The sequence below is a fragment of the Enterococcus sp. 3C7_DIV0644 genome, assembly GCF_002141235.1.
GTDB classification, from domain to species: Bacteria; Bacillota; Bacilli; order Lactobacillales; family Enterococcaceae; genus Enterococcus_D; species Enterococcus_D entomosocium.
In genome coordinates this window covers 247,935-359,771 of the sequence record NZ_NGLK01000001.1, presented here as the reverse complement: position 1 = coordinate 359,771, position 111,837 = coordinate 247,935, and the positions used below count along the sequence as shown (strand labels likewise).

106 protein-coding genes (1 of these 106 cut by a window edge) are annotated in these 111,837 nt (G+C 41.7%); 92 read left to right on the top strand and 14 right to left on the bottom strand.

Features of this window, described 5'->3' with window-relative positions:
• The first annotated feature begins 516 nt into the window (after nt 1-516).
• From A5877_RS01725 to A5877_RS01665, 13 genes are all read left to right on the top strand, one after another.
• Complete coding sequence (locus A5877_RS01725; RefSeq protein ID WP_086316221.1) at nt 517-1,569, top strand: LPXTG cell wall anchor domain-containing protein; 1,053 nt, start codon at nt 517-519, stop codon at nt 1,567-1,569.
• Nucleotides 1,570-1,866: 297 nt separating this feature from the next.
• On the top strand, nt 1,867-3,390 hold the full coding sequence (locus tag A5877_RS01720) for a helix-turn-helix domain-containing protein (RefSeq protein WP_086316220.1): 1,524 nt from the start codon (nt 1,867-1,869) through the stop codon (nt 3,388-3,390).
• Nucleotides 3,391-3,642: 252 nt separating this feature from the next.
• On the top strand, nt 3,643-4,551 hold the full coding sequence (locus A5877_RS01715; RefSeq protein ID WP_005235429.1) for an ABC transporter ATP-binding protein: 909 nt from the start codon (nt 3,643-3,645) through the stop codon (nt 4,549-4,551).
• Between the two features lie 2 nt (nt 4,552-4,553).
• The gene (locus A5877_RS01710) at nt 4,554-5,357 is read left to right on the top strand and encodes an ABC transporter permease (protein ID WP_008378441.1); all 804 of its coding nucleotides are present in this window, start codon (nt 4,554-4,556) and stop codon (nt 5,355-5,357) included.
• 107 nt (nt 5,358-5,464) lie between these two features.
• Nucleotides 5,465-5,683: a YneF family protein gene (locus A5877_RS01705; RefSeq protein ID WP_005235432.1), complete on the top strand. Its 219-nt coding sequence runs from the start codon at nt 5,465-5,467 to the stop codon at nt 5,681-5,683.
• A 200-nt stretch (nt 5,684-5,883) separates the two neighbouring features.
• Nucleotides 5,884-7,632 carry an ABC transporter ATP-binding protein gene (locus A5877_RS01700; RefSeq protein ID WP_086316219.1) on the top strand — a complete coding sequence of 583 codons (1,749 nt, stop codon included), beginning with the start codon at nt 5,884-5,886 and terminating at the stop codon, nt 7,630-7,632.
• On the top strand, nt 7,632-9,407 hold the full coding sequence (locus A5877_RS01695) for an ABC transporter ATP-binding protein (protein ID WP_008378435.1): 1,776 nt from the start codon (nt 7,632-7,634) through the stop codon (nt 9,405-9,407). The genes A5877_RS01700 and A5877_RS01695 overlap by 1 nt, the downstream gene beginning before the upstream one ends.
• Nucleotides 9,408-10,075: 668 nt before the next feature.
• Complete coding sequence (locus A5877_RS01690) at nt 10,076-11,428, top strand: SLC13 family permease (RefSeq protein WP_176273393.1); 1,353 nt, start codon at nt 10,076-10,078, stop codon at nt 11,426-11,428.
• A gap of 62 nt (nt 11,429-11,490) precedes the next feature.
• A complete protein-coding gene (locus tag A5877_RS01685; protein WP_016612222.1) occupies nt 11,491-13,620 on the top strand; it encodes a hydantoinase/oxoprolinase family protein in 2,130 nt (709 codons plus the stop codon).
• Nucleotides 13,617-14,351 (top strand): hypothetical protein, encoded by a 735-nt coding sequence (locus A5877_RS01680; protein WP_086316217.1) that lies wholly within the window; start codon nt 13,617-13,619, stop codon nt 14,349-14,351. The genes A5877_RS01685 and A5877_RS01680 overlap by 4 nt, the downstream gene beginning before the upstream one ends.
• Before the next feature lie 148 nt (nt 14,352-14,499).
• Entirely contained in the window at nt 14,500-15,609 is a 1,110-nt protein-coding gene (locus tag A5877_RS01675; protein ID WP_086316216.1) for a LacI family DNA-binding transcriptional regulator, read from the top strand.
• 414 nt (nt 15,610-16,023) lie between these two features.
• Nucleotides 16,024-16,866, top strand: a complete 843-nt coding sequence (licT, locus tag A5877_RS01670; RefSeq protein WP_086316215.1) for a BglG family transcription antiterminator LicT — start codon at nt 16,024-16,026, stop codon at nt 16,864-16,866.
• A 197-nt stretch (nt 16,867-17,063) separates the two neighbouring features.
• The gene (locus A5877_RS01665; protein ID WP_086316214.1) at nt 17,064-18,983 is read left to right on the top strand and encodes a beta-glucoside-specific PTS transporter subunit IIABC; all 1,920 of its coding nucleotides are present in this window, start codon (nt 17,064-17,066) and stop codon (nt 18,981-18,983) included.
• 76 nt (nt 18,984-19,059) lie between these two features.
• On the opposite strand, the gene A5877_RS01660 is transcribed toward A5877_RS01665, so the two are convergent.
• The gene (locus A5877_RS01660) at nt 19,060-19,980 is read right to left on the bottom strand and encodes a MurR/RpiR family transcriptional regulator (protein WP_005235454.1); all 921 of its coding nucleotides are present in this window, start codon (nt 19,978-19,980) and stop codon (nt 19,060-19,062) included.
• A 260-nt stretch (nt 19,981-20,240) separates the two neighbouring features.
• Here A5877_RS01660 and A5877_RS01650 point away from each other — a divergent pair, with 260 nt between their 5' ends.
• Nucleotides 20,241-21,632, top strand: a complete 1,392-nt coding sequence (locus A5877_RS01650; RefSeq protein WP_005235456.1) for a 6-phospho-beta-glucosidase — start codon at nt 20,241-20,243, stop codon at nt 21,630-21,632.
• A gap of 20 nt (nt 21,633-21,652) precedes the next feature.
• Complete coding sequence (locus A5877_RS01645; protein WP_008378424.1) at nt 21,653-23,086, top strand: 6-phospho-beta-glucosidase; 1,434 nt, start codon at nt 21,653-21,655, stop codon at nt 23,084-23,086.
• A 231-nt stretch (nt 23,087-23,317) separates the two neighbouring features.
• On the opposite strand, the gene A5877_RS01640 is transcribed toward A5877_RS01645, so the two are convergent.
• Nucleotides 23,318-23,788 (bottom strand): glutathione peroxidase, encoded by a 471-nt coding sequence (locus tag A5877_RS01640; protein ID WP_005235460.1) that lies wholly within the window; start codon nt 23,786-23,788, stop codon nt 23,318-23,320.
• Between the two features lie 153 nt (nt 23,789-23,941).
• Nucleotides 23,942-25,327 carry an MATE family efflux transporter gene (locus A5877_RS01635; RefSeq protein ID WP_086316213.1) on the bottom strand — a complete coding sequence of 462 codons (1,386 nt, stop codon included), beginning with the start codon at nt 25,325-25,327 and terminating at the stop codon, nt 23,942-23,944.
• Nucleotides 25,328-25,512: 185 nt separating this feature from the next.
• Here A5877_RS01635 and trxB point away from each other — a divergent pair, with 185 nt between their 5' ends.
• From trxB to thrB, 6 genes are all read left to right on the top strand, one after another.
• The gene (gene trxB, locus A5877_RS01630) at nt 25,513-26,445 is read left to right on the top strand and encodes a thioredoxin-disulfide reductase (RefSeq protein ID WP_008378419.1); all 933 of its coding nucleotides are present in this window, start codon (nt 25,513-25,515) and stop codon (nt 26,443-26,445) included.
• A 147-nt stretch (nt 26,446-26,592) separates the two neighbouring features.
• Nucleotides 26,593-28,320 (top strand): phospho-sugar mutase, encoded by a 1,728-nt coding sequence (locus tag A5877_RS01625; protein WP_016620427.1) that lies wholly within the window; start codon nt 26,593-26,595, stop codon nt 28,318-28,320.
• Between the two features lie 247 nt (nt 28,321-28,567).
• A complete protein-coding gene (locus tag A5877_RS01620; RefSeq protein ID WP_005235473.1) occupies nt 28,568-28,861 on the top strand; it encodes a metalloregulator ArsR/SmtB family transcription factor in 294 nt (97 codons plus the stop codon).
• A gap of 116 nt (nt 28,862-28,977) precedes the next feature.
• On the top strand, nt 28,978-30,228 hold the full coding sequence (locus tag A5877_RS01615; protein WP_086316212.1) for a homoserine dehydrogenase: 1,251 nt from the start codon (nt 28,978-28,980) through the stop codon (nt 30,226-30,228).
• 2 nt (nt 30,229-30,230) lie between these two features.
• Nucleotides 30,231-31,289: a threonine synthase gene (gene thrC, locus A5877_RS01610; RefSeq protein ID WP_086316211.1), complete on the top strand. Its 1,059-nt coding sequence runs from the start codon at nt 30,231-30,233 to the stop codon at nt 31,287-31,289.
• Complete coding sequence (gene thrB, locus A5877_RS01605; protein WP_086316210.1) at nt 31,286-32,155, top strand: homoserine kinase; 870 nt, start codon at nt 31,286-31,288, stop codon at nt 32,153-32,155. The genes thrC and thrB overlap by 4 nt, the downstream gene beginning before the upstream one ends.
• A gap of 79 nt (nt 32,156-32,234) precedes the next feature.
• Here thrB and A5877_RS01600 read toward each other — a convergent pair whose 3' ends face one another.
• Nucleotides 32,235-33,122, bottom strand: coding sequence for a pyruvate, water dikinase regulatory protein (locus A5877_RS01600; protein ID WP_008378409.1), 888 nt, complete (start codon nt 33,120-33,122; stop codon nt 32,235-32,237).
• Between the two features lie 95 nt (nt 33,123-33,217).
• On the opposite strand from A5877_RS01600, the gene A5877_RS01595 reads away from it, so the two are divergent.
• The 9 genes from A5877_RS01595 (at nt 33,218) to recO (ending at nt 40,488) form a co-directional block, all read left to right on the top strand.
• Entirely contained in the window at nt 33,218-33,649 is a 432-nt protein-coding gene (locus A5877_RS01595; protein ID WP_008378408.1) for a Fur family transcriptional regulator, read from the top strand.
• A gap of 160 nt (nt 33,650-33,809) precedes the next feature.
• A complete protein-coding gene (gene rpsU, locus A5877_RS01590; protein ID WP_002356740.1) occupies nt 33,810-33,986 on the top strand; it encodes a 30S ribosomal protein S21 in 177 nt (58 codons plus the stop codon).
• A gap of 33 nt (nt 33,987-34,019) precedes the next feature.
• On the top strand, nt 34,020-34,469 hold the full coding sequence (locus A5877_RS01585; RefSeq protein WP_005235483.1) for a GatB/YqeY domain-containing protein: 450 nt from the start codon (nt 34,020-34,022) through the stop codon (nt 34,467-34,469).
• A 171-nt stretch (nt 34,470-34,640) separates the two neighbouring features.
• A complete protein-coding gene (locus tag A5877_RS01580; protein WP_005235484.1) occupies nt 34,641-35,615 on the top strand; it encodes a PhoH family protein in 975 nt (324 codons plus the stop codon).
• Nucleotides 35,616-35,636: 21 nt separating this feature from the next.
• Complete coding sequence (locus A5877_RS01575; protein WP_016612212.1) at nt 35,637-37,838, top strand: HD family phosphohydrolase; 2,202 nt, start codon at nt 35,637-35,639, stop codon at nt 37,836-37,838.
• Nucleotides 37,838-38,314 (top strand): rRNA maturation RNase YbeY, encoded by a 477-nt coding sequence (gene ybeY, locus A5877_RS01570; protein WP_086316209.1) that lies wholly within the window; start codon nt 37,838-37,840, stop codon nt 38,312-38,314. The genes A5877_RS01575 and ybeY overlap by 1 nt, the downstream gene beginning before the upstream one ends.
• A complete protein-coding gene (locus A5877_RS01565) occupies nt 38,298-38,687 on the top strand; it encodes a diacylglycerol kinase family protein (protein ID WP_176273390.1) in 390 nt (129 codons plus the stop codon). Before ybeY ends, A5877_RS01565 begins: the two co-directional genes overlap by 17 nt.
• Nucleotides 38,688-38,721: 34 nt before the next feature.
• A complete protein-coding gene (era, locus tag A5877_RS01560) occupies nt 38,722-39,621 on the top strand; it encodes a GTPase Era (protein WP_008378264.1) in 900 nt (299 codons plus the stop codon).
• 93 nt (nt 39,622-39,714) lie between these two features.
• The gene (recO, locus tag A5877_RS01555; RefSeq protein WP_086316207.1) at nt 39,715-40,488 is read left to right on the top strand and encodes a DNA repair protein RecO; all 774 of its coding nucleotides are present in this window, start codon (nt 39,715-39,717) and stop codon (nt 40,486-40,488) included.
• Here the strand turns inward: recO and A5877_RS01550 are convergent.
• Nucleotides 40,482-41,288, bottom strand: a complete 807-nt coding sequence (locus A5877_RS01550; protein WP_086316206.1) for an AraC family transcriptional regulator — start codon at nt 41,286-41,288, stop codon at nt 40,482-40,484. The two genes, recO and A5877_RS01550, sit on opposite strands and share 7 nt — an antisense overlap.
• Nucleotides 41,289-41,409: 121 nt before the next feature.
• On the opposite strand from A5877_RS01550, the gene A5877_RS01545 reads away from it, so the two are divergent.
• The 5 genes from A5877_RS01545 (at nt 41,410) to glyS (ending at nt 48,719) form a co-directional block, all read left to right on the top strand.
• Entirely contained in the window at nt 41,410-43,422 is a 2,013-nt protein-coding gene (locus A5877_RS01545; RefSeq protein WP_086316205.1) for a beta-galactosidase, read from the top strand.
• Entirely contained in the window at nt 43,422-45,179 is a 1,758-nt protein-coding gene (locus tag A5877_RS01540; protein WP_086316204.1) for a beta-galactosidase family protein, read from the top strand. Before A5877_RS01545 ends, A5877_RS01540 begins: the two co-directional genes overlap by 1 nt.
• 299 nt (nt 45,180-45,478) lie before the next feature.
• Nucleotides 45,479-45,718 (top strand): hypothetical protein, encoded by a 240-nt coding sequence (locus tag A5877_RS01535; RefSeq protein ID WP_008378255.1) that lies wholly within the window; start codon nt 45,479-45,481, stop codon nt 45,716-45,718.
• Nucleotides 45,719-45,733: 15 nt separating this feature from the next.
• Nucleotides 45,734-46,645 (top strand): glycine--tRNA ligase subunit alpha, encoded by a 912-nt coding sequence (glyQ, locus tag A5877_RS01530; RefSeq protein WP_086316203.1) that lies wholly within the window; start codon nt 45,734-45,736, stop codon nt 46,643-46,645.
• 1 nt (nt 46,646) lies between these two features.
• Complete coding sequence (gene glyS, locus A5877_RS01525) at nt 46,647-48,719, top strand: glycine--tRNA ligase subunit beta (protein ID WP_086316202.1); 2,073 nt, start codon at nt 46,647-46,649, stop codon at nt 48,717-48,719.
• Between the two features lie 330 nt (nt 48,720-49,049).
• Here glyS and rlmD read toward each other — a convergent pair whose 3' ends face one another.
• Complete coding sequence (gene rlmD / locus A5877_RS01520; RefSeq protein ID WP_086316201.1) at nt 49,050-50,426, bottom strand: 23S rRNA (uracil(1939)-C(5))-methyltransferase RlmD; 1,377 nt, start codon at nt 50,424-50,426, stop codon at nt 49,050-49,052.
• 114 nt (nt 50,427-50,540) lie between these two features.
• Here rlmD and recX point away from each other — a divergent pair, with 114 nt between their 5' ends.
• The 4 genes from recX to A5877_RS01500 all read left to right on the top strand — a co-directional run bounded on the left by recX (nt 50,541) and on the right by A5877_RS01500 (nt 54,230).
• Nucleotides 50,541-51,335, top strand: a complete 795-nt coding sequence (recX, locus tag A5877_RS01515) for a recombination regulator RecX (RefSeq protein ID WP_008378247.1) — start codon at nt 50,541-50,543, stop codon at nt 51,333-51,335.
• Nucleotides 51,328-52,479, top strand: a complete 1,152-nt coding sequence (gene mutY, locus A5877_RS01510; protein ID WP_016610228.1) for an A/G-specific adenine glycosylase — start codon at nt 51,328-51,330, stop codon at nt 52,477-52,479. Before recX ends, mutY begins: the two co-directional genes overlap by 8 nt.
• A 93-nt stretch (nt 52,480-52,572) precedes the next feature.
• Nucleotides 52,573-53,106, top strand: a complete 534-nt coding sequence (locus A5877_RS01505; protein WP_005225863.1) for a DUF402 domain-containing protein — start codon at nt 52,573-52,575, stop codon at nt 53,104-53,106.
• Between the two features lie 161 nt (nt 53,107-53,267).
• Nucleotides 53,268-54,230: an N-acetylmuramoyl-L-alanine amidase gene (locus tag A5877_RS01500; protein WP_016620421.1), complete on the top strand. Its 963-nt coding sequence runs from the start codon at nt 53,268-53,270 to the stop codon at nt 54,228-54,230.
• 58 nt (nt 54,231-54,288) lie between these two features.
• Here the strand turns inward: A5877_RS01500 and A5877_RS01495 are convergent, their stop codons facing one another.
• Entirely contained in the window at nt 54,289-54,732 is a 444-nt protein-coding gene (locus A5877_RS01495) for a GNAT family N-acetyltransferase (protein ID WP_086316200.1), read from the bottom strand.
• A gap of 142 nt (nt 54,733-54,874) precedes the next feature.
• Here A5877_RS01495 and A5877_RS01490 point away from each other — a divergent pair, with 142 nt between their 5' ends.
• The 8 genes from A5877_RS01490 (at nt 54,875) to A5877_RS01455 (ending at nt 64,155) form a co-directional block, all read left to right on the top strand.
• Nucleotides 54,875-55,990 carry an AI-2E family transporter gene (locus A5877_RS01490; RefSeq protein ID WP_008378242.1) on the top strand — a complete coding sequence of 372 codons (1,116 nt, stop codon included), beginning with the start codon at nt 54,875-54,877 and terminating at the stop codon, nt 55,988-55,990.
• Nucleotides 55,991-56,102: 112 nt separating this feature from the next.
• The gene (locus tag A5877_RS01485) at nt 56,103-57,479 is read left to right on the top strand and encodes a hemolysin family protein (protein WP_005235523.1); all 1,377 of its coding nucleotides are present in this window, start codon (nt 56,103-56,105) and stop codon (nt 57,477-57,479) included.
• A gap of 238 nt (nt 57,480-57,717) precedes the next feature.
• A complete protein-coding gene (locus A5877_RS01480; protein WP_005235525.1) occupies nt 57,718-58,734 on the top strand; it encodes a lipoate--protein ligase in 1,017 nt (338 codons plus the stop codon).
• A 10-nt stretch (nt 58,735-58,744) separates the two neighbouring features.
• The gene (locus tag A5877_RS01475) at nt 58,745-59,470 is read left to right on the top strand and encodes a methionine ABC transporter ATP-binding protein (RefSeq protein WP_005235528.1); all 726 of its coding nucleotides are present in this window, start codon (nt 58,745-58,747) and stop codon (nt 59,468-59,470) included.
• Nucleotides 59,457-60,125 (top strand): methionine ABC transporter permease, encoded by a 669-nt coding sequence (locus A5877_RS01470; protein ID WP_005235530.1) that lies wholly within the window; start codon nt 59,457-59,459, stop codon nt 60,123-60,125. The genes A5877_RS01475 and A5877_RS01470 overlap by 14 nt, the downstream gene beginning before the upstream one ends.
• 5 nt (nt 60,126-60,130) lie before the next feature.
• A complete protein-coding gene (locus A5877_RS01465; RefSeq protein ID WP_016620418.1) occupies nt 60,131-60,946 on the top strand; it encodes a MetQ/NlpA family ABC transporter substrate-binding protein in 816 nt (271 codons plus the stop codon).
• A 192-nt stretch (nt 60,947-61,138) separates the two neighbouring features.
• Entirely contained in the window at nt 61,139-62,719 is a 1,581-nt protein-coding gene (locus A5877_RS01460) for a peptide chain release factor 3 (RefSeq protein ID WP_008378231.1), read from the top strand.
• Nucleotides 62,720-63,384: 665 nt separating this feature from the next.
• The gene (locus A5877_RS01455; protein WP_086316199.1) at nt 63,385-64,155 is read left to right on the top strand and encodes a hypothetical protein; all 771 of its coding nucleotides are present in this window, start codon (nt 63,385-63,387) and stop codon (nt 64,153-64,155) included.
• 140 nt (nt 64,156-64,295) lie between these two features.
• On the opposite strand, the gene A5877_RS01450 is transcribed toward A5877_RS01455, so the two are convergent.
• Together A5877_RS01450 and A5877_RS01445 are read right to left on the bottom strand one after the other, a co-directional pair.
• Nucleotides 64,296-65,354, bottom strand: a complete 1,059-nt coding sequence (locus A5877_RS01450; protein ID WP_061054248.1) for a DUF916 domain-containing protein — start codon at nt 65,352-65,354, stop codon at nt 64,296-64,298.
• Nucleotides 65,355-65,373: 19 nt separating this feature from the next.
• Nucleotides 65,374-65,856, bottom strand: coding sequence for a hypothetical protein (locus tag A5877_RS01445; protein WP_005235554.1), 483 nt, complete (start codon nt 65,854-65,856; stop codon nt 65,374-65,376).
• A 1,031-nt stretch (nt 65,857-66,887) separates the two neighbouring features.
• On the opposite strand from A5877_RS01445, the gene A5877_RS01440 reads away from it, so the two are divergent.
• Both A5877_RS01440 and A5877_RS01435 read left to right on the top strand, forming a co-directional pair.
• Nucleotides 66,888-67,355, top strand: a complete 468-nt coding sequence (locus tag A5877_RS01440) for a hypothetical protein (protein WP_005235556.1) — start codon at nt 66,888-66,890, stop codon at nt 67,353-67,355.
• Between the two features lie 471 nt (nt 67,356-67,826).
• Nucleotides 67,827-69,146 carry a helix-turn-helix domain-containing protein gene (locus tag A5877_RS01435; RefSeq protein ID WP_223347168.1) on the top strand — a complete coding sequence of 440 codons (1,320 nt, stop codon included), beginning with the start codon at nt 67,827-67,829 and terminating at the stop codon, nt 69,144-69,146.
• Nucleotides 69,147-69,307: 161 nt separating this feature from the next.
• Here the strand turns inward: A5877_RS01435 and A5877_RS01430 are convergent, their stop codons facing one another.
• Together A5877_RS01430 and A5877_RS01425 are read right to left on the bottom strand one after the other, a co-directional pair.
• The gene (locus A5877_RS01430) at nt 69,308-69,619 is read right to left on the bottom strand and encodes a DUF1827 family protein (RefSeq protein WP_008378223.1); all 312 of its coding nucleotides are present in this window, start codon (nt 69,617-69,619) and stop codon (nt 69,308-69,310) included.
• 151 nt (nt 69,620-69,770) lie between these two features.
• Nucleotides 69,771-72,032: an ATP-dependent Clp protease ATP-binding subunit gene (locus A5877_RS01425; RefSeq protein ID WP_034872578.1), complete on the bottom strand. Its 2,262-nt coding sequence runs from the start codon at nt 72,030-72,032 to the stop codon at nt 69,771-69,773.
• 271 nt (nt 72,033-72,303) lie between these two features.
• Here A5877_RS01425 and A5877_RS01420 point away from each other — a divergent pair, with 271 nt between their 5' ends.
• The 7 genes from A5877_RS01420 to A5877_RS01385 all read left to right on the top strand — a co-directional run bounded on the left by A5877_RS01420 (nt 72,304) and on the right by A5877_RS01385 (nt 78,453).
• Nucleotides 72,304-72,495 carry a hypothetical protein gene (locus A5877_RS01420; RefSeq protein WP_005235564.1) on the top strand — a complete coding sequence of 64 codons (192 nt, stop codon included), beginning with the start codon at nt 72,304-72,306 and terminating at the stop codon, nt 72,493-72,495.
• A 160-nt stretch (nt 72,496-72,655) separates the two neighbouring features.
• A complete protein-coding gene (locus A5877_RS01410) occupies nt 72,656-72,922 on the top strand; it encodes a phosphocarrier protein HPr (RefSeq protein WP_003126335.1) in 267 nt (88 codons plus the stop codon).
• Nucleotides 72,922-74,649: a phosphoenolpyruvate--protein phosphotransferase gene (gene ptsP, locus A5877_RS01405; RefSeq protein WP_008378209.1), complete on the top strand. Its 1,728-nt coding sequence runs from the start codon at nt 72,922-72,924 to the stop codon at nt 74,647-74,649. The genes A5877_RS01410 and ptsP overlap by 1 nt, the downstream gene beginning before the upstream one ends.
• A gap of 265 nt (nt 74,650-74,914) precedes the next feature.
• The gene (locus tag A5877_RS01400; protein ID WP_005235568.1) at nt 74,915-75,925 is read left to right on the top strand and encodes a glycosyltransferase; all 1,011 of its coding nucleotides are present in this window, start codon (nt 74,915-74,917) and stop codon (nt 75,923-75,925) included.
• A 31-nt stretch (nt 75,926-75,956) separates the two neighbouring features.
• A complete protein-coding gene (locus A5877_RS01395; protein WP_005235570.1) occupies nt 75,957-77,189 on the top strand; it encodes a glycosyltransferase family 4 protein in 1,233 nt (410 codons plus the stop codon).
• Nucleotides 77,190-77,263: 74 nt separating this feature from the next.
• Nucleotides 77,264-78,139 carry an NAD(P)-dependent oxidoreductase gene (locus A5877_RS01390; RefSeq protein WP_005235572.1) on the top strand — a complete coding sequence of 292 codons (876 nt, stop codon included), beginning with the start codon at nt 77,264-77,266 and terminating at the stop codon, nt 78,137-78,139.
• A gap of 83 nt (nt 78,140-78,222) precedes the next feature.
• Entirely contained in the window at nt 78,223-78,453 is a 231-nt protein-coding gene (locus tag A5877_RS01385; RefSeq protein WP_005225886.1) for a YkuJ family protein, read from the top strand.
• Between the two features lie 68 nt (nt 78,454-78,521).
• Here A5877_RS01385 and A5877_RS01380 read toward each other — a convergent pair whose 3' ends face one another.
• On the bottom strand, nt 78,522-79,454 hold the full coding sequence (locus A5877_RS01380) for a GIY-YIG nuclease family protein (protein WP_005235574.1): 933 nt from the start codon (nt 79,452-79,454) through the stop codon (nt 78,522-78,524).
• Nucleotides 79,455-79,774: 320 nt separating this feature from the next.
• On the opposite strand from A5877_RS01380, the gene A5877_RS01375 reads away from it, so the two are divergent.
• The 24 genes from A5877_RS01375 to A5877_RS01255 all read left to right on the top strand — a co-directional run bounded on the left by A5877_RS01375 (nt 79,775) and on the right by A5877_RS01255 (nt 98,469).
• Nucleotides 79,775-80,215, top strand: a complete 441-nt coding sequence (locus A5877_RS01375; protein WP_008378199.1) for a MarR family winged helix-turn-helix transcriptional regulator — start codon at nt 79,775-79,777, stop codon at nt 80,213-80,215.
• 9 nt (nt 80,216-80,224) lie between these two features.
• Nucleotides 80,225-81,187, top strand: a complete 963-nt coding sequence (locus A5877_RS01370; RefSeq protein WP_005235580.1) for a beta-ketoacyl-ACP synthase III — start codon at nt 80,225-80,227, stop codon at nt 81,185-81,187.
• Nucleotides 81,188-81,239: 52 nt separating this feature from the next.
• Complete coding sequence (locus tag A5877_RS01365) at nt 81,240-81,464, top strand: acyl carrier protein (RefSeq protein ID WP_005225890.1); 225 nt, start codon at nt 81,240-81,242, stop codon at nt 81,462-81,464.
• Nucleotides 81,465-81,587: 123 nt separating this feature from the next.
• Entirely contained in the window at nt 81,588-82,511 is a 924-nt protein-coding gene (gene fabD, locus A5877_RS01360; protein ID WP_042890931.1) for an ACP S-malonyltransferase, read from the top strand.
• A 9-nt stretch (nt 82,512-82,520) separates the two neighbouring features.
• Nucleotides 82,521-83,258: a 3-oxoacyl-[acyl-carrier-protein] reductase gene (gene fabG / locus A5877_RS01355; protein WP_086316198.1), complete on the top strand. Its 738-nt coding sequence runs from the start codon at nt 82,521-82,523 to the stop codon at nt 83,256-83,258.
• A 12-nt stretch (nt 83,259-83,270) separates the two neighbouring features.
• Nucleotides 83,271-84,509: a beta-ketoacyl-ACP synthase II gene (gene fabF, locus A5877_RS01350; RefSeq protein ID WP_016610185.1), complete on the top strand. Its 1,239-nt coding sequence runs from the start codon at nt 83,271-83,273 to the stop codon at nt 84,507-84,509.
• Entirely contained in the window at nt 84,510-84,992 is a 483-nt protein-coding gene (gene accB, locus A5877_RS01345) for an acetyl-CoA carboxylase biotin carboxyl carrier protein (RefSeq protein ID WP_016612188.1), read from the top strand.
• 4 nt (nt 84,993-84,996) lie between these two features.
• Nucleotides 84,997-85,425: a 3-hydroxyacyl-ACP dehydratase FabZ gene (fabZ, locus tag A5877_RS01340; protein WP_005225895.1), complete on the top strand. Its 429-nt coding sequence runs from the start codon at nt 84,997-84,999 to the stop codon at nt 85,423-85,425.
• A 7-nt stretch (nt 85,426-85,432) separates the two neighbouring features.
• Nucleotides 85,433-86,797, top strand: coding sequence for an acetyl-CoA carboxylase biotin carboxylase subunit (locus A5877_RS01335; RefSeq protein WP_005235585.1), 1,365 nt, complete (start codon nt 85,433-85,435; stop codon nt 86,795-86,797).
• Nucleotides 86,798-86,809: 12 nt separating this feature from the next.
• Nucleotides 86,810-87,679 (top strand): acetyl-CoA carboxylase, carboxyltransferase subunit beta, encoded by an 870-nt coding sequence (accD, locus tag A5877_RS01330; protein WP_086316197.1) that lies wholly within the window; start codon nt 86,810-86,812, stop codon nt 87,677-87,679.
• Nucleotides 87,672-88,457, top strand: coding sequence for an acetyl-CoA carboxylase carboxyl transferase subunit alpha (locus tag A5877_RS01325; RefSeq protein ID WP_005235587.1), 786 nt, complete (start codon nt 87,672-87,674; stop codon nt 88,455-88,457). Before accD ends, A5877_RS01325 begins: the two co-directional genes overlap by 8 nt.
• 190 nt (nt 88,458-88,647) lie before the next feature.
• The gene (locus tag A5877_RS01320) at nt 88,648-89,493 is read left to right on the top strand and encodes a transporter substrate-binding domain-containing protein (RefSeq protein ID WP_005235588.1); all 846 of its coding nucleotides are present in this window, start codon (nt 88,648-88,650) and stop codon (nt 89,491-89,493) included.
• A 22-nt stretch (nt 89,494-89,515) separates the two neighbouring features.
• Complete coding sequence (locus A5877_RS01315) at nt 89,516-90,205, top strand: amino acid ABC transporter permease (RefSeq protein WP_005225900.1); 690 nt, start codon at nt 89,516-89,518, stop codon at nt 90,203-90,205.
• 16 nt (nt 90,206-90,221) lie between these two features.
• On the top strand, nt 90,222-90,947 hold the full coding sequence (locus A5877_RS01310; protein WP_016612186.1) for an amino acid ABC transporter ATP-binding protein: 726 nt from the start codon (nt 90,222-90,224) through the stop codon (nt 90,945-90,947).
• A gap of 360 nt (nt 90,948-91,307) precedes the next feature.
• Nucleotides 91,308-91,832, top strand: a complete 525-nt coding sequence (locus A5877_RS01300) for a YqeG family HAD IIIA-type phosphatase (protein ID WP_008378174.1) — start codon at nt 91,308-91,310, stop codon at nt 91,830-91,832.
• 1 nt (nt 91,833) lies between these two features.
• Entirely contained in the window at nt 91,834-92,952 is a 1,119-nt protein-coding gene (gene yqeH / locus A5877_RS01295; protein WP_061054243.1) for a ribosome biogenesis GTPase YqeH, read from the top strand.
• 15 nt (nt 92,953-92,967) lie between these two features.
• Nucleotides 92,968-93,279 (top strand): ribosome assembly RNA-binding protein YhbY, encoded by a 312-nt coding sequence (gene yhbY / locus A5877_RS01290; RefSeq protein ID WP_005225905.1) that lies wholly within the window; start codon nt 92,968-92,970, stop codon nt 93,277-93,279.
• 12 nt (nt 93,280-93,291) lie between these two features.
• A complete protein-coding gene (locus tag A5877_RS01285) occupies nt 93,292-93,933 on the top strand; it encodes a nicotinate-nucleotide adenylyltransferase (RefSeq protein WP_016620357.1) in 642 nt (213 codons plus the stop codon).
• Nucleotides 93,923-94,522 (top strand): bis(5'-nucleosyl)-tetraphosphatase (symmetrical) YqeK, encoded by a 600-nt coding sequence (gene yqeK / locus A5877_RS01280; protein WP_008378167.1) that lies wholly within the window; start codon nt 93,923-93,925, stop codon nt 94,520-94,522. Before A5877_RS01285 ends, yqeK begins: the two co-directional genes overlap by 11 nt.
• A gap of 11 nt (nt 94,523-94,533) precedes the next feature.
• Nucleotides 94,534-94,875 (top strand): ribosome silencing factor, encoded by a 342-nt coding sequence (gene rsfS, locus A5877_RS01275; protein WP_034878521.1) that lies wholly within the window; start codon nt 94,534-94,536, stop codon nt 94,873-94,875.
• Nucleotides 94,875-95,603, top strand: a complete 729-nt coding sequence (locus tag A5877_RS01270) for a class I SAM-dependent methyltransferase (RefSeq protein ID WP_016612181.1) — start codon at nt 94,875-94,877, stop codon at nt 95,601-95,603. Before rsfS ends, A5877_RS01270 begins: the two co-directional genes overlap by 1 nt.
• A gap of 27 nt (nt 95,604-95,630) precedes the next feature.
• Nucleotides 95,631-96,797, top strand: a complete 1,167-nt coding sequence (locus tag A5877_RS01265) for a nucleotidyltransferase (RefSeq protein ID WP_061054242.1) — start codon at nt 95,631-95,633, stop codon at nt 96,795-96,797.
• 79 nt (nt 96,798-96,876) lie between these two features.
• Nucleotides 96,877-97,599: a YebC/PmpR family DNA-binding transcriptional regulator gene (locus tag A5877_RS01260; RefSeq protein ID WP_005225911.1), complete on the top strand. Its 723-nt coding sequence runs from the start codon at nt 96,877-96,879 to the stop codon at nt 97,597-97,599.
• A gap of 210 nt (nt 97,600-97,809) precedes the next feature.
• Complete coding sequence (locus A5877_RS01255; RefSeq protein WP_008378159.1) at nt 97,810-98,469, top strand: hypothetical protein; 660 nt, start codon at nt 97,810-97,812, stop codon at nt 98,467-98,469.
• Between the two features lie 62 nt (nt 98,470-98,531).
• Here A5877_RS01255 and helD read toward each other — a convergent pair whose 3' ends face one another.
• Nucleotides 98,532-100,814, bottom strand: a complete 2,283-nt coding sequence (gene helD / locus A5877_RS01250; protein ID WP_086299382.1) for an RNA polymerase recycling motor HelD — start codon at nt 100,812-100,814, stop codon at nt 98,532-98,534.
• 140 nt (nt 100,815-100,954) lie between these two features.
• Between helD and A5877_RS01245 the strand changes: the two genes are divergently transcribed.
• The 12 genes from A5877_RS01245 to rbfA all read left to right on the top strand — a co-directional run bounded on the left by A5877_RS01245 (nt 100,955) and on the right by rbfA (nt 111,437).
• Entirely contained in the window at nt 100,955-101,827 is an 873-nt protein-coding gene (locus A5877_RS01245) for an aminoglycoside 6-adenylyltransferase (protein WP_086316196.1), read from the top strand.
• Entirely contained in the window at nt 101,797-102,294 is a 498-nt protein-coding gene (locus tag A5877_RS01240) for an ASCH domain-containing protein (RefSeq protein WP_005235615.1), read from the top strand. The genes A5877_RS01245 and A5877_RS01240 overlap by 31 nt, the downstream gene beginning before the upstream one ends.
• Before the next feature lie 88 nt (nt 102,295-102,382).
• The gene (locus A5877_RS01235) at nt 102,383-102,559 is read left to right on the top strand and encodes a 2-hydroxymuconate tautomerase (RefSeq protein ID WP_005225916.1); all 177 of its coding nucleotides are present in this window, start codon (nt 102,383-102,385) and stop codon (nt 102,557-102,559) included.
• A gap of 310 nt (nt 102,560-102,869) precedes the next feature.
• The gene (gene thrS, locus A5877_RS01230; RefSeq protein ID WP_005235617.1) at nt 102,870-104,810 is read left to right on the top strand and encodes a threonine--tRNA ligase; all 1,941 of its coding nucleotides are present in this window, start codon (nt 102,870-102,872) and stop codon (nt 104,808-104,810) included.
• A 174-nt stretch (nt 104,811-104,984) separates the two neighbouring features.
• Complete coding sequence (locus A5877_RS01225) at nt 104,985-105,419, top strand: DUF4234 domain-containing protein (protein ID WP_008378150.1); 435 nt, start codon at nt 104,985-104,987, stop codon at nt 105,417-105,419.
• The gene (locus tag A5877_RS01220) at nt 105,419-105,757 is read left to right on the top strand and encodes a DUF2752 domain-containing protein (protein ID WP_170927565.1); all 339 of its coding nucleotides are present in this window, start codon (nt 105,419-105,421) and stop codon (nt 105,755-105,757) included. Before A5877_RS01225 ends, A5877_RS01220 begins: the two co-directional genes overlap by 1 nt.
• 207 nt (nt 105,758-105,964) lie before the next feature.
• Complete coding sequence (rimP, locus tag A5877_RS01215; protein ID WP_008378146.1) at nt 105,965-106,438, top strand: ribosome maturation factor RimP; 474 nt, start codon at nt 105,965-105,967, stop codon at nt 106,436-106,438.
• A gap of 21 nt (nt 106,439-106,459) precedes the next feature.
• On the top strand, nt 106,460-107,674 hold the full coding sequence (gene nusA / locus A5877_RS01210; RefSeq protein WP_008378144.1) for a transcription termination factor NusA: 1,215 nt from the start codon (nt 106,460-106,462) through the stop codon (nt 107,672-107,674).
• Between the two features lie 16 nt (nt 107,675-107,690).
• Nucleotides 107,691-107,987 (top strand): RNase P modulator RnpM, encoded by a 297-nt coding sequence (rnpM, locus tag A5877_RS01205; protein WP_005225922.1) that lies wholly within the window; start codon nt 107,691-107,693, stop codon nt 107,985-107,987.
• Nucleotides 107,980-108,282, top strand: coding sequence for a YlxQ-related RNA-binding protein (locus A5877_RS01200; protein ID WP_016612174.1), 303 nt, complete (start codon nt 107,980-107,982; stop codon nt 108,280-108,282). Before rnpM ends, A5877_RS01200 begins: the two co-directional genes overlap by 8 nt.
• Before the next feature lie 12 nt (nt 108,283-108,294).
• A complete protein-coding gene (gene infB / locus A5877_RS01195) occupies nt 108,295-111,054 on the top strand; it encodes a translation initiation factor IF-2 (RefSeq protein WP_061054241.1) in 2,760 nt (919 codons plus the stop codon).
• Between the two features lie 32 nt (nt 111,055-111,086).
• Nucleotides 111,087-111,437 carry a 30S ribosome-binding factor RbfA gene (gene rbfA, locus A5877_RS01190; RefSeq protein WP_005225925.1) on the top strand — a complete coding sequence of 117 codons (351 nt, stop codon included), beginning with the start codon at nt 111,087-111,089 and terminating at the stop codon, nt 111,435-111,437.
• Between the two features lie 51 nt (nt 111,438-111,488).
• On the opposite strand, the gene A5877_RS01185 is transcribed toward rbfA, so the two are convergent.
• On the bottom strand, nt 111,489-111,837 hold the 3' portion of the coding sequence (locus A5877_RS01185) for a phosphatase PAP2 family protein (RefSeq protein ID WP_005235629.1). 230 nt of this gene lie beyond the right edge of the window; only the last 349 of its 579 coding nucleotides appear in the window; its start codon lies beyond the right edge, outside the window; the stop codon is at nt 111,489-111,491.

Genomic DNA, 111,837 nt, shown 5'->3' with positions numbered 1-111,837 from the left:
CACGGAACCAAGTAGTGAAAGCAGCACCAGCAGTAGCACAGAACCAAGTAGTGAAAGCAGCACTAGTAATAGCACGGAACCAAGTAGCGACAGTAGCACCAGTAAATCCACCGAATTAACTAACAGGAGTAGTTCTAGTAATACTGGGGCGGTGTCACCTGAAAATTCATCCTCTGGGATCAATAAGTCATCCAAAACAAATAATTTGCATAATCAATCAGAAAAACAGCACTTTCCTCAAACGAATGAAGTGTCTAATCATTTATGGATTGCAATAGGAATGGTTTTAGCAGGATGCGCATTAAAGTTAGGTTGGAGTAAATTTATCAGGTAGATAGAAACTGAAATTTTGGAGGCAGTTTTATTACTTGGAAGAAAAATTAATAAAGACTTATTTAAAGGAAAGATGCCATTTTATGGCCACTTTCCTTTTTTTTTCGGCGCATGTTTTCTCTGAGAATTTATTATAATTTCCTTATCAAGTTATCTTGAAATATTCATTTAGGAAGTGAGGAAATGAGAAAGCTGGTTGGAATCGTGTTGATTTTGCTGTTAGCGGGATTATTGCTGCTGGTGTTTGGTTTCGATCATACTTCAGCAAAAGAACGAGCCGGAGGGAATTTATCGTTTTCTGTTCAAACGAACCGAGTGATCTATGATGAAGCCTTGAAAGTCATTACGATCCCGGTACGGCCGAACAAAACGCTGACTTCACAAAAGGTTCGTGTCCTACTAACTTATGGTTGGGATGGGAACGGTCACAGCGAAAAAGTGATCGGCGAAACAGTTTTAACGAATGTCGATTGGTTTTCAGGTATTGAAAACTACTTAAGAATTCATGCTGAGATGGTTATTGATGAGATAAAAAGTATGGATAAAGTTGATTTAGTTGTCATATATGATGGTGAAACAACGATAACTGAGAACTTGAAGCCCAGTCAATGGCAAGTAATAACGCCCCCGAGCTCTAGCGAGACCACGAACTCTGAGATAAGCGCAAGCTCTAAGGTGACTGAAGAAACGGGCTCTTCCTTTAGTAGTATCGAACCGAAATTTAGCGACTCTCAATCCACGGATCCAAGGACTTCTACTACGGAAAACACAAGTCGGGATTCTCAAAGTATAGAAAGTAGTCACAATTCAAGTGAGTCAGAAAGTTTGAACACTCAACCAGTCAGTGAGAGCGAATCAAGTCAGATAACTAGGAGTCGAGAAACCACCGCAACAACAGGAACAACGACCGTTAGTGAAGCTGCATCTGAGGAGCTTTCAGATTCAGAAACGAAACCAAACAAATTAGCGCCGAACCAAAGTCAGTCAAGCAAGCTAAGTGTTTCCTCCAATGATCCCGCAGGCAAACAACTCGCTAAAGCATCGTCTTCAGTGAAAAAGGAACAGGAACAACCTACGAAGACAAGCAGTGCTAAGGAGGTCAATGGAGCCGTACTACCGAAAACCGGCAGCAAAAATACGAGTATTCACTATATCCTCTTTGGTCTAGGCGTGGTTATCCTTGCTGTCTTCCTTTACTGGCTGAATCGAAAGTTATTTTCTGATGAGAGGCAGTAAAGAAAAAAGCCAAGGAAAATGAGAGACTTGATAACCCACGATTGGAATTTTCTTCCCCAGAAAGCACAATCACGTTTTGTTTTACCGTTTTTAACAAAATGTCTGACGATCGTTTTGAGGCGTCAGACTTTTTTTATGAAAATACACAGATAACGAAAGGAAAATTTGTTAAAAGTGATTTGACAGAAAAGAGCGCACGGTGGTACGATCACCAAACATTGACAGCTTACAATTTTGTAAGATGACAAATTTAAGGTAAAAACAGCGTTTGCTGATTATACAAGCGAGGGAAATTTCATGTTACAGGCACTTTTGGATACGACAGAAAAACAAATTTATGCGTTTCTAAGTTATTGTTACGAAACGAACAAGAAAGACTATACAATGAAAGAGCTCTCAAGTGTTTTCGATAGGAAAACCAACAAAATGCAGTCGATCGTTCAGCAAGTAGAGGTGTTTCGTGCACGCTATCCTCAGTTTACTTTGACCTATGATCGGCTGGAGAAAGAAGTGTCCATTGCTTTTTCTCCACGATTCCTATTGAGTCAAGCCTATAGTGTATTGTTGCGGGGAACCGTTGGATTTATCTTGCTGGATGCACTCTTTCAGGGGGACTATCATTCCCTTGAACAACTCAGTCAAAAAACCTTTAGCAGTCCCCGCACGATTCAACGAAAATTGCAGGAGTTAAATCATGTTTTGGCGAACTATCATTTGTCCTATAGTCTGAAAAAAGGAGATCCCTTGACAGGTGAGGAATACGCGATCCGCTATTTTTATCATTTAACCTATTGGCAGATTTTCGATGAGAAGCACTCACAGGTCGTGGCATCGATCAAGGATAAAGAAAGCATTATGGCTTTGTTTGAAACTCATGCTTCTTATATGAGAAAAATCGATATCGATAAGTTTCTTAATCTATTCGCTATCTCCCTGCAAAGAATTCATCAAAAGCATCCAATCACTTTTTTACCAGAGGAAGTAAGTACCTTTGAACATCCACTGATTGAAAGGAATCAGTTTTTTGAGGTCTTTTTAAAGCCATTATTCAACGGCAATCACCTTTCTCTATCTGAAATCTCGGAGCCTGAATGCAGCTTCTTGTATTTTATGTTTGGCGTAATGAACACCTATCTTGAAGAGGATCTTTGCGAGGCGGAACTCTCGTGGTTGACCCAACCCAAGTATCAGCCAGAAGTATTACTTGTTGAACAACTAGCCCAGTGTTTTCGTCTGAGGTTTACCGATGCTGAAAAAAACTATTTACTAGTTAATTTCGTAATGATCCATTCTGCTTCCAACCTTTTTGGTACCCGACAAAAAAGTGATAGTTTTGGTAAACCGACCGACAAGCAAGAGCTACAAGCGGCTTTCCCAGTGCTTTATCCGACCGTGAAACGATTTTTTGAGGAAGCGACTGTTTCTTTACCTGATTTGCGTGCATTGCTGCAAAAGAATGACCGATTGATTTTCCAATACTGTATGTTATTGAGAGTTATTTTTATCAAATATGAACAGCCAGTCACTTTCTCGATCCATTCGAAATACGGAAAAACGCAAGAACTTTGGATGAAGAACCGACTATTGAATGCAACGCATCGAGCGATGGCGCATCTTTCACTTACTCAAAAACCAGATTTGGTCATCAGTGATTATCCGATTCATCAAGAATTTTCTGAGGAAGAACAGCCCTATATCTTTTATTGGAACGGTCAACCAAGCGCAAAGGAGTGGAAACAACTTAAACAAACGATCAAACAGATCAGAAGTGCCAAGAACAAGGCAGCTTTTGAAAAGCTCGTATTTGCCCAATCGATTTGATCGTACCATGTAAATAATCAGCCGCGTGGGTTGGCTGAGCAGACAGAACTTATAATTTCGTAAGTTTCGGCAGTAAGGCGAAAGTGAAAAGCGACTTTGATAAACACAGGTGTCAAGAAGCAAAAACAGGAACATCGTCGTTCCTTTTTCGCTTCTTGACTTTTTTTTACAGAGATGGCATGGTATACATATTATCATAACGTTTTTTATTTAAAATCGTTGCAGAAAAGGTGTTAGGAAGAAGGGGTAACTTTGACAGAAGTATTAGCACTGCAAAATGTTTCCAAATTGATTGGAACCAAACGAATCATTGAGGATGTTTCCTTTGTGGTGGACCAAGGACAAGTCGTTGGTTTATTAGGGCCTAATGGGGCTGGGAAGACGACGATCATTCGGATGATTGTTGGGTTGATGAAGCACAACACAGGATCGATTGCCATTATGGGGAATTTACTGGATTCTTCTTTTAAAACCGCGATTGCCTCAGTCGGTGCGATCGTTGAAAATCCTGAGTTTTATAATTATATGACAGGCTATGAAAATTTGATGCAGTATCAGCGCATGGCGAAGAAAAAAAGTACGACAGCAGAATTAGAAGCTCTTATTCGTCAGGTACATTTAGAAGGACACATCCATCAAAAAGTCAAAACCTATTCATTAGGGATGCGTCAGCGTTTAGGTGTTGCCCAGGCATTGGTCCATCAACCAGACTTATTAGTTTTAGATGAACCGATGAATGGCCTGGATCCTAAAGGCATGCGGGAGTTTCGAGAAATGATTCTTTCTTTGAGAGAAAAAGGCGTTTCTGTCTTAGTTTCCAGTCATCAATTAAGCGATATCGAACAAATTGCCGATCATTTGATCGTGGTGCAAAAAGGAAAAGTCACTCATCAAGTAGCAATGGCAGAGTTGAAAGCAGAGAAAAATGTACTGATTATTAAAACTGATGATAATGCGGAAACAGAAGCACTGTTAAAAGCTTCCTTTGAGGTCGAGGTCTTGCAGGTTGCAGATGAATTGCAAGTCACTCTAGCAACAGATCAGCGTTCGGCAATCGCTGCAGCGATCGTGACGGCTGGGATCGGCTTGAAAGAACTACGGACAAAGCAATCTTCTCTAGAAGATACATTCTTGGCTTGGACCGAAGAAGGAGGTTTGTAAGCATGCTGACATTGATTAAAAATGAATGGATCAAATTAACCAAAAAACGTTCTACTTGGATCATGCTGCTTTTATTGGTTCTAATGACTTTTGGGTTGACCTATGTGGTTCGCTTAGGTAGTCCCGAGATTGGTGCCAATGATTTATTCGCTTCTTTGAGCGACATGACTTCCTTTTTAAACTTATTTGTGGTGATTGTGGCAGCTTCTTCAGTGGCGGAAGAGTTCAGTCGTGGAACAATCAAGTTCTTATTGATTCGGCCTTTTTCCAGAAGCCAAATCTTAGCAGCAAAAGCCATCAACACGTTTTTATTTGCGCTTTTAGGGACTGCTGTTTTACTAATCAGTAGTTTAGCAGCCGCCAATTTATTTTTAGCAGCTGAATCACCTTTTGCTGCTACTGGCTACAACGGGCTAGCGGCGATTCTCGTTGCCTTTGTTTTTGCGGGAACCAACTTGCTATTGATTGTCTTTTATATTGCATTGACCATCTTTATCTCAGCCGTCATTCGCTCTCAAAGCCTGGCGGTTGGCTTAGGCTTGGGTATGTTGTTTGGAAGCAGCATCATCAACTCGATCATGCTTTTTGCGCAAGAAAAATACCCATGGCTGAAGTGGAACCCGTTTAATTTTATGAATATCAAAGAGCAGATACCGAGTTTATTAAATAGTCCTGACATGCAGATGACTGCCTTTGATCCGGGATTGGGCTATTGGGAAATGGCGATCGGGATCCTTGTTTATAGTGTTTTAATCTACCTTTTAACAAATTGGTTATTCAATAAAAGAGATGTCGCATTAAGTTGAGGAAACGAGTGAAAGTTTTTGGATAAATCCAACTTTCACTCTTTCTTTTTGTGTTTTTTTCTAGTAAAATGATTCATTGAGAGTACAAGAGAAAGGAGAGTTTTCAAATGGTTAGTGTAGGAATCGTAATCGTGATCGCTGTTGTTGCAGCATTACTAGGCGCTGTCGGCGGCTTCTTTTTGGCGCGTAAATATATGCAAGATTATCTAAAGAAAAATCCTCCCGTTAATGAGGATATGCTTCGCTCGATGATGATGTCAATGGGTCAAAAACCTTCTGAGAAAAAGATTCGTCAGATGATGCAGCAAATGAAAAACCAAAAGTAGGTTTTTTTCTAAGAAGCGGGCTGATTTTATCAGCTCGCTTTTTATTGCGGCAAAACGCAGCAACGAATAAAAAATATCCCCAGGCTACTTTATTTAGTTCTGTTCTGTGAATAGCGGGGGAGTAAATGTAACTGAATCCAATGAATATTCGGAAAAATCGCAAAATTTAGGCAACAGGTCACAAAGAAATGGAGAGTGTTATGTCAATATTTAGGAAGTTAGGTTGGTTTTTTAAACAAGAAAAGAAACATTATTTGTTAGGCGTAGGCTCTTTAGTCCTAGTCGCCTTGGTACAGTTGGCACCCCCAAAAGTTATTGGGATCATCATCGATGAGATTGCGGAAAAAGAGATCTCGATGCAGATGATCTTTTTTTGGGTCATGATCTTGATTGCTTCAGCTATCGCTCAATACGTGTTCCGTTTCGTCTGGCGGACGCATATCTGGGGCAGTGCTGCTCGGCTAGAAAAAACGTTACGCAGACAGCTATTTGCACATTTTACAAGGATGGATCAGTTGTTTTATCAAAAGCATCGGACAGGTGATTTGATGGCCCATGCCACCAATGACTTGAATGCCATCCAAAATGTGGCAGGGGCGGGGATCTTAACCTTTGCCGATTCCTTCATCTCGGGAGGGGCAACCATCATTGCGATGGTTCTCTTTATCGACTGGCGGTTAACGATCATTGCTCTATTGCCGCTGCCTTTCTTAGCAGTCATGGCACGGGTTCTTGGTAGCAAATTGCATGATGCGTTTCGTGACTCGCAAGAAGCATTTTCTTCCATCAACGACAAAGCCCAAGAAAGTATTACTGGGATGAAAGTCATCAAAACCTTTGGACAGGAAAAAGAGGACATCGCTGATTTTCAAACCAAAATTGACCATGCCATCATCAAAAACCGTAAAGTCAATTTTCTGGATGCCTTGTTTGATCCGTTTATTACGATCATCATCGGAATCTCCTATGTGCTGACGATCATCGTCGGCGGCAATTATGTTATGGACGGTACCATCTCGATCGGTCAATTGGTATCCTTCATCAGTTATATCGGTATGTTAGTTTGGCCGATGTTTGCCATTGGACGTCTGTTTAATGTGCTGGAACGAGGCAATGCTAGTTATGATCGGGTTGCCGAATTGTTGGCGGCAAAGACCCATATCATTGAAGCCAAAGATGCGGTCGATGCCCCAGCTCAAGGAACGGTGAACGTTCAAATCAATGAGTTTCACTATCAAGGAGATGATTTTGCCCTGCAAGACATCCACTTTACTTTGCCTGCCGGGCAAACACTTGGTGTCGTCGGGAAAACCGGTGCTGGAAAAACCTCTTTGATGAAGCTTTTGTTGCGAGAGTATGATTCATTTGATGGAGCGATCACCTTCGGGGGCATCGATAGCAAGCAATACTCTTTGAATGCTCTTTTGGGATCAATCGGTTATGTTCCGCAAGATCATTTCTTATTTTCCATGACGATTCGAGACAATATCCGCTTTGCGCAACCACGGGCTTCTCAAGCAGAAGTTGAAGCGGCTGCTGGATTGGCAGTGATCCACGAGGATATCAGTCAGTTTCCGGAAGGGTATGAAACGATGGTGGGGGAACGTGGTGTTTCTCTTTCTGGCGGACAAAAACAGCGTTTATCCATTGCCCGTGCTTTGATCACTGATCCAGAATTATTGATTTTAGATGACGCCCTTTCAGCAGTAGATGCCAAAACGGAAGAAGCTATTTTACAACAATTACGGACGTTCCGTCAGAATAAAACAACGATCATTGCTGCCCACCGCCTAAGCAGTGTCAAGCACGCAGAAGAAATTCTCGTGATCGACAATGGGAAAATCAGTGAACGCGGGACCCATGAACAATTATTGGCTGCAAATGGCTGGTATAAAAAAATGTGGGACAAACAGCAACTAGAAGCCAAAATCGAAGGGAGTGAAGCCTAATGCAAGAATCAGAATGGAGTAAATCGATTCCCTTTAAAGAACAAAAAAACATCATCAAGCGAATGTTTCTTTTTGCCAAGCCATTTCGAAAAACCTTCTATGCAGCGATCTTTTTTGCTTTTGTGCTATCGATCGTCAATATCCTGTTGCCTTTGATCATTCAAACCTTTATGGATAATTATTTGACCAATCAAACGGCGACCCAGCAAGTCATTTATTTCTTTGCTGCATTGTATTTCTTTGGGGTGTTGGTAAAAGCTGTGATTTGGTTTTTCCAATGGTTCCTTTATTCGATGGGTTCTTTAAAAACCTATCAATATATTCGAGCAAAATTATTTGAAAAATTGCATAGTCTTGGGATGCGCTATTTCGATCAGACGCCAGCGGGTTCAATCGTTTCACGGGTCAGCAACGACACAGAAACGTTGTATGAATTTTGGTATGTCTTCTTGATGGTATTGACAGGGATTTTTGCGGTGGTTTCTTCTTTTGCCGCCATGTTTCGCATCAACGTCAAAATTGCTTTACTGAACTTGATTTTTCTGCCAATCCTAATGGTAGTCATCTGGTATTATCAAAAATTCAGCTCTCGTATCTATCGTCAAATGCGGGAAAAACTGAGTCAGCTGAATACGAAATTGAATGAATCGATTTCTGGCATGCAGATCATTCAGCAATTCCGCCAAGAGGCGCGGCTGAATGAAGAATTCGAAGCGACCAACGATGATTATTTGAAAACTAGATACGCCATGATCCGCACGAATGCGCTGCTACTATCACCAATCATTAGTTTGTTGTATGCCTTAGCGATCGCCTTGTCATTGACGCTCTTTGGGTTTGATGCTTTAGAATCGCCGATTGAAGTTGGGTTAATTTTCGCCTTTACGACCTATATTCAAGGATTCTTTAATCCAATGACACAGATGATGGATTTTCTCAGCGTCTTTACTGATGGGATGGTAGCCGGCAGCCGGATTTTGAAGATTATGGATAACGAAGAATATACGCCGCAGCAAAACTCCGATGCCAGTCAAACCATCACCAAAGGAAAAATTGAATTTCGCGATGTCAGTTTTTCCTATGATGGAAAAAACAACGTATTGAATCATATTTCTTTCATCGCCTATCCAGGTGAGACCGTGGCTCTAGTCGGTCACACAGGAAGTGGCAAGAGCTCGATCATCAATGTGTTGATGCGTTTTTACGAATTTGGGGAAGGGCAAATTTTGATCGATGATCAAGATATCCGCGACTTCACGATGGAAGAGCTTCGGAAAAAAGTTGGACTCGTATTGCAAGATGCTTTCATGTTTTATGGGGACATCGCTGACAATATCCGCTTATTGAATCAGGATATTCGTGAAGAACAGATCGAAGCAGCAGCAAAATTTGTTCAAGCAGATGCCTTTATTCAAAAACTACCTGGTAAATACCACGCCAAAGTGATTGAACGGGGTGCCAGTTATTCAAGCGGGCAACGGCAATTGATTTCCTTTGCCCGAACGATGGTGACCGATCCGAAAGTGCTGGTCTTGGATGAGGCGACTGCCAATATCGATACTGAAACAGAAGGACTGATCCAAGAAGGCTTGGCAAATATGCGTCAAGGGCGAACCACGATCGCGATCGCCCATCGATTGTCTACCATTCGCGATGCTGAGTTGATTTTGGTGCTTGATAAAGGCTCGATCGTCGAACGAGGCACCCATGATGAACTTTTGGCTCAAAAAGGGTTGTATGCCGATATGTACCGTTTGCAGGCAAGTGAAGTTTAAACGGCCAATAGACCTTAAAATACCACGTAGGTATTTTAAGGTCTATTTTGTATAAATTGAACAAATGAAGCAAAAATTTCTATTTGTGATTGACAGCGTTTTCACCCTTTGCTATCATGTAGACATTAAAACAACTAGCACCTAGTCAAACAAATGATTAATCGGTTAGGATCCTTTTCGGTTTAGACTAGTAATTACGCTCGGTCAGGCGAGCGTCAGAGGAGCCTTATGTGAAATGTTGTGCAAACAAGAGGATCGAATCATAGAGGAGAAACAGGAGGGAAGCGGCTCTAAGCAAAAGGCAAGCATCCTGAGCCTATCTTTTACGAAGAGCCCAACCGACGAGAGTGGAATATGGAGGTTGATTTGAATAGTGGCAGCTCCCCATCGAGAAGGGATCGAAGGAGAATCGAGTGGAAGCTTAAAGATAGTGGATAAGCACGAGATATTATTCGTTGTTTTATTTTTTTAAAATTTTTGTTAACCGGTTAACTAAAACGGTTAACAAAAAAGAGGAGGGAAGCAAACGTGGGAAATGGTCACAAGTTTAGCCGATTATTTCATGATAAAGGTCGCATTCAGCGAGAATAGGGGAAGTAGCAAACGTAGAAACTTGCAACACGATGTATGAACAAAAAAAGTTCAAATGGAAAGATGAGGGAAAATTTATGGTAGAAATTATAATTGGTATTTTAATGATCGTTTCTTTCTTAGGAATGGTTTGGTACTGCGTCAAAGGGTTCAACCTGATGGTGGGTTTCTTCGTTATGGCAACACTTTGGACCGTTTTAGCTTTTATTGGCAATGCGTTGAGTCCGGATTTAACAGCTTTGAATTTTGTCGATACGATCACAAATATTTATCAAACAGGACCCGCCGGTTTTGCTAGTTCGATTCTGGTCAATATTTTCTTCGGTTCCTTCTTTGGTCGGATTTTGATGGATACAGGGATCGCAGCAACGCTGATTCGCAAGGTTGTTGAGCTTGGTGGGGATAAACCACGGATCACCATGACCCTTTTATGTACTGTTACTGCTTTATGTTTCACATCCATGACGGGCATTGGTCCTGTAATCTCTATCGCAGTGATCGTTATGCCAATCTTGCAAGCGTTGGGTATTCCAACAGCGATCGCTTTATTCGCTTTTATGGGTTCCATCATGGCGGGAATTTTTGCCAATGTAACAAATTTTGTGCAATACCAAGGTATTTTAGCGGCATTACAACCTGACGGAAGTCAATCCATGATGGAATATGGGTTTTCCGATTATTTCACATTCGGCATGATTGCACTAGTCGTTTCCTTACTTGTGACATTGGTTTTTGCCAATATTGCTTTAAGTCGTGCGAAATCATCAAAAGTCAAAGCGTGGGCTTCCACACCTGGCGCAACTTCAGGCGATGCTCCTTGGTATTCTTGGGTAGCTGTGATCGCACCAGTCTTACTCGTTGTGTTTGCTGAATTTCCTATTATTCCAGCATTTATTCTCGCAGCTTTGTACGCCTTACTGACTTGCGGAAAATTAAAAGGTGGTTTCGTGAATATTTGCCGCATGTTAGCTAAACAATTTGCAGATGGTGCTGTCGATGTTGCGCCCCTGGTAGGTTTCTTATTAGTACTGGCTATGTTTAATTCAGCTGCAAGTCTAGCGGTTCCTTTCTTTGAACCAATCGTTGGCGGTCTAGTTCCTCATAGTACCCTGGCTCTTGCGATCTTATTTGCCATCTTAGCGCCCCTTGGTTTCTTCCGCGGTCCTTTGAACTTAGTCGGATCAGGAGGCGCAGTAGCGGCAGTGATCTTAGCTGCCACAAATTGGGATCTGGCATTCATTTTTCCACTTTTCGCTGTGGTCACGATCGCTCCTCAGCATTTGGATATTACTCAGTCATGGGTAGCATGGGGGCTAGGACATCATAAAGTTGGTTCTAAAGATTTCATGAAGTTTTCGATACCAGCTGGGTGGCTTTCTAGTGCGATCCTGTGTATCATTGCGCTCATTTTGTTCGGTTTGAATAACTAGTCGATGAAAGAACGTAGCTAATCAATAAATCATGCAACTATGGATGTAGGAGGAAAGTGGAAATGAGTGAATTAAGAAAAGTTAGAATGGGGATCGATGTAGGCGGTACCCATACAAAAGCTGTCGCTATCGATAATCTGACTCACGAGATCATAGGAAAATCCAGCGTGAAGACCACTCATGATCATGAACGGGGGGTAGCTGCTGGCGTTGTCGAGAGTTTTCAAAATTGTATGAAAGAAAATGATATTGACCCAAAAAGTGTGATTTTTGTTGCTCATTCAACCACCCAAGCCACGAACGCTTTGATTGAAGGGGATGTGGCTGACATTGGTGTTTTCGGTATGGCTCGTGGTGGTTTCGAAGGATTTCTGGCAAAGCGTCAATTAAAAATTGCCGATATCGTTCTAGGGAATCAGCGATCCATTAAGATCATCAATGCCTTCTCAAAACTCAAAGGAATGAATAAAGCGAGTGTTGAAGAAATGATCGATGATCTAGTGAGGCAAGGATCAGAAGTGATCGTCGCTAGTATGGCTTTTGGTGTAGATAATAATGATGCTGAGAATCTAGTGATGGAAGTTTGTACAGAAAAAGGAATTCCATGTACTGTTGCTTCAGATATCACGAAACTTTACGGATTGACCAGAAGGACACGAACTGCCACTATCAATGCAAGTATTTTACCTAAAATGTTATCTGTCGCAAATTCCACGGAAGTCTCTGTGAAGGAGTCTGGTGTAGATGTACCCTTAATGATCATGAGAGGCGATGGTGGGGTTATGGAGATTGCTGAGATGAAAAAGCGGCCAGTTCTGACCATGCTCTCGGGTCCGGCAGCTTCAGTAATGGGTTCACTGATGTATTTACGAGCATCAAATGGCGTGTATTTTGAAGTAGGCGGCACAACCACCAATATCGGTGTCATTAAAAACGGACGGCCAGCGATCGACTATTCTGTCGTTGGCGGACATGAAACATACATTTCCAGTTTGGATGTACGAATCACGGGCTGTGCAGGGGGGTCCATGATTCGCGCAACTGCTAATGGAGTGGTAGATGTAGGACCTCGTTCTGCACATATTGCCGGGCTTGACTACGCAGTTTACTCTGATCCAATCAACTGGACAGGAGGAACGGTGGAATTCTTTAGTCCGAAAGAAGGCGATCCTGCAGATTATGTTGCAATCAAATTTGATAATGGTGATCGGGTAACCATCACCAACTCATGTGCAGCAAACGTGTTGGGCTTGATCAAACCGGAACATTTCTCTTATGGGAATATCGAAGCGGCTCGAAAAGCGATGGGCGTATTAGCGGATTATTGTGGCACGACGATCGAAGATATCGCGACTCAAATCATGGAGCGTTCTTACGCAAAATTAGAGCCAGTCATTTTGGCTTTAGCAGAAAAATACAAACTAGAAAAAAGCCAAATTTCATTAGTAGGAGTTGGTGGCGGCGCTTCGTCATTAATTATCTACTTGTCAGAAAAAATGGGCGTAAAATATTCGATTCCGGAGAATGCTGAAGTGATTTCCTCTATTGGCGTCGCCCTAGCGATGGTACGAGATGTCGTTGAACGGATTATTCCTTCACCTTCGAAAGAAGACTTGCGATCAATCAAAACAGAGGCTATCAATAAAGCCATTGAGAGTGGGGCTACCCCAGAAAGTGTGGAAGTCTTTATCGAAATCGATCCTCAAACGTCTAAAGTCACAGCCATTGCAACTGGTTCCACCGAAGTCAAGACGACGGATCTTTTAGCAGAGGCAACCGTCGAGGAAGCCCAAGAATTAGCAGCGGGCGATTTAGGGCTACCTACTAACGAAATTGATCTTTTAGAGAAAAGCTCGCATTTTTATGTGTTTGGAACCCGTGTTTCTACAGGAGACAATCCGGCAATTCGAATCCTTGATAAAAAAGGCTTTATTAAAGTACAACGAGCTTCAGGGAAGGTCATCAAAACCACCGCGGAGAATTATGTGCAAGCAGTCGAGCAACTATGGGATGATTTGGCGATCTATCAGACAGAAGTGATTTTGCGTCCAGATTTCTATATTTGTGCCGGACCTCGGGTGATGGATTTTTCAGTAAACGATTTGGAGGCATTGATGTTGTTGATCGATATCGAAATGTCGACTTTAGATTCTAATGAAGAAGTGATGATTCTGGCGGCGAATTCCCTATGATCAAGCAGAGGTTTTTCTTAAAACAGCAACATACGGTTGATCTGGCATTATTAGAAAAGTGGTATGAACAGCTCATGCCCATCAGCGAATTCAGTTGGGGAGTATTTGAGTTTACCCGCGAGATGCTACGTAATAAAGTGAGGGAAGAGGAAAAAAACGAAATCATTGAAGAAGCCATCTTATGTGGTAGAACATGGGCGCAAAAAATGCTCGACCAGTTTGATTTGAAAAAACAGGAAAAGGCAGATCGTGCCTGGTACTTGGCGAATAAGCTTGGTTTATCAATTACGGAAAGATCTGGAAAACCGACGAAGTTTCGCATGGTCTTTGCGCAGTTTGTCATGGAGCGCTCCATTGAATTGATCACTGAACCCATTGCTGCCTACACTGTGCTGACTCAATCTTCGCAAATATTGCCTAAACCAGCAGTTGTCCGAGGGATCTTGATCGCCCATGAAATTTTTCACTATTTAGAAGAGCAACATGGTGCCACGATGTACCATATCACCAAAACGATCCCACTGTGGCGCTTTTTTTCCTACGAGCACCGGTCAACGGTTGGTTGTGCTTCGGAAATTGCTGCGATGGCTTTTGCAAAAGAACTGTGTGAGGCAGACTTTGTGCCTCAAATATTAGATATTTTGCTTTCTTATCCGTTGGAAGTGGACTTTTCAAAAAGTATATATGAAGTCGTGCAGCAAGAAATGCGCCACATTGAAGCAATGGGCTAGTTCTTTGAAAATAGCTCACTTAGCGGCTTCTTTACGATCCGTCACTATTGAGATAGGACAGTCCTTGTCGAACGAAATCGGTCCTTGTTCATTTTTCAAGGGTTCCATGATATAATTGACCAACAGCAAAAAGCAAGGCGTGGATTGAATGGCAAATGAGAAAATCACCATTAAGATGGTGTCAGAAAAAGCAAATGTTTCAAAAACCACCGTTTCTAGATATTTGAATGGCAAATATGAATTTATGTCAGCAGAGACAAAAAAGCGCATCGAAGAAGTGATCGCAGAGCTTGAATACCGTCCAAATGCGCTAGCACAGGGGTTGAAAAACAATAAAACGGGATTGATCGGCATCGTTGTCAGCAATATCATGATCCCGGAAGTAGCAGCTTTAGTTCGAGGCGTCAATGATTATTGTATACGAAAATCTTTTCAGGTGATTCTTGTTGAATCCGATCAAAAAAATATTTCTCAGCAGGATCAAATCCAAGCGTTGATCGACCGTCAAGTGGAAGGGCTTATTCTATCGTCGAATCAGGACGAAGCATTCGTGAAAAGCTTGACTGAGCAAAAGGTCAAAATCGTGCTGGCTGATTGCACGATCGAAGAATTGATGATTGATACAGTCATCGTTGATAATGAAAAAGCGACGGCCGAGATGATTCAACGTATTTATTCAGAAGGCTTTGATCGAGTCGCTTACTTTACACCACCGCTCACAACGCCTAGTCGGAAGAAAAAACTCGCTCTTTTTCTGGAAAGTTCTAAAATCGCAGTCAGAAATCCTGAACAACTAGCATTTGAGATCGAAGAAACACAAGTGGCATTTGACGCGTGTAAGGAATCACTAAACGAATTGTTGAAAAAAAATCAAGGCTATCGTTTAGCAATATTAGCTGAAAACAGTGAGTTGATGTTTGCATTGATCCATGTGATCTATAGCTTGGGCTTGCGGATTCCAGAAGACGTTGCAATCGGGGGCTATGATGATTTAGGCTGGAACAAACTTTATCATCATGAAATGTCTGTGATTGAAAAACCGTCGTATGAAATTGGTTCGCAAGCTGCTGAACTTTTAGTCAAGCGGATCTCAAAAGGGAAAATGCAGTATAAACCAAAAGTGATCGAAGTACAGCCAAAAATCAAAATGAGTGGTTCGACACAAGTGAGTGACAATAGTTTTGATAAAATCGTTATCCGTATGAACCAAGAAAACCAGCCTTACATCAAAAAAAATTATCGTAAACAAGATGATTAGCTTTTTTTGAAAAAACAAGAAGCAAATGACACAATAGCCGACTCCCCATCATTAGACTGATCAGTCAAGTCTTTGGGGAGCGTTTTTTTATCGTTCGCTAAGGTTTTGTCTTTATCTAAGATAAGAACGAATAAAAATTGATCCCTCGTGTTTTTAACAAACGATCAATAGATTCGTATTAGGTGTCAGTAAAAATAACGAACAACGATTGACAGCGCTTTCTACCTTTGCTATGATAAAGATAATAGAACTGGTTCTAATGGATAGTGATTGTTGATTTTTAACAAGCTAAACCTGATGAAGCTGCGGTATTTGCGCTGCTTTCATGAGGTTTTTTCTGTGTTGACTGTTGGCTAAACAATAAAGACAAGCAATGAACCATATCCGCAATGATAAAGTAAGTGGGGGTAGGACATGAAAATCAGTAAAGTGTTAAACAATAATGTTGTGATCGCTACCGATCAAAGTCAAAACGAGATTATTGTTATGGGGCGGGGGATTGCCTTTAAGAAAAAAGTGGGAGATGACATTTCTTCAGAAACGGTCGATAAAGTATATCGCTTAGAAAATCAGACGATCTTATCTCAATTTCAAGAGCTGCTTGCTGACTTACCACTGGAATATCTTGAATTATCCAATGAGATCATTGAGTATGCTCGGCGAGAATTGTCATCCCCCATCAATGATTCCATCTACATCTCGCTGACAGATCATATGCACTGTGCCATTGAACGATCGAAAAAAGGAATGACGGTCAAAAATGTCTTATTGTGGGATATCAAGCGTTTTTTCCCCGATGAGTACCAAATAGGTTGCAAAACAGTAGAAAAAATCAAAGAACATTACGGGATTCAGCTGCCAGATGATGAAGCTGGCTTTATTGCTCTGCATCTGGTCAATGCGCAAACCGAAAATGGTGACCAAGGCAATATTGCTGAGCTAACCCAAACGATGCAAGACATCATTAACATTGTTAAATATTTTTTCAAAACCACCTTTGATGAAGAGTCCGTTTATTTTTATCGCTTCACTACGCATTTGAAATTTTTTGTCTCAAGAATGCAAAACCATACCCCTCATACGGATGAAACCGATGAAGATCTTTTGGCTATGGTCAAAGTGAAGTACCGAAATGCGTATCAATGCGTACAAAAAATCGCTGAACTATTAGAAAATCAGTATCAGTATCAAATGTCCAGTGACGAAAGTTTGTATTTAACGATTCATATTGCCAGACTTGTGCAAAAAAATCGTTGATTGAAATAAAGAAGAAAGGAGAAAGAGTTTTACTCAGTGCAAGATATAGAAGAAAGAATAATTTTTTGGCAATGATTTTTATTAAAACGTATTTTTAGGACCGCTAGTTAAGAAGCAGCATATCAAAGACGAAACATTTTGGATAGTGACATTCAGTTGGCTAAACCTTCAATACAAAAAAATTGGAGGAATCAAAAATGGGAAAATACCGTGAATTAGCAGAAAAAATCGTCACAAATGTCGGTGGGAAAGAGAACATCAATAGCTTGACGCATTGTATCACACGCCTGCGTTTTAAATTAAAGGATGAAGGCGTCGCAAATGATGAAGTCTTAAAGAACATGGAAGGTGTCGTGACGGTCATGAAGAGTGGCGGTCAATACCAGGTGGTTATCGGAAACCATGTGCCAGATGTCTATGCAGAAGTGATCGATGTTGCAGGAATCAGTGGTGATGCTGAAGAAACAGCCTCAGGTGGCAACCTGTTTGATCGTTTGATCGATATTTTGAGCGGCTGCTTCCAACCCTTCTTAGGTGCTTTGTGTGCGGCTGGGATGATCAAAGGACTAAACGCACTGTTGCTTTTTATTGGTACAACAGGTTTGATCGATTATACAACAACGACTGGTACCTATGTGATGTTCAATGCGATCGGTGATTCGATCTTCATGTTTATGCCGGTGATTTTAGGGTATACGTCAGCAAAAAAATTCCGCTTAAATCCAATGGTGGGAATCGTGATCGGGTCGGCGCTTTGCTATCCGACGATTCAAGGATCAGCCTTGCAAGCGGCATTTGTTGCCGGAGCTGGCGAGGGAGCTGCTGCACCTTATAGCTTATTAGGCTTGCCAGCGTATGAAACCTTCTTAGGGATTCCGTGGGTTGGTGCGACATATACTAGTAGTGTGGTTCCAGTAATCTTTATCATCGCATTCGCTGCACAAGTTCAAAAATTGGCGAAGAAAATCATTCCGTCTGTTGTCCAAACATTTTTAGTGCCTTTCTTGGTTTTATTGATTGCATTGCCAATTGGCTTTTTGGTGATTGGACCTGTGATCAGTATGTTGACGGATCTTTTAAGCTCAGGATTTGAAGCATTGATGGACTTCTCTCCAGCGATTTATGGTTTGTTATTAGGCTTCTTCTGGCAAGTCTTGGTTATTTTCGGCTTGCATTGGTCAGTTGTGCCACTACACATTATGCAAGTGACACAGCTCGGCTACAGTCAAATTTTGGTAGCATCATTTGGTGCCAGCTTTGCCCAAACAGCGGTAGTGATGGCTATGTACTTTAAACTTAAAGACAAAAAACTAAAAGCTCTATGTCCACCAGCCATTATCTCAGGACTTTTCGGTGTAACAGAACCAGCAATTTATGGGATCACGTTACCGAAAAAAATGCCGTTTTTCTTCTCAATGATTGGTGGGGCGGTCGCAGGTGCCTTCTTAATGATCAATGGCACAACGAGCTATACCTCTGGTGGTTTAGGCGTCTTTGGAATCTTTAACTATATCACTCCAGAAGGCGATGCCAGTGGCATGTGGTTCTCGGTCATCGGGATCTTGATCGCTGCAGCGATTGGTTTTGGTTTGACGATGGCTTTCTGGAAAAATGATGCGGTGGAAGAAGAAATCGCAGAAGGACAACCAGCGATGACTGTTCGGAAAGAAGTAATCACTTCCCCTGTTGAAGGAACGATCGCACCACTAAGCAGTGCAAAAGATGAAGCCTTCGCACAAGGGATTCTAGGAAAAGGCATCTTGATCCATCCCTCAAAAGGCGAAGTTGTGGCTCCTTTTGACGGAACAGTAATGACCTTGTTCCCAACCAAACATGCCATTGGGTTGATCTCTGAGAACGGCTTAGAGCTTTTGATCCATATTGGTTTAGATACTGTTCAATTAAACGGTGAATACTTTGAAGCCCATGTGAAGCAAGGCGACACGGTGACTCGCGGACAAAAATTGATCACCTTTGATAAGGATGCATTGATCAAAGCTGGATTTAATATTGAGACCCCAGTGTTAGTCACCAACTCCGCCGATTATTTGGATATCATCGAGTCAGACAAACGTGAGGTAGGCTGTTCCGATGATTTGATCACGGCTTTAGTTTAGCCAAAAACTTTCTAACAAGTTCTACGTAAGGTTAAAAGCGATCGCCCATGTGAAGCGATCGCTTTTTGTCAGTCATTTAATTGGGAAACAGTGAGTCTTTATAATGAAGATTTTTATCGTAGGTTGGCTCAGCGATTATCGTCGATGATGTAGGGCGCTTGTCATAAGCCATGCCAATATCGATCAAATGCTGCAAGTTTTTTTCATAATGCTCCGAAAAGACGACTGCGTACAACAAATCCAGCAAGTAGCAAACGGACGTATTGATCGTAAAGTTGGCGATCTTTGAGTAGAGCCGTTCTCTTGTCGTGATATTCAAAACACAATTACTTAATTTCGCCAAGGAGTTCTCCCCGATACTCGTCATGCCAATGATGGAAACCTGCCGCTCGGCAAGGATCTTACCGATTTCTTTGACCATTTTGTTTTCACCGGTGTAAGAAATCAAGATCGCGGTCGTATCGGAGGTACAGTTAGATGCCTCGTAAGCACTCTCGCCGAAGGTGTCGCAGACGTGAATGTTTTTTCCTAAACGCCGCATCTTCAAAACAAAGTCTTGAGAAATCAAGGTATTGGCATTACTGGCGAAGATCTTGATATGGTTGGCGTTGAGCAACGATTGTTTCGCTTTTTGTAATTCATCATGATGGATCAAGGAAAGCGTATCTTCAATCGTTGTTTGTTCAAGCTTTGCCAACTTTTTGGCGATGGTCATAATGCCGTCATGGGAGGAAAAAGGGAAGTTCGCATCTACATCAGTAAAATGGCTGCTCATATAAGTTTGCTCTTCCACAAAGGCCGTTTTTAAGTCGAGCCAACCATTGAAGCCTAATTTTTTGGCAATCCGAATAAAAGTAGAAGGATGAACGTAGGTCTTTTCTGACAATTCCTTAATGGTTTGATCCGCCATCGCAGTCGGGTTGGCTAATAAATAATCGATCAACGATCGTTCCGCGGGTGCTAGTTTGATTTGGCGCATTTTTTCTTGTAACAACATGGTATATATGCTCCTTTTTACATTTTTTTATGATTATTTGTAAATGGTTTTTACAAAAATTCGTTTTTATTCAGTACCTAGCGAATCGTTTACATCCTAATTATTCCTTATTTGATGCTCTTTGTAAATCTTTTTTACAAAACATCTGCAAGAAGAAGCGAGATTTGCAAACGCTTTTTCTAAATATGCTATTTACATTGAATCAAATGTTTTTATGAATGATAATAAGAATGTAAATAAAATAGCAAAGGAGCAATACAATGACAAAAGGAATTAAAATTGCAACCATTGGTGGCGGCAGCAGCTATACCCCGGAGTTAATGGAAGGCTTTATCAAACGCTATGAAGAATTGCCGATTCGTGAGATTTGGCTAGTAGATATCGAAGCAGGAAAAGAAAAATTAGCAATCGTTGGTGCGATGGCACAACGGATGTGGGATGCGTCACCCTACGATGTAAAAATCCACATGACATTGGATCGAGAAGAAGCGTTAAAAGATGCTGATTTCGTTACGACTCAATTCCGAGTAGGATTGCTGAATGCCCGTATCAAAGATGAACGAATTCCTGCCTATTACGGCATGATTGGTCAAGAAACCAACGGCCCTGGTGGTATGTTCAAAGCGTTTCGTACGGTTCCAATCATTCTTGAAATCGTTGAAGACATGAAACGCTTGTGTCCCGATGCCTGGTTGATCAACTTTGCGAATCCAAGCGGTATGGTGACTGAAGCAATCGTGCGTTACGGAAAATGGGACAAAGTCATCGGGTTGTGTAATGTGCCAGTCATGGCAACCATGATTGAGCCAGCCTTGATCGGTAAAGAACCGGACGAATTGATCTACAAATTTGCAGGATTGAACCACTTCCATTGGCACAAAGTTGCTGATTCACACGGCAACGATGTAACGATGGATATTATTGATAAAATGTATGAAGAAGACAATGGCTTACCGAAGAATATCTTTGATGTACCATTTTACAAAGAACAGCTGGAACAAATGAAGATGATTCCTTGCGGGTATCACCGTTATTACTATCGTCAAGAAGAAATGTTGAATCATGCGATCGAAGAGTACAAGACTGTCGGTACACGCGCACAACAAGTGAAACAAACCGAAGCCGAATTGTTTGAGTTGTACAAAGATCCTGAATTGGATCATAAACCAGAACAGCTGCAAAAACGTGGTGGTGCTTACTACTCAGATGCAGCGTGTGAAACGATTGCTTCCATTTATGCTAATAAAAATACCCAAATCGTCGTTTCAACCAAAAATGAAGGCGCCGTTCCAGATCTTCCTGCCGATTGCGTAGTCGAAGTAACAGCTTACGTTGGCGGACAAGGGGCTAGAAATGTTGCCTTTGGTGAGTTACCGACAGCTGAAAAAGGTTGGTTACAGGTAATGAAAGCAATGGAATTATTAACGATCGAAGCAGCTGTGACTGGGGATTACAATATCGCATTACAAGCCTTCACCATCAACCCATTGGTTCCATCAGGTGATACGGCAAAACGTGTCATGGACGAACTGTTTATTGCCCACAAAGATCACTTGCCTAAATTTAAGGAAACGATCGCACGTCTTGAAAAAGAAGGCGTAGAAGTACAAGATGAAGTAGCCCGCGAACTTGATCGCGAACTAGTTAAATAAAGAGAAAGTAGGAAAGAAACATGGCATTTAGAAAAGACTTTTTATGGGGCGGCGCAACAGCTGCCAATCAATGTGAAGGAGGCTACCAAGAAGGAGGACGCGGCTTGGCAAACGTTGACGTGGTACCGATCGGCAAAGATCGTTTTCCAGTCATTACTGGTCAAATGAAAATGTTCGATTTTGATGACGAACATTTCTACCCAGCAAAAGAAGCGATCGATATGTATCATCGCTACAAAGAAGACATCGCGCTATTTGGCGAAATGGGCTTTAAAACCTACCGTTTGTCGATCGCTTGGAGTCGGATTTTCCCTAAAGGGGATGAAACAGAACCAAATGAAGACGGCTTGAAGTTCTATGAAGATCTTTTCAAAGAATGCCACAAATATGGGATCGAACCATTAGTAACGATCACTCACTTTGATTGCCCAATGCATTTAGTTGAAAAATACGGAGCATGGCGTTCTCGTGAATTAGTCGGATTCTATGAAAACTTGTGTAACGTGATTTTCAACCGCTACAAAGGATTAGTAAAATACTGGTTGACCTTCAACGAAATCAACATGATTCTACATGCGCCATTTATGGGAGCGGGACTTTATTTTGAAGAAGGCGATAACGTTGAGCAAGTGAAATATCAAGCGGCTCATCACGAGTTGTTGGCATCCGCAATCGCAACGAAAATCGCTCACGAAGTTGATCCTGAAAACAAAGTAGGTTGTATGCTGGCTGCTGGCGCGTACTATCCATATACAAGCAAACCAGAAGATGTCTGGGAATCACGCAAAGCAGATCGCGAAAACTATTTCTTTATTGATGTTCAATCACGTGGGGAATATCCACAATATGCGCTGAAAGAAATGGAACGCAATGGGATCGAAATCAAAATGGAAGAAGGCGACCTTGAGCTGTTGAAAGCTCACACCGTAGACTTTATTTCTTTCTCTTACTATTCTTCACGCGTATCAACAACGGACGCTGAATTGTTAGAACAAACGGCTGGCAATATTTTTGCCTCTGTGAAAAACCCATACTTGGAAGCAAGTGAGTGGGGTTGGCAAATTGATCCACTTGGTTTGCGGATTACAATGAATGACATTTATGACCGTTACCAAAAACCATTGTTTATCGTTGAAAATGGTCTAGGCGCTGTGGATACACCAGATGCAGATGGCTATGTGGAAGATGATTACCGCATCCAATATTTGGCAGAGCATATCCAAGCAATGAAAGATGCGGTTGAACAAGATGGTGTCGACTTATTGGGTTACACGACTTGGGGTTGTATCGATTTAGTTTCAGCTGGAACAGGTGAAATGAAAAAACGCTATGGTTTCATTTATGTGGACCGTGACAATGAAGGAAACGGCACCTTGAAACGAACCAAGAAAAAATCATTTGATTGGTACAAACAAGTGATTGCTTCAAATGGTGAAGATTTATCGAATAACTAATCAAAAGAAGCTGCAGTTGATCCCGTTGAGAAATCAAAGGGGATCCACTGCAGTTTTTTTAAAGTCTTTTTGAAATCTTTGTAACGAATGGTTTCTTTAAGAAGAAATAGACATTCAGATATTTTGACAAGCGCCAATTTGATTGTTGTATAATGTTTATGTTGCAGCAATCACAAAAAGGTGACCTTAAGGATGACATGTTTTGTCCTCAAAATCGCCTTTCTCTGTTTTTTAAAGAACTTTTTCAATTTCTGGAATCATTTTTTGAGGATTTGTCTGGGGAGCAAAACGCTCAACGACTTTACCTTGGCGATCCACCAAGAATTTCGTGAAATTCCATTTAATGGCTTTTCCTAGCGTGCCAGGTGCTTCTTCTTCCAAATAGCGAAACAAGGGATCCGCGTCTTTTCCATTGATCACTGTTAACTTGTGCATCGGAAAGTCGACACCATAGGTGGTTCGGCAAGCGGCTGCGGCTTCTTCGGCTGACCCGACTTCTTGTTTGAACTGATCAGAAGGAAACCCTAAAACGACCAATCCTTGGTCTTTATAAGTTTCATAAAGACCTTGTAGTTCTTTGAACTGCGGGCTCAAACCACACTTCGTAGCTGTATTGACGATCACTAGCGGTTGACCTTCGTATTTTGCTAGCGAATAAGTTTCGCCATTTTCCAATGTTGCTTGGTAGTCATAGATTGACATAGCAAACGCTCCTTTTAATGTAAATCGTAGTCGATAGCTTCTGAGACAAGTATAGAGCAAAGTCTTCAAAAAAACCAAGCAAACTTCTTGGCGCATTTTATTTTTTATGGAAAACAAAAAAGTCCAGCAGTCACCGAGACCGCTGGACTTTAATTATGCTTCTGGCAATACTTCGGGTTCTGTTTCTTGTGGATGAACGACAGATTTAGTTTTCCATACACCGGAGTGCCAACGATAAATCATTAAGACGCTGCGCAATGCTTCGTCAATGGCATAAGCGATCCAAACGCCGATCAAGCCGAATTTAAAGACGATCGCCAGTGAATAGGAAAACGGTAAGCTGATGACCCATAGAACAACTAGACTACAGATCAATGGGAACTTCACATCGCCACTTGCATTTAAAGAACCCACAAGGATCATATTGACTGCACGCGCCGTTTCTAAAACGATCTCTACCAAAAAGACACCTTTGGCAATCTCGATCACTTCCGCGTTGCTGGTAAAGATTCCCATGATTGGCTCAATAAACAAGTAAGTCAATAAACAGATCGTTACCGACGCAATGATCCCGATCACCATTGTGCGCATGCCTCGCTGATGCGCGCGATCGTATTCTCCAGCACCGACATTGCGGCCAATCATGATTTGATTCCCTTGACTCAATGCGGAGGCAATCAAATAAACAAATTGGGTGATAGCTGTTACGTAAGATTTTGCAATCAAGACGCTGGCACCAAGTTGAGCCACGATCATCGTCACTACGACTTGCGCTCCCTGATAGGAAAGAGACTCGCCAGAAGAAGGCAATCCGTAAGTCAAAATGTTTTTCATCACACCCCAAGAGACATTCGAGAAACGGGCAGATAAAACAGAAAAATTCACATGCTTCTTCAGCAACATTGCGGCAATTATTAAACCGATCGAATTACCAAAGACGCTAGAAAATGCCAATCCGGTTACACCGAAATTCGGTAAACCAAAGGGGCTATATAAGACAAAGTAATTCCCAATGACGGCTAGGATACTAGCAAACATCGGCACCAATAACGCAGGTTTTGTGAAACTGTGGCTACGCATGACAGCAATTATGACCGCCGTGATCGATGAAAGGAACAGACTTCCTCCATACACTTGTAAGTATCCATGACCTAAAGCAACTAATTCAGCATCCAATCCCATGAAACGAAGGAGATAGGTTGAGCCGAAAAGGAACATTAAGCTGATCAAAATCCCGATGAACAATGAGCCAAAGAGAGCGGTATTGATGACTTTCGGTATCTGGTCGCGTTTTTTCGCACCAATCAATTGTGCGATAATGATCTGAGTACCCACGGTGATGAAACCGTAAATAAAGACCGTTAAATTCAATAGTTGATTGGCAGCACTGACGGCCGCTACTGCTGGCTCGGAGTAATGAGAAATCATCCAAACGTTGACATTCCCAATAACGACCCGCAAAAATAGCTCAACAAAAATCGGCCAGCTGAGGAAAAGCAGTTCACGGTCTGATTTTCCTAAAAGTTTTTTCTTATTCAATTGTAAGGACTCCTTATTTTCTATATAATAGACGTATCGTGAAAATTTTACAAAAATTGAAAAGAAAGTCAATGTAATTTTCAAAAGTAAAAGCAGGAATATCTTATTATTTTTTGTAAGCAGATGAGTTGATAGAATTTGCTTTTGAAAGTAAAGTATGGGTAGTCCAAATTGGAGGGAAATATATGTATGATGTAATTATCATCGGCGCAGGCCCTGCGGGGATGACAGCAGCGCTTTATGCGTCAAGATCGAATTTATCAGTACTAATGATTGAACGAGGCGCACCTGGCGGTCAAATGAACAATACGGCTGAAGTTGAAAACTACCCAGGATACGAATCAATCTTAGGCCCTGAATTAGCATTTAAAATGTATGAAGGTGCCATTAAATTTGGTGTTGAAAATGCCTATGGGATCGTTCAGAGCATCACGGATCAAGGTGAATTCAAAGAAGTTGCCACCGAAGACAAAACCTATCAAGGGAAAACAATCATCATTGCCACAGGATGCGTACATAGAAAGTTAGGCGTCAAAGGCGAAGAAGAATTCGCGGGACGCGGTGTTTCATACTGTGCGGTTTGTGACGGTGCCTTTTTCCGTAACAAACGCTTGATTGTTGTTGGCGGAGGCGACTCGGCAGTCGAAGAAGCTATCTACTTAACACAATTTGCTTCCGAAGTAACGATCGTTCACCGTCGTGACGAATTACGAGCACAAAAAATCATTCAAGATCGCGCATTTGCCAACGAGAAAATCTCTTTTATTTGGGATTCTGTTGTTGAAGAAATCAAAGGCAATGAGATGGTCGTGACTGGCGTGCAAATCAGAAACGTAAAAACGGATGAAGTGACAGAAGAAGCTGCTGGCGGTGTCTTTATCTATGTTGGTTTAGATCCGTTGACAGAACCATTCAAAGCCAGCGGTATCACGAATGATGCTGGCTGGATTTTAACCAATGAGCAGATGGAAACTTCAATTCCTGGTGTTTACGCGGTTGGCGATGTTCGTGAAAAAGGCTTGCGTCAAATCACGACGGCAGTCGGCGATGGCAGTATTGCTGGTCAACAAGTGTTTGATTTTATTGAAACACAAAAGGATGCTCAATTAACGAAATAGTTTAATGGAATCAGCTGTTATTTTTAAAGTGTCAATCACTTTTGATAGCAGCTGTTTTTATTTTTCGTTTGGTTATTCTTTGAGAAATCTGTAAGTAGTGTTATACTAATTTTAGAGCATTTTAACGGAAAAAGGAGAGGTTATTTTATGGCATGGGAACAAACATTTAATCAATGGAAAAACAGTGAACACTTAGATCCACAATTAAAAGAACAATTGACCGCATTAGAAGCAGATCCTGCGATGTTAGAAGACGCTTTTTATATGCCTTTGGAATTTGGAACTGCCGGTATGCGAGGAATTTTAGGACCTGGTATCAATCGGATGAATATTTATACGATTCGTCAAGCAACCGAAGGATTGGCTCGCTTTATGGATACACAAGATCCTGAAACAAGACGTCGTGGCGTAGCGATCGCCTATGATTCCCGTCATTTTTCACCTGAGTTCGCGATGGAAGCGGCAAAAACATTGGCAAAACACGATATTCCAGCCTTCGTCTTTGAAAGCTTACGTCCGACGCCAGAATTATCTTTTGCTGTGCGTTACTTAAAAACCTTTACTGGAATCATGATCACAGCTTCTCACAATCCAGCCGAATACAATGGCTACAAAGTATATGGGGAAGATGGTGGACAAATGCCACCAGCAGATGCGGATGCATTGACAAAATTCGTTCGGGAAATTGAAAATCCGTTAGAGATCCCTGTTTTAAGTGAAGAAGAAGCCAAAAACAGCGGCTTGATCTCTATTATTGGCGAAGAAATCGATACTGCCTATCTGAAAGAGATCAAAGAAGTCACGATCGATCAAGAATTGATCGATACGGTGGGCAAAGATTTGAAACTTGTCTATACACCACTTCACGGAACAGGGCGGATGCTTGGGGAGAAAGCGTTGAAACAAGCTGGTTTCCAACAATTCATTATTGAACCTTCTCAAGCGGTTGCTGATCCAAATTTCAGTACAGTAAAATCACCGAATCCAGAAGAGCACTCTGCCTTTGAATATGCGATTGCTTTAGGAGAAAAAGAAGGTGCTGACCTGTTGATCGCAACAGATCCAGATGCCGATCGCTTAGGAGCTGCAGTAAGAATGCCAGATGGCAACTACCAAGTGTTGACAGGTAATCAGTTAGGCGCATTGATGATCCGTTACATTTTAGAAGCCCATAAAACAGCTGGGACATTGCCAGAAAATGCAGCAGTCTTAAAATCGATCGTTTCTAGTGAATTGCCAACAGCGATCGCTAAATCCTACGATGTGGATATGATCAATGTATTGACCGGCTTTAAATTTATTGCCGAAAAAATCCAACAATTTGAAAAAGACCATTCTCAAACCTTTATGTTTGGCTTTGAAGAAAGCTATGGCTACTTAGTAAAACCATTCGTACGGGACAAGGACGCGATCCAAGCGCTCGTTTTATTAGCAGAAGTGGCTGCTTTTTACAAACAATCAAACAAAACATTGTATGACGGTCTGCAAGATATTTTTGAAGAGTACGGTTATTATGCAGAAAAAACGATTTCTGTAACGATGAGCGGCATGGAAGGGGCAACTAAGATTGCTGCCTTGATGAAGACTTTCCGTGAAAAAGCACCTTCTGTCTTCGCAGGAACCCCTGTCGTACAAACAGAAGACTTTAAACTTTTGACTCGTGTGGGCTTAGATGGTCACCAACAAAAAATGACCACACCGCCTTCTGATGTTTTGAAATACACCTTGGAAGATGAAAGCTGGATTGCGGTTCGTCCTTCTGGGACCGAACCGAAAATCAAGTTTTATATTGGTGTAAAAGGCGAAACGGCAGAAGCAGCAGAACAAAAAATTGCTGATCTGCAAGCAGCGATTGAAGAAATCACAGGTGAATAAAGTCATCTGCTGCCTTCATAATCAAAAAATTGCAATTTGACTGAATGATCCGAGTGGTAGAAAAAGAAGCATTTGTTTCCCTCAACGAACAGTTGTTGAGGGACCTAAGCTTCTAAAGGGAATTTTCTGACACTTGGATCTATTCTTGTCTTTTATTTAATTACTTCTCCTTGTTTGGCGGCCGCTGATTGACAAGCCGTCTATCAAGGGCTAAAATGCAAAAGGAAATAAGAGAGGATGTGGCGCGATGACTCCGCCTAAATTAGAGGAAATTCAGCAAGTAACGCAGATTTTTAAGATGCTTAGTGATCCGACCAGATTAAAAATTTTGTTGTCCCTTCAAGAGGGTGAACGCAATGTCACTTCAATCGCGGAACAAGTACATATGGAACAATCAGCAGTCTCTCATCAGTTGAAACTATTGAAAGATAATCGGATCGTAAAGTCGGAAAGACAAGGAAAAACCATCCTTTATAGTCTTGATGACAAACATGTTGTGGATATTTTGCAAAAAACATTCGAACATATCCATCACCGTTAAAACTAGGGCGAGAATTTCTCAAAAGTCCTAGTTTTTTCTTATTGTTTTTGGTATGCTAGTGGAAATATTAAAATTAGATGAACGGTTTTTAATAACGTTTTCAGTTAGGGGGCATTATGGGTAAGCAATTGAACATTGGATTATTAGGAATGGGTGTTGTTGGCAGCGGGGTATGCCAAGTGTTGGCAGAGCAAAAAGAAGCCATTCTGGCACGCACAGGAGTCAGTGTGCAAATCACGAAAGCATTAGCTTCGCCTTATGAGGATAAGTCTGCGTTAGCAGCTAAGTATGGGTTTGCTTTGACGAATGAGGCAAATGAGTTGTTTGAAGATGAGACCATCGACGTAATTGTGGAATTGATCGGGAAGATCGATCCGGCAAAAGCGTTTATTTCAGCTGCTTTAGAAAATAAAAAGCATGTTGTGACGGCAAATAAAGATTTGATTGCCACCCATGGACCTGAACTGCTGGCAATTGCTGAAAAAGCCGGTGTTTCTCTTTATTATGAAGCCAGTGTGGGGGGAGGAATTCCGATTTTGCGCACATTGAGCACCCACTATCTACCTGATACCATCACAGGAATTTTTGGTATCGTCAATGGGACGACCAATTACATGTTGACGAAAATGACGGAAGATGGCCTGACCTATGAAGATGCGTTGTCGCAAGCTCAAGCAAAAGGCTTTGCCGAATCAGATCCTACCAATGATGTTGACGGTATCGATGCGGCTTATAAAATGGTGATCCTGACCAAATTTGCTTTTGGGAAAACAATCGACGTTGCTGATGTTGCAACAAAAGGTATTCGCGGATTAGCTGTAGAAGATATTAAGCAGGCACAAGCTTTTGGCTATGAAGTGAAATTGATTGGCGCAGCTCAAAAGACTGATGACGGTTCCCTTACTGTATCGGTTGGACCGGTGTTAGTACCAAAAAACCACGCCTTGGCGACGATCCAAAATGAGTTCAATGGTATTTTTATCGAGAGCGAAGGAATTGATCAGTCGATGGTTTATGGACCAGGGGCTGGATCGCGGCCGACAGCCACTAGTGTGGTTGCCGATTTGACGGTATTGGCTAAAAACAAAACATTCGGGATCGTTGAACCTTTTTTAACCTTTGAAAAAGAAACAGCATTGGCTTCGGTACAAGAAGTTCCTGTGCAACACTATGTTTCCTTTTCAAGTAAAGACCTTAATGCAGCTTCTTTCCCAGAATGGTTTGAATCAAAGCACACAGCATTTGATGAAGCAAGCCAACGAATAGCTGGAATCACGAAGCCAATCAGTGAAAAGGAACTAACAGTAGCACTCAAGGCATACGCGAATACGCAAAACGTGCAAATAATGAAAGTGATGGAGGAATAAACATGTATCAAGGATTATTGCATCAATACAAAGAATATCTCCCAGTTAATGAAAATACCCCAGCATTGTCGCTGGCTGAAGGAAATACACCTCTGATTCCATTACCAAGTCTTTCAAATGAATTAGGGATCCAATTGTATGGAAAATACGAAGGCCTGAATCCGACAGGCTCATTTAAAGACCGCGGCATGGTGATGGCGGTGGCAAAAGCGGTGGAAGAAGGCGCGAAAGCGATCGTTTGTGCCTCGACAGGAAATACTAGTGCAGCCGCAGCCGCTTATGCGACCAGAGCAGGAATCAAAGCTTATGTCGTCATTCCAGAGGGCAAGATCGCTATGGGGAAACTGGCGCAAGCGATCGTTTATGGAGCGGACATCATTTCGATTCCAGGAAACTTTGATGAAGCGTTAAAAGCAGTCCGGGATATTGCGAAAACAGAAGCTGTGGCATTAGTGAACTCTGTCAATCCTTATCGTTTAGAAGGACAAAAAACAGCTGCCTTTGAAGTATGCGAACAGCTAGGACAGGCGCCTGATGTTCTTGCAATTCCAGTTGGTAATGCTGGGAATATCTCGGCTTATTGGAAAGGATTCAAAGAATGGCATGAGAAAAAAGGCACCACGTTGCCAAGAATGCATGGGTTTGAGGCAGAAGGTGCGGCTGCCATCGTTCGTGGGGAAGTCATTGAACAGCCGGAAACCATCGCTACAGCGATTCGTATCGGCAATCCAGCCAGCTGGCAGTTGGCAGAAGCCGCTCGTGATGAATCAAAAGGATACATCGATGCAGTAACCGATGAGGAAATTTTGAATGCGTATCGTAAAATTGCTGCGCAAGATGGTGTGTTTATTGAACCAGGCTCTGCTGCCTCGCTTGCTGGTGTCATCCAGCACGTGAAAGCAGGAAAAATCAAATCAGGTGAAACTGTCGTTGCTGTCTTTACTGGAAACGGGCTGAAAGATCCTGATACAGCAATTAAAGCAACGGAAGTAACCATCAATAAAATGAGTGATTTAGAAGAAATGCGTCAGCATCTTCGTGAAGGAGTTGCCAATCTATGAAGATCCGCGTTCCTGCAACCAGTGCGAATTTAGGGCCTGGCTTTGATTCCTGCGGGATTGCCCTGTCAAAGTATTTGTTCATCGAAGTTTTAAAAGAAAACGATACATGGGAAATCATCCATGAGCTAGGCTCAGAGATCCCAAACGATGAAACTAACTTACTTTTGCGTGTGGCACTAAAATTAGCACCAGACATGAAACCCCTGAAGATCCGTATGAGTTCGGATATTCCTTTGGCACGAGGCTTAGGCAGTAGTTCCTCGGTGATCGTCGCTGGTATTGAACTAGCCAACCGAATGGCCCACATGAATCTGAGTGCAGCACAAAAGCTTGAGATCGCAACTGCCATTGAAGGGCATCCTGACAATGTTGGACCAGCGATCTATGGAGATTTTGCAGTTGCTGCTTATGACCATCAGCACAAGCATACGTATTTAGTAAAGCATCATTTTCCAGAGTGCGAGATCATTGCCTATATTCCTCATGAAGAACTTTTGACTGAAGAAAGTCGTCAAGTCTTGCCGCAAACACTTTCTCACGAGCAAGCAGTTGAGGCCAGTGCGATCGCCAACGTGATGATCGCAGCGGTCATCAATGGCAATCTGCCTCTTGCAGGGAAATTGATGCAGCAGGATCGCTTTCATGAAGCCTATCGGGAAAAGCTTGTGCCACACTTGTCGACCATTCGCCAGATTTGCGAAGAAGAAGGCGGCTATGGCTGTTTCTTAAGCGGCGCTGGACCAACGGTCTTAGCGATCGTCCCAGTGGAACGGGCAGAACGAATCTCAAAACTTTTACATGCCTTGGAGAGCAATGCGTATATCGAACAATTACAAATCGATCGTGAAGGGCTGCAAGTTTTTTAAAAAACTTTGAAATGATAGATATTCTAAAAAAGATGAGCAGACGGCAGTCTGTTCATCTTTTTTTATTGCGTTATCGTTATCAGTCTTTTGTCTCTGAAGTGTAATAGCTATGGTCTTCTAAGTTTAATGCATTTAAAATCATTGAGGCGGTTTCTTCGATGGAAAGGGAAGCGACATTGATCACGACACAACCTAATTTCTCATAAAGATCATTAGCAAACGTCAGCTCCGCTTTGATTTTTTCAATATCGGAATATGCAGAGTCAGGGTTCAGGCCGTAAGAACGCATCCGTTCTTTGCGGATACTGTTTAACACATTCGGATCGTTTGTTAACCCGACGATTTTTTTCGGATCGATTTCCCAGAGCTGTTTCGGGATGTGGGCTTGTGGAACCAAAGGCAAATTAGCGACTTTTAAGTTTTTGTTCGCTAAAAATAGACTCAACGGTGTTTTTGAGGTTCGAGAAACCCCTAGTAACACGACATCTGCTTCCAAGAAGCCACGAGGGTCTTTTCCGTCATCGTACATGACCGCAAATTCCATGGCTTTGATGCGTTTGAAATAATTTTCGTTCAGGTGGTGCAAAGCCCCTGGCTCTCGTGAAGGTGCTACTCCAGTGCGGCGTGCCACTTCACTGACAGGCGGTGTTAATACGTCGAAATGATAGAGATCCGCTTCTTCACAAAAATGATTCGTCAAATCCACGAGTTCTTCTTTGATCAAAGTGTGAAGAATAATGGCATTGTGTTTCTTAGCATCTGATAATGCTTTGATCAAGTGCTCTTTCGTGTGGATAAATGTGCGTCTAAAAAGGTTAAATTCGACGCTGGGGTACTGTGCCATTGTCGCTTGGGCAAGCTTCGATGCTGTTTCACCGGCAGAGTCCGACAAAACGAACATCGTCACTGCAGCACTGGTTTGCAATTTTTCTTGCAAGTCTAGTTGTTCTGGTTCATTTGGCTTCATAAGAAAAATCCTCTCTTGCTTTTTTATTGATTTCATTATACCATACTTAAGATTGATAGAATCGGAATGATTTTGATTTATCAGGAGGGTCTACGATGAAAAATCAAACGCTCATAGAGCATGCCATGACAACGTTGAAAGAAAATGGCTTTAAAAATACGAAAAAAAGAGAAGCGATCATTACCTATTTAGTGAAACGCAATCGCTATTTACCGGCAAAAGAAATTCACGAATACATGTCGGAAAAGTACCCTGGCTTGAGTTATGATACGATCTACCGGAATTTGCACGATTTTTCTGAGATCGGTATTTTAGAAGAAACAGAACTGAACGGTGAGATGAAGTTTCGCTATAACTGTTGTGCAGAATTAGAAGACCATCATCACCATCACTTTATTTGCACGGTTTGTGGCAAAACAAAAGAACTGCATATTTGCCCAATGGACTTCTTTCAAGAACAGCTTCCCGGTTGTTTGATCGAGGGTCATCGCTTCGAGATTTTGGGTCGTTGTGAAGAATGTCAATGAAAACCCAAACAAACTTGACAGTATCGAAGACTTTTTTAACAGAATGCCTTGACACTTTTTCAGGGGTTAGCTATAATTTTTAAAGGACAGTCGTGTTTTTTGGGATTTTATTTCAATAACAACTACGGTTACTTTTTAAGCTCGGAGGGAGGGAATTTACATGTCAAAAACAGTCGTTCGCAAAAACGAATCACTTGACGATGCTCTTCGTCGCTTCAAACGTTCCGTGTCAAAAGCGGGTACTTTACAGGAATCTCGTAAACGTGAATTTTACGAAAAACCTAGCGTAAAGCGTAAGAAAAAATCTGAAGCAGCTAGAAAACGCAAAAAATTCTAATTTTCTACTGTTTTGAGAATTGGAGCTGGTAGTGTGACACTACTAAGTACACTGAATGATGACATGAAGACAGCGATGAAAGCCAAAGACAAGGAAACCTTGCAGGTGATCCGCATGTTGAAAGCATCAATTCAAAATGAGCAGATCAAAAAAGGTTCTGACTTGAATGAAGAAGAAGAGTTGACCGTTTTATCTCGTGAGATGAAGCAACGTCGGGACTCTTTACATGAGTTTGAGAAAGCTGACCGAAATGATCTAGCTGAGAAAGTCAAAGTTGAAATTGCAGTTGTTGAAAAATATTTGCCAGCACAACTTGATGAAGCGGAAATCCGCCAAATCGTTGCTGGAGCGATTGAAAAGACTGGTGCTTCTTCTTCCAAAGAATTTGGAAAAGTGATGGGTGCTGTAATGCCGCAAGTCAAAGGCAAAGCAGACGGCAATCAAGTCAATGCGATCGTTAAAGAATTATTGGATCAAATGTAAGCTCACGCCGCGAGTATGGATGACATGCTCGCGGCTTTTTTTCTGATTTCAAAAACTTAAAAAAAGCATAAGGACAAAAAGGAAACTACCCTTGGACTTTATAAGTAATTTTTCTTTTTTGCATCTTATGTTATTATTAATAAGAACGCCAAAAAAGGAGCTGTAACATATTTGACAGACAAAACTATGACGATCGAGATAACACTTAGTGAGAACGATGACGTTCGTTTACTCTTAGGTGCTCACGATAAGAACATTAAAATCATTGAAGACTCGACGGGGACGGTCATTCACACTCGTGGGGAGCTGATCCAAATCGTCGGCGAAGCGGAAGCTACAGAAAAAGCACAATCCGTGATCCGAGCGTTGCAAGAGTTGATCAAACGAGGCATCAATATCAGTACTCCTGATGTGATCACAGCTTTGAACATGGTAAACAAAGGCAGTCTTGATTATTTCAAAGATATGTATGAAGAAGAAATCATCAAGGACCGTAATGGGAAACCGATTCGGGCAAAAAATGCCGGTCAAAAGAAATATATCGAAGCTGTCCGTAAACATGATGTGGTCTTTGGGGTCGGACCAGCCGGAACCGGAAAAACCTTTCTGGCCGTCGTAATGGCGATCGCTGCTTTAAAGAAAGGTCAAGTGCAAAAGATTATTTTGACACGGCCCGCGGTTGAAGCAGGAGAGAACCTTGGCTTTCTGCCAGGCGATTTGAAAGAAAAAGTCGATCCTTACTTACGCCCCGTTTATGATGCGTTGTATCAAATTTTTGGGATGGATCATACGAACCGTCTGATGGAACGAGGCGTCATTGAGATCGCACCATTGGCATATATGCGTGGACGTACGCTAGAAGATGCCTTTGTCATTTTAGATGAAGCGCAAAATACGACGATCGCTCAAATGAAAATGTTTCTGACGCGTTTAGGATTCAACTCCAAAATGATCGTCAATGGCGATACGAGTCAGATCGACTTGCCAAAAGGGACTTTAAGCGGTTTGATCCATGCGGAGCGAACGTTGCAGGAGATCCCTAAAATTGCTTTTGCTAATTTTGAAGCAGGAGATGTGGTGCGGCACCCAGTTGTGGCCGATATCATTCGAGCTTATGAAGAAGCAGATCTTAAAGACAAGCGCTGATCGTCTTTCAGGAGGAGAACTATGATCATTCAACCACTACGGAAACTTAGAGAAAGACTCGGGAAGTTTTATTTACCAGTTTTGATGTTTCTCTTCTTTCTTTTTTCGATTGGTATCATGTACACCAGTGTCAAACAGAATAATGTCGATTATAGTGAAGGCCAGGTGGCGGAAGAAAACATTCGTGCCAATAAAACGATCGAAAACACTACTGCAACGGAACAAAAACGCAAATTGGCAGCAGAAGCGGTTCCGCCAGAGTACACCTATCAGGATACTCTAGCGCAGACACAGCACGATCGCATCGACCACCTTTTTGACTTAGTTGATTCAGTCAAAAAATCAACGGATGAGACACATGCAAAAGAAGTTGCTGAAGCGGATGAGGATGAAAACATCCCTAAACCGAGTACGGATGAATACATTGCAGCCTTAAAAAAAGAGTTTGAAAAAATGAGTGATGATGAACTCGATTTCTATCAGTCATTGACGAATAATTTTTTGTCGACATTGTTTTCATTAAGTACCGATGAATTGAATACGGTACGAACCTATGCGTTGCAGCTAGTAGACGAGCAAATGGCCAAACAGATTCGTCAAACAGAACTCAGTACTTTCCGCTCAGAGGCGGAAGACAAGATCCAATTTCTAGATGTTACTTCGGATATGGCGTCCGTTTTACGCTTCATTGTCAATCAAGGAATCGTCGTCAATGATATTCCCAATGAAAAGCGGACGGAAGAAGCGAGACAAACCGCCATGGATGCTGTTCCACCGGTAATGATCTATCAAGGGGAGATCATTGTTCGTGAAGGATCACAGATCGATGCCAACGCATTGGAAAAGCTGCAGCTTTTAGGAATGACCAATCAGACCTTCTCAGTTTTTCCATTAATCGCCTTAGTTTTAGCGACCTGCTTACAAATGCTTATGCTGTTTTATTATACAAGACAGACAAAAGATGTTGAAAAGCGAATGAACGCCGTCACTTTTTATATTTTGGCGATGGCATTCAGTATCTTGATCATGAAATTTTTCCAACTGTTCCAATCAGAATTAGTGACCTTTATTCCGCTCTTTTTCCCAGCAGCCTTTACACCGCTGATTCTAAGCATTTTCTCCAGCAGACGTTTAGGGATATTAGCCGCGATTTTCCAAGTGGTCAGTGCACTCTTCATTTACTTTGATTCCAGTGGGACCAACTTGTTGACGACTGTTTTAGTGACCTACCTTTTCTCTGGGTTAATGGGGACGATGATCAAACGAGCACGTATTGCCAGTCAAGGGAAAATCGCAGTCATGTGGGTGATCGTTTTCCCATTACTCTTAAGCATCATGCTGGTCATTTTCCAAGGAATGGATTTGGCCCGCGGCAACACATGGACAACGCTCGTCTGCGGATTGGCCGGCTCGCTTCTTAGCTATTTGCTGACGATGGGGCTGCATCCATATATCGAATTATTGGTAACGGATGAAAGTATGATCGTGTTGAATGAATTGAGTAACCCGAACCACCCGTTATTGAAGCAGTTGCTGGAAGAAGCACCAGGGACCTATCATCACAGTATGATGGTTGCTAATCTTAGCGCCAATGCTGTCGCCGAGATCGGTGGGCAAAGCTTACTGACCCGCGTGGCTTGTTATTACCATGATATTGGCAAAGTCAAACATGCCAATTTCTTCGTAGAAAATTTACCTGCTGGTGCCGAAAACCCGCATAATTTTTTGCTGCCGGAAGACAGCAAACAAATCATCTTCGGACACGTGATCGACGGAGCGGAAATTCTCGAAGAAGCCAAAATGCCGCGGATGGTGATCGATATTTGCCGTCAACACCATGGCACAACTCTGATGCGTTATTTCTATGTAAAAGCTCAAGAGCGTAATCCCGAGGTGACGGAAGAAGATTTCCGTTATCCTGGGCCAAAACCGCAGACACGAGAAGCGGGTGTCGTGAGTATCGCTGACAGTTGTGAAGCAGCTGTTCGAGCGATGGAAAATCCGACCAATCAAAAAATTCAAGAATTTGTTGCGAATCTCATCAATGATCGGATCTTAGACGGTCAATTAGATGAAACGGGACTAACGTTGAAAGAAATCCGGATGATTGAAAAATCACTGGTCAACGGACTATGCAGTACCTTCCATTCACGGATCAAATACCCAAAAATGAAATCGGAAGCAGAGAAAATGAAAGAAGAACAAGAAAGAAGAGAGCGCTAATGGAGATTACCTTTTTAGATGAGACAAATTCAGTGGGGGAAACGAAGATCAAAGAGATCGAAGGACTTCTGCAATTTGCTGCAGGACATTTAGACCTTCAAGCGGATACGGAAATGTCCGTCACGTTTATGGACAATGCAGCCATCCAAGAAATCAATCGGGAGTATCGCGGCAAAGATATGCCGACAGATGTCATCAGTTTTGCCTTCGAAGAAGAAACGGCGGAGGAGATGCCGATTATTTTTGACGAAGCCCTTGAAGAGATGCCTCGTGATCTAGGAGACATTATGATCTCCATTGAACGGGCAAAGGAACAAGCTGCTGAATATGGGCATACTTATGATCGGGAACTTGGTTTCTTGGCGTTGCATGGTTTTTTGCATATTAACGGCTATGATCATATGACACCAGAAGATGAAAAGGAAATGTTTGGATTGCAAAAGGAAATACTGGATGCCTATGGACTCAAAAGATAAGAATATTGGGAAAAATAAACAGTTTATCTCGTCAATCGAATTTGCTTTCACCGGTATAAAAACCGTCTTTAAAGAGGAACGTAATATGCGTAAACATGTTGGGTTAGGAATCGTTGCGATCATTGCAGGCTTTATTTTCCGTTTGAGTCAAATGGAATGGCTCTGGTTGCTGCTAGCTGTTTTCTTAGTCTGGATCGTTGAGATCATCAACACCGTCTTTGAAAACGTCGTAGATATGTTTACAGATTTCCATTTCCATCCTATCGGAAAAAAAATCAAAGATATGGCAGCTGGTGCCGTGCTGATGACTGCAGTTTTTGCGTTAGTCGTCGCCGCGATCATCTTCTTGCCAAAATTGCTGCAGCTCTTCTGATGCGCACCAAAACACAAGATAAAGGGGAACAACAATGACAACACACAAATCAGGCTTCGTTGCGATCGTCGGGCGGCCAAATGTTGGGAAATCAACACTACTAAATCGAGTCGTAGGACAAAAAATCGCGATCATGAGTGACAAAGCGCAAACGACCCGTAACAAAATCCAAGGGGTCTACACGACGGATGACGCACAGCTGATCTTTATCGATACACCAGGGATCCACAAACCCAAACACCGTTTAGGCGATTTTATGGTGGAAACCGCCTATAGTGCACTGCGAGAAGTTGACGTGACGCTATTTATGATCAGTGCCGATCAAAAGCGCGGCAAGGGTGATGATTTTATCATCGAACGGTTGCGTCAAAGCCAGACGCCAGTTTTCCTAGTGATCAATAAAATTGATAAAGTCCATCCGGATGCTTTATTGGCAATCATTGAAGATTACTCCTCACAAATGGACTTTGCTGAGATCGTACCGATTTCTGCAACGGAAGGCAATAATTTCGAAACGCTAATGAAACTATTGGTCGATGAAATGCCTGAAGGTCCTCAGTATTTCCCAGAAGATCAAATCACTGATCATCCGGAATACTTTATCGTTTCCGAGTTGGTACGGGAAAAAGTCTTGCTGCTGACCAGAGATGAAGTGCCTCACTCGGTAGCGGTCGTCGTTGACTCCATGAAACGAGATCATAATGACAAGGTGCATATTCAAGCGACGATCATTGTCGAACGTGACAGCCAAAAAGGCATTATCATCGGTAAAGGCGGTAAAATGCTGAAGCAGATCGGGACGAAAGCCCGTCTAGATATTGAACACTTACTAGATGACAAAGTCTTCTTGGAATTATGGGTGAAAGTTCAAAAAGATTGGCGCGACAAGCAAACCTTCTTAACGGATTACGGCTATCGTAAAGATGAGTATTAAGGAAAGGCAGATCCATCACGGTCTGCTTTAAAGAGGAAAAACTGATGCAGTTAGCGAACTGGATCAGTTTTTTTCAAGAAATGAGGTGCGACGATGAATCTTGTTGAAACAAAAGGAATTTTGCTTTTTTCAAAGGACCATAAAGAAAAAGACAAGCTAGTCAAAATCTTTACGGAATCTGCCGGGAAGCAAATGTTTTATGTCAAGGGTGCTCATCGGAAAAATAACCCCTTGGCACCAGCGTTGCTCTCCTATACTGAAGCCACCTACATGGGAACCATCAAAACGGAAGGCTTGTCCTTTTTAAACAATGCCAAAGACATCCATCCTTTTCGTACGATCCAAAGTGATATTTTTATTGCTGGTTATGCAACCTACTTGTTGAATTTGGCTGATTCTGCTATCGATGATCGGGTCTATGACCCACATCTATACCAATTTTTACATGAGGCATTGCACTTAATGGATCAAGGGAACGACGCAGAGATCATCACCAATATCTTTGAGATCCAGATTTTGCATCGTTTCGGGATCACCCCGAATTGGACCCATTGTGCCATCTGCGGAAAAACCGACGGTCGGTTTGACTATTCCTCAAAATATAGTGGCATTTTATGCGAACAACACTGGGGGATGGACGAACGTCGCTATCATGCGGATTCTCGTGCGATCCATTTTATTCGCTTATTTTCGCAAATATCCTATGAGCAGATTGCTTCGATCAAATTAAAGCCAGAAACGAAAACAGCGATTCGACAAGTGATCGATCTATTGTATGATGAATATGTGGGCATTCATTTAAAAAGTAAGAAGTTTATCGATCAGATGGGGCAATGGCAAGACGTTTTAAAACCGAAAAATCAATGATAGAGTTGGCGAAACTTCAATGGAGTTAGGCCGACTCTTTTTTTGAATAATGCGGTAAAGTGACTTGCATCTTGAAACCCCACGGCGAAGGCGGCTTGTTGAATGGGCAGATCCGGCTGTGCCACCAAAAGCTCTTTGGCACGAGCCATGCGATAGTTTAATAAGTATTGGGCGGTGGATTGTCCTAAAAAACGCTGGAACAACCGAGAGAGATATTGAGGAGAAACATAGACTAAACCAGCCAAGTCTTTGATCGTGATCGCCTGATCATAATTGGTTTCGATTTCTTGTATAACAGGGACCAGATATTGTTGAAACAAGAGGTGTTTTTCGGTTGGATTCCCAGAGCGCTCTTGCATGATCGCCAGCAAAAAACGATAACACTCACTAGAAGCCCGTAACGGATCCCAGCTTATTTTTTGGTCTTCTTTAATGCGTTGTTTGATCCAAGTCATATAGGAAAAAGTTTCAGACTCTTCAACTAAAAGATAAGGTTGACTTGTAAATTGTTTTAATATCTCAGCTGCCAAAGGTCCTTGAAAGGTAGCAAAGGAGGTTTTCCAATCTGACAAGGGATAGTAGCGATGAGGAGTGAAAGGGAAAATCAAGATGCCTTCACTGGGACGTAAAATAAAGGATTCTTGACCAAAGGTGACGCGACCTTCTCCTTGTTCTGTCTGCAGCCAATGAAAGTAAGGGTAGCCATCGGGACGAACAACGTCATCTTGTGGCCAATCGTTGCCGATACTTTCAAGCGACAAAGGCAACTGCTGGTTTGTTTGATAAAAATAAATAGGCATGTTCAACCTCCATGTTTCGAAAAGTTATAAAATAGTGTTTCATGTATTATACTACAACAAAATGAAAAGCCTTACAATAAGAGAGTAGAAATCATTTTATTTTAAAGGAGCGTTCACTTATATGACAAAATTTTTTGATCGAATTCTATTCGGCGGCGATTATAATCCAAATCAGTGGCCGAAAGAGATTTGGGAAGAAGACATTCGGATCTTTAAAAAAGCAAGTATCAATAGCGCGACCGTCAATGTTTTTTCATGGGCAAAGATCCAACCCTCTGAAAATTGTTATGATTTTGAGGAATTGGATCAAATCATCGAAAAATTAAGTACGGAGGGCTTCGACATCGTCTTAGCCACTTCCACAGCCGCTTTGCCAGCTTGGATGTTTAAGAAGTATCCGGAAGTCGCTCGCACCGATTATGATGGACGCCATCATAAGTTTGGGCAACGGCATAATGCCTGTCCCAATAGTTTGGTTTATCAAAAATACGCAGAACGTCTGGCAACGAAATTAGCCGAACGTTACGGCGAAAATCCACAAGTGACTTGTTGGCACATCAATAATGAATACGGCGGCGAATGTTATTGCGACAACTGTGAAAAAGCGTTTCGTGTTTGGCTAAAGGATAAATATCAAACGATCGAAGCACTGAATAAAGCCTGGAATATGGAATTTTGGGGTCATACTGTATATGAATGGGATGAAATCGTTCTGCCAAATGCGCTGTCAGAAGGAATCGGCTATGACAAGACGGCATTTGCAGGAATTTCTATTGACTACCGACGCTTCAACTCGGATAGCCTTTTAAAAAACTATATGATGGAGCGGGACGCTATTCGGAAAATCGATCCCACGACACCGATTACAACGAATTTGATGGGAACCTTTAAAGGACTGGATTATTTCAAGTGGGCGAAGGAAATGGACCTTATTTCGTGGGATAATTATCCAGCGTATAATACGCCATGGAGTTTAGTAGCCATGACACATGATCTAATGCGCGGCTTGAAACAACAGCCCTTTATGCTGATGGAACAAACACCCTCTCAACAAAACTGGCAACCCTATAACTCATTAAAAAAACCGGGACAAATGCGGGCGCAAAGCTACCAAACGATCGCTCATGGGGCGGACACGATCCAATATTTCCAATTGCGACGTTCCATCGGTGCTTGTGAGAAATTCCATGGAGCTGTTATCGAACATGTCGGTCATGAAGACACGCGAGTTTTCCGAGAAACGGCAGCTCTTGGTGCTGAATTAGCGCAGCTTTCAGACATTATTGGGACGCAAACTCAATCACAGGTTGCCGTGATTTTCGATTGGGACAATTATTGGGCATTAGAATATACGAGTGGTCCGACCGTTGATCTGAAGTATGTAGAACAGATCCATCGCTACTATCGTTATTTTCATGAACAAAATATTGCCGTCGACTTGGTTCCCGTGGATGCTGACTTATCAAAATACAAATTAGTCGCAGCACCTGTTCTCTACATGATCAAAGAAGGAATGCAAGAGCGGCTCACTGATTTCGTCAAACAAGGTGGTTCTTTACTTACCACGTATATGAGCGGTATCGTTGATCAATCTGACAACGTTCACTTAGGGGGCTATCCTGGGCCATTGCGGGAGTTAGCTGGCATCTGGGTGGAAGAAATCGATGCATTAGCCCCAGAACAATCAAACGGCGTTTCCTTAGTCAATGAAGAACTGACAGGAACCAGTAATTTAGTCAGCGATTTGATCCATTTAGAAACCGCCGAAGCGCTAGCGCATTACACAAGCAATTTCTATGCAGGAATGCCGGCAGTGACGAAAAATATGTTTGGCGATGGCACCGTCTATTACTTTGGTGGACAGTTGGAAGATCAGCTGCAAGATCAGCTTTTCAAAACGATTGTCGAAGAAAACGATATCACCCCAGTGATCGAGGAAGCAACAAAACTAGAAGTTGCCTGTCGTGAAAATGCAGAGGCGAAATTCTTCGTTATCATCAATTTCCACGAAGAAGCACAACCGTTGCCAGCAATGTTTGTTGGAAAGACGGATCTTCTGACGGGTGAGGTTCTTTCTTCAGAAATGATGCTGACACAATACACCACCTATATCGTCAAAGAGGAGCGTAACTGATGCGAACTTTTGCTATCGAAGATGACTTTTATCTAGACAAAAAGCCGTTCAAAGTGATCTCTGGAGCGATCCATTATTTTCGGGTCGTTCCTGAATATTGGCAAGATCGATTAGAGAAACTACGCTTGATGGGTTGTAATACTGTGGAAACCTATGTTCCGTGGAATCTCCATGAAGCACAGGAAGGCGTCTATCAATTTGAGGGGATCCTTGATTTGCGGCGATTTATCCAAACGGCACAAGAAGTAGGGCTTTATGTCATTTTGCGACCAGCACCTTATATTTGTGCAGAATGGGAATTTGGGGGACTGCCTTATTGGCTTTTGCAAGATCCCATGATGAAGCTTCGGTTTGATTATCCACCATTTATGGAAAAAATCACTCGTTATTTCGCCCATTTGTTTCCACAAGTGCGGGATCTGCAGATCACCCAAGGCGGTCCGATTTTAATGATGCAAGTAGAAAATGAATACGGCAGCTACGCCAATGATAAAGAGTATTTGCGGAAAATGGTGGCTGCGATGCGGCAACAGGGTGTAGAAACGCCGTTAGTGACCTCTGACGGACCTTGGCACGATATGTTAGAAAACGGCACTATCAAAGACTTGGCATTGCCTACGATCAACTGCGGCTCCAACATCAAGGAAAACTTTGAAAAACTTCGAAGATTTCACGGAGAAAAACGGCCACTGATGGTCATGGAATTTTGGATCGGCTGGTTTGATGCTTGGGGTGATGACCATCATCATGCAACATCAACGGCTGATGCAGTAAAAGAACTTCAGGATTGCTTGGCAGAAGGTTCTGTCAATATTTATATGTTCCATGGCGGGACCAATTTTGGCTTTATGAACGGGTCAAACTATTACGAGCGCTTAGCGCCGGATGTCACTAGCTATGATTATGATGCCTTGTTGACAGAATGGGGAGAACCTACTGCCAAATACCAAGCCTTCAAAAAAGTGATCGCTGACTATGCGGAAATTCCTGAGTTTCCCTTGAGTATGAAACTTGAGCGAAAAGCTTATGGAACATTCTCAGTGAAAGAACGAGTCTCCTTGTTTTCGACGATCGACACGATCAGTCAACCGATCATAAGGAATTACCCTTTATCGATGGAAGCCTGCAATCAAGCGACAGGTTATATCTACTATCGCTCACTGATTGGGCCTGCACGGAAGATTGCCGACTACCGTCTGATCAATACGATGGATCGTGCCCATACGTTTATCAACCAGGAACTTTTGCGCATCGATTACGATCGAGAAATCGGTCAATCCTACAGTTTCGATCTATCAGAATCAGAAAACGAGTTGGGGATCTTGGTGGAGAATATGGGGCGGGTCAATTATTCCGTTAAAATGAACCATCAGCACAAAGGCATTAAAGACGGTGTGATCATTAATGGCGCATTCCAAAGCAACTGGGAAATCTATCCCTTGCCGATGGATAATTTGCATGCCATTGATTTCCAAGGGAAATGGCAAAAAGGCCAACCAAGTTTCTCACGCTTTGAATGTGTTTTTGATGAATGTGCAGATACCTTTATCGAATTGCCGGGCTGGGGCAAAGGGTTTGTCCAAGTCAATGGTCATATGATCGGCCGTTTCTGGGAAAAAGGACCGCAGCAGCGCTTGTACGTCCCGGCGCCGTTTTTAAAAACTGGAATGAATGAGATCATTGTTTTTGAAAGTGATGGGAAAATCGCTGATGAGATCGTCTTTCATGATCAGGCGGATTTAGGTCCAGAAGGATAAAAGTTCAAATTAATCATTGACAAACCCTAGCTTCAACTACTATCATAAGGGTAATCGAATCCGTGCTATGACCGGAAGAAAGAAAGAAGACCATTCCATGAAGCGAACTTGGGAGAGTGAAAGCCAAGTTGGAACCTTATTTCGCAGGCGTCCGTGAGCATGATCAATGAAGCTGCCGACTTGTCGGAAGTAGGGTGGAACCGCGAATGTATCGTCCCTATATCTATACACTTTGTATAGATATAGGGACTTTTTTATGTTTCACACCAAGAATAGCCAAAAACAAAGGAGGTTTTTTTATGTTATTTGATATGACGATTCCAGCAAGTGCGTTTACCGAAAAAAAGCTCAAAGTATTAGCAAGTATTCCACTGCAGGTTCGCCTTTTAAAGGATGAACAGCTTTTACATGAATTTACAACGAGTCCAGACCAAATGCTTTACGACTTATCTGATATTTTAGAAGCAGATGCCGTGGTCGAAGTAAAATTGATCCCCGGATCAGTTGTCGAGTTTTATCCTGTCGTCAATGCGTTATAAGAAAGGAAGAAAAAGATGAGTAAACTAACTGTGCAAGAGATGATTTTGACTTTGCAAAAATTCTGGTCTGAAAACGGCTGTATGCTGATGCAGGCCTATGATACAGAAAAAGGGGCTGGAACCATGAGCCCATACACATTTTTACGTGCAATCGGTCCAGAACCATGGAACGCCGCTTACGTAGAACCTTCTCGCCGTCCAGCTGATGGCCGCTACGGGGAAAACCCAAATCGTTTGTATCAGCACCACCAGTTCCAAGTCGTGATGAAGCCCTCTCCTGAAAATATCCAAGAGCTTTATTTAGAAAGCTTGCGTCTTTTAGGGATCGATCCATTAGAACATGATATTCGTTTCGTCGAAGATAACTGGGAAAACCCCTCAATGGGTTGTGCAGGTCTTGGTTGGGAAGTTTGGTTAGATGGGATGGAGATCACCCAGTTTACTTACTTCCAACAAGTTGGTGGCTTAGCGTGTAAGCCAGTGACATCAGAGATCACTTACGGCTTAGAACGTCTAGCATCTTATATTCAAGAAGTTGAAAGTGTCTACGATCTTGAATGGTCTTCAGGTGTCAAATATGGTGAGATTTTCCGCCAACCTGAGTATGAACATTCAAAATACTCCTTTGAAGTCAGTGACCAAGACTTGCTTTTAGGGAACTTCGATCGTTTTGAAAAAGAAGCAAAACGCTGTATCGATGAACGCTTAGTTCATCCAGCTTACGACTATATCTTAAAATGCAGCCATACCTTCAACCTGTTGGATGCTCGTGGCGCAGTCTCCGTCACTGAACGTGCTGGGTACCTCGCACGTATCCGTAATATGGCCCGTCAAGTAGCAAAACTATTTGTAGCAGAACGGGAAAACCTCGGTTATCCATTGCTTGATCCAGAAGTGGCGCAAAAACTGATTGAGGAGGGAAAATAAGATGGCACAAAACCTATTATTAGAAATCGGCTTAGAGGAATTACCTGCGCATGTCGTAACCCCAAGTATGAAACAATTACAAGAAAAAACGGCAGCTTTCTTAGATGCTCATGCATTACCTTATACAGCGATTGAAGCTTATTCGACACCTCGTCGTTTGGCAGTCTATGTCACTGGTCTTCCTGAAAAACAAGCGGATACGCAAGAAGAGTTCAAAGGACCAGCGAAAAAAATCGCGTTAGATGAAGCAGGCAATTGGTCGAAAGCAGCTCAAGGATTTGTTCGGGGACAAGGATTGACAACCGATGACATCACCTTCCGTGAATTAAAAGGTGTTGAGTATGTCTATGTAACGAAACATACCCAAGGTCAACCAACCGTTGAGGTATTGAAAGGATTGCAGGAAGTAATCACGAGTTTGACTTTCCCAGTAACGATGCACTGGGCAGACTACGATTTTGAATATATCCGACCAATTCATTGGATCGTCGCACTCTTTGGTGAGCAAGTCATTCCTTTCCAAATCCTTGATATTGTTACCGGACGCGAGTCAAAAGGTCATCGTTTCTTAGGTGAGGCAGTCACGTTTGATCATGCGGATGACTATTTGGAGAAAATGAAGCATCAGTTTGTCATTGCTGATCCAAGCGAACGTCAACAAATGATCACCTCACAAATCAATGCGATCGCTCAAGAAAACAACTGGCGGATCGATTTAGATGAAGACCTACTCGAAGAAGTGACAAATCTGGTTGAATACCCAACAGCTTTTGTAGGGGACTTTGAAGAAAAATATCTTTCTGTACCTGAAGAAGTGTTAGTTACTTCTATGAAAGAACATCAACGCTACTTCGATGTCCGCACCCTTGATGGAGAATTGCTGCCGCATTTCATCTCTGCCCGCAACGGGGATGCCGTGAAAATTGATAATGTCATCAAAGGAAACCAAAAAGTCCTGACCGCCCGTCTAGAAGATGCTGAGTTTTTCTATAATGAGGACAAAAAATTGACCATCGACCATTGCGTGGAAAAGCTTAAGCAAGTCACCTTCCACGAAAAAATTGGCAGTTTGTATGAAAAAATGCAGCGTGTTGGATTAGCTGCACAAATCATCGGGAATACTGTTGGTTTAACACAAGAAGAACTGACTGATCTCCAACGGGCAGCTCAAATCTATAAATTTGATTTAGTGACAAATATGGTGGGAGAATTCCCTGAATTGCAAGGAATCATGGGGGAAAAGTATGCCTTGATCCAAGGAGAAAAACCAACAGTTGCCCAAGCGATTCGTGAACACTACATGCCGATCTCAGCAGAAGGTGAACTGCCGCAATCGAAAATCGGGGCTGTTTTAGCCATTGCGGATAAATTGGACAGCTTGCTTGCGTTCTTCGCTGTCGATATGGTTCCAAGTGGTTCAAACGATCCTTACGCACTCCGCCGGCAAACGTACGGAATTATCCGCATCCTAGCTGAAAAACGCTGGTATTTCCCATTTGCTCAGTTACAAGAAGAGATTCGTGAAGCTATTAATGCCCAACCGGAAATTTTTGGTATTCAACTTGCCGCAGGTCAAGAACAAGTGACCGATTTTGTGAAAAGCCGTCTGCGTCAATTCTTACTCAGCAAAAATACGCGTCATGATGTCATTGAAGCTGTTTTAGGCGCACGCCAAGCAGATATCAGTACGCTATTTGAAACGGCTCAGATGTTAAGAGAACATCTGCAAGACACCGACTTCAAACCATCGATGGAAGCCTTGACCCGAGTAATCAATTTAGCGAAAAAAGCCGAATTGGAACAAGCAGCAATTGATCCTGCCTTGTTTGAAAACGACTCTGAAACTGCCTTGTATGAAGCGGTCTTAACAGTAGAGAACAAGTTCCCACATCAAACGATGGAAGAAAACTACCAAAGCTTAGTGGCACTGCGCCCATTGATTGAAGCTTATTTTGATCAAACAATGGTCATGGTGGAAGATGAACAGATTCGCCGCAACCGTTTTGCCTTGTTGGATAAAATCGCGAAGATGAGTCTGGCAGTGGCTAGTTTAGATGCTTTGATTACAAAATAAAAAGCAGCTTGCAGTTGCACGTTTCTAAATAAAATAAGCTGGAACTGAAAGAATCAGTTCCAGTTTTTTTTCTAAGTTTCTCGATTTTTTTGTACTTAGAATTGCTTTCTTGCAGTGTTAAATATTATATAATAAAAAACATTTTGACCCATTACTTTTCAAGGGATCGAACGATTCTTCGGCTTTAATGATTGGGGATTTGATGATGCTTATATTGATACAAAGATTCTCATCATACAGACCGGTTCATTTTTCCATTGAAAATACGCTGAAACGATAGGTGCAATAAAATAGCCTGACAGATCACAAAATGATTTGTCAGGCGAATGTTTATTTGCGGGTCAATTTTACCACCACTTCGCAGCGTGCGGTTTGTGGGAACATATCTACTGATTGCAGATATTCTACGTGAAACACTTTGGCTAATTGGACTAAGTCTCTTGCTAAAGTAGAAACATTACAAGATATATAGACCATCTTCTTTGGTGGTTGTTTCAACAACGCTTGCAATAATCGTTCATCCAAGCCTGTCCTTGGCGGATCAACAATGATGCTATCAGGTTTGAAGCCTTCATTGAACCATTTTGGCAATAGCTCTTCCGCAGTACCCGTTTCATAACGGGTATTTTGGGCACCAATACGGCGTGCATTTTCTTGGGCATTTTCGATCGCTTGAGGAATAATGTCCATGCCGCGGACTTCTTTGGCATAAGGTGCCACACTCAACCCAATCGTCCCCACACCACAGTAAGCATCAACAACTGTTTCATTTTTGCTTAAGTCAAGGGCTTTTAACCCTTCTTGATACAAGACGCTGGTTTGCTGCGGATTCAGCTGGAAGAATGCGCGGGCGGACAAGTCGAAGGTCAGTTCATTCAACCGTTCTTCGATCGCTTCTTTGCCCCAAAGATGAATCGTTTCCTCTCCCATGACGACGGACGTTTTTTTGTTTTGCACATTTTGCATGATGGAAACGACTTGCGGCAAGCGCTGATTGATCTCGCGAATCAGCGCATTGTTTTGCGGCAGTTTGACAGAATTGGTAATGAAAACAACTTGGACTTCGCCAGTGGCGATCCCGATGCGAACCATCAATGTTCGTAAAATCCCGCTATTTTTTCGTTCATCGTAAATCGGGATCTGGTATTTGTTCAACAATTGGACGATGCCGTTGATCACTTTTTGCGTATCTTGTTCTTGTACGAGGCAATCATCAATGGCGACTAAGCGATGAGACTCCATTTCGTATAAACCCGCTTCGATTCGTTTGGTTTGACTGTTGTAACGCAATTGAAATTGTGCTTTGTTGCGGTAATGCCAAGGAACATCCATGCCTAAAGTATCCCTTAGTTCAAACTGTTGGTAACCTTTTGGCTTAAATTTTTCAAGTGCTTGTTTCAATAGGTCTTTTTTGAAGTCTAATTGTTTGTCGTAGACTAAGTGCTGCAATTGGCAGCCGCCGCATCGGTCGTAAAACTTGCAGGGTGGTTGGATGCGATCGCTGCTTGGCTTGATGATTTTGGTCATCTTAGCTTCAGCAAAGCGGGGAGAGGCTTTGGTGACTTCGGCAATGACCTGTTCCCCCGGTAGAACACGGGGAACAAAGATGATCAGCTTTTTGTAATACCCGATGCCTTCTCCGTTGATCCCCAAGCGTTTGATCGTTAGTTGTAGTTTTTGTCCAAGCTGAACTTGTGTATTTGCCATGTGAACTCCTTAAATAAAATAGTCAGTTCATTTTACCACATTTTTTCAGCTTGATTAGAAGGAATTTCATCGTAGTTGTGGTAAAATAGAATGTACGTTCGCGAGGTGAAGAAGATGAATACAATTATTCGTATCAATAAAGGAAAAGGACCATTTTATGAAGTGGCGACATCAGAAGGTGAAACACTGCGGGTCTCAGAAGATCTTTTGGTCCGTTTTCGGCTATTAAAAGGCAAGGAACTGAGTGAAGAAGAATTAAAAGAAATCAAAAAAAGTGCGGGGTTTGATTTAGGCTTGCAGCAAGCCATGAACTATATCAGCTATCAGCTGCGTTCTGAAATGGAAGTCCGTACCTATTTGAAAGACAAAGAAATCGAAAAACAAGACCGAGACTTAGTCGTTGAACGGCTGAAAGAGCTGAATCTGATCGATGACAAAAACTACGGAGAGAGCTACATTCGCACCCAAGTCCGCATGAGTGATAAAGGACCCGTGGTCATCAGTCAGCAATTGAGAAAAAAAGGCTTGAAAGATCCTGTGATTCAGGAAGTATTGCCTTTGTATACCGAGGAAATGCAGTTTGAAGTCGGGTATCATACGGCTGAAAAAGCGATGCGTCGTTTTCACAACAAAAGCCATAAAGAAATGATCCAAAAGATAAAAATGCATTTGATGCAAAAAGGTTTTCATCAAGGAGTCATTCAGATGATTTTGGATGAATTACCGATGGAAAAAGATGAGGACCAAGAAAATGAAGCGCTCCAAAGAGAAGGGGCCCGACTTATGCGGCGGCATCAGCGGTTACCCTTGATGAAACGAAAAATGAAAATCAAGCAAGGCCTTTATCAAAAAGGGTTTGCCATCGATGATATACAACGATTCTTAGATGAGGAAGTAATGGATGAGTAAGCAATGGGAAACTTGGGATGAAGAAAAAATCAAGACGTTCCAAGAAACATTTTTAACTTGGTATCATAAAGAAAAACGCAATCTGCCTTGGCGGGCGACCAACGATCCGTATGCAATCTGGATCTCAGAGATCATGCTTCAACAAACACGAGTGGAAACAGTGATTGGCTATTTCTATCGTTTTATGGAACAATTCCCGACGATCCAAGACTTGGCGGCAGCCGAAGAACAAAAGCTTTTAAAGGTTTGGGAAGGTTTAGGTTATTACTCTCGTGCCCGTAACCTTAAGGCTGCTGCACAGCAAATCGTTGCCGAATTCGACGGAGAAATGCCCCAATCAATTGAAGAGATTCGCTCATTAAAAGGAATTGGTCCCTACACAGCTGGAGCCATTGGCAGTATTGCTTTTGGCTTGCCAGAACCGGCAATCGATGGAAATGTGATGCGGGTCGTCAGTCGGTTATTTTGTATCGAAGCAGATATTGCGAAAGCCAGCAGCCGAAGACCATTTGACGAGGCGATGAGAACAATCATTTCCCCCGATGAACCTGGTGAGTTTAATCAAGCCTTGATGGATCTTGGCTCACGAATCTGTACACCCACTACACCGAAATGTGAAGAGTGTCCCATCAGTCAGTATTGTCTTGCTTATGCGGAGAATCGACAAACAGACTTTCCAGTGAAATCGAAAAAAGCAAAGCCAAAAGATGTCTATTACATCGCAGGCGCCATCGAAGATCAAGGCTCGTTTTTACTCGTGCAGCGACCTGAAACAGGCTTATTAGCTTCTATGTGGCATTTTCCTTTGGTAGAAGTGACGAAAGAACAGTACGAGGCTCTGCAGCGAACATGGGCAAAAGAGGAGCAGCTGCAGTTGGATTTGATTGCCGAAGATGATGCGCTCGAAATTTTTCCTGATCTGCCTGTCGTTTGGCAAAAACGACATTTTGGCGAGATCACTCATATCTTTAGTCATTTGAAATGGCACGTCCTTTTATTTTACGGCAGAAAACGTGGAGAGCTCACGTTACAAGACAGCGAATGGGCAGCAAAAGAATCCTTTCAAAACTATGTTTTCCCAAAACCCCAGCAGAAATTGGTGGATCAATTAAAGAAATATCAGAAACTCGATAAAGATTTCTAGGCAAAGCTTTCTTTTATTGCTATAATATTAACGATGTCGGTGTAATGAACACCCAAACAAAACGCAAGTTTTCTTGCTGAGGGAAGGGTTGCTATGCGAGTTCCAAAAGAAGGAGAGTTTGTCAGCATTCAAAGCTACAAACATGACGGCAATTTGCATCGAACGTGGCGGGATACGATGGTCTTAAAGACCAGTGAATTCTCAGTGATAGGGGTCAACGATCATACATTAGTGACCGAATCAGATGGAAGACGCTGGGTTACCCGTGAACCAGCAATTGTATATTTTCATAAAAAATACTGGTTTAATGTTATTGCAATGATTCGAGAAAAGGGGGTTTCCTATTATTGTAATCTTGCTTCACCGTATTTACTTGATGAAGAGGCATTGAAATATATCGATTATGACCTTGATATCAAAGTATTTCCTGATGGCGAGAAACGTTTACTAGATGTGGATGAGTATGAATTGCACAGTAAGATTATGCAATATCCGCAAGACATTGATTTTATCTTAAAAGAAAATGTCAAAATTTTAGTAGATTGGATCAATAATGGCAAAGGACCCTTTTCGCAAGGGTATGTGGACATTTGGTATGATCGCTACAAGCAGTTGTCTCAAAAATAAGTAAAATGGGTCGAATCGCTCATTTTCCCTAAGAAACTTCAACCAAGTTGGTTGGAGTTTTTTTGTGTTTCTAATGGAATGCTTCAATCAGCAGGTTTTAAGTTCTGTTTAAGCTGACAGTCCCATGATAGAGAGACCAAGAAAATTAGTGGGGGAAGCACATGAAGAAAAAAGGGAAGCTTGTTATCGGGACCACCATGATTCTGCTTTTTGCAGCGGGGTTTGCTGTGTTGAGAAACGACCAATCCGCTCGTGAGGAGAGTCAAGAAAGTACTTCTCAAACTGAGCTTAACGCTCAAACTGAAGAGACCGCTCAGACTGCCAGTATGGTTCAAATTTATGTAGATCCCTCAGAATACGATGCAGCGATTGAAAGTGAGAACGATTATGTACCGATTTATCAGTCAACAAGTCAAGAGACAGTCATTGGGAAAATCCATCGGGGAAGTTGGGCAACCTTCATCAGTCAAACAGAAGACATGGTTGAAATTCAAACAGACGATGGGGTAACTGGTTATATTGAAAAGCAATCAGCATCGATTCAAGAAGTCGCGCTTTCGGCAATCCCAAAAGATCTATCGAACTTCAAAGTCGTCCTTGATGCAGGTCACGGCGGCGAAGATTCTGGGGCACTGTCAACGGATCAAATGATCATGGAAAAAGACTTGACGCTAACAACGGTCCAAACGATCGGCGAAGTGTTGACAGAAGCAGGTATTCAAGTCAGTTATACACGCACTGAAGATCGTTATCTCTCGCTGTCTGATATCACCGCTGCTTCGCTTTCAGAAGAACCAGATTTATTTATTAGCATTCATTACGATAATTCAGAAATACCAAACAGCAATCAAGGACTGACAACTTACTATTACTATACTGGGTCAAAAGAGATGGCAGAAACGATCACTGCCAATTTGAGTTCTTCGGTGGCATTGAGTTCCAACGGCACTCGTTTTGGTAACTATTATGTGTTGCGAGAACAATATCTTCCAGCAGTATTATTGGAGTTAGGCTATTTGAACAGTGACAATGATTTGGCAATGATTACAAGTGAAGGGTATGATCAAAGGGTGGCGCAAGCGTTGCTGACAGCGATTGAAGAGATCGTTGAAGCAGAGGAATAAAAAAACGGCGACTACAAAACAGAGGAAGGATCTGTTTTGTGGTCGCTATTTTAAGGAATCACTTCTCGTTAAAGATTTTGCTCATTTTGATATGGGGCATATCTGCGTCTAAAAAAACATCGCCTTGAGGCTGATAGCCTAACTTCAAGTAAAACTCTTTGGCATTTATTTGTGCCCCTAAAGTGACTTTTTTGATTCCTTGTTTTTGAATGAAGGCTTCCGCACCTTCGATCAGTTGTCTGCCATAACCTGAACCTCGATGAGCAGCGGGGACCGCCATTCGTTGCAACTTCACTTCATGATCAGAGATAGGTAAGAAACGCAAGGTTGCGACTGCTTCATTATCGTCGTCATATAAGACAAAGTGGACTGCCAATGCTTCATTTTCATCTACTTCCAATGCTAATGGAACACCTTGCTCTTTCACGAATACTTGATTTCGTATTTTCAATGACGCCAAATAAATGTCACTCAGCGTATCTTTTGTTTGTGCAATATGCATAAAAAATTCACCTCAGCTAAGATTTCTCCGTTATTTTTAATAGTATACCACTTTTTTAACAAATTTTTTTTGTTTGCGGCTAAAGTCGCAAGCTTTTTTTTTCAAAATCATCTATAATGTTATAAAAAAGGGAGGGAATCTTTTGTTCGACAAATTCAAACAATCAAAACTGTTCTTTTGGTCATTGGAAGCATTGGTTTTAGTGACACTCGTGTTTGTGTTAAGTAAAGTCAATTTTCTATTTGCACCGATTGGCACGTTTTTTTCTACTTTATTTGCACCAGTATTGATTGCTGGCTTTCTGTATTACCTGCTAAATCCAATCGTCTTATTTTTGATGAAAACCACAAAAATAAAACGACTGTTTGCTGTCATATTGGTTCTGTTGTTATTAGTAGCAGCAATCATCTTGATTTTCGTCAGCGTTATTCCTAATCTAGTGAGTCAGATTACTTCATTGGCGGAAAATATTCCAACATTTGCCAAAAATATGGAAAGCTGGATCTCAAGAATCGCAGATGATCCATTTTTCAAACAAATCGATATCGCGCAGCAGTTAGAAAACCTAAATCTTTCTTATGGTTCTTTGCTGCAGCAGTTTCTTAGTGGGTTATCCACTAGCTTAGGATCGATCGTCAGTACGATTGCTTCCGCGACGATGATCATCGTTACAGTACCATTCATCCTGTTTTACATGTTGAAGGATGGAGAAAAGCTAGTTCCTAATCTGAAAACTGTCTTTCCAGAAAGAAGACGAGATCAGATTGTTGGGTTGCTAGGTGACTTAAACAAGACATTATCCAATTACATTAGTGGGCAAGCGATCGAATGTATTTTTGTCGCTACCTTCACGTTTATTGGTTACTGGATGATCGGCGTTAACTATGCCTTTCTTTTTGGGGTAATTGCAGGCGTCACAAACTTGATCCCTTATTTAGGCCCATATCTTGGTTTGATTCCGGCGGTGTTAGTGACGGTCTTTGATGAACCATTTCGCGCATTATTATGCTGTATCGTGGTTCTGGTCGTCCAACAATTAGACGGAAATGTTATTTACCCGAATGTAATCGGAAAATCATTGGCGATCCATCCGTTAACGATCATTTTGGTCTTATTAGTTGCTGGAAATCTAGCTGGCTTGCTGGGGATTTTCCTAGGTGTGCCATTTTATGCGATTTGCCGAACGATCGTCGTCTTTATTGTTCGCCTGATCAAAGACGACAAAATCAAGAAAAATCAGGAACGGTTGATCGAATAATCAATGACTGGTGTTTTTTATTGCAAAGAAAAAAACTTTGTGATAGGATTTTATCGTGGGCTAAGCCCACGATTTTTTTTAGAAAATGAAAAAATAAGGAGAGAATGCTATTATGAATGCTGACCCCGAGAGTCAGTCGCTTCTAGCGCAAATTTTATTATTGATCGTTTTGACATTGATCAACGCTTTTCTAGCGGCCTCTGAGATCGCAGTTGTCTCAGTTAACAAAAACCGTGTGGAGCAAAAAGCGGAAGAAGGAAATGTCAAATCACAAAAATTATTGAAAATCATTGATAATCCAACAAATTTCTTGTCAACGATCCAAGTTGGGATTACCTTGGTGAATATTTTATCTGGGGCATCTCTGGCAGATACCTTGTCGACCCGTTTGGCACCTTTATTAGGTGGAGGGACGGCGGCTAAAAGCTTAGCGAACATTATTGTTTTAGCGATCTTGACGTATGTGTCGATCGTTTTCGGTGAGTTGTATCCAAAACGGATCGCCATGAACAAATCAGAAGAAGTTGCCCAGTTCACTTCTGGTGTCATTCGAACGATCGGGATTATTGCAAAACCTTTCGTCTGGTTCTTATCTGCTTCGACAAGTTTATTGGCGCGCATCACTCCAATGGAATTTGACGATGAAGACACGAAGATGACCCGTGATGAAATGCGGTATATGTTGGAAACAGAAGGGGTCTTTGAAGAAGATGAATTAGAGATGCTGCAAGGGATCTTTTCATTAGACACGAAAGTCGCCCGGGAAGTCATGGTTCCTAGAACCTCAGCCTTTATGGTGGACATCAATGACTCAGTAGAAGAAATTTTGACTGAAATTTTAGCAGAAAATTATTCTCGTATTCCTGTATATAATGAAGATAAAGACAAAGTCGTAGGGATTCTACATACCAAAAATCTTTTGAAATGTGCGTACAAATACGGCTTTGATACGATGGACATCAAACAAATCCTGCAGGAACCATTGTTTGTGCCAGAAACGGTCTTTATCGATGATTTGCTTTATGAATTAAAGAAAACCCAAAACCAAATGGCGATTTTGCTTGATGAATATGGCGGCGTCGTTGGATTGGTTACACTAGAAGACTTGCTAGAAGAAATCGTCGGCGAGATCGATGATGAATCAGATGAAGTCGAAGAGCTTTATGAAAAAATCTCTGATAAAGAATATGTCATCCAAGGACGCATGTTGATCGATGATTTTAATGAAGCCTTCAACATGAGCTTGCATATGAGTGATGTGGATACGATGGCAGGATATTTGATCACTGCTTTAGGATTAATCCCCGATGAAGGAGAAAAACTATCCTTCGAAGTGGACAATGTGAAGCTGATCTCTGAAGAAATGGAAGGATCACGCGTCTTGAAGATCCGGGTGATTTTCCACGACCCGGAAGAAGGGGAAGTGGAACCAGAGGAAGAGCGGCGCTATTTCCGTAAAGATTTTGAGGAAGATGAGCCTCGCCGTTAAAGTTCCGTATAAATGAAATGAGAAAGACCAAGGCAGTTGCTTTGGTCTTTTTTGTTCGTTTTTTTACGTATTCCCCTTGATTTGTATGGAAGAAACGGTTACGATAAATTTATTGAATAATACAGTTTAAAAACAGATAAAAAAACACGTGTATCTTATCGTTAAGCAGTTTGATTGCAATTTTCCGTAAGAAAAGCGAGAATATCCATAGAAATATAATGAGAATGAGGGGCTTGAAATGAAATTTTACCGTATGCTTAGTGAAGATATCCGTTACAATTTGGCGACTGAAGAGTATTTGATGAATAACGTAGATGTTTCGGAGCCTTGTCTTCTGTTATACATACAAAAACCATGTGTTATAATCGGCAGAAATCAAAATGCGTATCAAGAGATTGATTTTGACTATCTAAGAAGCCGTAAGATCGTTTTGACTCGCAGAACGTCTGGTGGTGGAGCGGTTTATGACGATCTAGGCAATATGAGTTTTAGTTTTGTCACCAAAAAAGATGCCACGAGCTTTGGTGACTATCAAAGTGCAACACAACCTATCATGAAAGGCTTAGCGGCAATGGGAGCCAAGGATGTTGAAGTACATGGCCGTAATGATCTGTTCATTGATGGGAAAAAGTTTTCTGGCAATGCGATGTATACAAAAAAAGGCCGGACGTATTCCCATGGCACATTGATGTATGATGTGGATCTAGAAGAATTGACGAAAGTTCTACATGTTGCCCAAGAAAAAATTGCTTCTAAAGCCACGAAATCAGTTCGGAAAAGTGTGACGAATATCAAGCCCTTTTTGGCAGAGCAATACCAATCAATGGATACCAAGGAATTTCGAGATACACTCCTTTGCCGAATCTATGAAGTAGAATCGATTGATGAAATCAGTGAGCAAGAGATCGTCTTAACGGAAACCGATCGACAAGCGATCCAAACACTGTTTGAAGAACGATATGCCAATAATGAGTGGATTTTTAATGAAGCGCCTGCTTTCGAATGGCAAAAAAGAAAGCGGTTTGAGCAGGTTGGGATTGTTGAAGTCGATTTTACTGTCAACAAAGGCAAGATTGCAGCGATTCAAATTACCGGTGATTTTTTTGGACAAAAAGAGATCAGTGAACTTGAAGCGATGTTGCAAGGTATTGATTTTGAAAAAAGCACCATTAGCCGCTTGCTAGAGGGAATCGCCATCGATCAGTTTATCCATCAGATGACCGCTTCTGAATTTTTAGCATTGCTGTTTGATTAGGAGGAAAAAGATGTTAGAAGCGATCAATCTCACAAAGCGTTACGATCGAAAGGTTCTCGATGGTTTGTCTTTTTCTGTTCAGGCAGGAGAAATCGTTGGGGTCGTCGGCAAAAGCGGCTCAGGAAAATCGACGTTGTTGCGGCTTTTAAACTTGATTGAAACCCCAGACAGCGGGGAATTACTTTTTGATGGCAAAAAAATCGATACATCGAATAAAAAGCATCTGCTACGTGCACAACAAGAAATCGGCATGATTTTTCAAAATTACAATCTGTTACACAATCGAACCGTTTTCGAAAATGTCTATTTGCCCTTGAAGTTAATGGGAAAGTCAGCAGATATGGTACTTGAGATGCTTTCGTTTGTTGGCATGGAAGATAAGGCCCACATCTATCCGGCCAAGTTAAGCGGCGGAGAGAAACAACGAGTGGCTATTGCACGGGCTTTGATCCGTGAGCCAAAAATCTTGCTGTGTGACGAGCCCACTAGTGCGCTGGACGAAGATACGAAAGCCGATGTTCTTGCTTTGCTGCAAAAAGTTCAACAGACGTTTCAACCAGCTGTCGTCTTTGTCAGTCATGAGCTATCGGCCGTCCGACAAATTTGTCAACGTGTGTTTGTATTGGAGGACGCCGTCTTTGAGGCGGAGTTTGCCAATCAGCCACAACCAATCGTCCGCATTGAAAGCTCTTATGTGAGCAAAGTGGAGAGGAGTCTGCTGCATGACGATCAGTGAGAGTATTTTGTATTATCTGCCTGAATTGCTGCAATCTTTGAAAGAAACAGCGATCATGATGGGCATTTCGATGCTCGCAGCCATTGTCTTAGGTCTACCGTTAGGTGTCTGGCTTTTTCTCAGTCGCAGCCGAGGGAAAAAAATCTCATTTCTTTATGAGTGTTTGAATCTCATTGTGACGATCATCCGCTCGTTTCCTTTTTTATTATTTGTTGTAGCGTTGATCCCGTTGACGCGGATGCTTTTAGGCAGCTCATTTGGACCGATTCCCGCCAGTTTTCCTTTGAGCATCGTTGCTATGAGTATTTTTGCTCGTTTGACGGAGCAAGTGCTGTTGGATGTTCCAGAAGAAGTTTCTTATTTGGCGAAATCTCTTGGTGTCAGTCAATGGCAGTATGTTTGGTCGTTTTTACTAGTGGAAGCTAGAAGCGGCTTGATTTTATCTTTAACGACGACAGCAGTCAGCATGGTTTCTTATTCGACGGTGATGGGGATCGTTGGTGGCGGCGGTATCGGCGATTTTGCGATCCGTTATGGGTACCAGCGTTATGAGTATGGCGTGATGTATTTTGCAATTATCATCATGATTCTTTTGGTCTTTATCCTGCAAGGGATTGGCAATCAAGCAGCAAGAAAACTTGATAAACGAAAATAGGAGGAATGAAAGTGAAAAAAGGATTTGTTTTAGGATTGAGTGTATTGGCATTAGGTGTATTGGGGGCTTGCGGTACAGGTTCTGATGAAGCGAGCGAAGAGAAAATCATCAAGGTCGCTTCGCAAACGACGCCAATGACCGATGTCGTAAAGGTTGCAGCTGAAGCAGTGGAAGATGGCTGGGAAATCCAATTGGTCCAAGTCAATGACAATATCCAGTACAATGAGTTGCTGAATAATGACGAGGTCGATGCTAACTTTGCGCAACATGAACCATATATGCAAATGTATAATGAAGAAAAAGATGCAAACCTAGTGGCACTAGATAAAATCTACAACGCAAAAGTCGGTTTTTATTCCAAAGAGTATACGAATATCAATGATATTCCAGAAGGAACGAAAGTCGCATTGCCAAATGATGTGTCCAATGAAGGTCGAGCGTTAGCGATTTTAGCAGAAGAAGGATTGATCACCCTTAAAGAAGGCGTTGGTGTCAATGGAACACTTAAAGATGTTACCGAAAATCCGAAAAATTTTGAGTGGTTATCTGTCGATTTACTGAATCTTGCGGAAGCCTATGATGAACCAAACGTATCTTTGGTATACAATTACCCAACCTATATCGCGAAAATCGGTTTGAAACCAGCAGATGCCCTTTTCTTAGAAAAGACCATCGATGATCGCTTTGCTATCTCATTGGTTGCTCGAGAAGACAATCAAGATTCTGAAAAAATCGCTGTATTGCGCCGTGCCATGACTAGCGATAAAGTTCGTGAGTTTTTAGAAAACGAGCATAGCGATACCTTATTGCCAGCATTTTAATTTATTTCTATCAAAATGGAAGGAGCGCCCTTTGCCTAACTCTCTAAAAGAGAGTAGTCAAAGGGGTTTCTTGTCTTTTTTTGCTTTTTTATCACCCTTATCCATGATATACTGATTTGGTCAGAAAACTAGCGACAGTCTAAAATAGACACTGTTCGCATTGTAAATACAAGAAATGGAGCAATAGAATCAATGGATAATCCAAAATTAAAACAACAAGTCGATAGTCGCCGTACCTTTGCGATTATTTCCCATCCGGATGCGGGGAAAACAACCATTACAGAACAATTATTATTATTCGGTGGCGCGATTCGCCAAGCTGGTACGGTCAAAGGGAAAAAGACTGGTAATTTCGCAAAGTCCGACTGGATGGAAATCGAAAAACAACGGGGGATCTCCGTTACCAGTTCCGTTATGCAGTTTGATTACCAAGGCAAACGGGTCAATATTTTAGATACCCCTGGGCATGAGGACTTTTCTGAAGATACCTACCGTACCTTGATGGCGGTGGATAGTGCTGTCATGGTGATCGATAGCGCAAAAGGGATCGAAGCACAAACGAAAAAACTCTTCCAGGTCGTTAAAAAACGTGGTATTCCGATTTTTACTTTTATCAATAAACTCGACCGTGATGGCCGCGAACCATTAGAATTATTAGAAGAACTAGAAGATCTTTTAGAGATCGAATCATTTCCAATGAATTGGCCGATCGGCATGGGGAAAGGCTTGGAAGGACTGTATGATATCCACAACCAACGGGTCGAATTTTACCGTCCTGACAATCACGGTGGGGAACGTTTAGTTGCCCTAGATGAAAATGGTCAATTCCCAGCAGATCATCCATTTGCCGAAGATGGGCTGTTCCAACAAGTTTTAGAAGAAGTGGAATTGCTGCAAGAAGCTGGCGACGCCTTTGATACAGAAAAAATCGCTCGGGGCGATCAAACCCCTGTATTCTTTGGTTCTGCTCTCACAAATTTTGGCGTACAGACCTTTTTAGAAACCTTCTTGACTTTTGCACCAGCACCTTACGGACATAAAACACTAGCTGGTGAGGAAGTCAGTCCTTATGAACCAGAAATGTCTGGGTTTGTATTCAAGATCCAAGCAAACATGAATCCTGCCCATCGTGACCGGATCGCCTTTGTCCGCATTTGTTCAGGAACCTTTGAACGAGGCATGGACGTTACTTTAGAACGTACTGGCAAAAAAATGAAACTCAGCAATGTGACTCAATTTATGGCTGATACCCGTGAAAATATTGAAGAAGCTGTCGCCGGAGATATTATTGGTGTCTATGACACGGGGAATTATCAAATCGGTGACACGATCTATGAAGGAAAACTAAAAGTTGCTTACGAAGAGCTGCCATCGTTTACTCCGGAACTCTTTATGAAAGTTACTGCGAAAAATGTGATGAAGCAAAAATCTTTCCATAAAGGAATCTATCAGTTGGTCCAAGAAGGGGCTATCCAGTTGTACAAGACGTATCTTAGTGATGAGTATATCATCGGTGCTGTCGGGCAACTGCAATTTGAAGTTTTCCAATATCGCATGATGAATGAGTACAATGCGGAAGTCATCATGACCCCAATGGGCCACAAGATCGCCCGTTGGATCGATCCGAAAGACTTGGATGAGCGTATGAGCTCCAGTCGTAACATTTTAGCGAAAGACCGTTTCGACCAGCCATTGTTCTTGTTTGAGAATCAATTTGCGATGCGTTGGTTCGCAGATAAGTACCCAGATGTCGAATTGAAGAGTTTGATGTAAGAGCCGTTTCCCGCGAGCCTGTCTAGGTATGCGCAACTCTGTACGTAAGGCTGATCTTTTTGAATTGAACGATCGTAGAAAGTCCTTTCTTATCAAAATGGATAAGAAGGGGCCTTTTTTTGCTGAAAACGTGCTTTTGATACAGAAAGAAGGCTGTGTGATTGGGGCAATGGTCCAATGATCAGACAATTATCCTAATTTATAAACATTCTTTTAAAAGAAGATAAAAAGAGTTGGAAAAAGAGCGTAGTATTAAAGATGACCGCAAGGAAGTGCACTTGAAATGAATAGAAAAATATCATAGGCACATTTGGTGATTCAGGAAATTTTCACTTGTTTGAAAGTAGAGGGAAAGCAGAGAATAGATTGCCAGTGATAGAGGTCATTTAATCATTTGATCGAGGGACAAGTTCTTTTTGTCAGATGCTACTAGTGAAGACTAAACTTTCTTTATCTGAGCATGATTCGGTTATAGCCCTTAAAACTTCATTTGAAGCACTTCTAACAGATGGCTTAAGTTTTCAGTTGGTGAACCATGGCTTCATAACTTCAAAATGAATTAGTCTCATTGCTAGTCTACTAGTTATCTATAGATCGATTTTGCTAAAGCGAATGATTATTTGTTAAATAAAAGTGATTTCTGAAAGAAGAAAGGGGACCATGTAGTGCTAAAAAGTTTGTTATTTATATTTTCGGCGATATTTTTCTTTCCAACAGTAGAGGCTGCGGCTGATGAGGTTTCCGAAACGTTGATTTTTGATTTGAACACGATTGACTTTAAGGACGAACACTATTATTTGTTGAAAACCACACAAGATCTTCAGCTGACCGTCGATAGCAACGGCAGTGAAGGTGCTTTTGGCGTAGAGATCACAGCTGTCGGGAAGGCATTTTCAGCAGAACTAAACAGCGTGAACGGTTCGGAAGAGAAAATCATTCAGATTGAGGATACTGATGAAGCATCAATGATTCTTAACGTAGCTGCAACATTGAACATAAAGGAATATCTTGATTCCAACTCTGAGTACTACCTATCAGTCACTTTTACAGCAATTGATGATTCAGAGACCTTTACGAAAGATATAAAAATGAATCAGACGGATGAGGAAAAAGAAGAGATATCGGATGAGAATTTAATGACTGAAGACCAAGACGATGAAAAGCAAGAAGACAATGGCATCGAAGATGATTCTGAGAGCCAAAAGGAAGAAGCAGAATCTATTTACGACGAGCAAGCAAACTTGGAAGAAGACTCGCTTGATAAGGATTCTACCGAACTAGAAGATTCAATCAGTGATGTTGAGGATGAGGCTGGTACTGAGTTTTTTTTAGGGAAGAAAAGCCAATGTGAGACAGCAACATTTTTTTCAAAAGAAATGATCATTGAAAAAAATATGTTTAGATTTATATTAGGAAAAACCGCTTATTTGATATGAGCAGTTTTTCTTGTCTCACTTCTTCTATTTCTTCCTAAAGAGGAAACCATGGAGAGAAGATACGCAACATTTCTTTAAAAAGGAATCTCTCAATAATTGATGACCAATGGAATAAGTAGAAGCAGAACAAAAGAGAGGAACTAGCCCTCTCTTTTTCTTTTTGATTTTAAAATGTAGATGACTGCAGTTGCTAGCGCTGCAATGAGAACAAAGATGATCCAGATAAGGATTTGATTATTTGTCTGAACGTTGGCAGCGTTCGTTGGACGGTTCTCTTTTTTGAAGTTATCCAAGTCCTCTTTCTCATAAGAAAAAGTAGTGGTGATCGCTTTTCTAGTTGTTTCTATTGTTAAACGGTATTCGCCTTCAATAAGCTCACTATCGTCTATTAAAGGAATCTGCATTCTTGATTTGGTTAACGGCGTTAAAAGAACGGAATCTGCTAACTCTCCAGAGGCAATTGTTTCTCCATTTGGGCTTATTAGTTCGTAGAGCGCATTGTTTAAGTTGCCTAAAATAGGATTATAGTTGAGGGCATAAAATTGTAGGTTTATCGTGTCCTGAAGAGCAACAAATGAGAAATCTTGATAAATAATATCTTGAATATCCTCATATTTGCTAAAAATTAAGTTGATAAAAATGATAGACTCGTAGGCAGACGCAATACTAATAGAATCTTCAGCTGTTTGAACACCTAATATTTGCTTAAAATTAATTCCACCCATTACAGTACCTTCAAGCTCTATGTCGTCTGGAACATTTATGGTAATGCTGACACCAACAGATTCATTAGGAGCAATTTCTATTTGATTCTCTTCGTCTATAGCTTCTGAAGCGATAGTAACATAATTTGAAAAGTCGTATTTATCATCGAGAAGGTTCTCTGTATTCGAAGTGTACAAAATAGAGGATTCTCTTGAAATAGCAGTTGAAGCAAAGGGAGTGACCACTATTGATGAATCACCAGCTCCGATGTTTTCCAATTTAATGTCAAATGTATACTTTTTATCAACATCAGAAGGAAGAGTAATAGTATTTCTTGATGTCTCATATTCGGTATCGCTAAGCGATAGTTTTAAAGTATTCGTTGTCTCATTCGCTGTTGCAATACTTATATTTATATTTGCGATTATTGTCAATATGAGGAAGAACACAGAAACTCTTAGAAAGGAGTCTCTGTGTTTTGATATTTTATCCATATGTTATCCTTTTTAAGAATTAAAGGTCTTGGCCATTGTCTAAGTCAGTAGTATCTGATGCAGTAACTGTGATAGTGGGTGTGCCATCTAGCAAAGCAGTTTGACGATTGAATGTGAAAGTTGTATCTACGCTGGTAGCTACTGATTGGGAAATAGCTTCTGCTTCAACGGCAACATCACCATTTTCGGTGATAACGATTCCTTCAGAATCAGAAGAAACTGTAATTGTAACTTTATTAACTGAACGAGTTAAGTTTGTTAATGTTCCGCCAACGTTTTCAATAGTTCCTGTCATTGTTCCGTTGACAAATAATGCTGGACTTATTTCGAACGTTTCGTTTAAATTCATATCATTAAATGCAAAACTAGATGTTCCTTCTGTTATAGTAACAGCAAATGGAACAGAGGGAACCTCTGGCATAGCAACATCTGCTGACGCAGTGATTCCTCCTACTAGTAGTAAAGATGTTGCCAATGTAGTACCCAAAATAACTTTTTTCATAATAAAACCTCACTTTAATTTTTGCAGATGATTTACTGCTTAAATAAAGTATACAATGATGATGTATTAAGTTATTATCCGTTTTTGCGCTATTTTTAATGAAAAAGTAGAAAGTATTTTATTAATCTGATTTTTTATAAAATAATTTAATCAAATTTTCTAGTAGTCAAGTGATGTTGATTATCAAGTCCACATATTTTTCTGTGTAGCAATTGTCCGTGCGGTAATGATTTATATGAAAATAATTTTGTTGCAATGTTACAATTTGGCTAATATTTTAAGTCAAGATCTTCTCAGAGTTGAAAGAATTGTCGTTCCAACTAGGATTCGACCTAGCAAAGTAATTATATTGTTATTCGTAGTCTCTGAGAATTTGCTCTGAATCAGTCGCTGTAAGGGGAATCAGTTCTGAAGATTCATATCTGTTATTTCTTTCGTGAACATCTGCAATTCAGTAGAATACAATCTTCTATCATTTTTAAGATACTATTTATAGAAGTAGTTTTACGAGTATGAACTATTGCATAGGTGGGGATTGAACGTATTGTTCTATTTATGCATTTCTATTGAATGGGCAATCAAAGTCATAGATTTGAAAATTATCAATTAATGTTTTTATTCAATTTGTAATCTGTACCTATAAATCTTCTACCTTAACGGGACAGAGATATTAAAGGTTGCTTCAAGCTTAAAATTATAAATCCGTACTTGTTTCATTTTAAAAATATCTCAAAAAAATTAGCTGTTTAGAATTACTATCTCATTAATACTAGATTTTAGTAGGATTCATAATATTAGGAGAATATACAATAAGACTCTTTGAAGAAACCTTAGAGTTTTTTTGTCTCTTTTATTTTTATGAAGTTGCTACTCGTTTCTAATTAACAGGTCTTTTAGTCAGTAGAAAGAAAAATGCGGAACAATGATTATTTTATTTGTAGTTTTTTTGAAAAAAAGACGATAAAAATCGGCTGGTTCTTACTATATCCTTAATAGCAGAGGATCAAAGTTCTTTTAAGGAGTGAATCAAAATGCTGCAAACCAGAATAAATTTCAGTCGACAAAAGAATGCTACTATGTTGACTGTGCGCTTTTTCAGCAACAAGACGAATACGATTTTAGAGAGAAATTTAATTGTGGATCAAGAAGATGATCGCCAATCGGTTCTTGACTACTTAGCACAATCACTAGGGGAAATCAACATCTTGCAATACTCTTCGAAAAACGTTTTGTGTATCGCTGAACGTTCAAGGTTAGAAAAAGCAGGCGGCACTCATCGATTGGAACATTTTTGGGGAGATGTGATCAGCTATATCGTTGAGTGCGTGGATAAATCTGGTGTTCATTATGATTTGCATGTCATTGGCAATGTTGATTCGGATGATGAAGAAATCATGCGGTCAATCAATCAAATGAGTGATGAATTGTCGATCATCAACATTTATGAATACAAAGATTGCTGGCTAAAAAGAGAAGATATTTTATTACAAGCTCTTTGAAATGAACTTGATTCCTCAAAGAAGTTTGTCCAGCTAGAAAATGATTTTACTCTCCAAGTCACTTACCAATCAATGAAAGAATACGAATTTTTTCTAAGTTTATGGAAACAGCTAATTCACAGGTTCTTTTTCAGGGTTTCCAACACTTTTTGTTACAAAAAATAAGAATCGTTTCACAAGTTTTTCTCACCCGTACTGTTTTAAAGAAGAGGGGATTTTTCTGAAGTTTTTATTAAAATTGTCCGTTTAATGAAAAAAGAGCTTAAATTTAAGTTTATTTTACTATAATTGGATACTGGGATACTTTTTAAATAAGGCGGGTAAAAAATTTTGGAGTATATAGAAAAATTGTATAGGTTTTATTTAACCAAAAAACAGGTAGATAAATTAACTGTTGTTAGAAATATCATTTTGGAGAAGCAGCTGTCTCTCGATAAAATATGTGAAACGACAAACAAATCTTTGTATCAGGTGAAAATATTGATCAATGAAATCGCCGAAGATATGAGAGAGTTTACGACTTTTGACGAGTCAATTTTTTTGCTGAAAAAGAGAACTGTTTATTTGTCACGAGAATTAAATGAAGAACAAAGCCTGCATATTTTTGTGAATCTAAAGAAAAAATATTTCTTAGAATCTCCTTATTATCGTCTATTATCCTATTTGTTAAGAAAAAGAAAGACCCGTATGGTGGACATCTCGGAAGAATTGATTTTTAGTATTTCTTATTGTTATAAATTGATCAGCTATCTTAAGAAAATGCTGGTTATCCAAAATGTTCCGATTACTATCAATAACAATACAGATTCCATTGATTTGACAGGGGCAGAGCCGTGTGTGAGGATGTACCATTATTTAGTTGAGATCATGGCTTGTAATGTATACATCAATCAGCGAACCCGTGCCAGCGTTGAATTAGCAGCTAAAGAATATGAGCCGTTAAAAACCACAAAAGTGAAGCACGACATTATGTTTTCAATCATTGAAAATGCGGTGTTGAGAGGCTATATTGTCAATGAGTTAGACGATGCTTCCATCACTATTTATGAGCAAATCAAGCAACTAGATGGGGAAAAGCAAGTGATCAAGCTGCTGCCGATCAGAAGTCAGCAAGATATTGAGAAAGAACAGATTTTTTATCATTTCTGGGTTTTTCTTTTCATACCTGAAACGATCTCGGATCAAGAAAAACTACTTTTGGGCCAAAAGCTGAGAAATCTTTTAGGAAATCCGCTGGTCGAATTTTCTGCCGATGTTGTAGCTGTCTTGTCGCAAAAGTATAATCTTTCTAAAGAGATCGAAGAATTCATTACCTATGAATTAGTGATGAATACATGGGGCTGTCTTCATCTCTTTTTGGATAGTTTTGTGTCTACTGAAGATTTGTCCTCTACGAACGAACGAGTATTAGAGGTGGAAGAGCTGATTGCAGCTGCCTTGCAGCGCCATTCGTTTGTAATAGAAAAAGAAGCCCTCTTCTTAAGGAAAATCGCTCAGATCACAGCGTCTTATTTACCTATCCAGGAAGAGGAACCGATTCGCATTGGTATTTCTCTTTTGAACCATCCAGAATATATTCCGGTCATTAAAAACAAACTGTTGAAAATTTACAATGAAAATGTGATTCACTTTAGTTCGAATTTAGGAGACTCAGATATATTGGTTTCTGATGGCGTGCTAATCCATAATGAGTCGCAGAAATTCACATTTTTTGGCAATGTTCATAGTACCAAGGATTGGCACAATCTAAATGTGATGATCCAGTCGATGATTTCTAATAAATATACTTGAAAAGAGAGCGTATGGCTCTCTTTTTTTACTTGAACATCAGGTATCGTTGGTCGAAGTACTAACTAATAGAAGGAAGAGAGAAGACAAAAAAAGATATCTATAAAAGAGGGCTGCGACAGTCACCTTTTATAGATATTTTTTAAACCCGTGATCAGGCAAAGCTAACGTGATGAGGATAACGTTTTTTTGATGGAGATTTCCACCACTTCGGGCATTTGGATCACAGAGATCGTTGCAGGATCATAAGAGCCATCAGGTAATTTTTTCAAGAAGTAATTTTTGATTTCTTCAACTTCCGTCGGGCGAATAGTTCTTTTTTTATTGATCAGCAAAATTTCATTGTGGTTCGGCGCTGAGGTAAAGATCACAGTTGTATCTCCGGCTGTGTAAACCTTTACAAGTTCCGCGTCGGTATTTTCAAGTTGATTCAATACTAGTCGAGAATGGCTGTTCGTAACATTGATTAATTTCACCAGACTCACCTCACATTCTATGTATTTATTAATAACATTATAGGGCGTTTTTTTTCAAAAGAAAAGCCAGACAACTCGGAATTACCCAATTTTTTGGCAAAACATGGTTGTCTGGCAAAGGAAACGTTTCGTTACACGTTTTGGCAGCTTGTTACTCGTTTGTTTCCGATGCTTCTTCTTCAGAAGCCGGATTGGCTTCTTCAAGAGGTGCAGGGGACTCAGCGGAGGTCACAATGATTTTATCTGCATCTTCTAATTGTGCTTTTAGTTGATGTACTTGTGGATGCTCAAGATAAAATTCTGCAATGCCGTCTTCGATTTGATCTTGGATGGTTCTACGCAATGGGCGAGCCCCCATCGTTGCACTGTAACCAAGATCCACCAATTTTTCTTGCACGTCTTGTGGAACGTCGATATGCAGTTTTTGTTGGCTAAGGGTTTGATTGACTTCATGCAGCATGAGAGACACGATCGATAACAAGTTTTCCTTGCTTAAAGCTTTAAATTCGATGATGCCGTCAAAGCGGTTGAGAAACTCTGGTGTAAAGTAATTATTCAATTGATTCAAAACGGAACGAGTGATACCTTCACGCGCCGCACCGAAGCCAACGTTAGCTTCAACTTTGCCGGTTCCGGCATTACTTGTCATGATGATCAAGGTGTCCTTAAAGCTGACGGTACGTCCTTGAGCATCGGTCAAGCGACCATCATCGAGAATTTGCAAGAACATATGCAATACATCAGGATGGGCTTTTTCTACTTCATCTAATAGAATCAAGCTGTAAGGATTCCGACGAACTTTTTCAGTCAATTGACCTGCTTCTTCATAGCCAACATAGCCTGGAGGAGAACCAATCAATTTGGATACACTGTGTTTCTCCATGTATTCTGACATGTCGAAACGAATCATTGATTCTTCAGAACCAAACATTTCATAAGCTAATTGTTTTGCTAATTCGGTTTTACCGACACCGGTTGGACCGACGAATAGGAAAGAGCCGATCGGACGGTTTTGTTTGCCTAAACCGACCCGATTTCTGCGGATCGCTTTTGCAACTTTGTCGATTGCTTCGTCTTGACCAATAACTTTAGCTTTCAAGTCATCCGCAAGATTCCTCAACTGGGTTTGTTCTTTTTCTTTTAATTCCCCAACAGGGATATTTGTCCGTTCTTCAACGATTTGTTCCATGTCTTTTTCGGTGATGACAGGCGTTTCTTCTTCGCTGATTTGACGTTCTTTCATTTTTTGAAGCTTGTTGATTTGATCGCGATAGTAAGCAGCTTTTTCAAAATCTTCTTCTCGAGAGGCAGCTTGTTTTTGTTCTTCCGCTTCTTGTAATTTCTTTTCGATCGTTTTTGGATCAACGATTTGGATCGTCAAGTTTTTCTTCGAACCTGTTTCATCTAGCAGATCGATCGCTTTATCAGGCAAGAATCGATCTTGAATGTAACGGTTAGAAAGGGTAGCGGCAGCTGCGATCGCTTCATCCGTATATTTCACATGATGGTAATCTTCATAACGCGGTTGTAGGCCTTTTAAAATACGAATGGTTTCTTCCACAGAAGGTTCATCCACACGTACTGGTTGCAAACGCCGTTCTAAAGCGGCGTCTTTTTCGATAATGCGGTATTCATTTAACGTCGTTGCTCCGACCATTTGTAGTTCTCCACGGGCAAGAGCTGGTTTTAAGATGTTTCCAGCATCCATATTTCCGTCGCCGGCTGCACCAGCGCCAACGATTTCATGGACTTCATCGATAAACAAGATCACATTTTCCGCTTGCTTGATTTCTTCGATCAATTTTTGGATGCGTTCTTCAAATTGGCCACGAATACCTGTGCCTTGAACAAGCGACGCAACGTCCAAACGAATAACTTCTTTTTCCATCAATTTTTGTGGCACATCACCATCAACGATTTTTTGGGCTAACCCTTCAACGACGGCAGTTTTCCCAACCCCAGGTTCACCAATCAATACAGGATTATTTTTGGTTCGGCGATTAAGGATCTCGATCACGCGTTTGATTTCTGAATCACGACCGACCACTGGATCGACTTCACCATCACGAGCCATTTGAGTGATATTGATGCCATATTCTCCCAGCAGACCCGCAGGTGCTTGGTTATTGCGTGGTGGTTGCCCGCCAACAAAACCGTTACCGCCAGTTTGTGTCGGTGGGGTTTGTTCATAAGGGGTATTTCCTTGCTGCATTTGACGAGACATTTGACGGAATAAATCATCAAGATTGCCAAATCCAAAAGGATCTTGCGCCATTGCAGCTGCAGCATTCCCAGATTGTGCTTTTAATTTTTGGTAACAACTTTGACAATAATCGAGTTGTTTTCTTTGACCATTGACATTGGCATATAAATGAATTGAAGCTTCATTTTTGCCGCAATTTTGACAAAGCATAGATTCACGACCTTTCATATTTGTTCCAACAACCCTATTTTACGGCGCATTTGATTGCTTGTAAAAGAAAAGGGGCTGTGGGCAAAGTAACGGTCACCTTCAAGGTAATGTGTTATTGACCTTTACTGACCATAATTCTATTATACTAACTATTTGTCAGACTGCAAGAATTTTACCTTTAAAAATTTTCCCTTCGATTTCACTTATAGAAGCGGTCTTTTAAATAAAAAGTAATTCCTATATAATAGAAAGAAAGAGGTGAGAATAGACGTTGGAGAACAGAGATTTTGCTGCAGAAGTAGTACGTTTACGCAATGGAGAGATCCAAGAATTGATTGTCCAACAGCCGGAATTTCTGGCGTTTAGAGATGTCTGGCTCCAGTTGGAAGACCGGTCTTCTTTTGTCGGAGAAGCGGGGTTAAATGGGAAGATCATCTACCGTTACGTGCAAGAAAATAAATAGGACATTTATTTCAATCGTTTATTTAAGAGAAAACGGTTGTCTATCGAGGAAAAAAATGGTAATCTTAACAGTTGAAAGGGCGATTTTTTTCGGGTATCATTGCATGCATGGAAATTTTGCCTTCACACAAAAAAACGTATCATAAAGGAGATTGATCAATATGGAAAAGAAAGATTTTCACGTAGTTGCTGAGACAGGGATTCACGCACGTCCAGCTACATTATTGGTTCAAACAGCAAGCAAATTCAACTCTGATATCAACTTAGAGTACAAAGGTAAATCAGTAAACCTTAAATCAATCATGGGCGTAATGTCATTAGGTGTTGGCCAAGGTTCTGATGTAACTATCACTGCTGAAGGTGCTGACGAAGCAGATGCAATCGCTGCAATCGTAGAAACAATGAAAAAAGAAGGTTTGTCTGAATAATGGTTGAGATGCTAAAAGGAATTGCTGCTAGTGATGGTGTAGCCGTTGCGAAAGCCTACCTGTTAGTACAACCTGATTTATCTTTTTCAAAAGTATCAGTTGAAGATACTGCAGCAGAGGAAGCACGCTTAGATGATGCGTTAGCGAAGTCAACAGCGGAATTACAACAAATCCGCGACAAAGCAGCGCAAACTTTAGGTGAAGCAGAAGCACAAGTATTTGATGCTCATTTAATGGTTCTTTCAGATCCTGAGATGATCGGTCAAATCAAACAAAACGTGACAGATAACAAAGTCAATGCAGAAGCTGCATTGAAAGAAGTTACTGACATGTATATTGGTATGTTTGAAGCAATGGATGACAATGCTTACATGCAAGAACGGGCAGCTGACATCAAAGATGTTGCTAAACGTATCTTGGCGCATTTGTTGAATGTGACTTTGCCTAATCCTTCAATGATCAACGAAGAAGTAGTCGTTGTTGCGCATGACTTGACACCAAGTGATACCGCACAATTAGACCGCAACTTTGTTAAAGCTTTTGTAACAGATATCGGTGGACGTACTTCTCATTCCGCAATCATGGCACGTTCTCTTGAAATCCCAGCAATCGTTGGAACGATGGAGATCACTGCAAAAGTGAAAGCGGGCGACATCTTAGCTGTTAACGGCATTATCGGTGACGTTATCGTCAACCCGACAGATGACCAAGCGGCTGAATTTGTTGAAGCTGGGAAAGCCTACGCAGATCAAAAAGCAGAGTGGGAAAAATTAAAAGATGCTGAAACAGTTACGGCTGATGGTAAGCACTTTGAATTAGCTGCGAACATTGGTACACCAAAAGATTTAGAAGGTGTCCACAACAATGGTGCAGAAGCAGTCGGTTTATACCGTACTGAATTCTTGTACATGGATTCTCCTGATTTCCCAACAGAAGAAGACCAATATAAAGCGTATAAAGCAGTTCTAGAAGGAATGGCTGGAAAACCAGTGGTTGTCCGCACAATGGATATCGGTGGCGATAAAGAACTTCCTTACTTAAAATTGCCTCATGAAATGAATCCTTTCTTAGGCTATCGTGCATTGCGTATCAGCTTGTCTGAACTTGGGGACGACATGTTCCGTACCCAACTTCGTGCGTTGTTACGTGCTTCTGCTCATGGTAACTTACGTATTATGTTCCCAATGGTGGCAACATTGAAAGAGTTCCGTACAGCGAAGAAAATGTATGAAGAAGAGCGTCAAAAATTGATTGACGAAGGCGTTGAGATTTCTAACGAGATCCAAGTCGGAATCATGATCGAAATTCCAGCAGCAGCTGTCTTAGCAGACAAGTTTGCGAAGGAAGTTGACTTTTTCAGTATTGGTACCAATGACTTGATCCAATACACAATGGCTGCAGACCGCATGAATGAACGCGTGTCTTACTTGTACCAACCATACAACCCATCCATCTTACGCTTGATCAAAAACGTGATCGATTCAGCGCATGCTGAAGGCAAATGGGCTGGTATGTGTGGAGAAATGGCCGGCGATCAAACTGCTGTGCCACTTCTTGTAGGTATGGGCTTAGATGAGTTCTCAATGAGTGCAACATCTGTTCTGAAAACACGTAGCTTAATGAAACGTTTGTCAACCACTGACATGCAAGAATTAGCAAAACGTGCTTTAGAAGATTGCGATACAATGGAAGAAGTTGTAGAGTTAATCGAACAGTATGTAAAATAATCATTTCTAGGCAACAAGCAATTTTTGCTTGTTGCCTTTTTTTGTTTTAAGAAGACATTTTGTTTGATTTGACTTGCAACAACTTACTACTTTTTTCAGAAAACGAACAGTTTTGTCATATCTTGGAATTAAGCTATGATTCCCTGAGCTTTTCCCGTATCATGGTTAAATGGGGAACAAAATCTAGGACCATGGTAGGAGTATCTCTGCGATCGCCTATGGTATACTAATATCAGATATAAGCATTTCCAAGGAGGAATCATCTTTGAAAGTACTTCTTTATTTTGAAGGAGAAAAATTATTAGCTAAATCAGGTATCGGTCGCGCATTGGCCCATCAGCAACGAGCGCTGACATCTGTCGGGATTCCTTTTACTCTTGATAAAAATGATGAGGATTATGACATTCTTCACATCAACACGTATGGAATCAATAGTATGCATATGGTCAATAAAGCCAAAAGACAAGGAAAAAAAGTGATTTACCATGCCCATTCTACAGAAGAGGATTTTCGAAATTCATTTATCGGTTCAAATCAGCTTTCGCCATTATATAAAAAATATTTGATCAATCTTTATTCCAGAGCCGATCAATTGATCACCCCGACCCCTTATTCGAAAGAACTTTTGGAAGGGTATGGTATCCAAGTGCCGATCGAAGCGATCTCAAACGGGATCGATCTTGACAAATATCAGCCGGATCATGAGAAAGAAAAAGCCTTTCGTGAGTATTTTCAGCTTTTACCTGATCAAAAAGTCATTATATCGGTCGGTTTGTTTTTTGAACGAAAAGGCATTCTTGATTTTGTAGAGATAGCTAGACAATTGCCTGAATATACGTTTATCTGGTTTGGTCATACACCAATGATGACGATTCCTAAGCAGATCCGCGACCTTGTCAATGAAGACCATCCAGAAAATGTGCTGTTTCCCGGCTATATCAAAGGAGACATCATCGAAGGGGCATATTCAGCGGCTGATCTGTTCTTCTTTCCTTCCTATGAAGAAACAGAAGGGATCGTGGTCCTTGAGGCGTTAGCCAGCCACCAAAATGTGCTTGTTCGGGATATTCCAGTATATAAAGGGTGGCTAAGCAATGGGCACAATGCATACATGGAGAAAACCAATCAAGGGTTTATCGAGAAAATCAAAGGAATCGTAGATGGCACGTTGCCACAGTTAAGTGAAGCGGGTTATGAAACGGCCAAGCAAAAGAGTATTGATGAAATCGGATATGAGCTAAAAGAAGTTTATACAAAAGTGATGAATACGGAATAAAGAAACTAATGTAAAGTTTGGAGGTACCGTTTTGAAAATCGGATTTTTTACAGACACCTACTTCCCCCAGGTAAGTGGTGTGGCGACATCGATCAAGACATTGAAAGAAGAGCTTGAGAAAAAAGGCCATAAAGTGTATATCTTTACTACGACCGATCCCAATGCTGATCTGGACGAAGAAGATATCATTCGCATGCCAAGTGTCCCGTTTGTGTCCTTCAAAGATCGGCGAATCGTAGTGCGCGGCATGTTGTATGCCTATTTGATCGCCAAAGAGTTAGAGTTGGAATTGATCCATACCCATACCGAGTTTGGCTCTGGGATGTTAGGGAAAATGGTGGGGCGCAAATTGCAAATTCCTGTGATCCATACCTACCATACGATGTATGAAGACTACTTGCACTACATCGCCAATGGGAAGGTCTTACGGCCGTCTCACGTGAAATATCTTTCGCGGCTATTTGCCAACCACTCGACAGGTGTTGTTTGTCCAAGTGAACGAGTCATCGATACGCTGAGGGGGTATGGTGTGGTTTCACCGATGCGGATCATCCCCACAGGGATCGAAGTCGAGAAGTTTCGTCGACCGGACATTACATCTGAAATGAAAAAAGAATTGCGGGAGAAATTAGGCATCACTGAGGATCAACCCATGCTGCTTTCCCTCAGTCGTATTTCTTATGAAAAGAATATCCAAGCGATCATCGATGGGATGCCGGAAATTCTAACCAAGATTCCTGATGCGCAATTAGTGATCGTTGGGAAAGGTCCGCATAAAGAAAAATTAGAAGAAAAAGTGGTGGATATGGCGCTAACTGACCATGTTCAATTTGTCGGCGAAGTGGCGAATGATAAAGTGGCGATCTATTACCACGCTGCCGATTACTTCGTCAGTGCCTCTACTTCAGAAACACAAGGACTGACATACACGGAAGCAATGGCTGCTGGGACCCCATTAGTCGTTGAAGGCAATGATTACTTAAACACCTTGATCGATGATCCATCGTTAGGCGTCACCTTTGAGAGTGATCGGGATTTCGCAAAAGCATTTATTGATTATTATGAACAAAAGATTCCTGCTGATCCCGAAGTTCTTTCTAGGAAGATGTACGAGATCTCGGCATTACGCTTTGGTGAGTCGATGCTGTCTTTCTACCATGATATGGTTGCCTATTATGAAACCGAACGCATCGAGAAAGAAACCGAGCAGACGTTAGAAAAATTCAAAGTAAAATTAAAGGCATTTCGCCGAACGATCGATTAAACAGAAAATTTTCGCAAGTTCATGTTTTTAGCGTATACTAAAGACATGAACTTTTTTATTTTGGAGGGATCTGCATGAAATTAGGATTTATCGGTACTGGTGTCATGGGTCAAGCGATGGTTGGTCATCTCTTAGCTGCAGGACATACAGTGAATGTTTACAATCGGACGAAAGCAAAAACAGATGAACTCGTTGCGAATGGAGCAATTTGGTGTGACACCCCAACAGAAGTTGCATCAGAAAGTGAAATCATCTTTACAATGGTTGGGTATCCATCCGACGTTGAAGAGGTTTACTATGGGCCTCAAGGGATTTTTCAAACGGCTGTGACGGGCAAAACATTGGTGGATTTTACAACCAGCACACCTGATTTGGCAGAACGAATCTACCAGACAGCGAAGGAAAAAGGAGCAGCGAGTATTGATGCGCCAGTTTCTGGTGGTGATCTTGGTGCGAGAAACGCCACGCTAACGATTATGGTTGGTGGCGATGAAGAAGCTTACCAACAAGTAAAACCACTTTTTGAAGTATTAGGAAAGACGTTTCAACTTCAAGGAGGGGCTGGAAAGGGTCAGCATACGAAAATGGCCAATCAGATCATGATTGCCGGCACCATGACGGGGATGACAGAAATGCTGGTCTATGCGAACCAAGCGGGTCTAGATTTACCACGAGTGATTGACACCCTTTCTGGCGGTGGTGCAGCCAATTGGTCCATGACGAATTACAGTCCACGTATCCTAAAAGAGGATTATTCACCAGGTTTTTTTGTCAAACATTTCATCAAAGATCTGGGGATCGCTCTGGATGAAGCCAAGAAGATGGGATTGGATTTGCCAAGCACCACTTTAGCTAAAAAATTGTATGATCAGTTGGCTGAAAAAGGCTATGAAAATGACGGAACGCAGGCGCTGATTAAACTTTGGTGGCAAGATGGAAAAAAATCTTAAAATGACAAAAAAAATACGAAAAATCAATGCAAGATAGAGGATGTTTTGATACAATATAACGGACAGAAAAAGGAGGCTTACGAATGAAAAGTTCGCAATTAGTCGCTATCATCAAACGTTTAGAAGCGATGGTCGAAGCGCAAGACAATGAAGTTCAAGTACGTCGTTTTGAAAAAGAAGGCGTCGAAAAATGTACCGTTACTTATGACAATTCGACAGAAACGTTTGAATTAACGGAAGCAGAATCAAGTCAATCTTATCAATTTGATAATGTTGATATTGTAGCCATGGAAATCTATGATTTGATCCAATAAGAATGAGTGGGACGTTCGTCGTCGCTTTCTCATTTCTATACAGCAAGCCTACTTGGGCTTGCTGTTTTTTATTTTTCTGCTGCTTTTTCTTGGCGATACAGGTGATTAAGGATGATCCCTAATGGATCGAGATCTTCCGGGGCTAAAGGAAGCGCAGCGCTTGATGGCGGAAGTGGCTGGAATTTTTCTTCGGGAGAAAGAATGTTTGTTTGGATCAACTTACCAAAGCTGACTTGATAGTATTTGAGTTGAGTCGTCTGTGATACTGGCTCCTGGGGAATCGAAAAAATCACTTCCGGTTCTTGAATGAACTGATTGACCCTCACGATTTCTTGGTAAAAGCTTTCTGCTAGATGGATCTCTCGCTGCAGTACACTAGCTTGTTCAAACAATAAGTGATCAATCAGGTATGCCAAGCGTTTTTTAAGGAGTGAAAAACAGTCGGTCTTCTTTCCTGCAAAAAAACAGCCGATCTCTCGCCACTTCTCTTCCAAGGAATACGCCTCCATTTGAGGGAGTTGCTTACGTAAGGTTAATAGCGTCAGTTCGTTGACAGTCGGCAATTGAAACGTTTCTGACAATAATTGAAACAACACAGGCAATTTTTTTGTTTGTCGAAAGGGGCCATAACTGCCAATTTGTGGTGTTTGAGTGATCGTGAAGCTATGATTCGTCAAATCAACAAAGCAATAGTTCGCTGAATGGTTCATTTGGCGGTTGTAGATAGGATGAAAAGCTTGGATCAAACGACATTCAAGTAATAGTGCATCCAATTCGGTATCTGTTTCGATGGTTTCAAAATCAACGACATTATAAACAAGTCGAAGTACCTTATTGGCATGCTGCTGGTTTTTTCGGAAGTAGGAAACGACACGCTGCTTCAATGATTTGGCTTTTCCCACATACAAGACTTCGTTGTGTTGATCTTTCATTAGATAAACGCCAGGCCTTTCAGGGAGTGCATTTGCTTTGTTTTTTAGAAACTCTTTGTTCGGATTCATCGATCTTTCCTCTCCTTCCTTCAAAGAGTAGCAGATGAAGCTTAAGAGAGCAACGTTTGCTGGCCATTGACAAGAAAAAATTAGAAATAGAGTGGAAGCAACGCAATGATAAACTTTGACATTCAAAGGAAATTTCTCTATAACGGAAACGGATTATTTTGTCAACTCGCAGCTTTTAAAATCTTAGAAAATCAATTCTTAAATAAAAATGCGCTTAAAAATAAAAAAAGTTCGAAAAAATTCTTGCATTTCTCAATAACTTCCGATATAGTTTGACTATCAAATGATTTGATTATCAAAGTATTCGGATGGTGAAGGTTATGGAACCCAATTTAGAAACAGTTAATGACTACTTAGTCAGCGTCTTTAATGACATCTTAGTGATTGAAGAATCTGAATTGAAAAAATCTCAATTCAAAGACCTTTCAATTACCGAAATGCATACCATCGAAGCCATCGGGATGTACAAAAAAAAGACCACGACTGAAGTTGCCAAAGAGCTTTCGATCACTGTTGGGACTTTGACCATCGCGATCAATCGTTTGGTGAAAAAAGAATATGTAGAACGGATTCGCAGTGAAGATGATCGGCGAGTCGTCAAACTAGGTTTGACGAAAAAAGGAAAACTCCTTTATCGTGTTCATCAGCATTTTCATCGTGAGATGGTGAAGGGTGTCTTGAGTCAGATGTCTCCTGAAGAGGAACAGGCACTGTTGAAAGCACTGAAAAATCTGCATGACTTTTTACAAGATTATAAGTGAGAATAATGGATGAATATGTTTGGAAAAATTACCGCGACTGCAAGTTATGTTCCAGAAAAAATCGTAACAAATGATGATCTATCAAATTTGATGGATACTTCAGATGAATGGATCCATTCTCGCACGGGAATCAAACGAAGAAGAGTCGCTGTCGGCGAAAACACTTCAGACCTTTGTATTCGCGTCGCTCAAACGCTCTTGCAAGATGCTCAGCTTTCAGCAGAAAGTCTGGATTTTATCTTGGTAGCGACGATCACACCGGATTTCAATACACCGGCGGTTGCTTGCCAAGTCCAAGGGGCGATTGGGGCAGTCAATGCCTTTGCTTTTGATATCAGTGCAGCATGTGCTGGTTTCGTGTATGCATTGTCTATGGCTGAAAAACTGATTCGAACGGGCGCTAAAAAAGGATTGGTCATCGGTGGAGAAGTACTTTCAAAAGTCTTGGATTGGAACGACCGTTCGACGGCTGTTTTATTCGGAGATGGTGCCGGCGGTCTATTGTTGGAAGCATCTTCAGAGCAGCATTTGCTCAAAGAGTCTTTAAAAGCAGATGGGACGCGAGGCATGTCCTTAACATCTGGTTTTCGCACGAATGAGAATCCTTTTTCACAAAACGCTCCGGCGTATAGTGCTTGTATGCAAATGATTGGACGAGAAATCTTTGATTTTGCGACGCGTGATGTGGTCGCCTCGATCAATGATCTGATACAAGATGAAGCAATTGATTATTTTTTGCTTCACCAAGCAAATTCACGCATTTTAGACAAAGTTGCTCGCAAGCTGAAGCAACCCCGTGAGAAATTTTTGCAAAATATGCAAGATTATGGCAATACTTCGGCAGCCTCGATTCCGTTATTGCTAGATGAAGAAATCAAACGAGGTACACTGTCCCTTGGCAGTGGTCAAAAAGTGGTGTTCTCAGGTTTTGGCGGCGGATTGACATGGGGAACTATGTTAGCCACCTTATAACTTGTTCACGAAACAAAATTACTATTGAAAAACACATTGGAGGAATATACACATGGTATTCGAAAAAATTCAAGAAATCGTAGCAGAAGAATTAGGAAAAGAAAAAGAAGAAATTAAATTGAACACGAACATCCAAGAAGATTTAGAAGCAGACAGCTTGGATCTTTTCCAAATCATTAACGAGATCGAAGATGAATTCGATGTGAAGATCGAAACAGAAGATGGTATCACAACCGTTGAAGATCTAGTTAAATATGTAGAAAAACAACAAGCATAAAACAAAGGCTAGGCAGACAGCCTAGCCTTTCCTTTTTAAGAACGTGTTTTTGCTGATTCATAGACGAACTGCAAGAAGCCATGTTCTCCAACAACAACGAACAAAGTAATGAAGGAGTGCAAGATGAAGACAGCCTTTTTATTTAGCGGTCAAGGTGCACAGTACCCCAAAATGGGGGAAGAGCTCTATCACCAAGAAGCAATCGTTCGTGAGACGTTTGAACAATCCAGCACTATTCTAGGATATGATATGGCCGAGTTATGCTTTACTGAAAACGAACGTTTAAACCAGACGGAATATACACAGCCTGCCATTTTAACAGTAAGCACGGCTTTTTGGCGACTTTTGGATGCGCAAGGAATCGAAGCAGATGCTGTTGCTGGCTTAAGTTTAGGTGAATATACAGCCTTAGTCGCTAGTGGTGCGCTTGATTTCCAGACCGCAGTCGCATTGGTGCAAAAGCGCGGTCGGTATATGGCAAGTGCGGCGCCTGCAGGTGTTGGGAAAATGGTCGCTGTGATGAACACACCCGCTGAAACGATTGAAGAAATCTGTAAAGAAGCAAGTCAAGTCGGGATCGTGACACCAGCGAATTACAATACGCCGCAGCAGATCGTTATTGGCGGTGAAGCGCCGGCAGTGGATAAAGCGGTGGAATTGTTACAAGCTGCTGGAACCAAACGGGTGATTCCTTTAAATGTCAGCGGTCCTTTCCATACTGCTTTGTTGGAACTGGCATCGCAGCAATTAGCACAGGAATTAGCTCAAATTACCTTTGATGAGTTGCAAGTACCTGTCATCAGCAATACGACCGCGCAGCCGATGCAGCAAGACCAAATCAAGGAACTGTTGACGCTGCAAGTGAAATCACCAGTGCGTTTTTACGAAAGCATTGCGACACTGAAGGAACTTGGCATCCAACAAGTCATCGAGATCGGACCAGGAAAAGTATTGAGCGGTTTTATGAAGAAAATAGACAAAGAAATCCAGACTGCGCGTGTAGAAGATAGCCAAACGTTGGCAGATACACTAGCCCGATTCAACTAGGAGGAATTTATGGATCTGCAAAATAAAAACGTCTTTGTAACTGGTAGCTCGCGAGGGATCGGTTTTACTATCGCGGAAGCCTTTGCCAAAGAAGGAGCGAATATCGTTTTAAATGGACGAAAAGAAATTCCCCAGTCACTGATCGATCGCATCACCAGCTACGGCGTGAAATGTGTAGCAATCAATGGGGACATTTCTGATTTTGATCAAGCGGCAGCCATGCTTTCGGAAGCAGAAGCGGCAGTCGGACCGATCCACATTTTAGTCAATAATGCCGGGATCACGAATGACAAATTATTGTTGAGAATGAAACCGGAAGATTTTGATTCCGTGATCAAAATCAATTTGACTGGTACCTTCAATATGACGCAGCACGCGCTGAAAATAATGATGAAGTTGCGAGAAGGCCGCATCATCAATTTGACGAGTGTGGTCGGCTTGACGGGAAATATCGGGCAAGCCAACTATGCGGCAAGTAAAGCTGGCGTGATCGGTTTTACGAAATCTGCCGCTCGTGAAGGTGCCGCTCGGGGGATCACCTGCAATGCGATCGCCCCAGGTTTTATCGAAACAGAGATGACTGAAGTGCTGTCGGATAAAGTCAAAGAACAATCATTGGCAAATATTCCGTTACAGCGTTTTGGTTCCACACAGGATGTTGCGCAAACAGCAGTCTTTTTAGCAAAAAGCCCCTACATCACTGGTCAGGTGATCAGTGTAGACGGCGGGATGGCAATGCAAGGGTAGGAGGAAGAATAGATGAATCGAGTAGTAGTTACAGGATACGGCGTCACTTCTCCAATCGGAAATGACCCAGAAACATTTTTAGCAAGTTTACAAAACGGGACCAACGGCATCGGCCCGATTACAAAATTTGACGCAGAAGCAACAGGGATCTCAGTTGCCGCTGAAGTCAAAGATTTTCCGTTAGAAAAGTACTTCGTTAAAAAAGATACGAAGCGGATGGATCTTTTTTCCATTTATGGAATTTATGCGGCGTTAGAAGCGATGGAAATGGCGAAGTTAGATACAGAAACCATTGATGTGGATCGTTTTGGCGTGATGGTTGGTTCGGGGATCGGCGGCTTGCCAACGATTCAAGACCAAGTGATTCGAATGCATGACAAAGGAGCAAATCGGGTATCACCAATGTTCGTACCGATGTCGATCGTAAATATGGTTGCCGGCAACATTGCGTTACGGGTAGGTGCGAAAGGCATTTGTACGACGACTGTTTCCGCCTGTGCTTCTGGTACCCATTCAATCGGTGAAGCTTTCCGAAACATCAAGCATGGCTATGCAGATGTCATGATCGCTGGTGGTTCAGAAGCGACGATCTGTGAAATCGGTATTGCTGGTTTTGCTTCTCTGACGGCGTTAACCACTGAATCAGACCCTGACAAAGCTTCCGTTCCGTTTGATAAAAATCGTAGTGGATTTGTCATGGGTGAAGGCGCTGGCGTCTTCATTTTAGAATCATTGGCGCATGCACAAAAACGTGGGGCAACGATTTTAGGTGAAGTCGTAGGGTACGGTGCGAACTGTGATGCCTACCATATGACTGCGCCAAACCCTGATGGATCAGGTGCTGGAAAAGCAATGAAATTAGCGATGCAAGAAGCGGCGATTACCCCAGCTGAAGTTGGTTACATCAATGCCCACGGTACAAGCACGCCCGCCAATGACAGTGCAGAAGCGACATCGATCCAATACGGATTGGGCGAAGACTATAAAAAACCATATGTCAGCAGTACAAAGTCAATGACTGGTCATTTGCTTGGGGCGGCTGGTGGAATCGAAGCCATTGCTTCACTATTAGCATTACAACATCAATTTATTCCACCAACCATCAACGTGACAGAACAAGATCCTGAGATCGACTTGAACGTTGTTATCAATCAAAGCCAACCAGCAGAATTGACCTATGCCATGAGTAATTCACTTGGGTTTGGCGGTCATAATGCAGTGATCTTGCTGAAACGTTGGGAGGAAGCGTAATTGGAAACACATGAGATAAAAGAGCTGCTCAGCCAATTCGATCAATCGACGTTAACTGAGCTTCAATTAAAAAAAGAGACGTTTGAACTTTATTTTAATAAAAATACGACAAGTGGGCTACAAAATGCACAATCTACACCTGCGCCTGCTCCTGCAGCGAATGCTGCGCCAACTCCTGTTGTACCAACGCCTGCTGTCTCAGCGACACCTGACACAGTAGAAGCGGCGAAACCTGTCTTAGAGGGCAAAGAAGTTGTCTCGCCGTTAGTGGGTGTCGTTTATTTGAAACCAAGTCCTGACAAAGATAACTTTAAGCAAATCGGCGATCACGTGAAAAAAGGCGATATTCTTTGTATCGTTGAAGCGATGAAAGTCATGAATGAAATCGTCAGCGACGTCGATGGCGAATTGGTTGAAGTCTTGGTTGAAAGCGAACAAATCGTTGAATTCAATCAACCATTATTCCGTGTGAAAGAAGGGTAAAGCAATGAGCGCATTAACGATTCAAGAAATCAAAGAAATCATCCCTCATCGTTATCCGATGCTTTTAGTGGATCGCGTTGAGGAGTTAGAAGAAGGCAAACGGGTCGTTGCGAAGAAAAACGTTACCATTAATGAGCCGTTTTTCCAAGGCCATTTTCCCCATGAACCAGTGATGCCTGGAGTATTGATCGTGGAAGCAATGGCGCAAGCAGGTGCTGTGGCATTATTGTCATTGGAAGACTTTCGTGGGAAAACTGCCTACTTTGGCGGTTTAGACAAAGCAAAATTCAGAAAAAAAGTAACACCAGGCGATACCTTGATCTTAGAAGTAGAAATAATCAAAGTAAAATCTGCAGCCGGCATCGGCAAAGGAATTGCCTATGTTGATGGGAAAAAAGTGGCGGAAGCAGAATTGACTTTCATGATTGGATAGGTGAGACATGTTTTCTAAAGTATTGATCGCAAACCGTGGCGAAATCGCCGTACGTATCATTCGCGCTTGTCGCGAATTAGGTATTCAAACGGTCGCCGTTTATTCAGAAGCAGATAAAGAAGCGTTGCACACAGAGCTTGCCGATGAAGCGATTTGTATCGGACCTGCCAAAGCAGCTGACTCTTATTTGAATGTACAGCAGATCCTAAGCGCTGCGATCGTCACAAAGGCTGAGGCGATCCATCCCGGCTTTGGCTTTCTTTCAGAGAATAGCCGCTTTGCTGCGATGTGCGAGGAATGCAATATCGTCTTTATTGGGCCAAAGAGTGAGACTATCGATGCAATGGGAAACAAAATCAATGCAAGACGCTTGATGATCGAAGCAGAAGTACCGGTCATTCCCGGAAGCAAAGGCGCGATTTCTGATGTGGAAGAAGCTTTAACGATCGCTGAAGAGATTGGTTACCCGGTCATGCTCAAAGCAGCAGCCGGCGGTGGCGGTAAAGGGATACGGAAAGTCGCCGATAAAGAAGCGTTACCACATCATTTTGCTTCGGCACAGCAAGAGGCGAAAGCGGCATTTGGCAACGATGAAATGTACATTGAAAAAATCATTTATCCTGCTCGACACATAGAAGTGCAAGTGTTAGGTGATTCTTTTGGTAATATTATCCACCTTGGTGAACGCGATTGCTCGCTGCAACGCAACAACCAAAAAGTGTTGGAAGAATCTCCTTCTGTGGTGATTTCTGAAAGCAAACGAGCAGAGCTAGGAGAAGCAGCGGTACGTGCCGCACAAGCGGTAGGGTATCGAAATGCCGGCACGATCGAGTTTTTAATGGCAGACACTGGGGCGTTTTATTTCATGGAAATGAACACTCGAATCCAAGTGGAACACCCCATCACTGAAATGGTGACGAACATTGATCTAGTCAAAAAACAACTCGAAGTTGCTAGTGGCGAACCGCTAGGCTTGACACAAGCAGACATCAAGATGACAGGTGCGGCAATCGAATGTCGGATCAATGCAGAAAATCCAGCCTTCAATTTTGCACCGTCACCAGGCAAGATCAACAATTTATTTCTGCCTGGTGGAGGCTTGGGTGTACGGGTAGACAGTGCCATGTATTCCGGCTATACGATCCCGCCTTATTATGATTCCATGATCGCTAAAGTGATCGTTCACGGCGAGAACCGTTTTGAAGCATTGATGAAAATGCAGCGGGCGTTAGCTGAATTAGTGACCGATGGTGTCATTACGAATGCAGAATTCCAAATGGACTTGATCAGTCACCCGAAAGTGATTGCGGGAGACTATACAACCGCCTTTTTACAAGAGGAATTTTTGCCAAATTGGACACCTGAACAATAGGAGGGAAGTTGAGTGGCTTTATTTAAGAAAAAAAACTACATTCGCATCAATCCTAATCGAGGTCAGCTGCCAACGAACGAACCAGTCGTCCCAGATAATCTTTGGGCGAAATGTCCTAGTTGCAAACGAACGCTTTATACGAAGGAGATGGGGGCAGAAAAAGTCTGTCCCCACTGCGGGTATAATTTCCGGATCAGCGCCTGGGAACGGATCGCTATCACGATTGATGAAAAAAGTTTTGAAGAATGGGACACAGATGTTACCACAAAAGATCCCCTTGATTTCCCAGGGTACCTGGATAAAGTCGCACAAATGCAAGAAAAAACTGGTTTGCATGAGGCTGTTCTAACGGGAGAAGCCAAAGTTCGAGGATTGCCGTTAGCAATCGGTGTCATGGATGCGAATTTCATCATGGGCAGTATGGGAACGGTCGTGGGGGAGAAAATCACCCGTTTGTTTGAACGTGCGATCGAAAAACAGCTACCAGTTGTTCTTTTTACCGCTTCGGGTGGGGCTCGGATGCAAGAAGGGATTTTGTCACTGATGCAAATGGCGAAGATCTCCGCGGCAGTAAAACGCCACAGTAAAGCTGGCTTGTTTTATCTAACGGTTTTAACGGACCCGACCACCGGTGGCGTTACCGCTAGTTTTGCGATGGAAGGGGATATCATCCTGGCAGAACCGCAAGCATTGATCGGTTTTGCTGGACGACGTGTGATTGAACAAACCATTCGTCAGGAACTACCTGAAGATTTTCAAAAGGCAGAGTTCCTGTTAGATCATGGCTTTGTCGATCAAATCGTTCCACGGACGAACTTGCGGGAGAAAATCCACCATTTGATTTCTTTGCATACGCGGAAAGGATGGAATCGCAATGACTAGAGCAGCCCACGAAATCGTTGAACTCGCTCGCAGCAAAGACCGCTTGACGGCACTGGATTACTTTGAAGGCATTTTTTCTGAGTTTGAAGAGTTTCATGGAGACCGTCTGTTTGGCGAAGATGAAGCCGTTGTTGGCGGGATAGCTTGTTTAGATGGCAAGCCAGTGACCGTGATCGGTATTCAAAAAGGCCGTAATCTACCTGAAAATTTACGCAGAAACTTTGGCTCACCACATCCTGAAGGCTATCGAAAAGCGTTACGCTTAATGAAGCAAGCAGAAAAATTTCAGCGACCTGTGGTCACATTGATCAATACAGCAGGGGCGTTTTGTGGTATTGGCGCGGAAGAACGGGGAGAAGGTGAAGCGATTGCCCGTAACTTGATGGAAATGTCCGATTTAACGGTGCCGATCTTGGCAATCATCATTGGTGAAGGCGGCAGCGGCGGTGCTTTAGCACTGGCTTTAGGGGATGAAGTGTGGATGATGGAACACTCGATCTATGCCATTTTATCTCCCGAAGGCTTTGCTTCGATCCTATGGAAAGATGGTAGCCGGGCCAAAGAAGCTGCTGGTTTAATGAAGATCACTGCCCAAGAACTATTTGAATTAGGCGTTATTGAAAAAGTGATTGCTGAAACCCATGAAGAGGCCTTTTTACCGAAAGAGCAATTGATGGAACAGATGAAAGCGGCAATTTCAACGAAACTCGCTGAACTTTCTACGTTGCAAACAGAAGAATTGCTTGAGGCAAGGTATCAGCGTTTTCGCCGATTTTAACAACTAGGATATCCACTCTGATTAGAGAGAGGGTATCCTAGTATTTTTTTATTAAAAGTGTTATTGAATAAATCGTGCAAATGACGAAGTTTTTAGTTTAAAATTTAATTATTCTGTGCTATTATGTATATATTCTGAATATAAGAAGATTATATTGCATAAATATTTGTTTTGAAGAGGAGCGTTTTTAATGAAAAAATTATTTGGAGCACTTGTTGTATTGACGGGGATTTTGGTTTTAGGAGCTTGTGGAAATGGCGGCTCATCGAGTACTGGCAGTTCTAGTGCCAGCGGTTCGGCGGATAACCAATTGGAAGCCATCAAAGCAGCCGGTGTGTTAAATGTGGCAACTTCTGCTGACTTTGCCCCCTTTGAATTTCATGCCTTGATTGATGGCAAAGATACGATCGTGGGCGCAGATATCGATATGGTCAATGAGATCGCTGATCGTCTTGGTGTCGAAGTGAATATTTTGGACCTTGATTTCAATGCTGTCTTGACTGCTTTGCAACAAGGAAAAGCCGATATCGCTGTTTCAGGCATCTCAGCAACTGACGAACGTAAACAGACTTTTGATTTCACCGATAACTATTTTACACCAGAACAAAAAGTAGTTGTTAATAAAAACAATGAGTCGGCATTTGATTCAATCGAAAGCTTGTCTGGCAAAAAGGTAGGCGCTCAAAAAGGCTCGATCCAAGAAATGATCGTTCAAGACCAATTAGCGGATTCGCAATTGGTTTCCATCGCCAAAGTTCCGAATCTAGTCAATGAATTGAAACAAGGATCGATCGACGGTTTGGTGCTTGAAAGTGCGGTGGCTGAATCGTATGTTGCACAAAATGATGACCTCGTGATCACTGATGTAGCATTAGAAGCGTCTGAAGGCGATTCTTATGCAATTGCTTTACCTAAAGGGAGTACCGAACTACAAGAAGAGCTAAACAGTATTTTGAAAGAATTGATTGAAGATGGTACAATCGATGAGTATGTACAAAAGAACACAGATCTAGCCAACGAAAATGCGGCGCAATAGATAGAACGGAGTAGACACAATTATGGATTTATCCTTTTTAGCGATATATTACCCTTATTTTCTTTCTGGTGTGGTGATCACCATCGTGATCTCTATCATCACCGTGATCTTTGGAACGATTCTAGGGGTGATTTTTGCCCTAATGAAATTATCAAAAGTGACGCCTTTGCGCTGGTTTGCTAATGCGTATATTGAAGTCATCCGCGGCACACCAATGTTGGTGCAGATATTGATCGCTTTTGGTCTTTTGCAAGGCATGTTTGCCTTGCCGACAGTCTCGATCGGTGTGTTGAGTCTTGATTTTGGGCGGTTATTTCCTGGGATCATTGCGCTCTCGCTTAATTCTGGGGCATATGTTGCTGAGATCGTCCGAGGGGGAATCAATGCCGTTGATTACGGTCAAACAGAAGCGGCTGGTTCTTTAGGGCTGCGGCCTTTTCAAACGATGCGTTATGTCGTATTGCCACAAGCACTACGCAACATCTTGCCGCCACTAGGCAATGAATTTATCGTTTTGATCAAGGATTCCTCTTTGCTTTCAACGATCGGCATCTACGAGCTGATGAACAGTGCGCAGATCGTTGTCACCAGTTCTTTCCAACCATTAACGCCTTTCTATGTGGCGGCGGTCATTTATTTCATCTTGACGTTTACGACTTCGCGACTATTGAGTTTATGGGAAAAGAAACTAGGAAAAGGCTATCGTCGTTAAAAGGAGAAGACAAGCTATGATGTTAGATATTCAAGAGTTACACAAAACCTTTGGCAGCAATCAAGTGCTGAAAGGGATCACAACGACGATCGAGCAAGGAGAAGTCGTTGTGGTGATTGGACCATCTGGTTCAGGAAAAAGCACGTTCTTACGCTGTTTAAACTTACTAGAAGTACCGACAAGCGGAAAAATCTTTTTTGAAGGAACCGATATTACCGATCCAAAGAATGATTTGTATAAGATGCGGGAAAAAATGGGCATGGTTTTTCAAAATTTCAATCTTTTCCCGAATATGACGGTTTTAGAAAACATTACTTTGTCCCCGACGAAAGTCAAAAAGGTAGCAAAACCAGCTGCTGAAACACTAGCAAAGCAACTATTGAATGATGTAGGTCTGCCTGATAAGGCAAACTCCTATCCACAAAGTCTATCTGGTGGACAAATGCAACGGATCGCTATTGCACGTGCCTTGGCGATGGAACCGGATGTGATGCTCTTTGATGAACCGACTTCTGCGTTAGACCCTGAAATGGTTGGCGAAGTATTGTCTGTCATGCAGCGTTTGGCTCAGCAAGGAATGACGATGGTCATCGTCACTCATGAAATGGGCTTTGCGAAGGAAGTCGCGGATCGGATTTTATTTATGGATCAGGGAATCATTATGGAGGAAGGAACGCCAGAACAGCTCTTTGATCATCCGAAAAACCCGAGAACCATTGATTTTTTAAGTAAAGTATTGTAAAATGCGAGAAGCTCGCAGTTGCAAATGACAATTTTGGACTTTTTCTAAGCATCCTTTCAGTAAAAGGATGCTTTTTTGACGGAAAAAAAGACTACTTTAAAGAAGTGATGGAACAAACTGTTGTTTCGACACCTTCGTTTTTCAGTTCTTTTACAAGAAACCTGCAGAAACTAGCGCACTTGCTAGTATTCAAAAAGATTCTATTGTATAATTACAGGTTGAAGAGGTCTGATCCTTTTAGAAACTGCCTGCTTGCTTGTCAACAGCTAGTACGGTTTCTTTTTAAAGATCGACTATGTGGATCGATGACTAGTCGCCGACTTTTAACATGCGAAGAAATCAGATAGTAAAGGAGATTCTATGTTTTCAAATTATAAACCGACTTGGATGGTCGATGCGATTTATAAAATCACCCCTAGCCAACTAAAGGCACAGGGGATCAAAGGGATTTTGACCGATCTTGATAATACCTTGATTGCTTGGAATAATCCTGATGGAACCGAAGAATTAAAAAACTGGTTATTGGAAATGAAAAACGCTGGCATACCGGTGATTGTCGTTTCTAACAACAATAGTGAACGCGTGGCACGGGCTGTTGCGCCTTTTGGTTTAAAGTACGTACACCGCGCATTAAAACCTTTTTCAAGAGGGATCAAACAAGGGTATCAGCAATTAGGCTTGAAAAAAGAAGAGGTTGTCATGATCGGCGATCAGATTATGACGGATGTACGAGGTGCCAATCGTGCTGGTGTTCGCAGCATTCTAGTGAAACCAGTGATCCCAACGGATTCTTGGAAAACCCAGTTTAATCGAGCAGCAGAAAGAAAAATCATGAACTATTTATTGAAACACAACCCAGAGTTAAAATGGCGTGGAGGAATTTAATATGACAGAAGGAATCGAACAAATTCACTGTATCGGCTGCGGGGCATTGATTCAAACAACAAATCCTAACGAATTGGGGTACACCCCGCAATCTGCATTAGAAAAAGGACTTGAATCAGGAGAAGTCTATTGTCAACGCTGCTTCCGCTTGCGCCATTATAATGAGATTCAAGATGTCGCGCTGACAGACGATGATTTCCTACGTTTGCTGAATGAAATCGGGGAAAAAGACGCCTTGATCGTTAATGTCGTCGATATTTTTGACTTTAATGGTTCATTGATCCCAGGACTGCACCGCTTTGTTGGTGATAATCCTGTTTTATTAGTGGGCAACAAGGTGGATATTTTACCGAAATCTTTGAAAAAATCGAAAATGACCCAATGGATGAAGGAACGGGCTCACGAAGTCGGTTTAAGACCCGTCGATGTATTGTTGACGAGTGCCAAGAAACCGGGTGAAACCCAAGCGTTGCTACAAGCGATCGAAACGTATCGTGAAGGTCGTGATGTGTATGTGGTTGGTGTGACGAATGTTGGAAAATCAACATTGATCAATCAAATCATCAAACAAACAGCAGGGATCAACGAGCTGATCACCACTTCGCGATTCCCTGGAACTACATTGGATAAAATTGAGATTCCATTGGACGACGGGCACTTTTTGATCGACACACCAGGAATCATTCATCGTCATCAAATGGCACACTATTTAGGTAAAAAAGATCTGAAAATCGTGGCACCAGCCAAAGAAATTAAACCGAAAGTGTATCAATTGAACCCTGAACAAACCTTATTCTTAGGGGGACTTGCCCGTTTTGATTTCATACAAGGAGAACGAAGTTCGTTTGTTGCCTATGTAGCGAATGATGTGGCGATCCATCGGACCAAATTAAGTAAAGCCGATGAATTTTATGAGAAACATGTTGGTGGGCTGCTGCAGCCGCCACGAGCCGATGAAGTGGCGGATTTTCCTGAACTCGTCCGTTTCGAATTTTCAATCAAAGAAAAAACCGATATCGTTTTTGCTGGACTTGGCTGGATCACGATCACCAAACCATGTGTCATCGCCGGGTGGGCGCCAAAGGGTGTCGATGTGCTTAGACGTAAAGCATTAGTATAAGGAAGAAGGAAGAATATGGACTTACGAGGAAAACAAAAAAGATTTTTACGAAGTGAAGCGCACCATCTAAACCCGATTTTTCAAATCGGCAAAGGCGGCTTGAATGACGCGATGATGGCGCAAATTGAAGAAGCACTAGAAAAACGAGAATTGATCAAAGTCTCATTACTCCAAAATACCGATGAGGTTGCTGACGAAGCAGCTGAAACGATCCGTGAGAAAGTTGGCTGTGAAGTGGTCCAGATCATCGGACGAGTGATCGTTTTATTCAAACCGTCTAGTAAAGAAAAATACCAAACGATTTCAAGCAAAGTTCGTTCAATTTAGGAGGGAGAAGGCATGCAAGGACAAACATTTGGAAAGGTACAAACGGTTTTAGAGACACAAACACAAGAACTTGTACCGAAAAAGCAAGTGGGCATTCTTGGTGGAAATTTTAATCCAGTACACTACGCACATCTGGTCATGGGTGAGCAAGTAGGGCAAGCATTAGGGCTGGATAAAGTTTATTTCATGCCTGAGTATTTACCGCCTCATGTTGATGAGAAAAAGACAATCCCCGCTGAGCATCGTTTAGCGATGTTGAAGTTGGCGATCGCCGATAATCCGCGATTTGCTGTAGAGACCATTGAGTTGGAACGAAAAGGTAAGAGTTATACGGTTGATACGATGCGGGAATTGACAGCTAAGAATCCAGATACTAATTATTATTTTATCATTGGCGGGGATATGGTGAACTATTTACCAAAATGGCATCAAATCGATGAGCTGATGGAATTGGTAACTTTTGTGGGGGTTCGCCGCCCGGAAGTGCCGATCGATAGCCCATACCCGATTATTTGGATCGATATTCCTCTAATGGATGTCAGCTCAACAACAATTCGTAAAAAAGTGCAACAAGGTTGTTCGGTTCGCTACTTATTGCCAGATAATGTGTTACACTATATTCAAGAAAAGGGGTTGTACTTGGATGAAGAGTGAACACTACACACAAGCAGAACGGGAACTTTTGATGCAAAAGGTCCAAATGCAGATGAGTCAAAAGCGCTTTGAGCATGTGTTGGGTGTCGAAAAAACGGCCGTTGCCCTTGCGGAAAAATATGGTGCTTCACCGGTCAAAGCCAGCATCGCTGCTTTGACGCATGATTATGCGAAGGAACGCAGCGATGAAGAATTTCAATTAGTCATTCGTAGAGACGGATTTGAATTGGATCTCTTGAACTGGAACAATGCTATCTGGCATGGACTCGTCGGTGCTGATTTCGTTCAACGAGAATTAGAAATCGATGACGAAGAAATCTTACAAGCGATCCGTTTGCACACAACCGGAGCTGCCAAGATGAGCCTACTAGATAAAATCATCTATGTAGCAGATTATATCGAACCCGGGCGTACGTTTCCTGGAGTCGTTGAGGCTAGGGAAATCGCAATGATCGACTTAGATGCCGCTGTTGCTTACGAAACGAAACATACCTTGCTTCATTTGATCGAAACAGAAGCAGTTATCTACCCAAAAACGATCGAAACCTACAATTTTTGGGTAGCCAAATATAGGAGGGAATTACCATAGATAGTCAGAAAATATTAGAAATTGCTGTAAAAGCCGCCGATTCAAAACATGCCGAAGATATTATGGCATTAGATGTGCGGGAAATCTCTTTGCTAGCAGATTACTTTGTGATCTGTTCAGGAAATAGTGAACGTCAAATCAATGCGATCATTGATGAAGTCATCGATAAAGAAGAAGAAAGTCAAGTATCTGTTCGCCGTGTCGAAGGAAAAGATGGTGGAAAATGGGTCTTGATCGACTTAGGTGACGTAATCGTTCACGTATTCAGTGCCTCAGAACGTGCTTTTTACAACCTAGAAAAATTATGGTCTGATGCGCCGCTTGTGGATCTTAATGAATGGGTCGTGGCGTAATGGCTTACGAAACCTTCGCATTTGTCTATGACGAAGTAATGGATTCCAGTCTCTATAAAAAGTGGCTGGATTTTTCTTGTCGTCATTTAGGAAAAAGAAAACAGCTGTTAGAATTGGCTTGTGGAACCGGTGCGTTAGCCGTTGAATTTGCCAAGGCTGGGTTTGATGTGACTGGGTTAGATCTTTCAGAAGAGATGCTGATGATCGCTAGTCAACGGGCTGAAAAAGAAGAGGCGGCTGTGCAATTTGTTGCGGGTGACATGCTGGATCTCGTAGATATTGGCACCTATCAAGCTATTACTTGCTATTCTGACTCCCTTTGCTACATGGAAGACGAGCAGAGTGTGCAGCAAGTTTTTGATGGTGTTTACAGTTGTTTAGAAGAAGATGGCGTCTTTTTATTTGATGTGCATTCCTTATATCAAATCAATGAAGTGTTTCCTGATTATAGCTACCATTACCAGACGGATGAATTTGCCTTTCTTTGGGAAAGCTATCAAGGAGAAAAAGACCATAGCATTGAACATTTCTTGACCTTTTTTGTTGCACAAGAGAATGGGTTGTTTGAACGCTTAGATGAGCTTCATCAAGAAAGAACCTATCCTCTCGAAAGCTATTTAAGAATGTTAGAAAATGCTGGTTTTGCTAATGTTGAATGCTACGCTGATTTTATCGATACAAAACCAAATGAAAAAAGCCGTCGCTGGTTTTTTGTCTGCCATAAGTAACCGTTATGTAAAACAGGAGGGATGTCGATGAAGGCTTGCGGACTAGTCGTAGAATATAATCCTTTTCACCATGGCCATCAATACCACGTGGACAAAGCCAGGCAAGAAACCAACGCCGATGTCATTGTAGCCGTGATGAGTGGAAATTTTTTACAGCGTGGTGAACCGGCGATCATCGATAAATGGCAACGAGCCCAAGCGGCATTGCAAAATGGCGTCGATTTGGTCGTTGAACTGCCATCCGCTTGGGCCGTCCAGTCTGCTGATTTTTTTGCAGCGGGAGCGATTAGGATCTTACAAAATCTGCAATGTGATTCTTTGTGTTTTGGTACAGATGCGAAACAACCCTTTGACTATGCAAAGTTCGCTCAGTTTGAAAAAGAAAATCAGCGGATGATCGATGACGCATTTCAACGCATAGCTAGGCAAAATGCTACCTATAGTCAAAAAATGAGTATGGTCCTCAGTGAGCTTTATCCTGAGTACCATGCAGAAAAAGACCAGCCGAATCATCTGTTGGGTATGGCGTATGCACGGGAAGTGTTGTGTTATGAAAAACCAATGAGGCTTGTTCCCATTCAACGAATTGCGGCCTCTTATCATTCAGAACAATTTAAGCATCCAACGATCGCTAGTGCCACAGCCATTCGTCAAGGACTCAAACAAGGTGAAGCTGTTGTGGATTTTGTTCCTGAAGCAACACAAAAATTTCTTTCGCAAACAACAGTCGACTGGGAAGCCTTTTGGCCGTATCTTCAATACCAGATCATTTCTGCCCCCCTCGAAAAATTAGCTGCTATTTACCAGATGGAAGAAGGACTAGAATATCGACTAAAACAATATGTGACTGCGGCGGATTCGTTTGCAGATTTTATCAAGTTGTTAAAGACAAAACGCTATACCCAAACGAGACTGCAGCGTCTTGCTTGTTATGTATTGTTCCAAGTGACAAAAGCTGAAATGAAGGAAGCCCAAGCACATCCCTTTATTCGAGTCTTAGGCTATACAAAGCAAGGGCAGCACTATTTAAAAGAAGTCAAAAAAGAGCTGACCCTGCCGCTGATCGCTAAATTCGGTAAGAAAGAAGCACAGCGCTACGGCTTGTCATTGCGGATCGACCAGATTTATCAGCAAGGGAATGCTCAAATCTCAGAACAAAATTTTCGAAGAATTCCGCTTTTTATTGATAAATAAGTGAAAATTGCTTCACAGAACGCCATTTGACAAGTATAATGAATAAGGATTTTTAAAAACAAGAAAGCGAAGTGAAATCATGGGTCGTAAATGGGCAAATATCGTAGCGAAAAAAACTGCTAAAGATGCAAACAATAGCCGAGTTTATGCAAAATTTGGAATCGAAATCTACGCAGCAGCAAAATCGGGTGATCCTGATCCTCACGCGAACCAAAAATTACGCTTTGTTATCGAACGTGCGAAAACCTACAATGTGCCAAAACACATTATTGACCGTGCGATTGAAAAAGCCAAAGGTTCTGGCGATGAACAATACTCAGAACTTCGATATGAAGGATTTGGACCAAATGGATCAATGGTGATCGTCGATACTTTGACAAACAACGTCAACCGTACCGCAGCCGATGTTCGGGCCGCTTTTGGTAAAAACGGCGGGAATATGGGTGTTTCTGGGGCAGTTGCTTATATGTTTGATAACACAGCATTATTTGGCTTTGCTGGTGACGATGCCGATGAAATCTTAGAATACTTGATGGACAAAGAGATCGATGTTCGTGATGTTGTTGAAGAAGATGGACAAATTATCGTTCACGGTGAACCAAGTGACTTCCATGCCATTCAGGAAGCCTTGAAAGAAAAAGGAATCACCGAATTTTCAATTGCTGAAATGCAAATGATTCCTCAAAATGAAGTAACCTTAACTGGCGATGATCTAGAAAAATTCGAAAAAATGATCGATGTATTAGAAGATCTTGAAGATGTTCAAAATGTCTATCACAATGTGGCAGACGCTGAAGAATAAGACATACTGGCAGCCTAGAGGTGATCTGGCTGCCAGTTTTTGGTGTTTTTTTCATCAACCTTCCGTTGTTTAGTCAAGTGAAAAAAACAAGAGAGCGAGAAGCACTTCTCTTGAAAATTCTTCAATATTCATCGTCTTTTCAGTTGGTTTCCAGACATTTTATATGTTATGATTTACTACATAAGCAAACAACTCGTTAGGGGGGCAGACATGGAAGAAAAAATCGTTTTAGAGCCATTTAATCGAATCTTAAGTGGTTTTGAAAAGCTAGCAGAAGTGTCTGTATCGATTTCTGACTGCTCGGCTCTTTGTCGGAAATATCAAAAGTATGGGGTGGAAGGGTATCGTCTAGGCGATTATCGTGGTTCTTCTTATTTGAATCGTTATTTAAATGTCGTCGTTGATCGCGCACCCTTGTTAATTTATAAAGAGCGATTCTTGATTCCTTTGGTCTTTCGCATGTCGGAATACTCTGAACGACTCTTTATCGATGATTATCGAATGGAAGGGTTCTTCATGCTGTTGGATTGGCTTTTGGAACACCGACCAGAAAAAGCAATTATTGATTATAAGCGAACGCGTGCTTTACCTCACAGAAAAGAATTGGTGATCGATAGTTCTTATGTGCTTTTTCGATTGACGGAAATTCTCGACGGTGCTGGTTTTCCTCTTAGTCGCTTTACAACGATCGAGGAATTTAGTCAATGGAATCGTACCCATCGTTTGATCGATAATGGCAGTATCGGACGTCATACAAAATTATTTGTTCCAGAAGATCCGGAACACGTTTCTGAGCTGCAGATGATTTTAACAATCGTTGGGATGCGTTATCCAGAAACCCGCTTATTTATTGGCGAATTAAAAGGCTAAAAAACATCACAATCGGCTGGTTTCATTTGAAAATCAGTCGATTGTGATGTTTTTTTGTTAGGTTATTCGTCAATCCGTGATGCTTCTTGAAACTGATAAGTGGCAGGATCAGCTTTCACTAGAAGCGGCAATTCTTCTTGGGTAAGGACGGTCAACTGATGCATCGCCCGTGTCGCCATTGTATAAAAAATCAATTGGTCTTGTTCAGTCGCGAAAGTGGCACCTGGTGTCCAGACAAATACTTGGTCAAACTCTAGCCCTTTTGCTAAAAAGGCCGGGAAGATCATGACATTGCGTTTCATGAAGTCTTCTTCAGAGGTGATCAGCTGCACTTGTTCCTGCATTGTTTCTGTCAGCTGGGCATATAACTGCTGGCAATCCTTTGCGGTTTTACAAATGATCGCGGTGCGCCAACGCTGATTCTCCGCTGCCTTTCGAATACTGGTTTCTAGGAAAGCCAGATTTTCAGATTCAGTTCCTTTAACAATTGTTGGTACCGCACCTTTACGAGCCGTCAATTCCACTTGATCACTGCCAACTAAAAATTGATTGGCGAAATCTGTGATTTCCTTAGTCGAACGATAGCTGGTTTTCAATTGATAACGTTTCACGCTTTCGTGGGGGAATAATTCTGCTAATGCTCCGACGATCGTTTCATTGCCATAAACTTTTTGGTTCAAATCGCCGCACAGGGTGATACCAGCCTTTGGATAAAGCTGACGCAGCAGAGCCACTTGTGCTGGTGGAAAATCCTGCATTTCATCGATAAAGATAAACCGAGCTTTTTCTTCGACGTGAACAGGATAAAGCTGTTTGATCAGTAAGAAAAACAAAACGGCGTCTTCTTGTTTGATTTGTCTTTGGCGCATTCCTTGGCGAATGTTGGCAATACTTTGCTGCCAAGCCGCAGCCTCGATGCCAGTTTCTTTGACTGCAGCAGACTCAACCGATTGTAAAAAGTGTAAGTATTGCTTGGCTTGGTTGATAAACTGAAAGTTTTTCACTCCCCGCGTCAAGGAACGGAACTTCTTACGGACGATCTGCTGTCTGAGTTTCTTCCGCAAACGGCGTTCGTTTTCTTCGCTGTATTCTTGATGAGGATCGTTGGTAAATACTTGTTGCAATTGCTCTTCGGTCGCTTCTTTGACCCAGTCTTTTTTGGCTTCATCTTTTTCCAAGCCGCCGATTTTTTTTAATAATTTTGTTTGAAGCAGTTGGGTTCTTTGGTAAATCGGCAATTCATGATTGGTTTCTTGGTACCAGCGGCGAATCTGTTCTTTTGTCAAATAGGTTTGCCCTTGGATTTTTAGATCACGGAACAAGGGGCCGATCGGTGCAATCGAACGGACATAACGGTTGATTTTTTCCACCAAGAAAAGACTACTTTTGATTTTTTCAATGGCATCATCGTCGCCGCTTAAAAAGTTCTCTTCTTGTTGGGTTTCTTTTGTTACTTCATAGCCAGTCAGAATCAATTGGATAAAGTGGTGGAAGGTTCTTGTGGGCACTTCACTTTCCCCTAATGAAGGCAGGACCATGGATATATAGTCAGAAAACAAATGATTGGGTGAAAACAGCAAGACTTGTTTTTCGTCCAGCCATTTGCGATTACGGTAAAGTAAAAAGGCGACCCGTTGCAATAAAGCAGAGGTTTTCCCACTTCCAGCAATCCCTTCGATCAGTAAAAATTTATTGGTGGTATCACGAATAATTTGGTTCTGTGCTTTTTGGATCGTTGAAACGATGTTACGCATTTGAGAAGAAGAGGCCTCATCCAAGATTTCCAATAAAAATTCGTCATTGATGATCTCCGAAGTATCGACCATCGATAAGATCTCACCATTTTGAATTTTAAACTGGCGTTTTAAGAGCAGCTCTACCGTAAAACGGTCGGTGTCTGTTTCGTAGAATGTTTCACCAAGTTCTCCTTCATAGTAAAGATTAGCGATCGGTGCGCGCCAGTCAATGACGATCGTTTCTTCCTCTTTGTCTCGTAAAGAAGCGATCCCTAAATAGAGGGTCTCGGTTTCTTGCTCTTCTTTGAAATCGATTCGAGCAAAGTAGGGATTGCCTGCCATCGTTGTTAGGGTTTTGACGCGTTTTTCTTGTGATTCTGCGGTTTGATACTTGATCAGCAGTTCTTGTTCATGCTGCTGGTACTCGATAACTGATTCATAAAAGGCTTCACTGTCGCCTCCGCGAATTTTCTTATCGGCGATTTCTTTTAATTGATCATCCATTTTAGCGGCTAATTCTTGTTTTTGCTGCGAAAGGATCGCTTGTTCTCTGTGGATCAGAGCAATGGTTTCATTGACATGTTGTTGTTCTTTTTGACGTTCGTTCACGAAGGATCCTCCTTAAAAAAATTGCGACATAAAATTATAGCATATTTTCCCTGTGAATGTCGTGGAAAAAAAGAAACTATGCTAATATTTATAAAAAGAGCTTAGGTGTTCAAAAACGAAACGAAATAGAGGTGGAAAAGGTGAGAGAAGAAGCAGAATTGCGCCAATTGATCCTGTCTGTTGGGAAACGTGTTGGGGCACGTGCCATCGGTTTATCTGGTTCACGGACCGATCCACAGGCGTCAAAAGATATTTTGCAGGATTTTGACGTGGTCTTCGTGATGGAGGATATTCAGCCTTTGGTCGATGATTCTTCATGGTTAGAAGCCTTTGGATCAATCATGATCAGGCAAACACCGGAAGCTAGCACGATTTATCCACCCAGCTTGGGTGGTTGTTTTACCTACTTAATGCATTTTCAAGACGGAGCACGAATCGATCTCATGCTTTGTCCTCTTGCACTGGTCGATCGTCTTGCTAAAGAACCAGGCTTGCAGCCGCTGCTTGATCCAGACCAATTACTAAGTTTTGCTAATCAAGCAAATCATTCGCATTACTGGATCAAGCGCCCGACCCAAGCCGCTTTTCAAGAACACTGCAATGAATTTTGGTGGGTAAGCACGTATGTTGTGAAAGGGCTGCTTCGAAAGCAGCTGATTTATGCTACGGATCATTTATATACCATTTGTTGGCAAGAGTTGTTATGGATTGAAGATTTGTTTGTTGCCCATGCTCAGCAATTTCAGGTGAGTACTGGGAAAAATCATAAATACCTGCAGTCGTTTCTAACGGAAAAGGAGTGGCGGGAATTGACCTCATTGCTTGATTTTTCCACGATCACTGCTTGCGGTCAGTCCCTTTTGAAGATGCAAAAACGATTTGATAAGCAAGCAAAGAAAATCAGCGAGAAATTAGGGTTGGCCTATGATTGGCAAGAAGCTGAGAATGTCCAAACATATACGAAGTATTGGAGTGAAAAAAATTGGCAGATGAGACCAGAGAACCAAAAATAAAAGACAGTCAGATTCAAGCGTTTTGGCAGCGGTTTTTAAAAGCAAATCCAAGAAATCAATCTTCTCTGACCTATGAAGATGCTTGGTCCTTTGGTGATACTTCAGAAATGGCGGATGAACTGGCAGCACTTGTTTTAGCTGGCAAAAAGACAGCGACGACCTCCGCCGCTGCGCTCTATGAAATCGAGCAAGAAGCATTGCCACAATCAGAAACGTATAGTGTCCTTTTAGATGGTTCGGATGTACCAAGAGCTGTTCTTTATTTAGAGTCAGTGTCGATCGTGCCATTTGATGAAGTGACAGCAGCGTTTGCCTTTTTAGAAGGGGAAGGAGATCGCACTTTGGCTTATTGGCGCCGTGTTCATGAAGCTTTTTTTCGACGAGCTTATGCCTCAGCGGGGTTGTCTTTTCACGATCAAATGCTATGCGTTTGTGAAAAGTTTTCTGTCGTGTATCAGGAGGAATAAAGACACGTTTTTCTTTGGAAATCATGGGAATAGCTTTTGTCTTTTTGAAAAAGGTGTATAATCAAAAGCAAACAAAGGAGGAAATCGTATGCCATTTATTCATGTCGAACTAGTTGAAGGGCGTTCGCAAGAACAACTGACGAATATGATGAAAGAAATCACTGAGGCGGTCCATAAAAATACGGGTGCCCCTAAGGAGCATATCCATGTCATCATCAATGAAATGAAGCAAGGAACTTATGCTGTGAATGGCGATTGGAAATAATTCTCTTGCTTTTTCTTGTAGGTAGTGGTTTAATTGAGCCATAATCGATCAATAAAAAAGACACCTGAGTTTGAGAGTCTTCGATAAGAGAGGGAAATCTTGGCTGAAAATTTCCTGGAAGAAAACCAAAGGATGACCACTTTTTTAGACCTCTGTCGAAACGGAGGCGGTTGAACCGTTATCTCATGAAGAGGAAAACAGACTTTTTCTGTTTTCGAACAATAGGTGGAACCACGAGTGATCGTCCTAGTATCGTAACCGATACTAGGACTTTTTTATTGATTGAAATCATTCAAAGGAGGACATTCATATGTCATTATTTATTACATTTCCTGATGGCGCAAAAAAAGAATTTGCTGTTGGGGTAACAACTAAAGAGATTGCTGAAAGTATCTCGAAAAGTCTTGCAAAAAAAGCCTTAGCTGGAAAAGTCAATGGACAACTGATCGATCTTTCACGTCCGATCGAAGAAGATGCAACGATTGAGATCGTGACACCCGATCATGAAGACGCCTTAGGTTTACTTCGTCATTCGACAGCTCATTTAATGGCTCAAGCCATGCGCAGACTCTATCCATCGATCCATTTTGGAGTAGGACCTGCAATTGATTCTGGTTTTTACTATGACACAGACAATGGGGAAAACCCAGTAACTGCGGAAGATCTACCAGCAATCGAAGCAGAAATGATGAAAATCATTAAAGAAAATCTGCCAATTGAACGACGTGTATTAACAAAAGAGGAAGCTTTGGCTCTTTTTGCTGAAGATCCATACAAAGTTGAGTTGATCACAGAATTACCAGATGACGAAACGATTACTGCCTATCAGCAAGGAGAATTTGTTGACTTATGCCGCGGCCCTCATGTCCCATCGACAGGTCGTATCCAAGTGTACAAATTGTTATCAGTAGCCGGAGCCTATTGGCGTGGAAGTTCTGATAATCAAATGATGCAAAGGGTATATGGAACAGCCTTTTTCGATAAGAAAGACTTGAAGGAATTTATTCGTTTACGAGAAGAAGCAAAAGAACGCGATCATCGTAAATTAGGGAAAGAATTAGAATTGTTTATGTTGTCCCCTGAAGTCGGCGCGGGTTTGCCTTTCTGGTTGCCAAAAGGAGCAACGATCCGTCGTACGATCGAGCGTTATATCGTGGATAAAGAAGTTAGCCTTGGGTACCAACACGTATACACACCAATCATGGCAAACGTGGATTTATACAAAACATCAGGGCACTGGGATCATTACCACGAGGACATGTTCCCACCAATGGATATGGGGGATGGCGAAATGCTGGTTCTACGACCAATGAATTGCCCGCATCACATGATGGTTTACAAAAATGACATCCATTCGTATCGTGAACTACCAATTCGGATCGCTGAATTAGGAATGATGCACCGCTATGAAAAATCAGGGGCACTATCAGGGTTGCAACGGGTTCGGGAAATGACCTTAAATGATGGTCATACATTTGTTCGTCCTGATCAAATCAAAGAAGAATTCAAACGGACACTGGATCTTATGGTGGGCGTTTACGAAGACTTTAATATTACTGACTATCGTTTCCGTTTAAGTTATCGCGATCCACAAAACAAAGACAAATATTTTGATGACGATGCGATGTGGGAAAATGCGCAAACAATGCTAAAAGCGGCCATGGATGAATTAGAATTGGATTATTTTGAAGCTGACGGTGAAGCAGCTTTCTACGGACCTAAACTAGATGTCCAAGTGAAAACAGCTTTAGGTATGGAAGAAACCTTGTCAACGATCCAATTGGATTTCTTATTGCCTGAACGATTTGATCTAACATATGTTGGTGAAGATGGCGAAAACAATCACCGTCCAGTGGTGATCCACCGCGGAATCGTTTCAACGATGGAACGTTTTGTGGCTTACCTGACAGAAGTCTATAAAGGGGCATTCCCGACTTGGTTGGCACCAATCCAAGCATCGATCATTCCGGTCTCAGTCGAAGCCCACAGCGACTATGCTTACGAAATCAAAGAACGCCTGCAAGCGCAAGGACTGCGAGTGGAAGTGGATGACCGCAACGAAAAAATGGGGTATAAGATCCGTGCATCACAAACCCAAAAAATTCCTTACCAAATTGTTGTTGGGGATCAAGAAGTCAATGATGCGACAGTCAATATCCGTCGCTACGGCAGCAAGGAGACCCAAGTCGAAGAATTGAATCTGTTTGTTGATGCAATGGCTGCTGAAGTGAAAAATTATAGTCGAGCATAGCTTTTGGTTCAAAGAAAACGAATGATTTTATAGTATAGGCACCTGCTTTCAGCAGGTGCTATTTACCTTTTTTAATCTATATAAAATAAAATAATTAGATTTTTTTTGTTTTTGTGAATAAAATCGTGTATAATTAGTAAGTGATAAAAAGGAATAAACTAGAAGGAGTTTGTGATGAATTATAATTACGGAGTTAGAAAGAAATCGGTTGTATCGGTCATTTTATTAACATTTATTACTTGTGGCATTTATACATTCTTTTGGATGTACCAAACAACCAAAGAGCTGGCAGAATACAGCGGGGATAATCGTCTTTCGCCAGAAACGTCGATTTTACTCACGATCCTTACTTGTGGATTGTATCAAATTTATTGGTGGTACCGAATTGCGGATATCTTTATGAGTGCACAACAACGAGCGAATATGCCTCGTCTGAGTGACAACAAAATTCTTTTTGTCGTCTTGAGCCTGTTTGCTTTTGATTTCATCAACATGGCGATTTTACAAGGTGATATGAACCAAATGTGGGAAGCGGCTGATCAAAATGCCATGACCTCATCTAACAATACAAACGATTCGTCTGATTCAGATGATTGGGTAGATTATTGATTTGTCCGTTTAAATGGTTAACGGGGTTTCCTTGTCCAGGTTGTGGCATGACGCGCGCCTATTTGCACTTATTTCAGGGTGATCTTGAAGGTGCGCTGCATTTTCATCCCTTGTTTTGGTTAGTGCCGATCGTATTCGGAATTGTTTTATTCAAAAAAAATCCGAAAATCAGCAAACTTTACTACAGTCACAACCTGTGGGTGACATTGACACTTTTGGTACTAGTGGTTTATGGTGGTCGGCTCTGGCTTCATTTCCCACATGACGCGCCAATGGACTTTGATCCAGAGAGCATTTTCCCACAACTACTACGTCGGATTGGTCAAGTGATTCACTAACAGCCATTCACCCAAGCATTAAAAATCTTTAAGAAAATACTTTGTTTTTTTCTGAAAGCGAAGGGAACATGCGACAGTAGTTGAATCTTTATGAAAATTGTGTTATATTTACAATGTAATGATACTTAGAGTGAGTGAGCGGTTTTTTCGCTCACTCTTTTTAATGGAATGAAGTTCGTTTCGTTGAGAAATAAAGGAGGCGATGTTGTGAGTACGGTAGTGGAAACTGTTACAGATATAGTGACCCCTATTCTGGATGCGCAAAAATTTGAATTAGTTGAAGTAGAATTCGTGAAGGAAGGGAAAAATTGGTTTCTTCGTGTGTTCATTGATAAAGAAGGCGGAATCGATATCGAGGAATGTGCCTTTGTCAGTGAACAACTTAGTGAACAATTAGACCAATGCGAACCTGATCCTATTCCACAGGCCTATTTCTTGGAAGTTTCTTCCCCTGGCGCCGAGCGTCCATTGAAGAAAGAAGCAGATTATCAACGGGCAGTCGGCGAGTACATTCATGTTTCTTTATATCAACCGATTGATGGAGAAAAACAGTTCGAAGGCTTTTTACAGTCATTCGACGAAAATCAGCTAGTTATGAAGACCCGAATCAAAACCAGAGAAAAAGAACGAACGATCGACCGGAAAAATATTGCCAAAGCTCGTTTAGCCATTCAATTTTAAACACGGAGGAATGAAAGAATCATGAGTAAAGAAATGTTGAATGCATTGGATGCATTAGAAGCAGAGAAAGGCATTTCAAAAGAGATTGTCATCGATGCATTGGAAGCGGCATTGGTTTCAGCGTACAAACGTCATTACGGGCAAGCACAAAATGTGGAAGTAGAATTTGATCAGAAAAAAGGCAATATCCACGTCTATGCAGTCAAAGAAGTGACAGAAGAAGTCATGGACTCGCAACTAGAGGTTTCATTAAAAGAAGCGATGACAATCAACCCCGCTTATGAAATCGGCGACAAAATCCGCTTTGAAGTAACGCCTAAAGACTTTGGTCGTATTGCGGCGCAAACGGCAAAACAAGTCATTTTGCAACGGGTCCGTGAAGCGGAAAGAAACATTATCTATAACGAATTTAGTGCGTACGAAAAAGACATTTTGCAAGGAATCGTTGAACGCCAAGACAATCGTTATATCTATGTAAACTTAGGCAAAATTGAAGCCGTGCTTTCAAAACAAGACCAAATGCCAAATGAGTTTTATCAACCCCATGATCGGATCAAAGTATTCGTTTCTCGTGTTGAAAATACTTCAAAAGGGCCTCAAGTATTCGTTAGCCGCAGCCATCCAGATTTGCTGCGCCGATTATTTGAACAAGAAGTGCCAGAAGTATATGATGGTACTGTAGAGATCGTAAGTATTGCTCGTGAAGCAGGGGATCGTGCCAAAGTTGCTGTTCGTTCCTTTGATGCCAACGTCGATCCAGTCGGCACTTGTGTTGGCCCTAAAGGTCAACGGGTTCAAGCGATCGTTAATGAACTAAAAGGCGAAAACATGGATATCGTGGAATGGAATGAAGATCCAGCGATCTTCATCGCCAATGCGTTGAATCCAGCAGAAGTCAGCGACGTTATTTTTGATGTTGATAATCCGAAGGCTTGTACTGTTGTCGTGCCTGATTACCAACTATCATTAGCGATCGGTAAACGCGGACAAAATGCTCGCCTAGCAGCCAAATTGACTGGCTTCAAAATCGATATCAAATCAGAAACAGACATGGAAGAATTTTATGCGAAGCTGGATGAAGGCGACTATATCGATGAGTATGATGCCAACGCTTCAGAAGCTGCTGAAGAAATCAGCACAGAAGCAACAGAATCTGCAGAAACAGTTGATGAAGCGATCCTTCCATCAGACATGACTGCGGATGATTATGAAAATGTTGAGTTTGACGAAAAATAGTTGAGGTGAGATCGTGATGAAAAAACGAAAAATTCCTTTACGAAAATCAGTGATTTCAGGCGAAATGCTACCTAAGAAAGAAATGCTTCGTATCACTCGTTCAAAAGAAGGCGTTGTTTCCATCGATCCGACAGGAAAAATGCCAGGTCGGGGAGCTTATATAGCGATCGAACCGGCTGAAGCCCAGAAAGCATGGGATAAGCGTATCTTGGATCGAGTGCTGGAAACGAAATTGACAGATGAATTTTACCAAGAACTATTGGACTATGTAACGCACCAAAAAGCGCGAAAAGAGTTATTTGCAAATGAATAAAACCAAAGCATTAAATATGTTAGGACTAGCCATGCGTGCTGGGAAATTAGTAACTGGTGAAGAAATGACTTTAAAAGAGATTCGCAATGAGAAAACTGCTTTAGTCATTATCGCCAGTGATGCTGGTAAAAATACACAAAAGAAAATTAAGGACAAAAGTTCTTATTACGAAATTCCGCTCCTAGATGCATTTTCTGCTGATGAAATCAGTGCGGCCATTGGGAAACCAAGAATGGTCATTGGCATCTTAGATCAAGGATTTGCAAGGAAGGTGCAGGAATTAATATTAGGTTAGGAAGGTGATTGCATGGGAAAAAAAAGAATTTATGAACTTGCAAAAGAATGGAATAAGTCGAGCAAAGAGGTTGTTGAAAAAGCACAATCTTTAGGCTTTGATGTCAAAAATCATATGGGCGCGATCTCAGATGGAGAGGCGCAAAAATTGCAGCAGTCATTAGGCGGCAATCCAAATGGTAAAACATCTGCAAACTCAAATCCCGCAAATCAGAAACCAGCCAACCAGCCGGAAAAACAAGAACAAAAGAAATTTAAAACGCAAAGAAATAATCCTAACTTCCAAAACCGTCATAACAATCAAAGTCAACAGCGAACTACGCAAAGCAATAACCGTCCTGCTGGTCAAGGACAAGTAGATCGCACGAACAGTCAAGGAAGTAACAGACCAAATAACCAAGGAAGTCATAATCGAGTGAATAACCAAGAGAATCGTAACAATCAAGGGCAACAAAACCGCCCAACAAACCAAGGACAACAAAACCGTCCGAATAATCAAGGGCAACAAAATCGCCCAACAAACCAAGGACAGCAAAACCGTCCGAATAATCAAGGGCAACAAAATCGTCCGAACAATCAAGGACAGCAAAACCGTCCAAACAACCAAGGACAACAAAATCGTCCGAACAATCAAGGACAGCAAAACCGTCCGAATAATCAAGGGCAACAGAATCGCCCAACAAACCAAGGACAACAAAACCGTCCGAATAATCAAGGGCAACAAAATCGCCCAACAAACCAAGGACAGCAAAACCGTCCAAATAACCAAGGGCAACAAAACCGTCCGGCCGCTCAATCTGCAGGAAATACGCAAGGGGCAGACCGTAACAATAACCGTCCGCAAGGATCGAATGATTCTCGTGGAGGAAATCAAAACCGCGGCAAGTCAAACTACGGTGGACGCAACAATAATTTCAACAATAACAATCGCAACAAATTCAATAAAAAAGGCAAAAAAGGCCGTCAGCAGACGGAAAAGAAACCGCCAGTTCCAGCACGTAAATTCCGTGAGCTACCAGAAGTATTGGAATATTCAGAAGGCATGAACGTAGCGGATATCGCGAAAAAAATCTACCGTGAACCAGCAGAGATCATCAAGAAACTCTTTATGATGGGGGTTATGGTCAATCAAAACCAACCTTTAGATAAAGATACGATTGAACTGCTTGCTACCGATTACGGAATCGAACCACAAGAAAAAGTTCAAGTGGATATCGCAGACATCGATAAATTCTTCGAAGCAGAAGAACAAATTGAAGATAATTTAGTATCACGACCACCTGTTGTGACGATCATGGGTCACGTTGACCACGGGAAAACAACATTGCTTGATACTTTACGTCATTCACGCGTAACAAGTGGTGAAGCTGGGGGAATTACGCAGCATATTGGCGCTTACCAAATCGACATCAATGGCAAACCAATTACTTTCTTAGATACTCCTGGACACGCGGCCTTCACTAGTATGCGTGCACGGGGAGCAAGTATCACCGATATCACGATTCTTGTTGTCGCAGCTGATGATGGAGTGATGCCACAAACAGTGGAAGCGATCAACCATGCGAAAGCAGCAAAAGTGCCGATCATCGTTGCAGTAAACAAAATCGATAAACCAGGTGCTAACCCACAACATGTGATGCAAGAATTAAGTGAACATGAGTTGATCCCAGAAGCTTGGGGTGGCGATACGATCTTCGTTGAAATCTCAGCGAAATTTGGGCAAAACATTGAAGAATTGCTTGAAATGATCCTCTTAGTAGCAGAAGTCGAAGATTTGAAAGCTGATCCTACCCAACGGGCGATCGGTACAGTCATTGAAGCGCGCCTTGATAAAGGAAAAGGTCCTGTAGCAACACTATTGGTTCAACAAGGGACTCTTCATGTAGGTGATCCAATTGTTGTAGGGAATACTTTCGGTCGTGTTCGCGTAATGACGAATGATTTAGGTCGTCGTGATAAAGCAGCTGGACCTGCTACACCAGTCGAAATCACAGGATTGAATGATGTGCCTCAAGCAGGTGATCGTTTCGTTACTTTTGAAGACGAGAAAACAGCTCGAGCAGCGGGTGAAGAACGTGCAAAACGTGCTTTGATGGAGCAACGCGCATCAAGCAGTCGTGTGACATTGGATAACTTGTTTGAAAGTCTAAAAGAAGGCGAACTGAAAGAAGTAAATGTCATCATCAAAGCAGACGTACAAGGTTCAGCTGAAGCATTAGCTGCTTCATTGAAGAAAATCGATGTTGAAGGTGTGCGAGTGAACATCGTCCATTCAGCTGTTGGTGCAATCAATGAAAGTGATGTAACGCTAGCAGCAGCAAGTAATGCCATCATCATCGGATTCAACGTCCGTCCAACACCGCAAGCCAAACAGCAAGCGGAAGCGGAAAAAGTCGATATTCGTTTGCATCGCATCATCTACAAAGCGATCGAAGAAATCGAAACTGCGATGAAAGGGATGCTTGATCCTGAATTCGAAGAAAAAATCACTGGTCAAATGATCGTTCGTGAAACCTACAAAGTATCTAAAGTGGGCACGATCGCAGGTTGCTACGTAACGGAAGGCAGTATTCGCCGTGACAGTGGCGTCCGCGTGATCCGTGACGGCATCGTTATCTATGAAGGCAAACTTGCCAGCTTGAAACGCTTCAAAGATGATGTCAAAGAAGTGAAGCTAGGGTTTGAATGTGGCGCGATGATCGAGAAATTCAACGATCTTAAAGTTGATGACGTGATCGAAGGCTATGTCATGGAAGAAGTACCGACAAAATAACGGAATGACAACTATACAAGGAGGCTTTTTGAATGGCTAACTATCGAGATCGCCGAGTGGCACAAGAAATCTTAAAAGAAGTCAATCAAATTCTTCGTAAAAAAGTTCGTGATCCTCGCGTGCAAGATGTGACGATCACAGATGTACGAGTAACTGGAGATTTACAGCAAGCAACGATCTTTTACAGCACCCTAACGGACTTAGCTTCAGATAAGCAAAAAGCCCAAGCAGGACTGGAAAAAGCAACTGGCTTGGTTCGTCGTGAATTAGGTCAAGCGTTAACGCTCTATAAAGTTCCAGAAATCCAATTCGAATTGGATGAATCAGTACAATACGGGAATAAAATTGATGAAATGATTCGCGCATTGCACTCAGAAGAATAAAAAAAAGAGCAGCTTCCAATCGAAGCTGTTCTTTTTTATTTGAAAAGAGCATCAGGTATTCATCAGTAAAGTTACCAGTCCAGCAACACCTGTCCCCAAGAGCCAGCCTCCGATCACATCTGTTAAAAAATGGATCCCTAAGTAGACTCTGCTAAAGCCGATCATAAAGCTTAACAAAACTGCCAGCAGAGTCATCGGAAGGACTGCTGAGGGAACCAATTGTCCAAGATTCAAGGCGATCGTTCCGTACATGGCAGCGGATGTGGCAGCATGGGCACTAGGAAAGCTGTGATCTTTTTCTTCAACTAAACGATGATCGATCGGACGATCTCGTCGGACGATCCGTTTGATCAGGTAAGCAGCTGCTGATACTATGAAGATACTGACTGCTGTTTTTGGT

Coding starts and splice junctions, on each gene's coding strand:
- A5877_RS01595 (WP_008378408.1), top strand. CDS start 33,218: ATGAAAAATCAAACGCTCATAGAGCATGCCATGACAACGTTGAAAGAA.
- A5877_RS01495 (WP_086316200.1), bottom strand. CDS start 54,732: ATGCATATTGCACAAACAAAAGATACGCTGAGTGACATTTATTTGGCG.
- licT (WP_086316215.1), top strand. CDS start 16,024: ATGAAAATCAGTAAAGTGTTAAACAATAATGTTGTGATCGCTACCGAT.
- A5877_RS01425 (WP_034872578.1), bottom strand. CDS start 72,032: ATGCTTTGTCAAAATTGCGGCAAAAATGAAGCTTCAATTCATTTATAT.
- A5877_RS01725 (WP_086316221.1), top strand. CDS start 517: ATGAGAAAGCTGGTTGGAATCGTGTTGATTTTGCTGTTAGCGGGATTA.
- A5877_RS01625 (WP_016620427.1), top strand. CDS start 26,593: ATGGCATGGGAACAAACATTTAATCAATGGAAAAACAGTGAACACTTA.
- A5877_RS01700 (WP_086316219.1), top strand. CDS start 5,884: ATGTCAATATTTAGGAAGTTAGGTTGGTTTTTTAAACAAGAAAAGAAA.
- A5877_RS01225 (WP_008378150.1), top strand. CDS start 104,985: ATGAATTATAATTACGGAGTTAGAAAGAAATCGGTTGTATCGGTCATT.
- glyQ (WP_086316203.1), top strand. CDS start 45,734: ATGAGTAAACTAACTGTGCAAGAGATGATTTTGACTTTGCAAAAATTC.
- A5877_RS01545 (WP_086316205.1), top strand. CDS start 41,410: ATGACAAAATTTTTTGATCGAATTCTATTCGGCGGCGATTATAATCCA.
- A5877_RS01235 (WP_005225916.1), top strand. CDS start 102,383: ATGCCATTTATTCATGTCGAACTAGTTGAAGGGCGTTCGCAAGAACAA.
- ptsP (WP_008378209.1), top strand. CDS start 72,922: ATGGTTGAGATGCTAAAAGGAATTGCTGCTAGTGATGGTGTAGCCGTT.
- A5877_RS01285 (WP_016620357.1), top strand. CDS start 93,292: ATGCAAGGACAAACATTTGGAAAGGTACAAACGGTTTTAGAGACACAA.
- recO (WP_086316207.1), top strand. CDS start 39,715: ATGAATCTTGTTGAAACAAAAGGAATTTTGCTTTTTTCAAAGGACCAT.
- A5877_RS01410 (WP_003126335.1), top strand. CDS start 72,656: ATGGAAAAGAAAGATTTTCACGTAGTTGCTGAGACAGGGATTCACGCA.
- A5877_RS01325 (WP_005235587.1), top strand. CDS start 87,672: ATGACTAGAGCAGCCCACGAAATCGTTGAACTCGCTCGCAGCAAAGAC.
- glyS (WP_086316202.1), top strand. CDS start 46,647: ATGGCACAAAACCTATTATTAGAAATCGGCTTAGAGGAATTACCTGCG.
- A5877_RS01535 (WP_008378255.1), top strand. CDS start 45,479: ATGTTATTTGATATGACGATTCCAGCAAGTGCGTTTACCGAAAAAAAG.
- fabZ (WP_005225895.1), top strand. CDS start 84,997: ATGAGCGCATTAACGATTCAAGAAATCAAAGAAATCATCCCTCATCGT.
- A5877_RS01680 (WP_086316217.1), top strand. CDS start 13,617: ATGATCAAGCAGAGGTTTTTCTTAAAACAGCAACATACGGTTGATCTG.
- A5877_RS01685 (WP_016612222.1), top strand. CDS start 11,491: ATGAGTGAATTAAGAAAAGTTAGAATGGGGATCGATGTAGGCGGTACC.
- A5877_RS01480 (WP_005235525.1), top strand. CDS start 57,718: ATGAAATTTTACCGTATGCTTAGTGAAGATATCCGTTACAATTTGGCG.
- A5877_RS01320 (WP_005235588.1), top strand. CDS start 88,648: ATGAAAAAATTATTTGGAGCACTTGTTGTATTGACGGGGATTTTGGTT.
- A5877_RS01465 (WP_016620418.1), top strand. CDS start 60,131: ATGAAAGTGAAAAAAGGATTTGTTTTAGGATTGAGTGTATTGGCATTA.
- mutY (WP_016610228.1), top strand. CDS start 51,328: ATGAGTAAGCAATGGGAAACTTGGGATGAAGAAAAAATCAAGACGTTC.
- A5877_RS01450 (WP_061054248.1), bottom strand. CDS start 65,354: ATGGATAAAATATCAAAACACAGAGACTCCTTTCTAAGAGTTTCTGTG.
- A5877_RS01475 (WP_005235528.1), top strand. CDS start 58,745: ATGTTAGAAGCGATCAATCTCACAAAGCGTTACGATCGAAAGGTTCTC.
- A5877_RS01550 (WP_086316206.1), bottom strand. CDS start 41,288: ATGCCTATTTATTTTTATCAAACAAACCAGCAGTTGCCTTTGTCGCTT.
- A5877_RS01695 (WP_008378435.1), top strand. CDS start 7,632: ATGCAAGAATCAGAATGGAGTAAATCGATTCCCTTTAAAGAACAAAAA.
- A5877_RS01390 (WP_005235572.1), top strand. CDS start 77,264: ATGAAATTAGGATTTATCGGTACTGGTGTCATGGGTCAAGCGATGGTT.
- trxB (WP_008378419.1), top strand. CDS start 25,513: ATGTATGATGTAATTATCATCGGCGCAGGCCCTGCGGGGATGACAGCA.
- A5877_RS01600 (WP_008378409.1), bottom strand. CDS start 33,122: ATGAAGCCAAATGAACCAGAACAACTAGACTTGCAAGAAAAATTGCAA.
- yqeK (WP_008378167.1), top strand. CDS start 93,923: ATGAAGAGTGAACACTACACACAAGCAGAACGGGAACTTTTGATGCAA.
- A5877_RS01660 (WP_005235454.1), bottom strand. CDS start 19,980: ATGTTGTTACAAGAAAAAATGCGCCAAATCAAACTAGCACCCGCGGAA.
- A5877_RS01705 (WP_005235432.1), top strand. CDS start 5,465: ATGGTTAGTGTAGGAATCGTAATCGTGATCGCTGTTGTTGCAGCATTA.
- A5877_RS01200 (WP_016612174.1), top strand. CDS start 107,980: ATGAATAAAACCAAAGCATTAAATATGTTAGGACTAGCCATGCGTGCT.
- A5877_RS01485 (WP_005235523.1), top strand. CDS start 56,103: ATGAATGCTGACCCCGAGAGTCAGTCGCTTCTAGCGCAAATTTTATTA.
- A5877_RS01260 (WP_005225911.1), top strand. CDS start 96,877: ATGGGTCGTAAATGGGCAAATATCGTAGCGAAAAAAACTGCTAAAGAT.
- A5877_RS01310 (WP_016612186.1), top strand. CDS start 90,222: ATGATGTTAGATATTCAAGAGTTACACAAAACCTTTGGCAGCAATCAA.
- thrS (WP_005235617.1), top strand. CDS start 102,870: ATGTCATTATTTATTACATTTCCTGATGGCGCAAAAAAAGAATTTGCT.
- A5877_RS01470 (WP_005235530.1), top strand. CDS start 59,457: ATGACGATCAGTGAGAGTATTTTGTATTATCTGCCTGAATTGCTGCAA.
- A5877_RS01665 (WP_086316214.1), top strand. CDS start 17,064: ATGGGAAAATACCGTGAATTAGCAGAAAAAATCGTCACAAATGTCGGT.
- A5877_RS01565 (WP_176273390.1), top strand. CDS start 38,298: ATGGACTCAAAAGATAAGAATATTGGGAAAAATAAACAGTTTATCTCG.
- fabG (WP_086316198.1), top strand. CDS start 82,521: ATGGATCTGCAAAATAAAAACGTCTTTGTAACTGGTAGCTCGCGAGGG.
- A5877_RS01385 (WP_005225886.1), top strand. CDS start 78,223: ATGAAAAGTTCGCAATTAGTCGCTATCATCAAACGTTTAGAAGCGATG.
- A5877_RS01690 (WP_176273393.1), top strand. CDS start 10,076: ATGGTAGAAATTATAATTGGTATTTTAATGATCGTTTCTTTCTTAGGA.
- rnpM (WP_005225922.1), top strand. CDS start 107,691: ATGAAAAAACGAAAAATTCCTTTACGAAAATCAGTGATTTCAGGCGAA.
- A5877_RS01270 (WP_016612181.1), top strand. CDS start 94,875: ATGGCTTACGAAACCTTCGCATTTGTCTATGACGAAGTAATGGATTCC.
- A5877_RS01650 (WP_005235456.1), top strand. CDS start 20,241: ATGACAAAAGGAATTAAAATTGCAACCATTGGTGGCGGCAGCAGCTAT.
- rpsU (WP_002356740.1), top strand. CDS start 33,810: ATGTCAAAAACAGTCGTTCGCAAAAACGAATCACTTGACGATGCTCTT.
- yqeH (WP_061054243.1), top strand. CDS start 91,834: ATGACAGAAGGAATCGAACAAATTCACTGTATCGGCTGCGGGGCATTG.
- era (WP_008378264.1), top strand. CDS start 38,722: ATGACAACACACAAATCAGGCTTCGTTGCGATCGTCGGGCGGCCAAAT.
- A5877_RS01445 (WP_005235554.1), bottom strand. CDS start 65,856: ATGAAAAAAGTTATTTTGGGTACTACATTGGCAACATCTTTACTACTA.
- A5877_RS01575 (WP_016612212.1), top strand. CDS start 35,637: ATGATCATTCAACCACTACGGAAACTTAGAGAAAGACTCGGGAAGTTT.
- A5877_RS01640 (WP_005235460.1), bottom strand. CDS start 23,788: ATGTCAATCTATGACTACCAAGCAACATTGGAAAATGGCGAAACTTAT.
- A5877_RS01500 (WP_016620421.1), top strand. CDS start 53,268: ATGAAGAAAAAAGGGAAGCTTGTTATCGGGACCACCATGATTCTGCTT.
- A5877_RS01505 (WP_005225863.1), top strand. CDS start 52,573: ATGCGAGTTCCAAAAGAAGGAGAGTTTGTCAGCATTCAAAGCTACAAA.
- A5877_RS01375 (WP_008378199.1), top strand. CDS start 79,775: ATGGAACCCAATTTAGAAACAGTTAATGACTACTTAGTCAGCGTCTTT.
- A5877_RS01335 (WP_005235585.1), top strand. CDS start 85,433: ATGTTTTCTAAAGTATTGATCGCAAACCGTGGCGAAATCGCCGTACGT.
- A5877_RS01440 (WP_005235556.1), top strand. CDS start 66,888: ATGCTGCAAACCAGAATAAATTTCAGTCGACAAAAGAATGCTACTATG.
- A5877_RS01370 (WP_005235580.1), top strand. CDS start 80,225: ATGAATATGTTTGGAAAAATTACCGCGACTGCAAGTTATGTTCCAGAA.
- A5877_RS01460 (WP_008378231.1), top strand. CDS start 61,139: ATGGATAATCCAAAATTAAAACAACAAGTCGATAGTCGCCGTACCTTT.
- A5877_RS01315 (WP_005225900.1), top strand. CDS start 89,516: ATGGATTTATCCTTTTTAGCGATATATTACCCTTATTTTCTTTCTGGT.
- A5877_RS01675 (WP_086316216.1), top strand. CDS start 14,500: ATGGCAAATGAGAAAATCACCATTAAGATGGTGTCAGAAAAAGCAAAT.
- A5877_RS01265 (WP_061054242.1), top strand. CDS start 95,631: ATGAAGGCTTGCGGACTAGTCGTAGAATATAATCCTTTTCACCATGGC.
- recX (WP_008378247.1), top strand. CDS start 50,541: ATGAATACAATTATTCGTATCAATAAAGGAAAAGGACCATTTTATGAA.
- fabF (WP_016610185.1), top strand. CDS start 83,271: ATGAATCGAGTAGTAGTTACAGGATACGGCGTCACTTCTCCAATCGGA.
- fabD (WP_042890931.1), top strand. CDS start 81,588: ATGAAGACAGCCTTTTTATTTAGCGGTCAAGGTGCACAGTACCCCAAA.
- rlmD (WP_086316201.1), bottom strand. CDS start 50,426: ATGGCAAATACACAAGTTCAGCTTGGACAAAAACTACAACTAACGATC.
- A5877_RS01615 (WP_086316212.1), top strand. CDS start 28,978: ATGGGTAAGCAATTGAACATTGGATTATTAGGAATGGGTGTTGTTGGC.
- nusA (WP_008378144.1), top strand. CDS start 106,460: ATGAGTAAAGAAATGTTGAATGCATTGGATGCATTAGAAGCAGAGAAA.
- A5877_RS01620 (WP_005235473.1), top strand. CDS start 28,568: ATGACTCCGCCTAAATTAGAGGAAATTCAGCAAGTAACGCAGATTTTT.
- A5877_RS01720 (WP_086316220.1), top strand. CDS start 1,867: ATGTTACAGGCACTTTTGGATACGACAGAAAAACAAATTTATGCGTTT.
- A5877_RS01380 (WP_005235574.1), bottom strand. CDS start 79,454: ATGAATCCGAACAAAGAGTTTCTAAAAAACAAAGCAAATGCACTCCCT.
- thrB (WP_086316210.1), top strand. CDS start 31,286: ATGAAGATCCGCGTTCCTGCAACCAGTGCGAATTTAGGGCCTGGCTTT.
- yhbY (WP_005225905.1), top strand. CDS start 92,968: ATGGACTTACGAGGAAAACAAAAAAGATTTTTACGAAGTGAAGCGCAC.
- rbfA (WP_005225925.1), top strand. CDS start 111,087: ATGGCTAACTATCGAGATCGCCGAGTGGCACAAGAAATCTTAAAAGAA.
- infB (WP_061054241.1), top strand. CDS start 108,295: ATGGGAAAAAAAAGAATTTATGAACTTGCAAAAGAATGGAATAAGTCG.
- A5877_RS01540 (WP_086316204.1), top strand. CDS start 43,422: ATGCGAACTTTTGCTATCGAAGATGACTTTTATCTAGACAAAAAGCCG.
- A5877_RS01255 (WP_008378159.1), top strand. CDS start 97,810: ATGGAAGAAAAAATCGTTTTAGAGCCATTTAATCGAATCTTAAGTGGT.
- A5877_RS01300 (WP_008378174.1), top strand. CDS start 91,308: ATGTTTTCAAATTATAAACCGACTTGGATGGTCGATGCGATTTATAAA.
- A5877_RS01645 (WP_008378424.1), top strand. CDS start 21,653: ATGGCATTTAGAAAAGACTTTTTATGGGGCGGCGCAACAGCTGCCAAT.
- A5877_RS01710 (WP_008378441.1), top strand. CDS start 4,554: ATGCTGACATTGATTAAAAATGAATGGATCAAATTAACCAAAAAACGT.
- ybeY (WP_086316209.1), top strand. CDS start 37,838: ATGGAGATTACCTTTTTAGATGAGACAAATTCAGTGGGGGAAACGAAG.
- A5877_RS01365 (WP_005225890.1), top strand. CDS start 81,240: ATGGTATTCGAAAAAATTCAAGAAATCGTAGCAGAAGAATTAGGAAAA.
- thrC (WP_086316211.1), top strand. CDS start 30,231: ATGTATCAAGGATTATTGCATCAATACAAAGAATATCTCCCAGTTAAT.